At 43.3% G+C, this 115,343-nt stretch carries 100 protein-coding genes, 2 tRNA genes and 3 pseudogenes (1 of these 105 cut by a window edge); 92 read left to right on the top strand and 13 right to left on the bottom strand.

What is annotated here, in order from left to right; translation table 11 throughout:
* Window positions 1–85 precede the first annotated feature (85 nt).
* The 3 genes from K4I03_RS11580 to K4I03_RS11590 form a co-directional block, all read right to left on the bottom strand.
* Window positions 86–754 (bottom strand): MIP/aquaporin family protein, encoded by a 669-nt coding sequence (locus tag K4I03_RS11580; RefSeq protein ID WP_008808357.1) that lies wholly within the window; start codon window positions 752–754, stop codon window positions 86–88.
* 110 nt (window positions 755–864) lie between these two features.
* Entirely contained in the window at window positions 865–1,656 is a 792-nt protein-coding gene (locus tag K4I03_RS11585; RefSeq protein ID WP_227965449.1) for a DUF2785 domain-containing protein, read from the bottom strand.
* An 11-nt stretch (window positions 1,657–1,667) separates the two neighbouring features.
* Window positions 1,668–2,000 carry a winged helix-turn-helix transcriptional regulator gene (locus tag K4I03_RS11590; RefSeq protein ID WP_041789504.1) on the bottom strand — a complete coding sequence of 111 codons (333 nt, stop codon included), beginning with the start codon at window positions 1,998–2,000 and terminating at the stop codon, window positions 1,668–1,670.
* A 150-nt stretch (window positions 2,001–2,150) separates the two neighbouring features.
* On the opposite strand from K4I03_RS11590, the gene K4I03_RS11595 reads away from it, so the two are divergent.
* On the top strand, window positions 2,151–2,540 hold the full coding sequence (locus K4I03_RS11595; RefSeq protein WP_000106199.1) for a nuclear transport factor 2 family protein: 390 nt from the start codon (window positions 2,151–2,153) through the stop codon (window positions 2,538–2,540).
* 291 nt (window positions 2,541–2,831) lie between these two features.
* Here K4I03_RS11595 and K4I03_RS11600 read toward each other — a convergent pair whose 3' ends face one another.
* From K4I03_RS11600 to K4I03_RS11610, 3 genes are all read right to left on the bottom strand, one after another.
* Window positions 2,832–3,476 (bottom strand): hypothetical protein, encoded by a 645-nt coding sequence (locus tag K4I03_RS11600; RefSeq protein WP_227965451.1) that lies wholly within the window; start codon window positions 3,474–3,476, stop codon window positions 2,832–2,834.
* Between the two features lie 168 nt (window positions 3,477–3,644).
* Window positions 3,645–5,441, bottom strand: a complete 1,797-nt coding sequence (pepF, locus tag K4I03_RS11605; protein WP_227965453.1) for an oligoendopeptidase F — start codon at window positions 5,439–5,441, stop codon at window positions 3,645–3,647.
* A 114-nt stretch (window positions 5,442–5,555) separates the two neighbouring features.
* Window positions 5,556–6,917, bottom strand: coding sequence for an MFS transporter (locus K4I03_RS11610; RefSeq protein ID WP_227965455.1), 1,362 nt, complete (start codon window positions 6,915–6,917; stop codon window positions 5,556–5,558).
* 403 nt (window positions 6,918–7,320) lie between these two features.
* On the opposite strand from K4I03_RS11610, the gene pnp reads away from it, so the two are divergent.
* From pnp to K4I03_RS12635, 8 genes are all read left to right on the top strand, one after another.
* The gene (pnp, locus tag K4I03_RS11615) at window positions 7,321–9,522 is read left to right on the top strand and encodes a polyribonucleotide nucleotidyltransferase (RefSeq protein ID WP_227965460.1); all 2,202 of its coding nucleotides are present in this window, start codon (window positions 7,321–7,323) and stop codon (window positions 9,520–9,522) included.
* Window positions 9,523–9,613: 91 nt separating this feature from the next.
* On the top strand, window positions 9,614–10,231 hold the full coding sequence (gene cysE / locus K4I03_RS11620) for a serine O-acetyltransferase (protein ID WP_002899011.1): 618 nt from the start codon (window positions 9,614–9,616) through the stop codon (window positions 10,229–10,231).
* 30 nt (window positions 10,232–10,261) lie between these two features.
* A complete protein-coding gene (locus K4I03_RS11625; protein ID WP_227965461.1) occupies window positions 10,262–10,480 on the top strand; it encodes a YdeI/OmpD-associated family protein in 219 nt (72 codons plus the stop codon).
* A 13-nt stretch (window positions 10,481–10,493) separates the two neighbouring features.
* Complete coding sequence (locus tag K4I03_RS11630; protein WP_227965462.1) at window positions 10,494–11,258, top strand: nucleoside phosphorylase; 765 nt, start codon at window positions 10,494–10,496, stop codon at window positions 11,256–11,258.
* Between the two features lie 8 nt (window positions 11,259–11,266).
* The gene (locus tag K4I03_RS11635) at window positions 11,267–11,788 is read left to right on the top strand and encodes a dihydrofolate reductase family protein (RefSeq protein ID WP_000301974.1); all 522 of its coding nucleotides are present in this window, start codon (window positions 11,267–11,269) and stop codon (window positions 11,786–11,788) included.
* 17 nt (window positions 11,789–11,805) lie between these two features.
* Window positions 11,806–13,149, top strand: coding sequence for a cysteine--tRNA ligase (gene cysS, locus K4I03_RS11640; RefSeq protein WP_227965463.1), 1,344 nt, complete (start codon window positions 11,806–11,808; stop codon window positions 13,147–13,149).
* Window positions 13,142–13,534 (top strand): Mini-ribonuclease 3, encoded by a 393-nt coding sequence (locus K4I03_RS11645; RefSeq protein ID WP_111675294.1) that lies wholly within the window; start codon window positions 13,142–13,144, stop codon window positions 13,532–13,534. The genes cysS and K4I03_RS11645 overlap by 8 nt, the downstream gene beginning before the upstream one ends.
* Window positions 13,535–13,669: 135 nt before the next feature.
* The gene (locus K4I03_RS12635) at window positions 13,670–14,722 is read left to right on the top strand and encodes a DUF6287 domain-containing protein (RefSeq protein ID WP_227965465.1); all 1,053 of its coding nucleotides are present in this window, start codon (window positions 13,670–13,672) and stop codon (window positions 14,720–14,722) included.
* A gap of 28 nt (window positions 14,723–14,750) precedes the next feature.
* Here the strand turns inward: K4I03_RS12635 and K4I03_RS11655 are convergent, their stop codons facing one another.
* On the bottom strand, window positions 14,751–15,707 hold the full coding sequence (locus K4I03_RS11655) for an aromatic acid exporter family protein (RefSeq protein ID WP_227965466.1): 957 nt from the start codon (window positions 15,705–15,707) through the stop codon (window positions 14,751–14,753).
* Window positions 15,708–15,859: 152 nt separating this feature from the next.
* On the opposite strand from K4I03_RS11655, the gene rlmB reads away from it, so the two are divergent.
* From rlmB to K4I03_RS11695, 8 genes and pseudogenes are all read left to right on the top strand, one after another.
* Window positions 15,860–16,588 carry a 23S rRNA (guanosine(2251)-2'-O)-methyltransferase RlmB gene (gene rlmB, locus K4I03_RS11660; protein ID WP_227965468.1) on the top strand — a complete coding sequence of 243 codons (729 nt, stop codon included), beginning with the start codon at window positions 15,860–15,862 and terminating at the stop codon, window positions 16,586–16,588.
* Window positions 16,585–17,106 carry an NYN domain-containing protein gene (locus tag K4I03_RS11665; RefSeq protein WP_002902298.1) on the top strand — a complete coding sequence of 174 codons (522 nt, stop codon included), beginning with the start codon at window positions 16,585–16,587 and terminating at the stop codon, window positions 17,104–17,106. The genes rlmB and K4I03_RS11665 overlap by 4 nt, the downstream gene beginning before the upstream one ends.
* Window positions 17,096–17,959 (top strand): DegV family protein, encoded by an 864-nt coding sequence (locus K4I03_RS11670; protein WP_227965470.1) that lies wholly within the window; start codon window positions 17,096–17,098, stop codon window positions 17,957–17,959. Before K4I03_RS11665 ends, K4I03_RS11670 begins: the two co-directional genes overlap by 11 nt.
* A gap of 180 nt (window positions 17,960–18,139) precedes the next feature.
* Window positions 18,140–18,586, top strand: a complete 447-nt coding sequence (gene rplM, locus K4I03_RS11675) for a 50S ribosomal protein L13 (protein WP_002893769.1) — start codon at window positions 18,140–18,142, stop codon at window positions 18,584–18,586.
* A gap of 19 nt (window positions 18,587–18,605) precedes the next feature.
* The gene (rpsI, locus tag K4I03_RS11680; protein ID WP_002902303.1) at window positions 18,606–18,998 is read left to right on the top strand and encodes a 30S ribosomal protein S9; all 393 of its coding nucleotides are present in this window, start codon (window positions 18,606–18,608) and stop codon (window positions 18,996–18,998) included.
* 253 nt (window positions 18,999–19,251) lie between these two features.
* Window positions 19,252–19,728, top strand: a complete 477-nt coding sequence (gene pezA, locus K4I03_RS11685) for a type II toxin-antitoxin system antitoxin PezA (RefSeq protein WP_227965472.1) — start codon at window positions 19,252–19,254, stop codon at window positions 19,726–19,728.
* A 26-nt stretch (window positions 19,729–19,754) separates the two neighbouring features.
* Window positions 19,755–20,153 (top strand): annotated as a pseudogene (locus tag K4I03_RS11690) (GNAT family N-acetyltransferase); the annotation flags it as partial.
* Between the two features lie 25 nt (window positions 20,154–20,178).
* Window positions 20,179–20,322, top strand: a pseudogene (locus tag K4I03_RS11695) (IS3 family transposase); the annotation flags it as partial.
* An 88-nt stretch (window positions 20,323–20,410) separates the two neighbouring features.
* Here K4I03_RS11695 and K4I03_RS11700 read toward each other — a convergent pair.
* Window positions 20,411–20,878, bottom strand: coding sequence for a DUF1643 domain-containing protein (locus tag K4I03_RS11700; protein ID WP_227965478.1), 468 nt, complete (start codon window positions 20,876–20,878; stop codon window positions 20,411–20,413).
* A 419-nt stretch (window positions 20,879–21,297) separates the two neighbouring features.
* On the opposite strand from K4I03_RS11700, the gene K4I03_RS11705 reads away from it, so the two are divergent.
* The 3 genes from K4I03_RS11705 (at window position 21,298) to K4I03_RS11715 (ending at window position 27,999) form a co-directional block, all read left to right on the top strand.
* Window positions 21,298–22,548, top strand: coding sequence for a dicarboxylate/amino acid:cation symporter (locus K4I03_RS11705; RefSeq protein WP_227965481.1), 1,251 nt, complete (start codon window positions 21,298–21,300; stop codon window positions 22,546–22,548).
* 14 nt (window positions 22,549–22,562) lie between these two features.
* Window positions 22,563–23,501: an ATP-grasp domain-containing protein gene (locus K4I03_RS11710; RefSeq protein ID WP_227965483.1), complete on the top strand. Its 939-nt coding sequence runs from the start codon at window positions 22,563–22,565 to the stop codon at window positions 23,499–23,501.
* Between the two features lie 280 nt (window positions 23,502–23,781).
* Window positions 23,782–27,999 carry a GH32 C-terminal domain-containing protein gene (locus K4I03_RS11715; RefSeq protein WP_227965485.1) on the top strand — a complete coding sequence of 1,406 codons (4,218 nt, stop codon included), beginning with the start codon at window positions 23,782–23,784 and terminating at the stop codon, window positions 27,997–27,999.
* A gap of 105 nt (window positions 28,000–28,104) precedes the next feature.
* On the opposite strand, the gene K4I03_RS11720 is transcribed toward K4I03_RS11715, so the two are convergent.
* The gene (locus K4I03_RS11720) at window positions 28,105–28,986 is read right to left on the bottom strand and encodes a MerR family transcriptional regulator (protein WP_227965487.1); all 882 of its coding nucleotides are present in this window, start codon (window positions 28,984–28,986) and stop codon (window positions 28,105–28,107) included.
* Window positions 28,987–29,072: 86 nt separating this feature from the next.
* Between K4I03_RS11720 and K4I03_RS11725 the strand changes: the two genes are divergently transcribed.
* Window positions 29,073–30,107 carry an NAD(P)H-dependent amine dehydrogenase family protein gene (locus K4I03_RS11725; protein ID WP_125410596.1) on the top strand — a complete coding sequence of 345 codons (1,035 nt, stop codon included), beginning with the start codon at window positions 29,073–29,075 and terminating at the stop codon, window positions 30,105–30,107.
* 58 nt (window positions 30,108–30,165) lie between these two features.
* Here the strand turns inward: K4I03_RS11725 and K4I03_RS11730 are convergent, their stop codons facing one another.
* On the bottom strand, window positions 30,166–33,273 hold the full coding sequence (locus tag K4I03_RS11730) for an LPXTG-anchored zinc carboxypeptidase (RefSeq protein ID WP_227965488.1): 3,108 nt from the start codon (window positions 33,271–33,273) through the stop codon (window positions 30,166–30,168).
* Window positions 33,274–33,529: 256 nt separating this feature from the next.
* Between K4I03_RS11730 and K4I03_RS11735 the strand changes: the two genes are divergently transcribed.
* The 57 genes and pseudogenes from K4I03_RS11735 (at window position 33,530) to K4I03_RS12010 (ending at window position 92,835) form a co-directional block, all read left to right on the top strand.
* Window positions 33,530–33,796, top strand: coding sequence for an ACT domain-containing protein (locus K4I03_RS11735; RefSeq protein WP_002893729.1), 267 nt, complete (start codon window positions 33,530–33,532; stop codon window positions 33,794–33,796).
* Between the two features lie 10 nt (window positions 33,797–33,806).
* A complete protein-coding gene (locus K4I03_RS11740) occupies window positions 33,807–35,144 on the top strand; it encodes a PFL family protein (protein WP_227965489.1) in 1,338 nt (445 codons plus the stop codon).
* A 132-nt stretch (window positions 35,145–35,276) separates the two neighbouring features.
* Window positions 35,277–36,173, top strand: coding sequence for a hypothetical protein (locus K4I03_RS11745; protein ID WP_227965490.1), 897 nt, complete (start codon window positions 35,277–35,279; stop codon window positions 36,171–36,173).
* 141 nt (window positions 36,174–36,314) lie between these two features.
* Complete coding sequence (locus K4I03_RS11750; protein ID WP_227965491.1) at window positions 36,315–37,016, top strand: histidine phosphatase family protein; 702 nt, start codon at window positions 36,315–36,317, stop codon at window positions 37,014–37,016.
* A gap of 99 nt (window positions 37,017–37,115) precedes the next feature.
* Entirely contained in the window at window positions 37,116–37,814 is a 699-nt protein-coding gene (locus K4I03_RS11755; RefSeq protein WP_227965492.1) for a histidine phosphatase family protein, read from the top strand.
* Complete coding sequence (locus tag K4I03_RS11760) at window positions 37,801–38,589, top strand: M15 family metallopeptidase (RefSeq protein ID WP_227965494.1); 789 nt, start codon at window positions 37,801–37,803, stop codon at window positions 38,587–38,589. Before K4I03_RS11755 ends, K4I03_RS11760 begins: the two co-directional genes overlap by 14 nt.
* A gap of 209 nt (window positions 38,590–38,798) precedes the next feature.
* Entirely contained in the window at window positions 38,799–39,122 is a 324-nt protein-coding gene (locus K4I03_RS11765) for a PadR family transcriptional regulator (protein WP_002905351.1), read from the top strand.
* Window positions 39,122–39,694 (top strand): DUF2812 domain-containing protein, encoded by a 573-nt coding sequence (locus K4I03_RS11770; protein ID WP_002905350.1) that lies wholly within the window; start codon window positions 39,122–39,124, stop codon window positions 39,692–39,694. Before K4I03_RS11765 ends, K4I03_RS11770 begins: the two co-directional genes overlap by 1 nt.
* A gap of 23 nt (window positions 39,695–39,717) precedes the next feature.
* Complete coding sequence (locus K4I03_RS11775; RefSeq protein WP_032913742.1) at window positions 39,718–40,575, top strand: ABC transporter ATP-binding protein; 858 nt, start codon at window positions 39,718–39,720, stop codon at window positions 40,573–40,575.
* Window positions 40,568–41,296: an ABC transporter permease gene (locus tag K4I03_RS11780; RefSeq protein ID WP_011837495.1), complete on the top strand. Its 729-nt coding sequence runs from the start codon at window positions 40,568–40,570 to the stop codon at window positions 41,294–41,296. The genes K4I03_RS11775 and K4I03_RS11780 overlap by 8 nt, the downstream gene beginning before the upstream one ends.
* A gap of 163 nt (window positions 41,297–41,459) precedes the next feature.
* Window positions 41,460–42,494 (top strand): heat-inducible transcriptional repressor HrcA, encoded by a 1,035-nt coding sequence (gene hrcA / locus K4I03_RS11785; RefSeq protein WP_042763211.1) that lies wholly within the window; start codon window positions 41,460–41,462, stop codon window positions 42,492–42,494.
* A gap of 35 nt (window positions 42,495–42,529) precedes the next feature.
* Window positions 42,530–43,066, top strand: a complete 537-nt coding sequence (gene grpE, locus K4I03_RS11790; protein ID WP_002905347.1) for a nucleotide exchange factor GrpE — start codon at window positions 42,530–42,532, stop codon at window positions 43,064–43,066.
* Between the two features lie 137 nt (window positions 43,067–43,203).
* Window positions 43,204–45,027, top strand: a complete 1,824-nt coding sequence (gene dnaK, locus K4I03_RS11795; protein ID WP_227965495.1) for a molecular chaperone DnaK — start codon at window positions 43,204–43,206, stop codon at window positions 45,025–45,027.
* A 12-nt stretch (window positions 45,028–45,039) separates the two neighbouring features.
* Complete coding sequence (locus K4I03_RS11800; protein WP_023917214.1) at window positions 45,040–45,240, top strand: hypothetical protein; 201 nt, start codon at window positions 45,040–45,042, stop codon at window positions 45,238–45,240.
* 65 nt (window positions 45,241–45,305) lie between these two features.
* A complete protein-coding gene (locus K4I03_RS11805; protein ID WP_227965496.1) occupies window positions 45,306–45,938 on the top strand; it encodes a DJ-1/PfpI family protein in 633 nt (210 codons plus the stop codon).
* Between the two features lie 137 nt (window positions 45,939–46,075).
* Window positions 46,076–47,209 carry a molecular chaperone DnaJ gene (dnaJ, locus tag K4I03_RS11810; protein ID WP_002893708.1) on the top strand — a complete coding sequence of 378 codons (1,134 nt, stop codon included), beginning with the start codon at window positions 46,076–46,078 and terminating at the stop codon, window positions 47,207–47,209.
* A 320-nt stretch (window positions 47,210–47,529) separates the two neighbouring features.
* A complete protein-coding gene (locus K4I03_RS11815) occupies window positions 47,530–53,268 on the top strand; it encodes a ZmpA/ZmpB/ZmpC family metallo-endopeptidase (protein WP_227965497.1) in 5,739 nt (1,912 codons plus the stop codon).
* Between the two features lie 256 nt (window positions 53,269–53,524).
* Entirely contained in the window at window positions 53,525–54,274 is a 750-nt protein-coding gene (gene truA, locus K4I03_RS11820) for a tRNA pseudouridine(38-40) synthase TruA (RefSeq protein WP_002908748.1), read from the top strand.
* Window positions 54,264–55,025 carry a bifunctional hydroxymethylpyrimidine kinase/phosphomethylpyrimidine kinase gene (locus K4I03_RS11825; protein ID WP_227965498.1) on the top strand — a complete coding sequence of 254 codons (762 nt, stop codon included), beginning with the start codon at window positions 54,264–54,266 and terminating at the stop codon, window positions 55,023–55,025. The genes truA and K4I03_RS11825 overlap by 11 nt, the downstream gene beginning before the upstream one ends.
* Window positions 55,015–55,497: an ECF transporter S component gene (locus K4I03_RS11830; protein ID WP_125408189.1), complete on the top strand. Its 483-nt coding sequence runs from the start codon at window positions 55,015–55,017 to the stop codon at window positions 55,495–55,497. The genes K4I03_RS11825 and K4I03_RS11830 overlap by 11 nt, the downstream gene beginning before the upstream one ends.
* Window positions 55,498–55,509: 12 nt before the next feature.
* The gene (locus K4I03_RS11835; RefSeq protein ID WP_101771959.1) at window positions 55,510–56,073 is read left to right on the top strand and encodes a TIGR01440 family protein; all 564 of its coding nucleotides are present in this window, start codon (window positions 55,510–55,512) and stop codon (window positions 56,071–56,073) included.
* Window positions 56,074–56,152: 79 nt separating this feature from the next.
* Window positions 56,153–57,436, top strand: a complete 1,284-nt coding sequence (gene tig, locus K4I03_RS11840) for a trigger factor (RefSeq protein ID WP_227965499.1) — start codon at window positions 56,153–56,155, stop codon at window positions 57,434–57,436.
* A gap of 185 nt (window positions 57,437–57,621) precedes the next feature.
* Window positions 57,622–58,212, top strand: a complete 591-nt coding sequence (rpoE, locus tag K4I03_RS11845) for a DNA-directed RNA polymerase subunit delta (RefSeq protein ID WP_002898937.1) — start codon at window positions 57,622–57,624, stop codon at window positions 58,210–58,212.
* Between the two features lie 120 nt (window positions 58,213–58,332).
* Window positions 58,333–59,016, top strand: coding sequence for a B3/B4 domain-containing protein (locus K4I03_RS11850; RefSeq protein ID WP_227965500.1), 684 nt, complete (start codon window positions 58,333–58,335; stop codon window positions 59,014–59,016).
* Between the two features lie 206 nt (window positions 59,017–59,222).
* Window positions 59,223–59,924: an ABC transporter ATP-binding protein gene (locus K4I03_RS11855; RefSeq protein WP_227965502.1), complete on the top strand. Its 702-nt coding sequence runs from the start codon at window positions 59,223–59,225 to the stop codon at window positions 59,922–59,924.
* Window position 59,925: 1 nt separating this feature from the next.
* Complete coding sequence (locus K4I03_RS11860; protein ID WP_227965509.1) at window positions 59,926–61,632, top strand: FtsX-like permease family protein; 1,707 nt, start codon at window positions 59,926–59,928, stop codon at window positions 61,630–61,632.
* Between the two features lie 40 nt (window positions 61,633–61,672).
* Window positions 61,673–61,759 (top strand): annotated as a pseudogene (locus K4I03_RS12700) (B3/B4 domain-containing protein); the annotation flags it as partial.
* 198 nt (window positions 61,760–61,957) lie between these two features.
* Window positions 61,958–63,571, top strand: coding sequence for a CTP synthase (locus tag K4I03_RS11865; RefSeq protein WP_227965514.1), 1,614 nt, complete (start codon window positions 61,958–61,960; stop codon window positions 63,569–63,571).
* 69 nt (window positions 63,572–63,640) lie between these two features.
* Window positions 63,641–64,051: a GyrI-like domain-containing protein gene (locus K4I03_RS11870; protein WP_227965515.1), complete on the top strand. Its 411-nt coding sequence runs from the start codon at window positions 63,641–63,643 to the stop codon at window positions 64,049–64,051.
* A 144-nt stretch (window positions 64,052–64,195) separates the two neighbouring features.
* A tRNA-Leu gene (locus K4I03_RS11875) sits at window positions 64,196–64,281 on the top strand.
* A gap of 177 nt (window positions 64,282–64,458) precedes the next feature.
* Window positions 64,459–65,340 carry a class II fructose-bisphosphate aldolase gene (locus tag K4I03_RS11880; protein WP_002893690.1) on the top strand — a complete coding sequence of 294 codons (882 nt, stop codon included), beginning with the start codon at window positions 64,459–64,461 and terminating at the stop codon, window positions 65,338–65,340.
* Window positions 65,341–65,658: 318 nt separating this feature from the next.
* The gene (locus K4I03_RS11885; protein ID WP_227965517.1) at window positions 65,659–68,079 is read left to right on the top strand and encodes a pneumococcal-type histidine triad protein; all 2,421 of its coding nucleotides are present in this window, start codon (window positions 65,659–65,661) and stop codon (window positions 68,077–68,079) included.
* A gap of 20 nt (window positions 68,080–68,099) precedes the next feature.
* On the top strand, window positions 68,100–69,017 hold the full coding sequence (locus K4I03_RS11890) for a metal ABC transporter solute-binding protein, Zn/Mn family (protein WP_227965519.1): 918 nt from the start codon (window positions 68,100–68,102) through the stop codon (window positions 69,015–69,017).
* A gap of 218 nt (window positions 69,018–69,235) precedes the next feature.
* The gene (locus tag K4I03_RS11895) at window positions 69,236–70,228 is read left to right on the top strand and encodes an ABC transporter ATP-binding protein (RefSeq protein ID WP_227965521.1); all 993 of its coding nucleotides are present in this window, start codon (window positions 69,236–69,238) and stop codon (window positions 70,226–70,228) included.
* A 1-nt stretch (window position 70,229) separates the two neighbouring features.
* Window positions 70,230–71,048 carry an ABC transporter permease gene (locus K4I03_RS11900; protein WP_227965523.1) on the top strand — a complete coding sequence of 273 codons (819 nt, stop codon included), beginning with the start codon at window positions 70,230–70,232 and terminating at the stop codon, window positions 71,046–71,048.
* A 1-nt stretch (window position 71,049) separates the two neighbouring features.
* The gene (locus K4I03_RS11905) at window positions 71,050–71,835 is read left to right on the top strand and encodes an ABC transporter permease (RefSeq protein ID WP_227965525.1); all 786 of its coding nucleotides are present in this window, start codon (window positions 71,050–71,052) and stop codon (window positions 71,833–71,835) included.
* Between the two features lie 50 nt (window positions 71,836–71,885).
* Complete coding sequence (locus tag K4I03_RS11910) at window positions 71,886–72,344, top strand: GNAT family N-acetyltransferase (RefSeq protein WP_227965527.1); 459 nt, start codon at window positions 71,886–71,888, stop codon at window positions 72,342–72,344.
* A gap of 51 nt (window positions 72,345–72,395) precedes the next feature.
* Window positions 72,396–72,468: transfer RNA gene (locus K4I03_RS11915), tRNA-Thr, on the top strand.
* Window positions 72,469–72,644: 176 nt separating this feature from the next.
* Window positions 72,645–74,774, top strand: coding sequence for a hypothetical protein (locus K4I03_RS11920; RefSeq protein WP_227965529.1), 2,130 nt, complete (start codon window positions 72,645–72,647; stop codon window positions 74,772–74,774).
* Window positions 74,775–75,413: 639 nt separating this feature from the next.
* On the top strand, window positions 75,414–75,833 hold the full coding sequence (locus K4I03_RS11925) for a hypothetical protein (RefSeq protein WP_227965531.1): 420 nt from the start codon (window positions 75,414–75,416) through the stop codon (window positions 75,831–75,833).
* Window positions 75,834–75,943: 110 nt separating this feature from the next.
* Entirely contained in the window at window positions 75,944–78,403 is a 2,460-nt protein-coding gene (locus K4I03_RS11930) for a hypothetical protein (RefSeq protein WP_227965533.1), read from the top strand.
* Window positions 78,404–78,576: 173 nt separating this feature from the next.
* The gene (locus K4I03_RS11935; RefSeq protein ID WP_002908049.1) at window positions 78,577–79,023 is read left to right on the top strand and encodes a LytTR family DNA-binding domain-containing protein; all 447 of its coding nucleotides are present in this window, start codon (window positions 78,577–78,579) and stop codon (window positions 79,021–79,023) included.
* A 4-nt stretch (window positions 79,024–79,027) separates the two neighbouring features.
* A complete protein-coding gene (locus K4I03_RS11940; RefSeq protein ID WP_002908050.1) occupies window positions 79,028–79,702 on the top strand; it encodes a LiaF transmembrane domain-containing protein in 675 nt (224 codons plus the stop codon).
* Between the two features lie 130 nt (window positions 79,703–79,832).
* Window positions 79,833–80,021 (top strand): 50S ribosomal protein L28, encoded by a 189-nt coding sequence (gene rpmB, locus K4I03_RS11945; protein ID WP_001140948.1) that lies wholly within the window; start codon window positions 79,833–79,835, stop codon window positions 80,019–80,021.
* Window positions 80,022–80,164: 143 nt separating this feature from the next.
* Entirely contained in the window at window positions 80,165–80,530 is a 366-nt protein-coding gene (locus tag K4I03_RS11950; protein WP_002893676.1) for an Asp23/Gls24 family envelope stress response protein, read from the top strand.
* A gap of 2 nt (window positions 80,531–80,532) precedes the next feature.
* Window positions 80,533–82,197, top strand: coding sequence for a DAK2 domain-containing protein (locus K4I03_RS11955; protein WP_227965540.1), 1,665 nt, complete (start codon window positions 80,533–80,535; stop codon window positions 82,195–82,197).
* A gap of 110 nt (window positions 82,198–82,307) precedes the next feature.
* The gene (locus K4I03_RS11960) at window positions 82,308–82,916 is read left to right on the top strand and encodes an SP0191 family lipoprotein (protein WP_009660098.1); all 609 of its coding nucleotides are present in this window, start codon (window positions 82,308–82,310) and stop codon (window positions 82,914–82,916) included.
* A 417-nt stretch (window positions 82,917–83,333) separates the two neighbouring features.
* Window positions 83,334–84,209, top strand: coding sequence for an ABC transporter ATP-binding protein (locus tag K4I03_RS11965; RefSeq protein WP_227965542.1), 876 nt, complete (start codon window positions 83,334–83,336; stop codon window positions 84,207–84,209).
* A 10-nt stretch (window positions 84,210–84,219) separates the two neighbouring features.
* Complete coding sequence (locus K4I03_RS11970) at window positions 84,220–84,954, top strand: ABC transporter permease (RefSeq protein ID WP_227965543.1); 735 nt, start codon at window positions 84,220–84,222, stop codon at window positions 84,952–84,954.
* 4 nt (window positions 84,955–84,958) lie between these two features.
* Entirely contained in the window at window positions 84,959–86,059 is a 1,101-nt protein-coding gene (locus K4I03_RS11975) for a sensor histidine kinase (RefSeq protein WP_227965544.1), read from the top strand.
* Window positions 86,056–86,655, top strand: a complete 600-nt coding sequence (locus tag K4I03_RS11980; RefSeq protein ID WP_227965545.1) for a response regulator transcription factor — start codon at window positions 86,056–86,058, stop codon at window positions 86,653–86,655. The genes K4I03_RS11975 and K4I03_RS11980 overlap by 4 nt, the downstream gene beginning before the upstream one ends.
* 260 nt (window positions 86,656–86,915) lie before the next feature.
* Entirely contained in the window at window positions 86,916–88,616 is a 1,701-nt protein-coding gene (locus tag K4I03_RS11985; RefSeq protein ID WP_227965546.1) for an acetolactate synthase large subunit, read from the top strand.
* Window positions 88,609–89,085, top strand: a complete 477-nt coding sequence (gene ilvN, locus K4I03_RS11990; RefSeq protein WP_002898887.1) for an acetolactate synthase small subunit — start codon at window positions 88,609–88,611, stop codon at window positions 89,083–89,085. Before K4I03_RS11985 ends, ilvN begins: the two co-directional genes overlap by 8 nt.
* Before the next feature lie 64 nt (window positions 89,086–89,149).
* Complete coding sequence (gene ilvC / locus K4I03_RS11995) at window positions 89,150–90,172, top strand: ketol-acid reductoisomerase (RefSeq protein ID WP_125408236.1); 1,023 nt, start codon at window positions 89,150–89,152, stop codon at window positions 90,170–90,172.
* Window positions 90,173–90,271: 99 nt separating this feature from the next.
* Entirely contained in the window at window positions 90,272–91,522 is a 1,251-nt protein-coding gene (gene ilvA, locus K4I03_RS12000; protein ID WP_227965547.1) for a threonine ammonia-lyase IlvA, read from the top strand.
* A 56-nt stretch (window positions 91,523–91,578) separates the two neighbouring features.
* Window positions 91,579–92,511: an SPFH domain-containing protein gene (locus K4I03_RS12005; RefSeq protein ID WP_002893654.1), complete on the top strand. Its 933-nt coding sequence runs from the start codon at window positions 91,579–91,581 to the stop codon at window positions 92,509–92,511.
* Window positions 92,512–92,619: 108 nt separating this feature from the next.
* Window positions 92,620–92,835 (top strand): capsule biosynthesis transcriptional regulator, encoded by a 216-nt coding sequence (locus K4I03_RS12010; RefSeq protein WP_002893653.1) that lies wholly within the window; start codon window positions 92,620–92,622, stop codon window positions 92,833–92,835.
* A 97-nt stretch (window positions 92,836–92,932) separates the two neighbouring features.
* Here the strand turns inward: K4I03_RS12010 and K4I03_RS12015 are convergent, their stop codons facing one another.
* Together K4I03_RS12015 and K4I03_RS12020 are read right to left on the bottom strand one after the other, a co-directional pair.
* Window positions 92,933–93,673, bottom strand: coding sequence for an amino acid ABC transporter ATP-binding protein (locus K4I03_RS12015; RefSeq protein WP_227965548.1), 741 nt, complete (start codon window positions 93,671–93,673; stop codon window positions 92,933–92,935).
* Entirely contained in the window at window positions 93,670–95,235 is a 1,566-nt protein-coding gene (locus tag K4I03_RS12020) for an ABC transporter substrate-binding protein/permease (protein WP_227965550.1), read from the bottom strand. Before K4I03_RS12020 ends, K4I03_RS12015 begins: the two co-directional genes overlap by 4 nt.
* A gap of 131 nt (window positions 95,236–95,366) precedes the next feature.
* Between K4I03_RS12020 and K4I03_RS12025 the strand changes: the two genes are divergently transcribed.
* The 10 genes from K4I03_RS12025 to K4I03_RS12070 all read left to right on the top strand — a co-directional run bounded on the left by K4I03_RS12025 (window position 95,367) and on the right by K4I03_RS12070 (window position 106,254).
* The gene (locus K4I03_RS12025) at window positions 95,367–97,262 is read left to right on the top strand and encodes a DUF2207 domain-containing protein (protein WP_227965551.1); all 1,896 of its coding nucleotides are present in this window, start codon (window positions 95,367–95,369) and stop codon (window positions 97,260–97,262) included.
* Between the two features lie 139 nt (window positions 97,263–97,401).
* Window positions 97,402–98,244 (top strand): undecaprenyl-diphosphate phosphatase, encoded by an 843-nt coding sequence (locus K4I03_RS12030; protein WP_227965552.1) that lies wholly within the window; start codon window positions 97,402–97,404, stop codon window positions 98,242–98,244.
* A gap of 173 nt (window positions 98,245–98,417) precedes the next feature.
* On the top strand, window positions 98,418–99,170 hold the full coding sequence (gene mecA, locus K4I03_RS12035) for an adaptor protein MecA (RefSeq protein WP_002911767.1): 753 nt from the start codon (window positions 98,418–98,420) through the stop codon (window positions 99,168–99,170).
* On the top strand, window positions 99,161–100,327 hold the full coding sequence (locus K4I03_RS12040) for a glycosyltransferase family 4 protein (protein ID WP_002902436.1): 1,167 nt from the start codon (window positions 99,161–99,163) through the stop codon (window positions 100,325–100,327). The genes mecA and K4I03_RS12040 overlap by 10 nt, the downstream gene beginning before the upstream one ends.
* A gap of 89 nt (window positions 100,328–100,416) precedes the next feature.
* Window positions 100,417–101,187 carry a Fe-S cluster assembly ATPase SufC gene (gene sufC, locus K4I03_RS12045; RefSeq protein WP_011837463.1) on the top strand — a complete coding sequence of 257 codons (771 nt, stop codon included), beginning with the start codon at window positions 100,417–100,419 and terminating at the stop codon, window positions 101,185–101,187.
* A gap of 41 nt (window positions 101,188–101,228) precedes the next feature.
* Complete coding sequence (gene sufD, locus K4I03_RS12050; protein ID WP_227965553.1) at window positions 101,229–102,491, top strand: Fe-S cluster assembly protein SufD; 1,263 nt, start codon at window positions 101,229–101,231, stop codon at window positions 102,489–102,491.
* A 40-nt stretch (window positions 102,492–102,531) separates the two neighbouring features.
* Window positions 102,532–103,764, top strand: coding sequence for a cysteine desulfurase (locus K4I03_RS12055; RefSeq protein WP_227965554.1), 1,233 nt, complete (start codon window positions 102,532–102,534; stop codon window positions 103,762–103,764).
* The gene (sufU, locus tag K4I03_RS12060) at window positions 103,751–104,188 is read left to right on the top strand and encodes a Fe-S cluster assembly sulfur transfer protein SufU (RefSeq protein WP_061592734.1); all 438 of its coding nucleotides are present in this window, start codon (window positions 103,751–103,753) and stop codon (window positions 104,186–104,188) included. Before K4I03_RS12055 ends, sufU begins: the two co-directional genes overlap by 14 nt.
* A gap of 17 nt (window positions 104,189–104,205) precedes the next feature.
* The gene (gene sufB, locus K4I03_RS12065; RefSeq protein WP_227965555.1) at window positions 104,206–105,618 is read left to right on the top strand and encodes a Fe-S cluster assembly protein SufB; all 1,413 of its coding nucleotides are present in this window, start codon (window positions 104,206–104,208) and stop codon (window positions 105,616–105,618) included.
* A 66-nt stretch (window positions 105,619–105,684) separates the two neighbouring features.
* Window positions 105,685–106,254, top strand: a complete 570-nt coding sequence (locus K4I03_RS12070; protein WP_227965557.1) for a hypothetical protein — start codon at window positions 105,685–105,687, stop codon at window positions 106,252–106,254.
* A 62-nt stretch (window positions 106,255–106,316) separates the two neighbouring features.
* On the opposite strand, the gene pbp3 is transcribed toward K4I03_RS12070, so the two are convergent.
* A complete protein-coding gene (gene pbp3 / locus K4I03_RS12075; RefSeq protein WP_227965558.1) occupies window positions 106,317–107,585 on the bottom strand; it encodes a D-alanyl-D-alanine carboxypeptidase PBP3 in 1,269 nt (422 codons plus the stop codon).
* A 292-nt stretch (window positions 107,586–107,877) separates the two neighbouring features.
* Here pbp3 and K4I03_RS12080 point away from each other — a divergent pair, with 292 nt between their 5' ends.
* From K4I03_RS12080 to K4I03_RS12095, 4 genes are all read left to right on the top strand, one after another.
* Window positions 107,878–109,833, top strand: coding sequence for a peptide ABC transporter substrate-binding protein (locus tag K4I03_RS12080; protein ID WP_032912388.1), 1,956 nt, complete (start codon window positions 107,878–107,880; stop codon window positions 109,831–109,833).
* A 192-nt stretch (window positions 109,834–110,025) separates the two neighbouring features.
* Window positions 110,026–111,996, top strand: a complete 1,971-nt coding sequence (locus tag K4I03_RS12085; protein WP_227965560.1) for a peptide ABC transporter substrate-binding protein — start codon at window positions 110,026–110,028, stop codon at window positions 111,994–111,996.
* Between the two features lie 232 nt (window positions 111,997–112,228).
* Window positions 112,229–114,214: a peptide ABC transporter substrate-binding protein gene (locus K4I03_RS12090; RefSeq protein WP_227965562.1), complete on the top strand. Its 1,986-nt coding sequence runs from the start codon at window positions 112,229–112,231 to the stop codon at window positions 114,212–114,214.
* 64 nt (window positions 114,215–114,278) lie between these two features.
* On the top strand, window positions 114,279–115,343 hold the 5' portion of the coding sequence (locus tag K4I03_RS12095; RefSeq protein WP_227965564.1) for an ABC transporter permease. 432 nt of this gene lie beyond the right edge of the window; the window shows 1,065 of its 1,497 coding nt (coding positions 1–1,065); it begins with the start codon at window positions 114,279–114,281; the stop codon falls past the right edge of the window.

Genomic DNA, 115,343 nt, shown 5'->3' on the forward strand with positions numbered 1-115,343 from the left:
CGTAAGTAAAATGGGAGTGTATTTTAATATTTAAAGAAAAAGCCCTGTTCCTCAAGATAAGGAGCAAGGCTCTTTTTATTTTCAATTATTCTTCTGTTCCAAGAAGGTTTTTGGCAACGACTGCTGCAAGAAGGCCACCAACAATTGGTGCTAAGATGAAGATCCAAACTTGTTGCAAGGCTACACCACCTACAAGAAGAGCTGGTGCCAAGCTACGAGCTGGATTAACTGAAAGGCCTGTGATATTGAGACCAACCAAGATCATCACTACCAAAGTCAAGGCAATTACGAGGCCAGCGATTGAGCTGTTGCCCTTGCTTGAAGAAGTCACGGTCATGATAACCAAGACAAACAAGAAGGTTGCAATGACTTCAAATAAGAAGCCACCAAAGATAGTTACACCATTTGCCAAGGCATTTTCACCTAGGCTGGCAGTTGGCATACCTGAGTTAGCTAAGAGGAAGTATACTGTCGCTGAAGCAATAAAAGCCCCAAGAACTTGTGCAAGGATGTAGTTGACAAGATCCTTAGACGACAAACGCTTGTTTGCAAACATAGCAATAGATACTGCAGGATTAAGGTGAGCTCCGGAAATCGTGCCGATAGAGTAAGCAGCAGCAACGATTGACAAACCAAAGGCAAGGGCAATTCCAAGATGACCAAGGCCCTCTACACCATTACCAAAAACAACTGCGCCTGTTCCTACAAACACAAGCATGAATGTACCAATTAATTCAGCAAAAAACTTTTTCATTTTCTATCTCCTTTTTCTAAAACTAAGCACTAGTCTATCAAAAGAAGCAATCGGATTCAAGAAAAGTGACTTGAAATCTTTTTGAAAATCATAAAACGACCAGCTTATCCTTAGTATTGAAAAGATTGAATAGATTTTCTTAACTCGTTTTGTAAAATGTTTCTCTGATCAAGTTGGACATAAACTTCCAACAGACAGGATCTGAAGTTGGAAAACTTATAAAAATCATCAGTCTCTTCTAACGGAAATTCAATATCTTTTATCCAAGAAGCTACATGTTCTTGCTCTAACTTTCCTTGTAAAATGGGTTCATAAAGAACTCTTGCTAAACGCCAATCCTCATCATTTGTAAAACGAATTGAAATTCTTTTAAATAGTTGGTCAAGAATGTCAATTCCTTCATGAACTCTGTTTCTAGGAAATTCTGGATGACAAACTACCTCTGTTAAGAGATCAGCACCATGCGCAAAAGCGTGAACCCAACCATACTGATGAGAGTAGCCCGTCGTCTCTTTTTCCTTTGTAAGATAGTGTAAGCCTTGATTTAGCATGGTAGCCCTGATAGGAGAAGACAACTGCTGGTAATAAAGTGATTCCTTAGTACCATCGCAGGACAGTAGATTGGCATAAATAAGTGCCCTAAAAGAACGTTTAAGAGCCGAAACTCCTCTACTATCAATCTCTTTGTATAGACCTTCATCAGAGGAGACCTCTTCTGAGATAAACTGAAACTGCTCAAGGGAAAACAACTCTTCTTGAATCCCTCTAGCCAAACTCGTAAAAACAAGTTCGTCTCGAATTTCTGGAGAGGGATCTCCTAAATGCTCAAGCAACCACTGAATTTCTTCTCGACTATAGCTTGGTTTTTCTTCTGTCACTTTTCTTTGTAATTCTTGATACATGGTCAATACCTCTACATTTCTAGTAATTTGATATAATCCAGACCCCAGTTCTCGACAGCATCTAAAACAACTCTGAATTTCTGTCCCATTTCGGTTAAGCTGTACTCAACTCGTGGGGGAACTTCGGCATAGACCTTTCGTTGAACAATCTTATCCTTTTCTAATTGACGGAGATGACGGGTCAAAATAGTTTGAGTAATCCCAGGCAATAATCTCTGCAATTCTTTAAATCGTTTTGTACCCGTACTCAACTGATAAATGATTACCAGTGCCCATTTCCCTGTTAAAACCCTTTGCGTTGTCGCAAATGGACAAATCCCATACTCACTCACTTTATTTGGCATAAAATATCTTCTTTCTATTTTTTTAAAAAAATTTATCTTTTAGTAGCAACAATAGTACTACTTTTGATACTAGCTATCAAAAAAGTGTCTACTTGTTTTTTTGATTTTAACTGTTACAATTATACCATAAAAAAGAAATGGAGAATAGATATGTCAACAAACTTAGAAATTTTCAATGCTTATAACCAAGCTTTAATTGCTGGTGACTTTCCTGGTGTCTTTGAAACGATGGCAGATGATATTGTCTGGCATCAACCTGGTAATCATAGTATATCTGGTTCAGTTGTTGGTAAGGACAAGCTAGGATCTCACCTAGCTACATTTGCTGAGAAAACTAATGGAACCTTTAAGGTGATAACAAATTGGGTTTCTGACAATAAGGATTTAATCGCAGCTAATGTTACTTTTCTCGGAACACGTGCTGATGGTACTGAACTCAATATGAACGGGATTGACCTCTTCCGTATTGAAGACGGAAAAATCAAAGAAGTTTGGCTCTTCTCTTCAGATCAAGCTGAAGAAGATAGCTTTTGGGGATAATTTAAGAGGCCGGGACAAAAAATTTTGATTTTAGGAATTCTTTATTATAAATTTTTAAAATCGATAGATTAGAAAAAAAGCAAACAAAACAGTATTCTGAGTGTCAGATAACTCGTTTTGTTCGCTTTTTATATTTAAGGTTAGACTTTTGTCCCAGACTCTTTTAATTTACTCTCCCAACTCTTCGCTGTAGGCAATAATCTGATCAACTGTGTCGGACAAGAACTGGATGGTGTCGCGGAGTGGTTAAGCATATAAATATAGCCTGATGGATACTGAGCAGATCTAATATTACCATGCTAACCCTGCATTTGCTATTTCCTTTTTTGAAGCGTATTGACCGTTGGGGCGATGCCATCTGCCTCTATAATCTTTAAAATATCCACCGGCAGCTACTGATTCTTGCTGTTCTACAATCTGACTTTCTGCAGCTTGGCGTGCTTGTTCAGCTTCTGCAGCTTGTTGGGCCCTAATATTAATCGCATTTTGGACAAGTCCAATACGATATATCAATTTAGACTTTATATTTTCATCAGCAACACGCTCAACTGCAGCTTGAGCTGGAGCAACGTAGTCTTGAACTTGATTGTTTTCCAGTTGTTGAACAGTTGCCTCTGCTTGCTCTGCAATTTGCTTGGTTTCCGCTTCTTTACGTGCTTGTTCCTCGCGAGCCTTCCTTTCTTCTTCTTGTTTTTTTCTTTCCTCTTCTTCTCGTAGTTTTCTTTCTTCTTCAGTTTTTTTCTCTTTTTCCTGTTGTTCTTTTTCTTTTTTCTCTTTCTCTAATTTTTCTTTTTCCGCTTTCTCTAAACTATTTTTATCCTCTTTTTGAACGAAGCCTATCTGTTTATCGGTGTTTTCTTGGGAAACCTCATTCTCTGTTGAGCAAGCTCCAAGCAGTAGTGCAGTCAAAGCTGTTAAAAATAACCATTTTTTCATAATTTTTCTCCCTTCGGATATGTATCCAAGGACATCATATCACAAAAAGGAAGCGTTTTTAATAGATATTTTTGTAAAATTTTAAAATATAGATTTGATTTTGTTCTTTAAAAGAACTAAAAATCAGACCCAGATGAATAATCCAAGTCTGATTCTAAATATATAGTCTTACTCCCCCAACTCTTCGCTGTAGGCAATAATCTGATCAACTGTGTCAGACAAGAACTGGATGGTATCGCGGAGTGGTTTGTCTGTCGAAATATCTGCTCCGATAATCATAGCTGACTCAAGCGGAGTCTTGCTGCCGCCAGATTTTAGCAGCTCAAGCCAGTCTCGGGCACCATTTTCGTCATTTTTCAGGTGGAGGTAACCGGCTGTAGAGATGACCAGACCTGCGGAGTAAGTGTAGCTGTAAAGCCCCATGTAGTAATGTGCTTGGCGCATCCAAGTCAGGGCAGCGTCGTCGTCAATCTCAACGGCATCGCCCCAGAATTCTGTCAAGACTTCTTTCATGATAGCGTTGAGTTTGCTTGCACCGAAGGTTCCGCCTTCTTCAATCAAAGTATAGACCTTGCGTTGGAAGGCAGCTTCCAGCAAGTGGGTGATGAAGTTGTGGAAGTAAGTATCCGTCAGACGGTGAGCCAGGGCAAAGCGTTTTTGGCGAGGGTTATCAAATTGGCGCTCCAGATAATCACTGAGTAGGAGCTCATTAAAGGTAGACGGTGCTTCCACATAGTAGGTAGACATGTGGGCGTTGAAATAGCTTTGGTGATTGTCAGAGAAGATAAACTGACCAGAGTGGCCAATTTCGTGAATCAGAGTATAGACATCGCTCATGCGACCGGTCCAGCTCATGAGGACATAAGGGTGAACCCGATAAGGATCAGCAGCATAGCCTCCAGAGTCCTTTCCGGCATTGGCCGCAAAGTCGACCCAGCGTTCTTCCTTATAGCGGGCAACTTCTTGACAATACTCTTGTCCGAGTGGCTCGACTGACTTCATGATGAGGTCATAGGCATCATCAATGCTGACTTCGGGATTGAGCTCGCTGTCCAAGTCCAGCTTCCAGTCGGCAAAGGTCATTTTTTCAAGTCCGTTTACCTTAGCGACATGCTTGAGGTATTTTTGAGCTACTGGAGCGAATTCGCTCATAATCAAGTCAATCTGCCGGTCAAACATAGAGCGATCAACTTCTTGCTCAGCTAATAAGTAGTCAAAGACAGACTCATAGCCCTTCATGTCAGCCAGTAATTTTTCAGACTTGACCTGAGCCAGATAGGCAGCAGCAGCGGCATTTTGGTGCTGACGAAGCCCTTCTGAGAAAGAGCGGAAAGCTTTTTCGCGGATTTCTGCATTTTCATGGTTTTGGTAGAAATTCTCATAGGTGACAAAGCTATTTTTGTAAACTTTGCCGTCTACTTCAAAGTCAGCCATAGCAAAGTCGCCAGCCCGCATCTTGGTGTAAATATCCTGTGGACTGTAAAAGACTTCGCCTAGGTTGGTCAAGGCTTTTTCGACATCTGCTCCCAGATAGTGGGATTTTTTGATTTTGGCCTGGCGAATGGCTGAAGTCAGATGGGGTTCTTGGCCTAATTTCTCTAAGACAGCTTCATCTGCACCGACTAGGGCGTCGTCAAAGAAGCTGAGTGCGACATTGGCCTCAGTCTCAAACTCCATGGCTGCTTGGGCAATCTGCGCAAAGCTCTCGTCGCCAAAGTCAGTGGTCTGTGGCATAAAGCCGTAGTTACCGATGTGGCTGATTTGGATATAAATCTGCTCTAGCTCAGCAAATGCCCGTTCAAAATCTTCGAAAGTGCTAAGCTTGCCTTGGTAATCACGGACGAATTTCTGGATGTCCTCTCTGGCCTTCTCAATGGCTCGCAGGAAGTCCTCTTGATCTTGGTAAAGGGCCGTTAGGTCCCAGAGTTCATTTTCTGGAAATTCAGAACGATGTTTTTGTTCCATAGTCTACTCCTTTTGTCATATATAGAAATAGTATAGCAAAAAATCCCCCAAAATGTCTTTGGGGAGAAAGATAAGTCAGTAATTTTTAGATGTTTATCACGTCAAGGATAAAAGTCAAAGTTTCTTTGCTGCAATCCTTTTAAAAAGGAGTAGATAAGACAAGAATACGAAGATAACCAGGCTTAATAGCAGGGTGAAGACGTTTTGAGTTCCTTTTGTCATATTGGGAGCTTGATTAGCGATGACGGCCGTTACTGCGGTACCTATTGCGCCCGCAAAGGTCTGGGCCAGCTGAAAGAGCGCAGTCGTATCTGCAGTCTTTCCTTTATCAACTTGAGTCGTCGCTAGGGCTAGTATGTTATTGAAAGCCATGTTTCGCCCCAAGGTAAAGCAAATATAAATCGCAATAACAGCTGTTAAGGTGAGTTCTTTTGTAAAGATAAGGAGCAAGAGTACAGCAAGGAAAAGAAGTGAATTTCCTGTAAAAAGGGTTGGTTTCGGACCATTTCTATCATAGAGTTTGCCAAAGACAGGAGAGAGGAAGGCTCCGAGCATGGTTCCAGGAAGCAGTGCGAAGCCTGCCTGAGCGGTTGAAATGTCTTTTTCTATGACCAGGAAGTTGGGAATCAGAAAATTAGCCGATAGGTTGATAAACTGAAAAATGAAGAAGGGTAAAATAGCCAATAAGACTGTTGGTTGCTTTAAAATCCGAATATCTAGGAATGGATGATCGATTTTCAAGCTCTGATAGATGAAGCAGGCTAGTGGCACTATGCAGAGAACAAGATAGAGCCAATCAATATGTCCTTCTTCTAAGCTAGAAATGGCTACAATAGCAAAGACGAGTGAGCTTGCTAAGAGGAGAAATGAGAGAAGATCAAAGGCGCGTTTCCTAGACTTCTCTGAATTTCTTAGAAAGAAAAAGCCAAGAATAAAGGAAATGATTGGGACAGGAAGAATAAAGGTATAAATCATATGCCAGTCAAAACGACTAATCATAAAACCACCGTAAGTCGGCCCAATTGCTGGTGCTAGGCTGACCACCATCCCAGACAAGCCCATGTAGGTTCCAATTTTTTGCTTAGGAACACGCTCAACAATTAAGTTAAAGAGCAAAGGAATGGCTAATCCAGTAGCGCCTCCTTGCAGGATTCTCCCTATCATCAAGATGGGAAAGCTTGAAGCCAACATGGCAATCAGTGTGCCCAAGCAAAAGTTGGCCAAAGCAGTAAAGAGGATGGTTCGCTCTTTCCAATTGTGAGCTAAGGTCGCTCCTAAAGTAATCGTGATGGCCACTGCTAGTAAATACCCTGTTGTAATCCATTGCAGCGTTCCCAACCCTAAGCCAAAGACCTTGCTTAGGTGCGGGAAGGTTACATTCATACTGGTTTCAGATAAGATGCCTGCAAAGCAGACTAAGGCTGTCGCAAGGAGCGAGAAAAAATCTTTCTTTTCAACTGTTTGATGATTTGGCACGATTGTCTCCTTTACATGTTTGAAATGAGTCACTGTATTTATTATAAAGCAAGAAGTCCTCTTTGAAAAGTGAATAGTGGCTATACCGCCATCTTATTTGACGAATCGAAAGGGAAAAAACGAACTCCGATAGCCAACTATAATCAGCTATAGAAAAGAAAAATAGATTTTCAGTACTTTTATAGAAAAAAGCCATTTTCAGCCTTTTTCTTTTGCCTGAAATTGTGGTAAAATAAGGTCTATACGTGCTTGATACAAAGATGAGGATATAATAAGCTACTAAGGCCATGAAATCAAAGTGCTAACTAAACACGTCCTATGAGTTGATTAAGGTCTTAATATCTTGATCTTTGTAGCCAAGGCGTATGAAAAAATTTGAGCATGTGCTCGGCAAGGAGTCTTTATGACAAAACAAGTTTTTAAAACCGTTTTTGCAGGCCGTGAGTTGGTAGTTGAAACCGGTCAGGTTGCAAAGCAGGCAAATGGCAGCGCCGTTGTTCGATATGGAGAAAGTACCGTTTTAACTGCGGCAACCATGTCCAAAAAAATGGCTACTGGTGACTTTTTCCCATTGCAGGTCAACTATGAGGAAAAAATGTATGCAGCTGGGAAATATCCTGGCGGCTTTAACAAGCGCGAAGGCCGTCCGTCAACAGATGCGACTTTGACTGCCCGCTTGATTGACCGTCCGATTCGTCCTATGTTTGCGGAAGGTTTCCGCAATGAAGTTCAGGTTATCAATACCGTTCTTTCTTATGACGAGGATGCTTCGCCTCAAATGGCTGCTATGTTCGGTAGCTCTCTGGCTCTTTCTATTTCAGATATTCCTTTTAATGGCCCTATCGCAGGAGTTCAAGTCGGCTATGTAGATGGTGAATTTATCATCAATCCTAGCAAGGAACAAAAAGAAGTTTCACTTTTGGAACTGACAGTGGCTGGTACCAAAGAGGCTATCAACATGGTAGAATCCGGAGCTAAGGAACTTTCTGAAGATATCATGCTGGAAGCTCTTCTCAAAGGGCACGAAGCGGTCAAAGAATTGATTGCCTTCCAAGAAGAAATCGTTGTGGCAGTCGGCAAGGAAAAAGCGGAAGTCGAATTGCTGCATGTTGATGAAGAGTTGCAGGCAGAGATTGTCGCAGTCTACAACAGCGACTTGCAAAAGGCTGTTCAGGTAGAAGAAAAGCTGGCGCGCGAAGCCGCAACTCAGGCTGTCAAAGACCAAGTCACAGCAGTCTACGAAGAAAAATACGCGGACCACGAAGAATTCGACCGTATCATGCGCGATGTGGCTGAAATCTTGGAACAAATGGAGCATGCAGAAGTGCGTCGTTTGATTACCGAAGATAAGGTCCGTCCTGACGGCCGTAAGGTTGATGAAATCCGTCCGCTGGATGCGGAAGTTGATTACCTGCCGCGCGTGCATGGTTCTGGTCTTTTTACTCGCGGGCAAACCCAAGCCTTGTCTGTTCTGACTCTGGCACCAATGGGCGAAACGCAAATCGTGGACGGCTTGGATCCGGAATACAAGAAACGCTTCATGCACCACTATAATTTTCCGCAATATTCTGTCGGCGAGACAGGCCGTTATGGGGCTCCTGGCCGTCGTGAAATTGGACATGGTGCTCTTGGGGAGCGTGCTCTGGAGCAAGTCTTGCCTAGCTTGGAAGAGTTTCCTTACGCTATCCGTCTGGTAGCGGAAGTCTTGGAGTCAAACGGTTCTTCCTCACAGGCCTCTATCTGTGCGGGCACTTTGGCTCTGATGGCTGGTGGTGTGCCGATTAAGGCTCCGGTTGCTGGCATTGCTATGGGCTTGATTTCAGATGGCAGCAACTACACGGTTCTGACGGATATTCAAGGTTTGGAAGACCATTTTGGCGACATGGACTTTAAGGTAGCTGGTACTCGCGAAGGGATTACCGCCCTGCAGATGGATATCAAGATTGAAGGAATTACAGCGGAAATCCTGACAGAAGCTCTGGCTCAGGCTAAGAAAGCCCGCTTTGAAATCCTGGACTTGATTGAAGAAACGATTCCAGCTCCGCGTCCTGAGTTGGCTCCGACCGCTCCGAAAATCGACACCATCAAGATTGATGTGGACAAGATTAAGATTGTCATCGGTAAAGGTGGAGAAACCATCGATAAGATCATCGCTGAGACCGGTGTTAAGATTGACATTGATGAGGAAGGAAATGTATCCATCTACTCCAGCGATCAAGACGCCATCAATCGTGCTAAGGAAATCATTGCTAGCTTGGTCCGCGAAGCAAAAGTGGACGAAGTTTACCATGCCAAGGTTGTTCGAATTGAGAAATTTGGTGCCTTTGTCAATCTCTTTGATAAGACGGATGCCCTGGTTCACATCTCAGAGTTAGCTTGGACTCGGACCAACAATATCGAAGATGTCGTACAAATCGGTGATGAAGTGGATGTAAAGGTTATCAAGATTGATGCCAAAGGTCGGGTAGATGCTTCCATGAAAGTATTGCTGCCGCGTCCACCAAAGTCTGATAAGCCGAAACATCATCATGACAAGGGACATCATCCGCACAAGGAACACAAGGGTCATAAAGACCATCAAGAAAGCCCTAAAACAGAAGAATAAGAGGTCGCTCATCCCTGTGGACCTCATCAGAAATCGGCAGAGGCGAGCCTAGTTCTCGTCTCTCCTTGTTTAGAGAAGGAAGGAGGCTAGCATGGGTTGGTGGAAGGAATCCATTGATATTGTAAAGGAAAATGACCCGGCGGCACGAACGTCGTTAGAAGTCTTGCTAACCTATCCAGGCATAAAAGCTTTGGCGGCCCACCGCCTCTCACATTTTTTGTGGCGGCACGGCTTCAAGCTGCTGGCGCGCATGCACAGTCAATTCTGGCGTTTCTGGACCCAGATTGAGATTCATCCCGGCGCTCAGATTGAGTCGGGTGTCTTCATTGACCATGGCAGTGGCCTGGTGATTGGTGAAACAGCCATTGTGGAGAAGGGGGCCATGCTTTACCACGGCGTGACCCTAGGCGGGACGGGTAAGGATACAGGCAAACGCCATCCGACCGTGCGTCGAGGTGCCTTGGTCTCTGCCCATGCTCAAGTCATTGGACCAATTGAGATTGGAGAGAAAGCCAAGGTCGGAGCCGGTGCAGTTGTTGTAGCCGATGTCCCAAGTGATGTGACGGTGGTCGGAGTTCCGGCGAAGATTGTCCGTGTTCACGGTGAGAAAGACGAGCCAACCATTCACGAGGTAGAGGAGAAACGGGAATACTATCTAGACAAGCTAGAGCATGCCCGTGAAGCCAGCCACCATTCATCAAGTCTTTAGGAAAGGGTAGCAAAGTTATCGAGGTGAAGTATGACAGGAGGAACCGACATGTCAGATTTATCAGATGCTATTTTGAACCAGGTAGTCCTTGAACTGAAAGAACACTTGGACGGTCCTGCCAAGGAGCGTTTTATCAAATTACCGCCTAGCCACCAGCGCGAATGGGCTCGCTATATCAGTGAAGCCAAAAAAGATGAGACCAAGCTGCGCCGCATAGAAAAGATGAAGGTGAATTTGCTGGAGCCTTAAAGAAAGAGAAGTTATGCTATTAGAGGAATTTGAAGATGTAGCTGGAGTTATTGAGCCAACAGATAGGCAGATTATTGATAAGGGTGAAGTGTGTGAAACCATCATCCTATCCTTTAACGGGGAAATTCTGAAACGTTTGATTGAGTCAGAAGAAGTCTATACAGGAGGCTATTTGAAAAGCATAAACGGACAGCATCCATGGTATATTTATGACCAAGGAACTAGCAAGCTAGCAGTTATGTTGGCTCCAATTGGGGCTCCCATGATAGTCGGCCAGCTGGAGGAGTTAGCGGCCAGAGGCTTCACGAATTTCATTATTCTAGGTTCCTGTGGCGTTTTGGATCGCTCAATTGAGGCGGATAAGATTATCTTGCCGTCAGCTGCTTTACGAGATGAAGGAACTAGCTATCACTATGCCCCACCGGGTGACGAAGTCGCCTATGACGAGTCTCTGCTGGTCAAGCTGGAAGCCATCTTTGACAAGCACGATATAGAGCATATCCGCACCAAGTCTTGGACGACTGATGCCTTTTATCGGGAAACGCCTGATAAGGTCAAGCGTCGCTTGGCTGCTGGAGCCCAAGTGGTGGACATGGAAGCTTCGGCTATCATGGCTTGGAGTCAATTTCGCAAGAGTAAAGTCTATCAGTTCTTCTACACAGCTGACTATGTGGATCATCATAACCGAATCTGGGATGCCCGCCATGAAGAGCGGACAGCTGATGCCATGACTTTTTTCACTATCGCTTTGACAATAGCAAAGGAACTAGAAAGGTAACTACAAGAATGGCAGTATATTTTTACGGCTGTATCACCATGGATGGCTACTTGGCAGACAGCCAGCACAGGATAGACTGGCTGCATCAGCTTGGTTCTGTAGAGGATACAGGCTATGATGACTTTTACAGGCAAATGGATATCACCATCATGGGCAAGCGGACCTTTGAGGAAATCCAAGATTTGCAAGATGTAGAAAGTTTTTATCAAGCTACGGAAAACTATGTCTTTACGCATGATAGGCACCTGCCTGTCAGCAATTACCAGCCAGTAGCTGGGGATGTGGTGGACTTTGTTCACCAGATTGACAAAGGCAAAAATGTCTTTGTGATTGGTGGTAATTCCTTGGTAGGACCGCTCTTGGATGCGGATCTTTTCGACCACCTCATTATTCAGATAGCACCCCTTATCCTAGGAAAGGGGGTTCCCCTCTTTACCCAAGAGGAAGGGCAGCGCTTTTACCAACTGGATAGCCTCAGACAATTTGGCCCTTTTGCAGAGCTGGTTTTCAGCCGAAAAAGTCAGAAATAGACAAGGGAGTGGACCGCATGATTAAAATTTACGACACCATGACCCGCAGCCTACGTGAATTTGTGCCCATTGAAGAGGGCAAGGTTCGCATGTATGTCTGCGGTCCGACGGTTTATAACTATATCCATGTCGGCAATGCCCGCTCAACAGTAGCTTTTGACACAGTTCGTCGCTATTTTGAGTATCGGGGATTTGAGGTCAATTATATTTCCAATTTTACTGATGTAGATGATAAGATTATCCATCGCGCCAAGGAAGAAGGCATCACACCAAAAGAAGTGGCGGACAAGTATATCGCGGCTTTTCGTGAGGATGTATCAGCTTTGGGTGTTAAGCCGGCTACTCAGCATCCGCGCGTGATTGACTTTATGGAGGCAATCATTGACTTTGTGCGGACTTTGGTGGACAAGGGCTACGCCTATGAGTCAGAAGGCGATGTCTATTTCCGAGTGGAAAAATCTCACAATTATGCCAAACTAGCCAACAAAACCTTGGCAGACTTGGAGTTGGGTGCTTCTGGTCGGACAGATGAGGAGACCGCCCGCAAGGAAAATCCGGTAGATTTTGCTCTCTGGAAGGCAGCTAAGCCGGGCGAGATTTCCTGGGACAGCCCTTGGGGAGCAGGTCGTCCGGGCTGGCACATCGAGTGTTCGGTCATGTCGACGGAGATTTTGGGTGATACTATTGATATCCACGGTGGTGGGGCAGACCTAGAGTTTCCTCACCATACCAATGAAATCGCCCAGTCAGAGGCCAAGACTGGTCAGACTTTTGCCAACTACTGGATGCATAATGGCTTTGTCAACATTGACGATGTTAAGATGTCCAAGTCTTTAGGCAATTTTATCACCGTTCATGATGCCCTCAAGACCATTGATGGTCAGGTACTGCGTTTCTTCTTTGCTACCCAGCATTACCGCAAGCCGATTAATTTCACAGAAAAAGCTGTTCATGATGCAGCGACTAATCTCAAGTATTTGAAGAATACCTATGAGCAGCCTTTCACTGGTCAGGCAGATTCTAACCAGCTTCAGGCCTTTCTGGACAAGTTCACCGCCGCTATGGACGAAGATTTCAATGCAGCCAATGGTATCACAGTTGTCTTCGAGCTGTCCAAGTGGATCAACTCTGGCAACTACACTGCAGAAGTCAAGGCAGCCTTTGCCAAGCTCTTAGAAGTTTTTGGTATCGTCTTTGTAGAAGAAGTTTTGGACGCGGACATTGAGCGTTTGATTGAGGAACGCCAAGCAGCGCGTGCTAATCGGGACTTTGCGACTGCAGACCGTATTCGGGATGAATTGGCCGCTCAAGGCATCAAGCTTTTGGATACCAAGGACGGAGTGAGGTGGACACGTGACTGATGTCAACCTGATTAACGGTATTGCCCTCGCCTTTGAGGGAGATGCTGTCTACTCCATGTATATCCGGCGTCACCTGATTTTTCAGGGGCTCACTAAGCCCAATCAGCTGCATAGGGAAGCGACCAAGTACGTTTCTGCCAAGGCTCAGGCTAATCTCATCTCTCTCATGCTGGAAGAAGGGATTCTGACGGAGAAGGAAGAGGATATCTACAAGCGCGGCCGCAATGCCAACAGCCACACCAAGGCTAAGAATACAGACATCGTCACCTACCGTATGTCGACCGGCTTTGAGGCAGTCATGGGCTACCTGCATATGACCGAAGCAATTGAGCGGCTGGAAGAGCTGATTGACTGGTGTATCAAACGGGTGGAGGAAAGCAAATAAAAAAAATTATCTAGCTCCGTTTACAAGCTAGATAAATTGAAGATATCTAAAACAGGGTTGCTGCGGCAGCTCTTTTCTTTAGGGCTTTTATTTGCTATAATATACAAAGTAGAAAACATTTATAGGAGAAAAACTGTGAAAAAATACTTTACTCTGTCGGTAGCGACTTTATCTTTGCTTTTGCTCTGTGCTTGCAGTAATAAGAAGCAAACAGAATCTTCTTCTAGTAGGGTTTCTAGTAGCAAGACTAGCAGTTCTTCTAGCAAATCTTCTTCTAGCAAAAAAGTTGAAAAAACTGATATAAAACTTTATGATTCTATTTTGGATATGTATGCTCAGGCGATTCAGAATCCGAAAGCCAATCAACAAAACCAAGAGATTAATTGGATTGTTTCTCAAGCAAATATTCATCCACAAGTTTATAGTGGAGTCTTCTATAGTTATTATGACCTAGATAAAAACGGAACAGAAGAGTTAATCATTGCTATGGGGCGCGTGAATGCTGATGTGAAGTATGATCTTCTGGATATTTATACTATTGACGATCAAAAACCACTTCGCTTGACAAACAAAGAGAACCAGTTGGATATGATTGGAGAGCGGATGATTTTGGCTCCTTTGGAAGATGGATCATTCCTTTATAGAGGAGCTTCTTCAGCTACTGAGGCTCAATATATTCATTACAATTTCAATCAAAAAGGCAATGCACTGGAAAAAGTGGCGGAGGGAGCAAGTCAAGACTCACTTGGACAATTGCCTGCTTTTCTAGATTTATCCATTCTGGATTGGAAAGCCTTGGGTAAAACGGAAACGAATACGGAAAGTTCAACATCTTCTATGAATGAGGAAGCTATCAAAAATGGAGACTACTCCAGCATTGCAGGAACTTGGAAAAGTGGTACTGGAAATACATTGGTGTTTGATGCAAATGGTTTGGTGAGTGAAACTTCCCAGTTGAGCGACCGTGGAGCAAGGGATATCTATGGTTTGGTTGGTATAGGAGTATCTTCCAAGAAGGGTGCAGGCGGATATGTAATTGTCTTTATCCCTAAAGGGAAGGACTATACTGTCAGTGATTTAGAAGAGATTTATCATGATGCATCAGACCATGAACGAGATAGGATATGGGCAGGCCAGGGAGGCGGCACCAATGCTGATCCAAACTCTTTCTATTATAAGATTGACTGAAAAAAAGACTAGTTGTCCTTCATGGCAGCTAGTCTTCTTTATAATTCTCGTAAAATTCCACCTTAATCCTAATAAAGGTCTCCAAGTCTCGCAAAAGTTGCAGGAGCATGGCGCGGGTTTCAAATTCCTGGCGGGTCTTAGGGAGCGGCCGCTGGCGAAAAACGGTTAAATAGTTGTCAATCTCGTCCAAGAGGTCTCGGGCAGGATTTTCTTGGCTCAGTTGCTTAGCGGTCTGGGAGAAGAGGCGGGCTAAAATCAAGCTTTCACTGGCTGCTAGATGGCTATTATTGATATTGCTGGCCATGTCTTGCAGGATACGGTTTTGGGCCTGCCGCATTTCAAAATAGTGGATATGGTAGTTGGTCTGGTGAAAGAGGTGGTTGGAGTGATCCAGATAGACCAGCTGCAAGGCCTGCTGCAGAATCTGATGCAGCTCCTTGATCAGAGCTGCATCATTTCGGCCGTCTCCAGATTTTAAGAAATATTCAAAGCGCAGGAGAATCTTTTTCAGCTGTTCTTCCACTTGCTCGTGGTAGTTGTCAATCTCTTGCTGGCGCGAGGGCATATAGAGATTGGCAAGGAGTGCAAAGCCAGTTCCAATAAGAAATAGAGCTAGCTCATTTCCAAGCAGAGACCAGGAGGTGGATTTTTCTAAGAGCAGGTGGGTGACTAGGACGGTGCTGGGTGTGATGCCAATTTCCCAGCCAAGCCGAAAGGCCAGAGGCACATAGATTGCGATATAGATGGCCAATGCTCCGAGGTGAAAACCTAGAAAGTGAAAGGCCAGACTTCCGATAGCCAGAGCCAGCAGGGTAGATAAAAAGCGATTGCCAGCTAGCTTTGCAGTGCTGCGACGGGTATCAGTCACGCTGAGGATAGCAATAATTCCGGCTGAAGTTGAGTAGGTCAGACCTAAAAAGTCAGCCAGCCAAGCAGCGAGACAGGTAGCTAATACTAGCTTGATGGTGCGTTGGAGGAGAGACATGAGTAAGAGTTTCCTTTTTTAGACTTCTTTCTATTATAGCATGACTGGCGGGGAATCTTGGAAGCTGCTGATTGCTTTTTATCAGAGCAGAATTCTGTCTCGCCCGAGTAAATCCTGCCGCCATTTTTTGGCCTTTGTGTTATACTAGTCCTATGGAAAAAAACGATATTGTCTACGGTGTGCATGCGGTGACAGAGGCTCTCGCGGCTAACACTGGAAATAAACTCTACATTCAAGACGACCTGCGTGGTAAAAAGGTTGATAAAATCAAGGATTTAGCAGCGGAAAAGAAGGTTTCCATCTCCTGGACTCCTAAGAAAAACTTGCAGGAGATGACTGACGGGGCTGTTCACCAAGGCTTTGTCCTGCGGGTGTCGGAGTTTGCCTATACTGACTTCGAGGTTCTGTTGAAAAAAGCAGAGCAGGAAGACAATCCACTCTTATTGATTTTGGACGGGCTGACTGACCCGCACAATCTGGGCTCTATCTTGCGGACGGCTGACGCGACCAATGTAGCTGGAGTCATCATTCCCAAGCACCGGGCAGTCGGTGTGACACCAGTCGTAGCCAAGACCTCAACGGGTGCTATTGAGCATATTCCCATTGCCCGTGTGACCAATCTCAGCCAGACTCTGGACAAGCTCAAGGAAGCTGGTTTTTGGATTTTCGGTACCGATATGCAGGGGACGCCTTCTCATAAGTGGAATACGGCAGGCAAGCTGGCCCTTATCATCGGCAACGAAGGCAAGGGGCTTTCAAGCAATATTAAAAAGCAGGTGGACGAGATGATTTCCATTCCTATGAATGGCCATGTCCAGAGCCTCAATGCTAGTGTCGCAGCTGCTATTCTCATGTATGAAGTCTTTCGCAATCGCCTATGAAAAGAAAAATCTTACTGGTGGACGGCTACAATATGACGGCCTTTTGGCGGGAGACTCGTCCTTACTTTAACCGCGGAGAGCTAGATGCAGCGCGAACGATTCTGCTCCAGAAGCTCAGCAATTATGCCAGCTTTGAAGGACTGGAAGTTATCTGTGTCTTTGATGCCCAGTATATGCCGGGAGTTCGGCAGACCTACGAGGAGTTTAATGTGACGGTCGTTTTCACTGAAGAGGAGGAAACGGCAGATGACTATATTGAGCGCTTGGCAGCTGAGCTCAATACACCCAAAAATCAGGTGTCGGTTGCGACTAGCGATCTCAATGAGCAGTGGACTGTCTTCGCCCAAGGAGCTTTGAGAGTATCCGCTAGAGAGCTAGAGAAGCGAGTGGCTGTTACCAAATCAGACCTCAATAAACTGAGCGGACAAATCAACCTGCAAAGACCGCCCTTGCGACCGATGGACAGCCAATCTTTGCGCGATTTACAAAAAATGATGGAGAAAAAAGATGACCTTTAAAATTTTAACCGATTCAACAGCAGACCTGACAGAAAACTGGACTCAGGAAAATGATGTGCAGGTCCTAGGCCTGACCATTCAGCTAGATGGCAAAACCTATGAGACAGTTGGCGCGGACAAGCTGACCAGTCAAGAACTTCTGGAGAAGATGGAGTCCGGCAGTAAGCCGACTACCAGTCAGATTAATGTCGGCCAGTTTGAAGATGTTTTTCGAAGTTATGCCAAGGAAGGGACACCAGTTCTCTATGTAGCCTTTGCTTCTGCCCTATCGGGTACTTATCAGAGTGCAGTCATGGCACGGGAGATAGTCTTAGAAGATTTTCCAGATGCGCTGATTCGCATCATTGATACCAAGGCGGCTTCTATGGGTGAAGGACTTTTAGTCATGAAGGCGGCAGAAGCTAGAGCGGCTGGCCATACCTTGGAGCAGACAGCAGACTTGATTGAGAGCTTGGTGCCTAAGGTCAAGACTTATTTTCTGGTTGATGACCTCAATCACCTCATGCGGGGCGGTCGGATTTCCAAGACTGCTGCGCTTATGGGGAGCTTGGTCAATATCAAGCCGATTATCGCTGTCAAGGGAGATGGGACTCTGGACTCTGTCGCTAAGGTTCGCGGCAAGAAGAAGGCGCAGGCCGAAGTGGTCCGCATGACTCTGGAAGGAATTGCTGACCCGCGGGTGGTCATCGCCTATGCAGGTGCCAAAGAAGTTGCTGAGAGTTTAAAAGCCCAGCTGTTGGAAAGCGACCAAGTAGAGGAAGTTCTCCTCATGCTTCTGGGACCTGTCATTTCTACTCATACTGGTCCTGGAACTTTGGGACTCTTTAGTATTGCTCAAGACATTCAAGACTAAGAAAACATGAAATCGCTATTTCATAAATAATTGCTTCAAATCTATTGCTTTTGCCTACTATTTTTGATATGATAGTAGGCGGTATTGTTTACCCCATTTGTAAGGCCCCGGAACCTTTCAAATAACTCGCGGACCGGAACATCCGCCCTGTAAACAAAAACGATATTCATAGGAGAAATCATGAACAAAACAACATACATGGCTAAGCCAGGTGAAGTTGAACGCAAATGGTATGTAGTGGACGCTACTGATGTCCCTCTTGGACGCCTTTCTGCTGTTGTAGCAAGCGTACTTCGCGGAAAAAACAAACCAACCTTTACACCACACACTGATACAGGTGACTTCGTAATCGTTATCAACGCTGAAAAAGTAAAATTGACTGGTAAAAAAGCGACTGATAAGATCTACTATACTCACTCAATGTACCCAGGTGGATTGAAACAAATCTCAGCAGGCGAGCTTCGCTCTAAGAACGCTGTTCGTTTGATCGAAAAATCAGTTAAAGGTATGCTTCCGCACAATACTCTTGGCCGCGCTCAAGGTATGAAGCTGAAAGTATTTGTAGGCGCTGAGCACACTCACGCTGCACAACAACCAGAAGTTCTTGATATTTCAGGACTTATCTAAGGAAAGGAACAAATAAGCTATGTCACAAGCACAATATGCAGGTACTGGACGTCGTAAAAACGCTGTTGCACGCGTTCGCCTTGTTCCAGGAACTGGTAAAATCACTGTAAACAAAAAAGATGTTGAAGAGTACATCCCACACGCTGACCTTCGTTTGGTTATCAACCAACCATTCGCAGTTACTTCAACTGTTGGTCAATACGACGTTTTCGTAAACGTTGATGGTGGTGGCTACGCTGGTCAATCAGGAGCTATCCGTCACGGTATCGCTCGTGCCCTTCTTCAAGTAGACCCAGACTTCCGCGATTCATTGAAACGCGCAGGCCTTCTTACTCGTGATGCCCGTATGGTAGAACGTAAGAAACCAGGTCTTAAGAAAGCTCGTAAAGCTAGCCAGTTCTCAAAACGTTAATCAATACGATTATATCAACGTTTCAAAGCACTCAAGAGTCATCTCTTGGGTGTCTTTTTTGTTTTGCTTAAAAATTTAAAAACTATGGGAAACAGCATGATATCAGTACTTTTCAGAGTTTTCATTATATAGTCGTCAATCTCTAAATCTGAGATATTAATATTTTTAATAGGGTTTGTCTGTTTTCTTGCACCAAAAATGGTGCACTTCTCTTTTTTGTGCTATAATAGAGATAAATAAAAGGAGGTCTCTTATGATTGGAGAAAATATAAAAATATTACGTAAAACACATAATCTAACCCAATCTGAATTCGCAAAGATTGTTGGTATCTCTCGAAATAGCCTGAGCCGTTATGAAAATGGGACAAGTACAGTTTCGACAGAATTAATAGATTGTATCTGCAAGAAATTTAATGTTTCCTATATTGATATCGTAGGGGAGGAAAAAATGCTCACACCAGTAGAAGATTACCAGTTAACTTTAAAAATAGAATTAATAAAGGAACGGGGGGCGAACGTCTTAGCGCAGCTTTATTGTTTTCAAGATGAACAAGGAATTACTTTTAATGATACCTCTAATCCTTGGATTATAATGTCCGATGATCTGTCTGATTTGATTAACACGAAGATTTATCTTGTTGCAACTTTTGAGGAAGTAGAGCGATATAATGGCTATTTGGATGGCATTGAACGGATGCTAGAACAAGCTAGTCATCTGGTGGTGGCTTAATGAAAATAGAAGAATTTAGTCAGGATGATTTTCAAAAAGCGTCTAAAAGAATCATTCGATTTTTAACTCGTGGTAAAACAACTTCATCTCAGCCCAGGGCTATTAGAGATGTGCAAGGCGTTATGGTCGGAAGAATCAATTTAAGTGTCTTAGGGAGTGATAGAAAAACAGCAGAACTTGGATATAGGATTGGAGAAAAATATACTAATTTAGGCTATGCAAGCGAAGCGGTTAAACTCGTTTTAGACAAGGCGTTTCATACTTATGGTTTAAATAGAATCATTGCGGGAACAGCAACGGATAATCTGGCCTCTAAGAGAGTGCTTTTGAAAAATGGTTTCACTTTTATTAGGATCATAGAAAATGACTTACAAATGAATAATGAGTGGATTCATACAGCAGTATTTGAGATAACGAATCTATAACATTATCATTCCCAGTTTACTGGCAGGACCAATGGAGTCCTTCTTTGGCATTCTTAAGTCTGAGATGTTCTATGGATATGAGAAGAATTTTAGGTCTTTAGAAGACCTTGAACAAGCCATTGTAGACTACATTGATTACTACAATAACAAACGAATTAAAGTCAAATAAAAAGGACTTAGTCCTGTTCAATACAGAATAAAATCCTTTCAATAATTATTTGTCTAACTTTCTAAGGAATATGTCTTTTTCGGAAATTTTATCTTTTGTATGGTTTAGGTTTTGCATCATTCCGAATGTATAAAGGATGCTTTGGCTCGCCACTTTTATTGGTATCTAAACAATGCAATGAATCCACTAGCTCATAAACTTCGTGTGAACGGTTATTGAAACTACCATGATTTCCCCAACAAGCGATAATCATCTCTGATTTATCTGCATATTCTTTGATATAAAAATCATTATCACTTCCGATGGGATCTTGCTCTGAATATAATACCCGAGGATTGGTTGCTCTATATGCGAAAAGATTTGCCATAAGAATACCGCCATAACCCCAGCTCTTTGCGAAATTGATACATCTCCTTATTGTTGGATCGTCTTCGTTTTCATCAGCAGTTGATGGATTTAATCCAATAAATAGGACAGTTGGTTTTGCTTCATCCCATACTCGTGATAAAATGTACCGAAATTTTCTATCTTCTGATAAAATAGCATCTTTTTTCATATTTAATCTCCTTTTCTTTCTATTATACACTATAATTCAAAGAATACTATTAGTAACTTATAGTTGCCAAGTAAATATTCAAAGAAAATCCCCTCTTTCAAACAAACTTATTGTAATCTTTTGATAAAAAGCAATTAGCGCCTGCTAAAGATTGGTATAAAGCCATTTTAAAATTTGTTAAAACAAAGCCTTGTCAAACCCGACCTCAAGAAACCTCGTAAATCATCGTGATTCTCAAGCTATTAATACTTAGTGATACATCAAACTTCTAAGCATTCAAGGGCGTTACTCGTGAGTGCTTTTTTACGTTATTTAGCTCACCTATAAAATTCTTCTATTACTTTCATAGAAATTATATATTAGCCAGATAGGGGCAATCATAGTAAAATAGCTAACAAAATAGACTAAAGGAGTTTGGAATGAAGTTAGTTTCTTTATGGTCAAAGGTTTCTCTGGGCTTGCAACTCTTGATTGCTTTGATTTTGGGTGTTCTTGTTGCTCTTATCTGGCCGCAGTTTTCGGCTTTTTACCAGTTTTTGGGTCAAGCTTTTATCAGTTTGATTAATATGGTGATTATTCCACTGGTCTTTCCGGTTGTGGTCGTAGCTGTGGCTGGTGTGATTGGTAAGAAATCTTTTGGGAAGCTCTTGTCAAAGAGTCTGCTCTATTTCTTTGGGGTCACGACGGCGATTACCTTTATTTTTGTCTTTGCAGCTTATTATCTGGGCTTTGGTCAAGGAGTCAATATCGGTCAGGCGGGAGCCAGCATTGATGGGATTGCCAAAAGTATTCAGTTGGATGAGTTTTTGCTTAGCTTCATTCCCTCTAATATTGTCAAGTCGCTTTCAGAAGGAGCTCTGCTTCCTATTATTGTTTTTGCTCTATTTTTAGGATTTGGGCTTGGAAGCCTCAAGGAAGAAAAGACTCAGAAAGCTGTTGAGCTGCTGCAGATTTGGATTGAGGCTATTTATAAAATTGTCGGTGTGATTGTGAAGCTGTCTCCGATTGGTATTTTTGGTTTTATTGCTAAGGATGTGGCTACGACAGGAGTTGACAAGTTGGTCGGTTTGGGGCAATTTGTAGCAGGGACTTATCTGGCTTATGCGGTGCTAGCTTTAGTAATTTTTCCTTTGATTGCTCTTGCTTTCAGAATTCCTTATCTGACAAGATTACAACGGATTTGGAGCCTTCTGACTTTGGCTTTTGTCTCTGGTAGTTCCAGTGTTGTCCTGCCGCCTCTATTAAAAGATTTAAAGAAGCAGGGCTATGATGAGCATGTCATAGATTTGGTTGTGCCTTTGGGTTACACTTTTAATCTTGAAGGGGCCGCTGTGTATTTCTCTGTAGCAACCATTTTTATTGCGCATGCTTATGGGATTGCTTTTTCTGTGTCAGGACTTTTCTTTACTGTTTTGCTTTTGACTTTGATTGGTAAAACAGCTGCAACGGTGCCTTCAGGAGCGATTGTTGTCTTGCTGGCAGCTGCACCTCAGCTAGGCCTGCCGGTAGAAGGCGTTGCCCTGATTTTTGCGGTTGATTTCTTTGTCAATGCTGGTCGCACTGCCCTCAATGTTCTAGGTCAGGTCTTGGCCGTCAGTGTTATTGAAAAGACGGAAGGCAATGTAGTAGAAGAATCGAAAAGCAGCAAGCTGGCTGTTCGGTATTCCTAAAGGAGAGAAGACTTATGAGTCAAGCAAAAGTATACGTTATTCATGAAAATTTGGAGTGGACGCAGCACTTGGTCAAGTGGCTGGAGGAAAAAGATGTGCCCTATGAACTGTGGGATTTGTCAAGTGGGATCCTCGATCTGCAGAGTCCGCCCCCAACAGGAATTTTCTACAATCGGATGTCCGCTTCTTCTCATACGCGTGGACACCGCTATGCACCAGAATTTACAGAACAAGTTCTAGCTTGGCTAGAAGCTCACGGTCGCAAGGTCATCAACGGCAGCGGGGCTATTAATCTGGAAATCAGCAAAATTAAACAGTATTTGAAGCTTTCTGAAGTTGGAATTGCTTATCCAGAGACGGTAGCCGTTTTGGGGCAGGAGAATATTCTTGAGGCAGCTAGAAAGCTTAATATTTATCCCCTGATTACCAAACATAATCGGGCTGGGAAAGGTTTGGGAGTGCAGCTCTTCAATAGTGAGGAAGAGTTGGAAGCTTATGTAGACAGTCCTGCTTTTGAGCCTTCTGTGGATGGGATCACTCTGCTTCAGGCCTATATCAAGCCTACGGATGGTCGCATTCGCCGTTCGGAATTCATCAACCAGAAGTTTCTTTATACGGTGTCCATTGATTCATCAGACGGTTTTCAGCTTTGTCCGGCAGATGGGTGTCAGGTTGGACAAAGGCATGCTCAGCTAGAAACATCAGATAAGTTTCAAATCACAGATCCGTTACCTGCTAGTCAAAGACAGGCTTATGAGACATTTCTAGCTCAAGCTGGCATTGATGTGGGGGCAATTGAGTGGGTAGAGTCGGAGGCAGGTCAGATCTATGTCTATGATGTGAATACTAATACCAACTATAATCCGACAGCAGAAGAAAAAGCAGGAATTTTTGCTCATCAGCACTTGGCAGAATATCTAAAGAACGAGCTGGCAGCATCCTATCCAGAATAAATTTAAAACAAACAAAAGCTTTCCGTTTTGGAGGCTTTTTGTTTTTTTTCTTCGTTTCCAAAATATGACATCTGTCATTTTGTTTTTGTGACAAACGTTAGGTGAAGCGCTTACAAAAATTTGTTATATTTAGATTATTGAGATTGCTTCTTTTTTATAAAGGAGTTAGGTGCTAAATGAGGTGTTCATTTTGAACAAAGAAAGTTGAAAGGAGTGCGTTATGTAGAAGTGATTTGGTTGTGAGGAGTCTGGTTTAATTTTTAGATTATTGAGGTGTGTCATGAAAAATCATCAGGAAAAAGTGTGTAAAAATTGGTTTATGAGAAAAAGCGGAAAGCGTTGGGTGTTTGGGTGTGCCCTGCTGGCTTTTGGAGCTTTCTTGTTAGATGGCGGTGGAGTGGTTTATGCAGATGAGGGTAAGGCTAATCCAGCCCCTGCTCAGCTCTTGCAGGCTGATTCATCAGCTGTCTCGGAGCCTGAGAGCGGGGAAACAGCTGCTCCTACAAGGAATGCCGATAAGACAGAAAACCTTGTAGCTGGGGAGACTGCTGCGACGGAAGCAGGTAGTCAGGATGCAGCAGTAGAGTCAGCCAATCAAAAGACTGATAAGGAAAATCAAGTCACAGCAAATGCTAAAGAGACCAAACAGGAAGAAGACGAACAGCCAGCGGCGAAGGAAGTTGCTTCGGAAAAACTCCCTGCCGCAGAGACTGTAGATAAGCAGTCAGGCTTCAATACTAATTTGGCAGAAGCCAAGGGAGACAAAAATGGAGTTTGGGAAGTCCGGGAACAAGGTCTTTATAGTGATGCCAGAGGCAAAGGTGATAGTTTCCTTTACTCTCAAAGTCAGGGCAAGGATTTTGTTTACTCGACGGATGTAACTTTTCTCAGTAAGGAAGGGGCGGCAGCCCTCATTTTCCGCAGTAATAATAATCCGGATGACAAGAGCAGCTATGCGGTTAATATTGATGGTGGCAGCAACAATGTGAAATTTTGGCGTTGGCAAGGTGGGCGTGACTATCAGTTTATCAATGAAAAGCATATCGAGCCAACGGATGATAATAAATATCGGCTCAAGGTTGTTTCTATCGGCTCTTGGGTATCCTATTATGTCAATGATATTCTAGTGGCCAGCTCAGGAGATTACACGCTTCAGAGAGATGACAAGGGTCAGAATACTTATCTGTCAGAAGGCTATTTTGGCTTATTAAACTGGAATAGCGAGCTGCTTTTTCAAAATACCTTTTATAAAGAAATCACTCCTCAGTCTAATCCCGAGTTGGAGGATATAAGGGTGACTTCTTCGGTTGGGAAAGTGGAGCAGAAAGGTCAGTTTAGTGCTCCTATTACCATCCAGTATGTCAAGCATGACGCTGAGACTGTAGACTTGACCACCGTAGCGAAAAATCCTGCTGCCAAGGTAAGCGTGACCGATGCTGCAGGTAGGGTCTATAGTGATTTGAAGAATATCCCGCTGGCAGTGGGGGCAAACTATCTGACTGTGACCAGTACTGTGACGGATGCGGATGGGCAGGAGGTCAGCCTGACTTACCGGCTCAATGTACATCGTCGGCAGGCTGATGAGGTATACTACAATGAGCTCTATCGCGGTCAGTATCATTATTCGGTCAAGGACGGTTGGGCCAATGATCCCAACGGGCTGGTTTATTACAAGGGAGTCTATCATTTCTTCTATCAGTTTTACGATGATACCAAGTGGGGGCCTATGCACTGGGGCTATGCGACCAGCAAGGATTTGATTCATTGGGAAGAACATCCGATTGCATTTTATCCGGATGCTAATGGGGCTATGTTCTCAGGCTCTATCGTAGCAGATACCACTAATTCCTCTGGTTTATTTGACAATGACCAGGGCGGTTTAGTCGCGCTGATTACTGCCGATGGAAACGGTCAGCGCATCAAGTTAGCCTACAGTAAGGATGAGGGCCGGACTTGGACGAAGCTTGATCAAATTGCAGCTGACTGGACGGATGATCCACTGCAATCTCAGGATTTTCGTGACCCCAAGGTCTTCCGTTGGGAGGGTAAATGGTTTATGATCGTTGCAGGCGGACCGCTGAGAATTTATTCGTCTGATAATCTGCGTAATTGGAAGGTGGAGTCAACTTATGCGGATCTCCATACGGAGTGTCCAGATCTCTATCCTCTACTGGCAGACGATGGTAGCCTAAAATGGGTCCTGTCTCGTGGCGGGCGTTCCTATAAGGTCGGTGATTTTAGACAGGTGGAGGGCAAGTGGACTTTCGTCCCAGATGCTGAGTTTGCTCAGACTGATCAGGTCATGAACTTTGGTAAAGATTCTTATGCGGCCATGACTTACTACGTTCAGGACTTTGGCAGCAAGGCTAATCCAACCCTGCCTGACATTATAGAGTCTAACTGGATGAATACCTGGGAGGACTACTGCAATCTGGTAGCCGATACCGTCGGTCAGAAGTTCAACGGAACCTTCAATCTTAATCTCAAACTAGGCCTTATCAAGCAAGACGGCAGCTATCGGCTGACTCAGACGCCAATTGCAGCTTATCAATCTTTGCGTCAGGAAGACAAGGCTGTGTTGTATAAAGACGTGGAAGTTAGTGAGAAGAATGGGCTGTTGAAAGATTTTTCCGGTGATCAGTATGAAATTGTCTCTACTTTCCGGCCGAGTGAAACGACCAAGAAAATCGGTTTTAACCTGCGAGTTGGAGATGGAGAAGTGACTAGAGTTACCTATGATTTGGAAAAGGAAACTCTCTCTATTGACCGCAGCCAGTCCGGCATTCTTCTCAGTAATAAATTTGCTCAGGTGGATAGTCAGTCCGTCAAGCGCAATGCGGATGGCAGTATAGATCTGCATCTCTATGTGGATCGCTCCAGCCTAGAAGTCTTTGCCAAAGGATATACTGTAGCGGGTGCCAATCAGATATTCCCTGCGCCAAATAGCCTTGCGGCTAGTGTTTTTGTAGAAGGTGGTGCTGCTAAGGCTGACATTGCTCTTTATCCGCTGAAGGGCATCTGGAAAGACAAACAGACAGTGACCAAACCACTGGAACTAGTGCAGGCTTCTCCTGTGACAAATAATATTTATGTCGGCGATACTTTGGATTTGAAAGCATATGTCATGCCAGCAAGTGTCTCTCAAGCGGTCAGCTGGAGTGTGGATCAGCCAGACTTGGTCTCTGTCACGGAAGATGGCAATAAGCTGCGAGTGACTGCTCTGCAAAGGGGCGTGGTCAAGGTAACGGCGACCTCTAAGGCAAATCCAAGCCTTTCCAAGGTCTTCACCATCAATATCAGCCGTAATGACTTTAAGACCAATGTTCCAGACTTAAAAGCTATCTCTGGTAAGTGGTATGTCGACGGTGAAAGTCTCTATAATCAGAATACCAGCGCCAATGATTATTATATGGGAGGTCAGAAGATTCCTTTCCCTGAGTATAACTTGGATGTGGATCTCAAGTATCAAAAAGGCTTGATTAATATTTTCTATGCGTCTGAAAATGTTGACCCTCGCTATGCCTATTCTATTCAATTTGGCGATAATGATAAGATTAGACTTTACCGCTTTATGGGGGAGACGATTGCAGAAAGTAGCATGAATGGCAAGCATCTTAATGACGGCCAGTTCCACCATGTTAAGCTAGTGAAAACTAAAAATGGTGTCAGTGTATCTGTGGACGGTGTAGAATACCTGAACCACCAATTTGATGCGGTTAAGCCTTATTATAATGATGCCTACGTCGGTCTGGGACTCTGGGATGGGGATTTGGAAGCTCGCAATTTCTTTGTGACCAATCTTCATGCCCCAGCAGTTAATAAGGCTTCTCTGCAGAAAGTGGTAGACAGTACGGCTAGTCTAGATCCAAGCCTCTACACAGATGAGACAGTTCAGGCTTACCAGTCAGCCTTGGCTCGAGCCCAGTCTCTCTTGGCAGATGAAAAAGCGGAGCAGGCAGATTTAGATAGAGCAGAACAGGATCTGAAGACAGCTCTTGCTGCTCTGGCTGTGAAACCAAGTCATCAGGTCACTCCGGAAGAAGGGATGAAGGACCTAGTGGAAGAAAAGCCTTTCTTAGAAGTCGTAATGCAAGAAATTGCATATCAGACTCGAGAACAGGAAAATCCAGAACTGGAAAGAGGGCAGCGGCGGATACTTGCAGCTGGCCAAAAGGGTCAAAAGCGAGTCTTTGTAGAAGTCTTGAACGGTCAGCGAACCGTCCTCGGTCAGGAAGTGCTCTCTCTAGTAGTTGACGAACTAGTAGAAGTTGGCAGCAAGGTGGTGGCTGAAAGTGCTAAACAGCCTTTGATAAGGACCCAGCCTCAAGCTCTGAAGCAAGGTGAGGAAGAGAAAGTTATTCCGTCGCCAAGATTGCAGCCAGCTCCCGACTCAGCTCTGCCTAAGACTGGCACTCAAGAAGATAAGTTTCTGCCTCTGGTTGGTTTAGCTTTTCTGGGAATGGGTCTTCTAGCTGGAAGGAAGAAACAAGAAGACTAAGATGCTAAGCAATGGTTATTTGCACATAAAAAGGATGGGTGTTTTCCCGTCCTTTTTTGATATAATTATGGCTTGCGAAATGATTAGTTTTTGGCTGAGCATGCTCTAGTATCTGGCAAGAAATTTCGCTACATCCATCTTCCTCTTTTTTAACTCCTCTATCTGAACTTGCATCCGGATGAACATATCGCGGTGCTGCTCCTGGAGTTGTGGCTGTTCATGAATGACCTCGCAGATATAATCGCCCACGGGAGTATATCCAGCTTGGATCAAAGCCTGGTGAAAATGCGGCAGAGCTTTTAGTTCATCTGCAAAGGAAGGGCAGTAAGCGACTGCATAATTTCCTGCCGGCAGCAATATTCGATTTAAGTGAGGGAGTTCATTGGGAGTATGATGGAAGAGACAGAGTTGCTTGGAAATCCATTTTTCTTTTTGGAAATCTTCTTGTTTCATAATAGAGCCAACACGGCTGAAATGAGTGAAAAAAGGACTGTAACGCAGGATTTCTTGCTTGAAGCAGCGGAGAGCAAGTTCGTATTCCTCACTTTTCATTTGATAAATGTTTTGATCAATTTCAAAAGTAAGCAGCTGCCGTTCAGGAAAAGTTAGAATTTCCAGTTCTTGCTCGCTCTGCTTTTCGCCATAGATACGGGCACCAGACCGAAAGATTTCGATTTCTTGGATTTGTTTTTCTAAATTCTCTTTTTCCTCTAGAAGGCGCTGATAGCGGTCCTCGATAAGCTGGTGCAGTTGAAAATGGTCTTTGTCAGATAGGATTTCTTTTATGTCTTCTAGAGAAAAATTCAGTTGACGCAAGTACTGAATGGAGTCAACTAGAGAAGATTGATTGATGTGGTAGTAGCGATAGTTGGTTTCTGGATCGACTTTATAGGGTTTTAAAAGACCGATTTGGTCATAGAATCTTAGAGTTTGGATGGAAATCTGATTTATTTGGGAAAACTCTCCGATACGCAAAATTTTTTTCATTTTTTAAAACCCTCTATTGACTCTCTAGTTACTAGAGATATTATACTATAATTGTGAAAATAATAACAATTAATGGAGGGTTTGCCATGAGAAATACAAAAATTCGTGCTGTTCAGTATGGCTGCGGCAAGATGTCTAAAGTGATTTTCAAGTATCTACTGGATCACGGTGTAGAAATTGTTGGAGCTATTGATAACAATCCTGCTGTAGTAGGACAGGATGTTGGTGATTTTGCAGAGCTAGGCTATAAGACTGGTGTCCTGATTTCTGATAATGCTGAACGTGTCTTTGGAGAGTGTGACGCAGACATTGCCATTGTCACCATTGCTTCCTATATGCCGGAAATGTATGATTTTTTTGAAACAGCTATCAAGCATGGAGTTAATATCATCACGACCTGTGAGGAAGCCATCTACCCTTGGACGACGTCGCCATCCGAAACAAACCGCTTGGACAAGCTGGCTAAAAAATATGGTGTCACTGTAATGGGCTCAGGCATGCAGGATATTTACTGGATTAATATGCCTTGCTTGGCTATGTCTGGCCTTAATCGCATTCAAAAGGTGAAAGGGATTGCCAGCTATAATGTGGAAGATTATGGTCTGGCTTTGGCAGAAGCGCATGGTGCTGGTTACGATTCAGAGCGATTTGAAAAGGAAATTGCCAGTGCTGAGAGTCTGCCGTCCTATATGTGGAATGCTGCTGAAGCTATTTGCTCTAAGATGAACTGGACCATTCAGGATATTTCACAAAAGAGTGTTCCTTACATTTTGGATGAAGATGTTTATTCTGAAACGCTGGGACGTACAGTTCCGGCGGGGCAAGTAACGGGTATGTCAGCTGTGACAACCATTCATACCCATCAGGGAATTGAGTTGGAAGTAGAGTGTATTGGCAAGGTCTATCGTGAAAATGACGGAGATATGTGTGATTGGGAAATTACTGGTGAGCCAAATCTAGTCTTCTCAGTCAGCAAGCCTGATACCGTAGCCTTGACCTGTGCCACTATCGTCAATCGAATCCCTTCTGTGTTAGACGCACCGGCAGGTTATGTGACTTCTGAGTTGGCGCGTGAGTTAGCCTATCCGACCTATCCACTTCATACCTATGTGGAAAAATAGCAGAGCTTATAACTAAAAATACACCTCCCGTATCAATTGGGAGGTGTGTTTTTAAGTATTAGTCTTCCTTCTTCTTTAAGAGGAAGAGTCCAGCTGCTCCTGCAACCAGAAGTCCAGCTAGAGCGAAGCTAGCACTTGTTTCTTGGCTTCCGGTCTCTGGCAGAGTCTGATTGTTGTAGGTCAGAGCCACTGTCCGAGCCGGCGGATTGACAGTGGCAGGTTTCCAGTCAAGGACAGTCTGACTTGGAGCTTGGTAGGTTGGGTCAGGTGTCGCAGGACTTGATAAGTCAGTCAGCTCGGCCAACTGGCTGCCAAAGATAGCGTTGGAAATCCAGCGGTAGAAGTGAACAGGGTGAAGGCGATTAGTCGGATTACCAGCGTAGACAAAGAGAGGCTTCTCGTTATAGGTACCAGCAATGGCTACGACTTTGTTGGCTAGCTGCTCATTGCCAGGCCACCAGCCAGCGATATAGAAGTCGCTGCCAGAAATGCTGGCAAGAGTCCTAAAGTTGGCAGGAATCTTAGCAATCCAGTTACCAGAGTTGGAGTAAAAGAGTCCATCTTTCTTATAGCCGCTGGTCAGCGGGTCTTGGTCTTGGATAACAGCCTTCATCAAGCCCTCGTAGTCACTGCCGTTCTTGAAGCGCTCAGCATCAAAGCCGTCTAGGATTCCTAGTTTTTCCAAGCGCTGCATAGCAGAGCCTCCGACGACGATGGTTGGCTTGAGTCCGACAAGAGACTTGTCATAGTTGTTGCTTTCAAGGACGATGACGTCCGCATCTTCTGGGCGATCGACGATTTCAAAGCCCATATTCTTCAGAGCTAAGGCAGTATGAGCTGGAGCGTCCACGCCTGCCCATGAGAATTGATGTGGTGGTGCGTAGACCTTGAGAGGCTTCAGAGTTGGTCCCTGTGGAATCTTATAAAGGGCGTCACCATAAATGGCATAACGATCTAGGAGACTGGTAAAGGTCGGTGTATCAACGATGTAGCCGTCATCTGTCAGATAGACCTTCTTACCTTCAGAAAGAGCTTTGTTGACGGCCTTGACCGCGCTCTCAGACGTATTGGCAATGACGTAATAAGGCGCTTTATGATCAACCTGACTGGTACGTGCAGCACGGAGCGCTGTCACGTCGCCTAGCTTGCCTTCAAAGAGCTTGTCGCCAAAGACTGGCTGGGCTTTGAAGCCTTTCATATCAGGGAAATTGACGACTAATTCCGCATACATGGCTGCCCACTTGGATTCATTTGAGCCTTTGTAGAGGACATGGTTGGCATAGCCACGCTTGGCCTGGGCCATATCGACAACCAAATCGCCTTTTTTATAGTTGCCGCTGTCTTCCTTGAGTTCTTTGACAAGAATACCGTTGCGTTTGAAATAGTCAATCATATTAAAGGCTTCTTGGGTATCGTTGTCCTTGTCCACTCCCATTGGGATGACATAGTAGTCTGGGAAGAATTTTTCTTGGCCTTTTTTAATCCGGCCTACGACCTGACCATCTGGTCCGACAAGTTCATTTTCTGCCTTAGGATCTTCGACTTTATTGATGCCGCGCAGGTAGAAGTTGAGACGCATCTCCATGAGCTTGTCGGGGTTCTGAGCTAGATAGTCAAGGCCTCCTAGAACTGCGTAATATCCAGCCTTGTAGGACTCTTGATTGCCCTCGGGAATTTCGATGGTATGTCCCAGGATGCCATGGTACATAGAATAAACCGCTGTGTAGCCGGAGAAGGAATCGTCCCATCCGTCTCCCCAGTCCAGTTTTGGGATGATGTATTTGTCGTAGCTAGAGTTTGCAACACCGGCCCGCCCCATATGATGGGCATTGTCCAGCATGAGGTCGGCTAAAAGGTCATATTCAAAGTTAGGATCGTGAGGCGGGGTTGCTGGCTCAATCAGGAATTCCTTGACAAAGCCGTGAATATCATAGAGGGCAATTGGGTTCCATTTGTTAATCAATCCAGCGACGGTGCGGGTTTCAGGATTGGCTTGGTAGCCAGTATCTCGGTTAGGGTCAAGGCCATTGGCCAGAGCCCGAGTGTTGAGGACATCGCCGTCAGGGTTCTCCGTAAAGTCAAAGAGGAAGATAAACTTCTTCAGTAAATCTTGGATTTTGAGAGTAACAAGTTTTTCAGAACCATCGGCAGCGGTTGTTTTGAAGCTGACTTGGTCTTTGGTGGCAAAGGTCTTAAATAGACCTGTGATAATATCAATAGCAGGCTGTTCATCAGCGTGGGTGTTGTTAATGAGCACAGGCAGTTTATAGTCTAAGTTGCCATTTTTGAGAGCTGCCAGCATTTCTGCTGGTTTGGTCAAGGCCTGCGGATTAGTTGTGCTGAGGTAGTCGTCGATGCTCTTTTGGTCAGAACTGATGATACCCAGCTTGATATCGCGCCCCTGAGCGCTCTTTCCAATGTTCTCAATCTGTACCAAACGATCTGTTTTGGCATCCTGTCTGCTTTTTTCAATAGATGCCAGCATCTCCTCATGGCTGTGGAAGTCTTCATAAGGACGCAAGACGATATTTTTGCGAATAGTCAGGCTCAGGTCCTGGCTCGTACCGACCAGTTCATGGCTGCCAATGAAGTTTCGATAGGTCCGGCGGATATTATGGGGAGAGCGAAGGCTGAGATCGTCTCCGAAGAGTTTTTGAAACTGCAAATTCAGATGAAGGTCGTTACCGTCGACCTTTTCCTCAATTGTGACAAAGGGTTGGCCGGTAAAGGTGCCGCTGTCCATATTCCAGGTTTTCCAGTCGGCTATTGGTTTATTGTCCAGAGTCCAAGTCAGCTTACCCGCCTGAGAAGCCTGTCCTTGGACGGTTTCCTTGAGCTCTGCAGGCTCGGACATATAAACGGTACTGTCGGCCAGCTGGGTCTTGGCTTCTTCAGAATCAGCTGCTCTTGTTTGAGCTGCTGCAGAGACAGCTGGATTGTCCGTTGCAGGAGCAGGAGTCTGTTCTTTTTCTCCTGTCTGATTTGGAGCGGTTTGAGTAGCTTCTGTTGCAGGAGTTACAGCCTCTACCTGATTGGCGGTTGGCTGTGACTCAGTACTGTTCTGCTGGTCAGCTGCGGCCTTACCCTGAGCCAAGACAGCCATCAATACAGCGGCTGATAAACTCAAGGCCTGAGTATAGAGACGCTTCTTGTATGAATCGTTCATTAGGAAATCTCCTTTGTGTAAAACATTCTATATTTAGTATAACAAATATCGAAAGCGCTTTCAAACAAAAAATAGAAAAAACATACAAAGTTGTCCAAAATGGTCTCTCAGATGAATTGCTGCGCATATGAGAATCTTCCTTGTTTCAAGTGCTCTTTACAATATCCGAACCTTCTGCCTTTATTTTCTGAAATAGTATACAAAATCCTCGAATTTATGCTACAATGAGACAAACTAAAAATGATTGGAGCCAAGCATGAAAGCAATTATTACCGTTGTCGGAAAAGATAAAACAGGGATTGTAGCCGGAGTTTCCACTAAGATTGCGGAGCTGGGGTTGAATATTGATGATATTTCCCAAACCGTTTTGGAGGAATATTTTACCATGATGGCCTTGGTGTCAAGCGATGAAAAGCAAGATTTTACGGCCCTTCGCAATGAGTTTGAAGCTTTCGGCCAAGAGCTCAACGTCAAAATCAACATTCAAAGCGCAGCCATTTTTGATGCCATGTACAATATCTAAGGAGTGAAGGATGGATATTAGACAAGTAACAGAAACCATTGCCATGATTGAGGAGCAGAATTTTGATATTCGGACCATCACCATGGGCATTTCACTCTTGGACTGCATCGACACAGATATTAATCGGGCAGCGGAGAAGATTTACAAAAAAATCACGACCAAAGCGAAAGACCTGGTAGCAGTTGGGGATGAAATTGCAGCAGAGCTCGGGATTCCTATCGTCAACAAGCGGGTCTCCGTGACTCCGATTTCTCTGATTGGGGCAGCGACAGACAGCAGTGACTATGTGCCTTTGGCCAAGGCTTTAGACAAGGCTGCTAAGGAAATCGGTGTTGACTTTATCGGCGGCTTCACGGCCTTGGTTCAAAAGGGCTATCAAAAAGGCGATGAAATCCTCATTAATTCTATTCCACGTGCTTTGGCTGAGACGGACAAGGTCTGCTCCTCTGTCAATATCGGCTCAACCAAGACCGGCATCAATATGACGGCAGTTGCGGATATGGGGCGGATTATCAAGGAAACGGCCCAGCTTTCTGACATGGGTGCGGCTAAGCTGGTCGTCTTTGCCAATGCGGTAGAGGACAATCCTTTCATGGCAGGCGCTTTTCATGGTGTCGGTGAAGCAGATGTGGTCATCAATGTCGGTGTTTCTGGGCCAGGTGTTGTCAAGCGAGCCCTGGAAAAGGTCCGTGGTGAGAGCTTTGACGTGGTCGCTGAAACGGTCAAGAAAACGGCCTTCAAAATCACCCGTATCGGTCAGTTGGTCGGTCAGATGGCTAGCGAGCGTCTGGGCGTCAAGTTCGGGATTGTTGACTTGAGTCTAGCTCCAACACCAGCGGTTGGGGATTCAGTGGCCCGTGTCTTAGAAGAAATGGGCTTGGAAACAGTCGGCACTCATGGCACGACAGCGGCACTTGCCCTGCTCAATGACCAAGTCAAAAAAGGCGGTGTTATGGCCTGTAATCAAGTTGGCGGACTGTCTGGTGCTTTCATCCCTGTGTCAGAAGACGAGGGCATGATTGCGGCTGTGCAAAACGGCTCGCTCAATCTAGAAAAGCTAGAAGCTATGACAGCTATCTGCTCGGTAGGTTTGGATATGATTGCCATTCCAGAAGCGACACCGGCTGAAACCATCGCAGCCATGATTGCGGATGAAGCGGCGATTGGAGTTATCAATCAGAAGACAACAGCTGTGCGGATTATTCCGAAAGGCAAGGAAGGCGATATGATTGAATTTGGCGGGCTCTTGGGAACAGCTCCGGTCATGAAGGTCAATCAAGCTTCGTCTGCTGCCTTTATCGCACGGGGCGGTCAGATTCCAGCGCCTATTCACAGCTTTAAAAACTAAAAAGCTAGATTTGAAACAGTTTTTAAGAAAGCAGCGTAAAGGACAGTTATTCAGTTTCCGAGTAGGAGTTTGCGGGATTGAATCTAGCTGGATGCTTGAAATGTAGGGGATTATAAGGAGATTGTTTAGGTTATGAATAAAAGAGAGCTAGCTGAGCTGGCCCTTGATTTAGGTTTGGATTTTGATAAGGAGAGCGGCATTATATATGGCCGTAGAAGGGATTATGCTTTTTATCTAGAGACCATAACAGATGGCGACGAATTTGCGATTTTCTTTTCAGTCAGATGTGAGCAGGGTTATATTGGTCGAGATACCTTGGAAGCTTTGATCAACGATTCCGAGGTTTTGATTGATTTTGAAAGAGCTGGCTACAGTCTGGCCTGTCAGATTTTGGCTGATCAGGATCGGGATTTGCTGCCGGATATTTTGGAGGAGGCTATCGAGGACTGCACCCGCTACTTTGAGGAGCAAGGGCTGATTAGCGCCTGTGAGAAAACTGGTGAAACCGGAGATGTGGACCTGTATCAGTTTAAAGGAGATTGGCTCTTTCTCACGCCATCTAGCTATGAGCGGATGGTTTCCATCTCGCAGGATAAGGTGACAAAGCGCTCCCTTCCTCATCAAAGTCCGCAGAAAATACATTATTTTCTGGGTGTTCTCGGAGCATTCTTGACGAGCTTACTTGGTGCATGTCTTGTCTTCTTTCTGACAGGTGCATCCTTGGCCATGGGCTTCATATCAGGTTTTACACTGCTATTTAGCATTGCTTGCTATGAAAAGTTTGTCAAAGGTATTTCTGTTTTAGGAATTGTGGCAAGTTTCTTTTTTACTTTAGCGATGAGCTTTGTAGCTGTTCAAATTGGTTATGCCAATTCTTTTTACCAAGGGGAAGGCAATATTTTGCAAGCCATTATCGCTATTAATAAAGCCGCTTTATCCGGACAGTTTGGTCTTAATTATTGGCTCCATTATCTGTACATTATTTTTGGATGTGTCAGTGCCGTCAAAGTTCATATTAAGTCTCTATAGTTAATTAGATGCTGACTTCACAGTGAGAAGCTGTCTATCATAGCGGGAAACCGAGTTCTCCCTCTTCTCAATCTAAAAGAAGCCAAAGGCATTTTTCAAAATATACCATAATAAACAAAGGAAAAATAAAAGAGGTAAACTATGTCAAAAACAAGACTCTATGTTATCCGTCATGGCAAGACCATGTTTAATACTATTGGCCGGGCTCAGGGCTGGTCTGATACCCCGCTGACTGCCAAAGGTGAGCGCGGTATTCGTGAGCTGGGTATCGGATTGCGAGAGTCGGGTTTGCCTTTTGTCAAGGCTTTTTCCAGTGATAGCGGCCGGACCATTCAGACCATGGGGATTATCTTAGAGGAGCTGGGCCTGACTGGCCAGATTCCCTATCGCTATGACAAGCGCATCAGGGAGTGGTGCTTTGGCAGTTTTGATGGTGCTTATGGTGGTGAGCTCTTTCATGGCGTTATCCCACGAGTTCTTAAGACGGATAATTATAAGGAACTCAGTTGGCCTGATTTGGCGAATGGCCTGGTAGAAGTGGATTCGGCTGACTGGGCTGAACCTTGGGACAAGCTTAGCGGTCGGATTTTAGAAGGATTTGAAGCCATTGCTAGAGAGGTGGAGTCCTCAGGCGGTGGCAATGCTCTGGTCGTCAGCCACAGTATGACCATTGGTACTTTGGCTTATCTGGTTGATGAGAATATCACGAAAAATCCTAATGTCGACAATGGCAGTGTCACAGTGCTGGAGTATGAAGATGGTCGCTTTAGCATCCAGGCCTTGGGTGATGTGTCTTACCGTCAGGTTGGTGCAGCTATATTGGATCGAGAAAATCAAGAATGAGCAGGAGTTTTGAGACTCCTGCTTTTTGCTTTGAAAGCCAGATGGAGCCAATTTCTTCATAAAATGGTATAATATGAAAAGAACAACGGAGGAAATGAAATGGCAAAAACAAGATTATACTTGGTTCGTCATGGCAAGACCATGTTTAATACTATCGGCCGGGCTCAAGGCTGGTCTGATACCCCATTGACTGAAGTCGGGGAACGTGGCATTCATGAGTTGGGCATCGGCCTGAGAGAAGCTGGGCTTGATTTCAAATTGGCCCGTTCCAGCGACAGCGGCCGAACTATTCAGACCATGGGAATTATTCTAGAGGAACTGGGCCTGACAGATCAGATTCCTTATACCTTTGACAAACGGATTCGCGAATGGTGCTTTGGTAGCTTTGATGGTGGTTATGATGGAGAACTCTTTATGGGTGTGATGCCCCGGGTTTTCAATATTGAGCATGTTCATCAGCTTAGCTATGCTGAGTTGGCAGAAGGTCTTGTAGAAGTCGATACAGCTGGCTGGGCAGAAAACTGGGAAAAGCTCAGCGGCCGAATTTGGGAAGGCTTTTCAGCCATAGCTGAGGAACTGGAAGCTGCTGGCGGTGGGAATGCCCTTGTAGTCAGCCACGGCATGACCATCGGAACCTTTGTCTATCTAATCAATCGAACTCGACCTCATGGTTTGGACAATGGCAGTGTGACGGTTGTAGACTATGAAGACGGTAAATTCACAGTAACTTGCGTCGGAGACATGTCTTATCGAGAGGTCGGTGCCAGAGTAATGGAGGAAGAAGTTGAAGCGCGCTAAACATCGCAAAGAAAAGAGAAAATCGAAGTCTAAAAAGATTGGGTTAACGTTTTTATTGTTAATCGTCTTGTGTCTGGCAGCTGGAGGGACGGTGATTTATTTCCGTCCGTCCTTGTTACAAGATCTGCTTGCAAAGATTCAGTTTTCGGGTTCGTCTAGTAGTTCTGCTACGAAGGGCTCTTCTAGCTCAGAGAGTTCACAGTCTGATTTGCCCAAGGTGTCGTCTACTGACTGGAATTTGATTTTGGTCAATCGTGACAACCAGCAAGAAGAAAAAACACCTGATCTGACCCAGATTGGAGAGATCCAGGTCGACAGCCGTATTGCTGAAAATACTCGGCAATTCCTAGCTGCAGCCCAAGCGATAGCTCCTGAAGAAACTCTAATCTCTGGCTATCGCAGCCGAGCTGAGCAGGAGGAACTCTATAACGAAAAAGTTGCTGGGGAAGTCGCCAAAGGCTTGTCAAATGAAGAAGCAGTCAGCATTGTGCTGAAGCAGGTGCAGCTTCCAGGAGCCAGCGAGCATCAAACGGGCTTGGCTATTGATATGAGCGCTCCAGAAGGCCAGGAGGATGAATTGGCAGCTAAGATTGCCCAACTAGCTCCGCAATATGGCTTTGTCCTTCGCTATCCAGATGGCAAGAGCGACATTACTGGAGTTGACTTTGAGAACTGGCATTACCGCTATGTCGGTGTGGAGAATGCCCAGTATATGCAGAAGCACAATCTGGTTCTGGAAGAATATATCGCCCTGCTTAAAGCAGCGGGAAAATAAACAAGTAAGTCAGGTGTTCCTGGCTTTTTTTATGCTGATTTAGATTTCTAATCCTTTTAGCTTCTGATTAAATCAACTACAAGCATTGAAAGATAAAAATGAATCACTTTCTGTAAAAAATATTTACAAATCCTTGACAACTATATCGGACTGCGATATAATTTTGTATATCAAGGTTCGATATATCGAGGTGAAAGTGAGATAAAAAGATGAGCGGATTGACAGAAAAGCTTAGGAGAGTCTATGTGCCAATGACAGAGACAGGTTTTTATATCCTCTTCTGTCTTCAGCAAGAGAGGCATGGTTACAGTATTACTCAAAAAGTCAAGGAGCTGACAGAAGGACAGCTATCTATCAGCCCGGGAACCATGTACGGGACTTTGGCAAAGATGGAAAAAGATGGTCTGATTGCCTTTGTTCGTGAGGAAGAAAAGAGAAAGCTCTATTCTATCAAGGAGCTTGGAAGACAGATTTTAGAGTTGGAAATTCAGCGGATTGAGCGCCTTTACCGCAATAGTAAGGAGGAAGTTTGATGGAAAAGAAGATTGTCTATAAAATCTTTACCATTGCAGACTATGACAGAGAAGCAGCTTATTTTAAAAAAATGCATAGCCAAGGCTGGAAATTGAAAAAAGTAAGTTATTCTCCCTTTCTTGTTGCGGTTCGTTATACTTTTGAAGCCTGTCCGCCTCAGGAAGTGACCTATCAATTAGATTTTCGCCCTATAAAGAAGGCGGAGCAAGAATCCTATTATCAACTGTTTGAGGATTGTGGCTGGGAGCATATTACAAACTTTAATCAGTTTTCTTATTTCCGCAAGCCAGTTTCTCAGCTTGATGCATACAGTGATCTTGAAATCTATAATGACGCTTGGTCTAAGCTAGAAATGGTCAAGCGTTTGCTTGTATGGAGGTTTTTACCAGCCATCATAGTTTTGTGTGTCACTACCTATCTCATTCTAGATATTTTCCAGAAGAGTTTGAAAGCAAGTCTATTATTCAAGTCAATCTTAGCAATAGACTGTGTTATATTGCTCATTCTGTTCTGTCAACTGGTCCATATTGCCTTGCGTTTTTGGAAAATGAGGCAGGAACTGAAAGATTGATTGCGGTTTTGTTAAATACTGTTATGAAAGCGAGGAAAACAATGAAAAAGACGATTATTGAAGTGCAAGGCTTGAAAAAGAAGTTCAAGGAACAAGAAGCCCTGGCAGGAATCGATTTTTCCATCCGAGAGGGAGAGATTTTTGGCTTTCTAGGGCCTTCTGGATCTGGTAAAACCACGACTATCAATATTTTGACTGGTCAGTTGTCTGCGGATGCTGGATCAGCTCATGTGCTGTCTGCACCGGTTGAGGATTTGAAGGCAGAAGTGCTGGAGCAGATTGGGATTGTCAGCGATGGCAGTGGTTTTTATGAAAAGATGTCACTTTATAAGAATCTCAAGGCTTATGCTATGCTCTTTGGTGTTAATATGACAGAAGTCGATGAACTTCTCCGAAAAGTGGGGCTTTATGATAGTCGCAACAAGGTGGCTGAAAAACTATCTACCGGTATGAAGCAGCGCATGTTGCTGGTGCGTGCCTTGATTAATCGACCTAAACTGCTCTTCTTGGATGAGCCAACCAGTGGTTTGGATCCGTCAACCTCTCGCACCATTCACGAATTGCTGCTGGAACTAAAAGAGCAGGGGACAACTATTTTTCTGACGACCCATGATATGCAGGAAGCTACCCTCTTGTGTGATCGCTTGGCCTTGCTAAGTAAAGGAAAACTAGTCGAAGTAGGCAGTCCACATGAGATAATCCAAAAGTATAATACAGATAAGAAGGTTCGTTTAGAATATGAAGATTTGACGACTAAGACAGTGGCTTTTGAAGAACTGCAAGGAGGCTTGGATTTGTCCAATGTTATCAGTATTCATTCCTGCGAACCAACTTTAGAAGATGTTTTCATCACTTTGACAGGAGGTACCTTAAATGTCTAATAAATTAAAAGGTATGATTTGGCTGAGAGGTCAAGTGACGCTAGCTAATAAAAGTATTCTGTTGCAGGTTTTCATGCCGATTTTCCTCATTTTTCTCTATAAATTTATTTTTTCTCTGAATGGAGCAGGTAAGGAAATTGGAGCGGATAAACTAGCTACTATGTTGCTTACAATCTCCCTGCCTTTTTCTCTAGCCATGTCTGTTGGAACACCCATTATTATCATCCTAGCTGAGGAAAGAGAAAAACATAATTTGCAAAGTTTGCGCTTGGCTGGTGTGACAGCTAGTCAATACATTCTCTCCGCTTTAATCTGGCCAGCGATTATTGGGATTTTTTATATCGTCATTACCCCAATTTTGGTGGGAGCCAAGCTTTCTAATCATGTATTCAGCTATGGTTTGGTTCTCTTATTGACCATGTTGGTCTTAATTTTCTTCTTTTTAATGGTTGGCTTGTTTTGTAAAAATCAGGTCATGGCACAATCTCTTAGTGTCCCAGCCATGCTCTTGGCGGCATTTATTCCTATGTTTTCAAATATGAGCGAGGATTTATTTAAGGTGCTGCGTTATAGCTTTATGGGCCTCTTTACTAGTTATATGAAAGATTGGTCTCATTTCCATTTATGGAGCGGAGAATTTTTGGCTCTTCTAGTTTGGTTGCTTCTTTTTTCAGGAATTTCTTTCTATTTGATGCGCCGTTTGCAAATCTTGGACGACTAATCTAGGTCGCTAGACTGATTTTTAGCACTCTTGTAAAAAGAGTGCTAATTTTTTGAGTTTTTGTCTTGACTTTGGAGTAGAAGAGTGTATAATAGAATCATGAGTTAGCACTCGAGGTGATTGAGTGCTAATCGACAGCAGAATCTTGATTGGAGGTGATGCCGTGGTCACGGAGCGTCAAAATGAGATTTTGAATTTGATTATTGATATCTTTACCAAGACTCACGAGCCGGTCGGCTCCAAAGCCCTGCAGGATTCCATCAATTCCAGTAGCGCCACTATCCGAAACGATATGGCGGCTTTGGAAAAGCAGGGACTTCTGGAAAAGGCGCATACGTCCAGCGGCCGTAAGCCGAGCGTGGCTGGTTTTCAGTACTTTGTCAAGCATTCTCTGTCTTTTGATCGTCTCGCTGAGAATGAACTTTATGAGGTTATCAAAGCCTTTGACCATGAGTTTTTCAACTTGGAGGACATTCTTCAACAGGCAGCGGACCTTTTAACCAAGCTCAGTGGATGCACGGTTGTTGCACTGGATGTAGAACCCAGTCGGCAGCGTTTGACAGCTTTTGATATCGTTGTGCTCAGTCAGCACACGGCTCTGGCAGTCTTCACCTTGGATGAGTCCAATACCATCACTAGTCAGTTTATGATTCCGCGCAACTTCCTAAGAGAAGATCTGGATAGGCTTAAGGGCTTGGTAAGGGAGCGGTTCTTGGGACAGACAGTGCTGGACATCCATTACAAGATTCGGACGGAAATTCCGCAGATTATTCAGCGCTATTTCACCACGACGGACAATGTCATCCAGCTCTTTGAGCATATCTTTGGTGATATTTTCAAGGAAAATGTGATTCTGTCTGGCAAGGTTCAGCTCTTGGAATTCTCAGACCTGACGGCCTATCAGTTTTTTGATGACCCGCAGAAAGTAGCATTTGAGATTCGCGACAGTTTGGCCGAGGATCAGATGCAAAGCGTGCGCGTGGCAGACAGTAGAGAAAGCTGTTTGGCTGATTTGACACTGATTTCCAGCAAATTCCTGATCCCTTATCGAGGCTTCGGAGTGCTGGCAGTTGTCGGTCCGGTCAATCTTGACTACCAACGGCTGGTCAGTCAGATGAATGTCGTCAACCGCGTGCTGACCATGAAGCTGACCGACTTCTATCGCTATCTGAGCAGCAATCACTACGAAGTCCATTAAATATAGTATAAATATTCCTAAAAAGGAGGTGCCTTGTGGCAAAACATAAACAAGAAGAACATCCAGAAGATGTAGAAGTAAAAGAGGAAGCTGTAGAAACAGCTGAGCAAGCTGAATCAGCAAGCCCTGAAAAATCAGAATTAGAACTAGCTAATGAGCGAGCAGAAGATTTTGAAAACAAATATCTCCGCGCTCATGCAGAAATGCAGAACATCCAGCGCCGTGCAAATGAAGAACGCCAGCAACTGCAAAGATATCGCAGTCAGGATCTGGCAAAAGCTATCTTGCCTTCGATAGATAATCTGGAGCGTGCACTTGCCGTTGAAGGTCTGACAGATGATGTCAAAAAAGGACTGGAAATGGTGCAGGAAAGCTTGATTCATGCTCTCAAAGAAGAGGGTATCGAAGAAATCCCAGCTGACGGAGCTTTTGACCATAACTATCACATGGCTATTCAAACAGTTCCAGCTGACGATGAGCACCCAGCTGACACTATCGCGCAGGTCTTCCAAAAAGGCTACAAACTTCATGACCGTATCCTGCGCCCAGCAATGGTAGTGGTCTATAACTAGGCTAGAAAACTTGAAAAATCTTGTCCGGAAAGACAATAAACTATGAAGTAAGAAAACATTCGTTCAGCTTTGCTTCTAACGAGTGAAGCGAACCAAAGAGTATTGAAAATAAAATTAAAGTAAAAAGAGGTAAAAACATGTCTAAAATTATTGGTATTGACTTAGGTACAACAAACTCAGCAGTTGCAGTTCTTGAAGGAACTGAAAGCAAAATCATTGCAAACCCAGAAGGAAATCGTACAACACCATCTGTAGTGTCATTCAAAAATGGTGAAATCATCGTTGGTGATGCGGCAAAACGTCAAGCAGTAACAAATCCAGATACAATCATTTCCATCAAGTCAAAAATGGGAACATCTGAAAAAGTAGCTGCTAACGGCAAAGAATATACTCCGCAAGAAATCTCAGCTATGATTCTGCAATACTTGAAAGGCTATGCAGAAGAATACCTCGGTGAAAAAGTAAGCAAAGCAGTTATCACAGTACCAGCTTACTTTAACGATGCACAACGTCAAGCGACTAAAGACGCTGGTAAAATTGCTGGTCTTGAAGTAGAACGTATCGTCAACGAACCAACTGCAGCAGCGCTTGCTTACGGTCTTGATAAACAAGATAAAGAAGAAAAAATCTTGGTCTTTGACTTGGGTGGTGGTACCTTCGACGTTTCAATTCTTGAGTTAGGTGATGGTGTATTTGATGTACTGGCAACTGCTGGTGACAACAAACTCGGTGGTGATGACTTTGACCAAAAGATTATCGACCACATGGTAGCTGAGTTCAAGAAAGAAAATGGCATCGATTTGTCAAATGACAAGATGGCGCTTCAACGTTTGAAAGATGCAGCTGAAAAGGCTAAGAAAGACCTTTCAGGTGTAACTTCTACTCAAATCAGCTTGCCGTTTATCACAGCTGGAGACGCTGGACCTCTCCACTTGGAAATGACTCTGACTCGTGCCAAATTCGATGATTTGACTCGTGACTTGGTAGAACGTACTAAAGAACCAGTTCGCCGTGCTCTTTCTGACGCAGGCTTGAGCTTGTCAGAAATCGACGAAGTAATCTTGGTTGGTGGTTCAACTCGTATTCCAGCTGTTGTAGAAGCTGTTAAGGCTGAAACTGGTAAAGAGCCAAACAAATCAGTGAACCCTGATGAAGTAGTTGCTATGGGTGCTGCTATCCAAGGTGGTGTCATCACTGGTGATGTCAAAGATGTTGTCCTTCTTGACGTAACACCATTGTCACTTGGTATCGAAACAATGGGTGGCGTCTTCACTAAGCTGATTGACCGCAACACAACGATTCCAACTTCTAAATCACAAGTCTTCTCTACAGCAGCGGACAACCAACCAGCCGTTGATATCCATGTTCTTCAAGGTGAACGTCCAATGGCAGCAGATAACAAGACTCTGGGACGCTTCCAATTGACAGATATCCCAGCTGCTCCTCGTGGAATCCCTCAAATCGAAGTAACCTTTGATATCGACAAGAACGGTATCGTATCTGTTAAGGCTAAAGACCTTGGAACTCAAAAAGAACAACATATTGTCATCCAATCTAACAGCGGCCTGACTGATGAAGAAATCGACCGCATGATGAAGGATGCAGAAGCAAACGCTGAAGCAGATAAGAAACGTAAGGAAGAAGTTGACCTTCGTAATGAAGTTGACCAAGCTATCTTTGCGACTGAAAAGACTATCAAGGAAACAGAAGGTAAAGGCTTCGACACAGAGCGTGACGCTGCCCAAGCTGCTCTTGATGAACTTAAGAAAGCGCAAGAAGATAATAACTTGGACGACATGAAAGCGAAATTGGAAGTTCTTAACGAAAAAGCTCAAGGACTTGCTGTGAAACTCTACGAACAAGCTGCGGCAGCCCAACAAGCTCAAGCAGGAGCAGAAGGCGCACAAGCAGCAGATAACTCAGGCGACGATGTCGTAGACGGTGAGTTTACGGAGAAATAGGAGGAGTTATTTTTGGATAACGTAGCAGATATCATGAAAACGTTATTTTGGTATGTCATTATCTACGGAAGTTTGATTCTTATTGCCTATCCTGTTAAAGAAGGTGGAGATAAGACATTACTGGGTATGAAACCAAAATATTTACTTCAAAAATTTCTAGAACTAATGGCATTTCCCATTGCTATAGGTATTCTAGTAAATGTACTAAGTTAAATGAGTCCAATCACAGGGGTTGATAAACCAACCTCTGTTTTTCGGTAAACTAGAGGGTGACGCTTATGAACAAAGTGCTCTGTTTAATTTATCCTAATTTTTCACTTTATGAAGTAGTTGATCTGACCAGTACTTTAGCGCTATCTTTTGGTGTTGAGGTTGATTATGCTGGTTCAGATAGAAATGTTATAAGATCGGAAGATGGATTAGCCTGTCAACCTACTAGAACACTGGATGAAGTAGTTATCGAAGACTATTCTTGTGTCATTTTGCCAGGGATGATAAATATTATCCCTGCTTTGCATGATGAAAAATTGATTTCTTTCCTAAGAAGTTTGAAGCAGCAAGAAGTTTTAATTGCAACTATTTCCTCAGCGCCCATTTTATTGGCGAAAGCAGGTTTATTGAAGGACACTAAATTTACTGGTGGGATTTGGCAAAACTTTTTTGACTATTTTGAATTTCTTCCGCGTGAAAATTTCAAAGCTCAAGCTGTTCTGCAAGATAAGAACATCATTACAGCTGTTGGCTTTGCCTATCAAGCGTTTGCGAGAAAAGTGCTTCTTAGTCTAGGTTTGGCAGAAAATACTGACAACTATTTTAAAGAACAGAACGAATATTCAGAAGAGGACTTTATATTTATTTTGTCCGATGAAGAGTTTGCTGAAATGAAGCATGAATTTGAAAATACCCTCTGATCAATATTTTCTAAAATTTAAAGAAAGGAACTGAACCCGACCTAAATTCTCAGAAAAAAGAAAAATCAGTCTAGGAGCATCGCTCCGTCGCCTGATTTCCTATTTTTCAGTCGAATTTTACGGTCTTGGTATCTTACATGAACAATACAGAATATTATGACCGTCTAGGTGTCTCTAAGAATGCTTCTCAGGATGAGATTAAGAGAGCCTATCGGAAATTATCTAAAAAGTACCACCCCGATATTAATAAAGAAGCTGGGGCGGAGGACAAATATAAAGAAGTCCAAGAGGCTTATGAAACGCTGAGCGACGAGCAAAAGCGGGCAGCCTATGATCAATACGGCGCAGCGGGAGCTAATGGTGGCTTTGGCGGCGGTGCAGGCGGCTTCGGTGGTTTTGATGGCTCCGGCTTTGGGGGCTTCGAAGACATCTTCTCTAGCTTCTTCGGTGGGGGTGCTTCGCGTAATCCTAATGCTCCGCGCCAAGGGGACGATCTCCAGTATCGTGTAAATCTCCGCTTTGAAGAAGCCATTTTCGGAGCTGAGAAGGAAATCAAGTATAACCGTGAAGCGACCTGTCATACCTGTGCTGGGTCTGGTGCCAAGCCAGGGACTAGTCCTGTTACCTGTGGCCGCTGTCATGGCTCAGGTGTCATCAATGTTGATACCCAGACACCGCTTGGCATGATGCGTCGCCAAGTGACCTGTGATGTCTGTCACGGCCGAGGAAAAGAAATCAAAAGTCCTTGTGAAACCTGTCATGGAACGGGGCATGAAAAACAGGCTCACAGCGTTAAGGTGAAAATCCCTGCTGGTGTGGAAACTGGTCAGCAGGTCCGTCTGTCTGGTCAAGGCGAGGCAGGATTTAACGGCGGTCCTTATGGTGACCTTTATGTCGTGGTCCAAGTTGAGCCGAGTGACAAGTTTGAGCGAGATGGCTCTACCATTTACTACAAGCTCAATCTCAACTTTGTCCAAGCAGCTCTTGGTGACAGTGTAGATATTCCAACTGTTCACGGGGATGTTGAGCTGAATATCCCAGAAGGAACACAGACTGGCAAGCGTTTCCGTCTGCGTGGTAAGGGAGCACCGAGTCTGCGTGGTGGAAGCATGGGTGACCAGTATGTAACTGTCAATGTTGTGACGCCGACTGGCCTCAACGACCGTCAAAAAGCAGCCCTCAAAGAATTTGCGGAAGCTGGCAATATCTCGGTCAATCCTAAGAAAAAAGGCTTCTTCGACAAAATGAAAGATGCCTTGGAAGATTTGTAATCATATAAAAAGGAGCAGCCTAATGCTGTTCTTTTTATGTTTTCTAGAAGGACATTTGGCAAATGTAGTCAAGTAAGAGAGCAGCTCTAATCAGCCTTTTAATTAAAAGAAATTCACAATAAAAAGCGTAAAGAGATTTTCTCTATTTACTTTTACAAAAATTAATTGTTTTTTTAAGTAAAATCTATTGTAAAAATTTCCTAAAAGATATATGATAATACTATATGTATAAAACGCATCTTTTTAGCCTGCTGGGGAGTTGGTTAGGAAGATAATGGGAGATTAACTTTATACATTTTAGGAAAAAGGGGATTTATAAAGTGAAACGTTTTGAAAAAGTGCAGGAGCGAATTCAGAAATATTCGATTCGCAAATTGTCTGTCGGTGTGGGCTCAGTTGCCATTGCAGCTCTGATTTTTGGGAGCTCTTTGTCCAGTTCGACTGTTGCTGCGGATGAAGTTGGAGGCGGTGCGACTGCTCACTATACTTATGTTGAAGAGCAAGAGCTAACAGAGCAGGAAAAAGGTCTGATTAAGAAAGGTCTGCCTGAAAATCTGCAAACAGGGGAAAATTATTACTTGATTTATCGGAAGCAAGATGGGCAAACTGTCTTGCCGAGTACAGGAAATAACGGTCAGCCGCTTCTCAGCTTATTTGCGGGAACGGCTATTTTGGCTGTCTTGGTATTCTCACGAAAGAAATCTGGTAAGTTACTAGGAGTGCTTTTGCTAGGCAGCTTGGGACAGACTGTATTACAGTCTCCTCAAGCGTTTGCGCTAGAAAATCGGGAATTACTTTCCTATAACCGTCAAGTTGCGGTTTCGTCAGCAGTTTCTGAAGCGGATGTGACTATTGCAGGCTATAACTATATCGGTTACTTTACCGCTTCTGATTTGCGTACTTTGACAGAGACCAAGACAACTTCTCTGCCGGCTGGTCAAGAGGCTCAAGCGCAAGCAGAATTATCAGAAGCTGCAAAAGTGGATTCTGATTCTATTGATCGAGCTGCTCAGGCAGGGTTGCAGTATCAGCTGAATCCTGATGAAAGTGATTCTGGCCAGATAGGGAATCTTCCAACTCCAACTCCAGCTCCAACTCCAAATCCTAGTCCAGCTCCTCAGCCGTCAAATCCACCTATAGAAACGGCAAAAGGAGAAAGTTTACAAGAACCTGCCTTGCCAGAGTACAGCGGTGCTGTGAACGGTGAGTCGCTAGTTCAAGCGGAAACTCCAGTCTATACTGCTCCAGTTGGTACAGTTGGAGACACAGCCCCAGTCGAGCCCGCCCTCCCAGAATACACAGGCGGAGTTAATGGCGAATCGCTAGTTCAAGCAGACAATCTGGTCTATGATGCTCCAGTAGCTACAGTTAGTGACGTGGCTCCGGTTGAGCCCGCCCTCCCAGAATATACAGGCGGCGTTAACGGCGAGTCGGCAGTTCAAGCAGACAATCCGGTCTATGATGCTCCAGTAGCTACAGTTAGTGACGTGGCTCCAGTTGAGCCAGCTTTGCCAGAATACACAGGTGGCGTTAATGGTGAGTCAACAGTTCAGCCAGAACAGCCTAGTCTGCATACAGACATCAAGCTAGAAAAGATAGAACCTCAAGTTGTCAACAAGACAGATGATAGCAAGTATCTTAATGAGGAGACCACTGTCGATGGAACTCCAGGACAAAAAGAAATTGTTACCAGCTATGAAGTCTTGGGTGGTAATCGCATATCAGAGCCGCAAATAACTGAAAGAATCTTGCATGAAGCAGTTGATACAGTGGTCACTCGGGGTAGCAAGGCTCGCATCAATAAAGAAGAATTGAGCAAGCAGCTAGCTTTAGCAGCGGCTGTAGATCCTGCAGTTTACACTAATCAATCCTACCAGCGGCTACAAGCAATTAAGAATATGGCTGCGACAGTTTATCAAACTTCGTCTAGTCAAGATGAAGTAGATGCGGGTGTCAACCAACTCAAGCAGGCTTTAGCTGACTTATTGGCCCTTAAAGCAGCACCAACTCTGACTGTTTCAGCGGTTAAGAAGGATGAATTGCAGAAATCAGCTCAGATTCAATACCAGCTGACGGACAGGGATCAAGCCTTTACTAGTGCTCATGTTCGTCTGAAGAAAGATGGCCAGCTGATAGCAGAGCAGAACTTGACGGCAGGCCAGTTGACTGCTAGCTTCAGTGGTTTGGACTACTATACACCGTATAAGATTGAGACGACTCTGTCCTATAATTTAGGAAATGGCTCGGAAAGTCAAGAATTAGCTCAAGAGACAGTCCAGCTTGATCTGAAGAAGGTAGAGCTCAAATCGATTACTAATGTCTCCTTGATGAAGGTTGAAAATGGCCAGACAAAATTGATGCCTACTTTGGCTGAAAAACCAGCAAATCTGGACCAATATTACTTGCACTTTACATCAGACCAATTTAAGGACACTGTCCTGCCGGTTACCTCTATCGAGGAAGTGGTCGTTGATAACCAGCCTGTCTTCAAGATTCAGGCTCAGCTGCCAGACTTGCTGCAAAGAAGCGCAACTGGTCTTCAAAACAGCTTTGATTTCTATCTGGAAAAGGCTAAGAAGCGTGAAGGAAATGTCTACTATGACTTCCAAGACCTTTTGGACGGCATCAAGGAAGATCCTTCTGGGACCTTTATTCTGGGCCGCAGTATCAGTGCCAAGCTGATTGACAAACCAGCCAACAGCAAATCTTACCTGCAAGGTGAATTCAAAGGCCAGCTGATTGGTGGGCAAAATGGTGAGCGCCATGCGATTTTAGACTTAGCTCATCCTTTATTTGATACGATTACTGGCGGAACGGTCAAGGATATTGACTTTAAGCGAGTCAATATGGTTTATCCAGATTCGCAAGCGGGCGATACTATTGCGACAATTGCTGCCCGCTTGAAGAATAAAGGAGTAATCGAAAATGTCAATGTCCAAGGATACTTGGAAGGAAGAGACCATATTGCCGGTCTGGTTAACAATATAGAAGGCCAATCTCGAGTTGAAAATGTCTCCTTTAAGGGCCGTATTAAGTCCAAGGGTGGAAACTCTGTTACAGCCGGTATCGCTGGAACTAACGCCATGTCCTTGGTAAGCCGAGCTTACGTCGAAGCAGATATTTGGGTCAAGAGTGGTCAAAATGCAGGTATGCTGGTCGCTCAAAACTTCACTGACAATTCAGGTTCAGGCTGGGGGAATTGGGGCAAGCTGATGCAATCAGTTGCCAAAGGTAAGTTGGAGGATGCGGGCTCAAGAAATGCGGCTGGTATCGCTGCTTCCATTTGGCCGTATGGAACTATCAATGACACTGTCAGCTATGCTACAGTAGTGAACGGAAAAGAGCTCTTTAGCTCAGATAATGAGATTACCCATGCTTGGATGGGACAAAAACTCCAAAACCTCTTTGGTGTTCAGGGACAAAGCTCTGGAACCAAGACAGGAAAAGATGCCAAGTTCCGTCGCTTGACAGAAGCTGAAGCGGAGCAAAAAGTCAAGAGCTATCGGATTACGGCTCTTGAACAAAGCAGCGCCAATGAAGTAACAACTGAGAAGCTAAATGCTGCTATCCTGAGAACAAGTACTTATCAAGATAAGCCAGGTTACAAGGCAGAAAATGAACAGCTTTATCAGAACCTAGAGCGCTTTATGCCTTTCTACAACCAAGAGTTCTTGATTCATGAAGCCAATAAGCTGGTGGATGCTGGTAAGGCGGGTGACTTGTTGACTAAGAAAGTCCTATCAGTTCAAGATCTGAAGGGCAACCAGTTTGTTGCTGGCGGAACGGATGCAGATAAGATCTTAGTCCATTTTGCAGACGGAAGCAAGACCATCTACAATCTTCAAAATCAAGCACGATTTGAACAGACGGCTCTGCCAGAATATCAGATTGCAGAGCTTGGTACGGTCTATACTCCAAATCACTCAACGGCAGTCAAAGAAGACATACTGACTCAGCTGACTGAGAGCTTGAAGAGTTTTGAACTATACAGTGATGAAGTCTATCGTTCTGTTGGTCTTCCTAATGATAATGATAGGGTCAACAAAGTGAAGCGCCTCTTCTTGGATGAATCTCTAGCTGAGGTGAAAGCTAACTTGCAGAATATGCTTGGTAAGCTCCTGGCCAATGAATGGACAAGGTTCCATGCTGACAATCCAGCAGCCAACGAAGCTCTGAAAGCTAAAATCGAAGAGAACAAGACCGCTATCATGCTCGGTCTGACCTATCTCAACCGTTATTACGATCTCAAGTTTGGCGACTACAACCTCAAGGAGCTGGTGCTCTTCAAACCAGACTTCTTTGGTGAAAAAGTGCCATTGCTGGATCGCTTGATTAAGATTGGTCGTTCGACAGAAAATCAACTGAAAGGGGCAGACAATGTCAATATGTTTGCACGTCAGTTGAAGGCTGAGTCCAAGTCTAGTGATTTGGTGGCTTACTTGGATTACAACCGTCGCCTACTGACTGACTTTGCGGATATGGATTCATGGTTCAAGGATGCAACCCGAGGCTTTATTCAGTTTGAAGAACGCCAGTCAGAAGTCGAGGAGATTAAGTCTGCTAAGTATCGCGTCTTTGATAACCTCAACTCTGAATATTTCAGTAACTATATCCTTCCGCTGCTAACCTTGAAGAATACGCGCTTAGCCATTCTGTCAAACTATAGCACGATGGCCTTTGTCAACAGAGACAAGCGCCGGTCATGGTCTGATGAACGATTTAATGCGCGCATCAAGGAAGTAGCGACCCAGCATCGAAATCACGTAGACACTTGGTACAAACTGCTCTCAGATGATATCAAGTCCAGAATGGTCAAGCAAAATGTAACGGCTGTATGGGATGGTTTTGATGTGGAAGGACGCGGCTGGATTGATGTCAACGGAAATGATAATAAGGGCAATCCTTATGCACCATCCCGCGAGTTCTTTAACCTAGTTGGGGGCAGAGCTGGTGGCTGGTACAAGTCAAACGGTTATGGTGCCCATGCTGCCGGTTCAATTCGTGTGAACTTTGAGGCCTTTGACCTCTTGACAGAATACGGTGTGTCCGTCTTTACGCATGAGCTCACCCACGTCAATGACGGCTATATTTACCTGGGCGGACATGGCAGACGACAAGGTATCGGACCAGAAGGCTATGCCCAAGGGTTGCTCCAATCGCCTGTTCCTGGTCAGCCGGGCTGGGGTGCTCTGGGTCTCAATATGGCCTTTGATCGTCCAAATGATGGTAGTCTCATTTTCAATAGCTCGCCAAGTCTCTTCAAGAACCGAGCAGACATCGACCATTATATGAAGGGCTATAATGATACCCTCATGCTGTTGGATTACCTTGAAGGCCAAGCGGTTGTGGCTAAAGGAAATGAAGCCGCAGCTAAATGGTTCAAGAAGGTTGAACCGAAGGTTGTAGATCCTCGCACCCAATACGACGTCGTAAGAGAGTTGACGGCTGAGGAGAAAGCGAATATGTCTGTCTCATCTGTAGATGACTTGGTTGACCAAGGCTTGCTGTCTAACCGTGCGGTTGACAATCGAACCTATAATCCTGCTGATTACGACTCTAGTTACATTGCTATCGACTTCATGACGGGTATCTATGGCGGCGGCCAAAACAATACTGGAGCGCCAGGCGCCTTGATGTTCAAGCATAATACCTTCAGAATCTGGGGTTACTATGGCTATGAAAAAGGCTTTGTAAGCTATGCTTCTAATAAACACCGTAAGACAGCCAATGAGCAAGGGGTGACTGGTTTGAGCGACAACTTTATCATCAAGCAAATTTCTGAGGGCGAATTTGAAACCATGGAAGCCTTCAAGAAAGCTTACTTCAGAAAAGTTGTGGATAAAGCACAAACCTCAGGTATTAAGCCAGTGACTGTCAATGAAAAAGTCTATACTACTTATGAAGAGTTGAAAGCTGGCTTTGCAGAAGCAGTTGACAAGGATCTGAAGAAGTCTCGTATCGATGAACGCGCAACCAAGGACTTCAAGTATGCTGTCTTTACGCAGTTGCTCAAGAACACCAACAGCTTTATGGATGAAAACTCCATTTGGGGTTCCTAAGTCAAAATGTCAGATTTGCTACATGTGTAACTGCAAATAATGACCTTTAGCAATATGCAATAAATAACCCATTTGAATTTGCTCTGTTTGTGTCGCCACTGACAGTCTCATTCAGATGGGTTGTTTTGTTGCATAATGGCAAGTCAAAGTGCAGATTATCCCTAATTCTTATATGGTATTTTTATAAAAAACTGTCCCCAGACAGTTCCTGCTTTTAGGGCTTGCTGGGGGCTTTTTTTCCTGCTAAAATAAACACATGACACGTTATAAAGCGATTATTTCCTATGATGGTTATGGCTTTGCTGGCTTTCAGCGGCAGCCCCATGCCAGAAGCGTTCAGGAAGAGATTGAAAAGACCCTGACCCGTATCAATAAAGGCCAGCCTGTGGTGATTCATGGAGCGGGCCGGACTGACAGCGGCGTCCATGCTCTGGGGCAGGTGCTGCATTTTGATTTACCAGAAGAGCGGGATGAAGAGAAATTGCGTTTTGCTTTGGATACACAGACGCCGGAAGATATTGATTTTATCAGGGTGGAGCAGGTGTCGGATGATTTTCATTCTCGCTACAATAAGCACAGCAAGACCTATGAATTTTTGGTGGACATCGGCCGGCCTAAAAATCCTATGATGCGCCATTATGCCACGCATTATCCATATCCTTTGGAGCTGGGTCTGATAGAAGAAGCGATTGCTCAGTTAGAGGGGACGCATGATTTTACTGGATTTACGGCTTCGGGGACCAGTGTGGAAGACAAGGTTCGGACCATTACCGAGGCCAAGGTCCGCTATGATGCAGAGCGGAATTTTCTGGTCTTTACTTTTTCGGGCAATGGCTTTCTCTACAAGCAGATCCGCAATATGGTCGGCACCCTGCTCAAGATTGGCAATAAGCGCATGCCGGTGGAGCAGATTCAGAGGATATTAGCGGAGAAGGATCGCCATCTGGCAGGACCAACAGCTGGTCCAAACGGCCTTTATCTAAAGGAGATTCGTTATGAAGAATAAGTTGATTTTAGCCCTTTCGGGCAATGATATTTTCAGCGGCGGCGGACTGCATGCCGATTTAGCTACCTATACGGTCAATGGTCTGCATGGTTTCGTAGCTGTGACTTGCCTGACGACTATGACTGATAAGGGATTTGAGGTTATCCCAGTTGAGGAAGAGGTTTTTGCCCAGCAGTTGGCCAGTCTCAAGGATGTTCCTTTTTCTGCTATTAAGATAGGGCTTTTGCCCAATCTGGAAATAGCAGAGCAGGCTTTGGCTTTTGTCAAGCAGCATGGGGATATACCAGTAGTGCTGGATCCTGTTCTGGTCTGCAAGGAAAATCATGATTTGGAAGTCAGTGCACTGAGAGAAGAAATCATTAAGTTTTTCCCTTATGTCAGTATCATCACACCAAATCTGGCAGAAGCTCAGCTATTGAGCCAAAAAGAAATCAAAAGTCTGGAGGATATGCAGACTGCAGCCAAAGAGCTCTATGATTTGGAGGCCAAGCATGTGGTGATTAAGGGCGGCAATCGCTTGAGCAAGGAGCGGGCAGTGGATGTTTACTATGACGGTCGAGAGTTTGAGGTCATGGAATCGCCAGTGCTGGCCAGCAACAATACCGGAGCGGGCTGCACATTTGCTTCCAGCATTGCCAGTCAGCTGCTTCTCGGCAAGTCTCCGCTTGCAGCAGTTCAATTGTCTAAAGATTTTGTTTACCGAGCGATTCAGCGCTCAGATCAATATGGGGTAGTTCAGTATGAGAAATAATCAAGTTAAAAAAATAGTTATCTTAGCTTTCATCACAGCACTGTCTGTGGTTTTGGGGAATTTTTTAAAAATCCCAACTCCGACAGGATTTTTGACCTTGTTGGACGCAGGGATTTATTTTACAGCCTTCTACTTTGGCCGCAAGGAAGCAGCTATTGTCGGAGGCCTTTCAGGATTTTTGATTGATATGATTGCTGGCTATCCCCAGTGGATGATTTTCAGCCTGATTTGCCACGGACTTCAAGGTTTCTTTGCTGGCTTTGAGGGCAAGAGTCGCTATCTTGGTCTGGTCTTGGCCGCAGCAGCTATGGTCGGTGGCTATGCCCTCTTTGGTAGTATCATGAATGGTGTCGGGGCTGCCCTAGCCGAAATCTCAAGTAATTTTATGCAGAATGCATTTGGTTTAGCAGTTGGATTTGCTCTTTACAAAGCCTTCCCGGAGAGTTTGAAAAAGACAGTCGCAGTGAAATAAACGAGGTGAGACATGGACTTAGCTAAGATTGGAGCAGAAACTCGTCAGATTGTTCTAGATGTTTTGGACAAGGCTGCCTTGGTCGAGGGAGATATTTTTGTTCTGGGTCTATCCTCTAGTGAGGTTGTCGGAGGCCATATCGGTCAGAGTTCCAGTCTGGAAGTCGGACAGGTCATTGTCAAAACCATACTGGATATCTTAGAAGAGAAGGGTATCTTTCTAGCAGTTCAGGGATGTGAGCATCTCAATCGCGCCCTCGTAGTCGAAAGAGCCTTGGCGAACAAGAAGGATTTGGAGATTGTTAATGTTCTGCCTACTCTTCATGCTGGAGGCAGCGGTCAGCTAGCTGCTTTCCAATACATGAAGGATCCTGTCGAGGTGGAGTTTATTGTCGCTCAGGCGGGGCTGGACATTGGCGATACTGCTATCGGCATGCATGTCAAGCATGTGCAGATTCCTATCCGACCGATTCTCAAGCAGCTAGGAGCTGCCCATGTCACGGCTTTAGCCAGCCGTCCCAAGCTAATTGGCGGCGTCAGAGCGGCCTATATAGAGGATAAAATCAGGAAGGGATAAAAGGAAAAATAATTTTGAAAAAAACTCTAATTATGCTATAATGGGTTGTATTCAATAAATTTTAAGGAGAAATGACAGAATGTCTGTATCATTTGAAAACAAAGAAACAAATCGCGGTCTTTTGACTTTTAGCATCAGTCAAGAGAAAATCAAGCCAGCCTTGGACCGTGTATTTAACTCAGTAAAAAAAGATATTGCTGTACCAGGTTTCCGTAAAGGTCACCTTCCACGTGCTATCTTCAACCAACGTTTTGGTGAAGAAGCCCTCTACCAAGATGCTTTGAACGCTCTTCTTCCAGAAGCATACGAAGCGGCTGTCAAAGAAGCAGGTATCGAAGTAGTTGCTCAACCTCAGTTTGATGTCGAGTCTATGGAAAAAGGCCAAGACTGGGTCATCAAAGCTGAAGTAGTCACTAAGCCAGAAGTTAAGCTGGGTGCTTACAAAGACTTGGAAGTAACTGTTGAAGCTACTAAAGAAGTAACTGATGCTGAAGTAGATGAGCGCATTGAGCGTGAGCGCAACAACTTGGCTGAGTTGGTTCTCAAAGAAGGTCCAGCAGCAGACGGTGATACAGTTGTGATTGACTTTGTTGGTTCTGTTGACGGCGTTGAATTTGACGGCGGCAAGGGTGATAACTTCTCACTTGGACTGGGCAGCGGTCAATTCATCCCAGGATTTGAAGAGCAGTTGGTTGGCCACAGTGCAGGTGAAACAGTGGATGTTGTCGTAACCTTCCCAGAAGACTATCAAGCAGAAGACTTGGCAGGCAAGGAAGCTAAGTTTGTGACAACTATTCACGAAGTTAAAGAAAAAGAAGTTCCAGCATTGGACGATGAACTTGCAAAAGATATCGACGAAGAAGTAGAAACTCTTGATGAACTGAAAGAAAAGTACCGCAAAGAATTGGCTGAAGCTAAGGAAACAGCTTATAACGATGCGGTAGAAGCAGCAGCTATTGATCAAGCAGTAGCAAACGCGGAAATCGTTGACTTGCCAGCAGAAATGGTCCACGAAGAAGTGCACCGCGCTGTTAATGAATTCTTGGGTAATATGCAGCGCCAAGGAATCTCACCTGACATGTACTTCCAAATCACTGGAACTACTCAGGAAGATCTACACAAACAATACGAAGCAGATGCTGAGTCACGCACTAAGACAAACCTTGTCGTAGAAGCTGTTGCTAAGGCAGAAGGTTTTGAAGCTAGCGCAGAAGAAATCGAAGCAGAAGTAACTTCATTGGCTACAGACTACAACATGGAAGTAGAACGTGTTCGTCAATTGCTGTCAGAAGACATGCTGAAACACGACATTGCTATCAAGAAAGCTGTTGAAGTGATTACAAGCACTGCGAAAGTGAAATAAGTTTCATCATTCAAAACGATATCATTTGAAACTAGTGTATAAATGCACTAGTTTCTTTTTGTACTTGTTCCGTGATTTTTCCTGGATTTTCTTTTGACGAAAATAGAAATTTATCGTACAATAGAAAGTAGCGAAAAATTGCAAGAAGGCGACAAGCCTTTACTTAATCTTAAAGGAGATCAACTTTGGAATTAGAAGTATTTGCTGGACAGGAAAAAAGTGAGCTTTCTATGATTGAAGTGGCGCGTGCCATTTTGGAAGCCCGCGGCCGCGACCATGAGATGTATTTTAATGATCTGGTCAATGAAATTCAAAACTATCTGGAAAAATCAAACAGTGAGATTCGTGATGCTCTGCCTTTATTCTACACAGAACTCAATGTAGACGGCAGCTTTATTCCGCTGGGGGATAATAAATGGGGCCTGCGTTCATGGTATGCTATCGACGAAGTGGATGAAGAAATCATCGCCTTGGAAGAGACTGATGAGGACGATGCACCTAAGAAACGTAAGAAGAAACGCGTCAATGCCTTTATGGATGGCGACGAGGATGCCATTGACTACAGCGATGACGATCCAGAAGATGAGGACGGCTACGAAGCAGATCCTGCTCTCTCATACGATGAGGAAAATCCAGATGATGAGAAGAACGAAGTGGAAGCTTATGATGCTGAAATCAACGAAATCGCTCCAGATGATCTAGGTGAAGAAGTCGAACTCAACGAAGAAGATGACGACTATTCTGACGAGGACACGGAGACCGAAGAGGAAGAATAAATCAACCAAAAGAAGCAAGGGATTTCGTCCCTTGTTTCTTTTAATATTCCTTGAAATATAAGTTCGGAAGGTGTAGAATATTAATAAAATTTAATAAAGAAAAGATGGAGGAAGGCTGCTATGAAATTTGTCATTGATAAGAGTCTGGGTGATTTAGGCATTAAGAGTGTTGTTATCGGGATTGCCAAGAATGTCAATCCGCAGGCAGAACTGTCTTCCTCATTTCTAAAAAAGAAAAAGGAAATGGAAGACTGGGCTCTGGTCTGCGACTTGGATGAGGTGTTTGAGTCGCCAGTGGTTCAAGGTTATATAGAAATACTCCAGCGCGTAGGTCGCAGTGTCAAGAAAAATCCTCCGACGGTTCCTGCTCTGATTCGCAATATCCAGCACCGAGGCTCGCTCCCTCATATTAATAGCATTATTGATATTTATAATGTCGAAGCCCTGCATTCTCTACTGGCTATTGGAGGGCATGATTTTGATAAGATTGATGGTCAGATAGAATTCACTGTAAGCCAAAAGGAAGATGTTTTTCTGCCTATTTTGTCCAAGGAGAAGCATGTTGCCAAGACGGACTATGTCTATCGGGATGCCAAAGGCATTTTGGCTTGGTTGGATGTACGTGACAGCGAGTATTATAAGTTTGATGAGGAGACCAAGGATGCCATTTTCATCATTCAGGGGAATGCCAATACCTCTGTCGAAATGCGTCTGGCAGCCTTGGAACGAATCCGACACGATTTAGCAGAGTGCATGCCTGATTTAGAATTTGAAACACATGTCATCAGTATTGAGGAAAATTAACTGGAATAGGCTTTCCAATTTTGATTCTCACTGACTATCAGCTTCCTGTTTTCAGGGAGCTTTTTTGAGTGCTTTTCGATTTCTTTTGTCAGAGTCGTGGTTGAAAAAATGAGAAAGGTGGGAATTGATTATAGTTTGCTTTTCTGAAAATAGGAGACATTACTCAATAAAAAATGGTATAATAAACAAAGAAAAAGGAGCGTGCTATGACAGAAACACTATTAGAAGCTAAATCAATCAGCAAAAAATATGAGGATGAGTATGTCCTGCAGAATACGGATCTAAAAATTGATCAGGGGCAGTTTGTAGCAATCTTGGGTCACAGCGGCTCAGGAAAGTCAACGATGCTTAATATCCTATCTTCTCTACTGAAACCAAGTTCAGGACAGGTCTTATATAAAGGAAAGGAGATAGGTCAATTGAGTAAATCGGCAGTGGCCAAGTTTAGGAGAGAAGACATTGGTTTGGTCTTTCAGCACTACATGCTAATTCCTAATCTGACAGTTGAGGAGAATATTCAGTTGGGCAGCAAGTATGCCGCTGAGGCAGCAGACTTAGAAGAGTTGGCTTCACTACTGGGAATTGAGAAGCTTTTGAACAAATATCCTCATCAGCTGTCGGGCGGTGAGCAGCAGAGAGTCTGCCTTGCCAGAGCTGTTATAAAGAAACCAACTATTTTGTTTTGTGATGAGGCGACAGGCGCTCTGGACAGCGAAAATAGTAAGAACATTATTGTTTTATTGCATGCTATCAAGCAAAGCTATGGAACTAGTATCCTTTTTACGACACATAATCGAGAAATTGCCAGAACAGCTGACCGAATACTGCTCTTAGAAGATGGCCATATTGTTAGGGACGACATGAATATGGAGAAGCTGTCGCCGGATCAAATGAGTTGGGAGATTTAATATGGATTTGCTATTTAAATATCTATCCAGAGACTTTTTTGCTAAGAGGACAATGGTGTCCATTCTATCTCTGATTTTAATATTCATTTCCTTTATGTACTTCTTCGTTCATTTCGCGATTGATGCCAATTTACTTCGTTTAGGTGGAGAGCAATTATCAGGCAATGAGGCTAATTATTTCACAGCTTTGAAAAGTAATCAACTCTTAATCAGAAACATTACTGTCGCCATGGTAGCCATCTTCTCCCTCATTTTATCCTTATTCATCAGAGGAACGCTCCAAAGAAATCGAGTACAGCTGGCCCAGCTGATGTCTCTCGGCTTTTCTTTCTCCAGTGTGCTAGCAAGATATGCGCTATTAATCAGCGGGGTATCCTTGATCAGTTCCTTGATTGGCTTAGTCTTGGGTTTCTGGGGATCCGACATCCTCCTTTCTGCTAATAGCCAGACCTATCTCGTTCAAGGGTTGAGTAAAGGACTTTCTCTGCAGTCGGTTATGACGGGAACCCTCTTCCTAAGTCTTTTCCTAGGAGCTCTTACTTATCTGGCGGGACTGACAGTGAGAAAGACAGATTTGGCTTTAATGATGAAACAGACAGATGGAAAAAGCATCCGCCCCGGTTTGATGGAGAAGCTGATTCAAAAGCTGCCGATGAAGCATAAGTTTAAATTTAAGCTGACTCTAAATCATTTCAGCACCTTGGGTCTCTTGTTGATTGCTATCGTTACATTTAGCATCATGTTTGTCTTAAGCTTGTCTCTGACTTTTAGCTCCTCTAAAATCCTTGAATCTCAGAAGGCCGGCCGGCACTATTCTTATGAAATCAGCTATGATAACTACCAAAAGGAGGAGGATGAGTCAGCTTCAGATTCTGTAACCTATCTGAGATACGATGTTGATCTAATGATAAAAGGCGAAACTATAGCCTATCAGGCCCTTTCGTTTACAAGCCAAAATGAATTATTTCAGCTGATTGGCAGTAAGGGAGAAATCCTAGATCCCACACAAGGTGTCTTTGTAAATCCTGAGTTGCGAGAGAATTATGGTCTTAAAGTTGGGGATACTCTAGAGTTAATAGTAAAGGGAAAGCGACATCAGATAAAGATAGCTGGATTTGCGGAGAATGCTGATTTAAAGACGATATATATTCCAAGAGACCAAGCATCCGCTATGGTAAATGAAGCTGACGATCGTTTTAATGGCAGATTGACCAATAAGCCTAAAGAAAAAGGTGGGGGAAAAACTCGCTCCCTAGAGGAAAAATTATCAGCGATTCAAAGAAGTCAGACTTCCAACAAAGCAAGCGCTATTATCAACCAAAGTATCGGTGTCATAACGGGATGTTTATTGATTTATTTAGCCGTGTTTATCGGCTTGAATGGTAATATGAAGACTCTATTGATGTTTGATTTACTAGGATATGAGGAGCGAGAGGTCTACCGTATCCTGCTTAACCCCTACATTGTGATCAGCAATCTACTTTTCTTGCTCACTCTGCCAGTGGCCATCTATGCTGCAAGGAATATCCAGATTATGACTTCTCTTCAGACAGGTGACTATATGCCATTCCAGCTCAACTGGATTACTTTCGTTTATATGTTTGTCATCTTGAATGCCCTGTGTTTTATCATCAGATTTTTATTTATTCAAAAGGTTAAAAAAATCAGAGATGATAATCGGCAGGCAGAATTCTTATCAGAATGGTGAGAAACAGCATGAAGATTTTTAAGATAAGAAGTCGGGCATCTTGAAAGGAATCCAACACGATTTAGCAGAGTGCATGCCTGATGTAGAATTCGAAACACATGTCATCAGCATTGCTGAAAATGGATGAAAAACGAATGAAAACATTTGACAATTTTTTAGGTTTGCGATATCATACTGTTCGGGCACCTCTTTTAAAGGTCAGAGCTTCCTGTTTCCAGGGAGCTATTTTTCTTTTTCAGACAGATTATGGAAAATCCTCCTATAGCTAAGTTTCCAGCAACTGTGATGCTTGCTGGAACGAATTGTTTTATGAAAAGGAGCACGTATGTCAACTAAATATATTTTTGTCACCGGTGGTGTAGTTTCTTCTATCGGTAAAGGGATTGTGGCAGCTAGCTTGGGGCGGCTTTTGAAGAATCGCGGTCTCAAGGTTACGATTCAGAAATTTGACCCATATATCAATATTGATCCCGGAACCATGAGCCCTTACCAGCATGGGGAAGTGTTTGTGACAGATGATGGAGCTGAGACGGATCTGGATTTGGGGCATTATGAGCGTTTTATTGACATCAATCTCAATAAATACTCCAATGTCACCACTGGTAAAATCTATAGCGAAGTCCTGCGCAAGGAGCGTAAAGGCGAGTATCTGGGAGCGACGGTCCAAGTCATTCCACATATTACAGATGCTCTCAAGGACAAGATCAAGCGGGCAGCACGGACGACGGACTCGGATGTGATTATCACAGAGGTCGGTGGCACAGTGGGCGACATCGAGTCTCTTCCTTTTTTAGAAGCTTTGCGCCAGATGAAGGCGGATGTCGGTGCAGATAATGTCATGTATATCCATACGACCCTCCTGCCCTATCTCAAGGCAGCCGGTGAAATGAAGACCAAGCCGACTCAGCATTCTGTCAAAGAGTTGCGCGGTTTGGGGATTCAGCCTAATATGCTGGTCATCCGCACAGAGAAGCTAGCTGGACAAAACATCAAAAACAAACTGGCTCAATTCTGTGATGTGGCGCCGGAGGCGGTCATTGAGTCGCTAGATGTGGAGCATCTTTACCAAATTCCTCTCAATTTGCAGGCGCAAAAGATGGACCAAATCGTCTGTGACCATCTGAAGCTGGATGTGCCGGCAGCGGATATGACGGAGTGGTCAGCTATGGTAGAAAAAGTGATGAACCTGAAAAAGCAAGTACGTATTGCTCTGGTCGGTAAGTATGTCGAGTTGCCAGATGCCTATATTTCAGTTGTCGAAGCGCTCAAGCATGCCGGCTATGCCAATGATGCAGATGTTAAGATTGACTGGATTGATGCGAATCAGGTAACAGCCGAAAACGCAGCAGAGCTTCTTGGAAGTGCAGATGGAATTATCGTTCCGGGTGGCTTTGGTCAGAGAGGAACTGAGGGTAAGATTCAGGCAATCCGCTATGCGCGTGAGCAGGATGTTCCTATGTTGGGGATTTGCTTGGGTATGCAGCTAACCTGTGTTGAATTCGCCCGTCACGTCCTAGGACTGGCAGATGCCAACTCAGCGGAGCTCAATCCAGATACACCGTATCCGATTATTGACCTCATGCGTGATCAGATTGATGTAGAAGACTTGGGTGGAACGCTGAGATTGGGGCTCTATCCTTCTAAGCTTAAGAGTGGCTCTAAGGCAGCAGCGGCTTACGACTATCAAGAAGTCGTGCAGCGCCGTCACCGTCATCGCTATGAGTTTAACAATGATTTTCGCGAGCAGTTTGAGGCAGCTGGATTTGTATTTTCAGGAGTTTCACCAGACAATCGCTTGGTCGAAATAGTGGAAATCCCAGAAAATAAATTCTTCGTGGCCTGTCAGTACCACCCAGAGCTTTCCAGCCGACCGAACCGACCTGAAGGTCTTTATACGGCCTTTGTCACGGCAGCGGTAGAAAAGAGTCAGGAGAGATAGACTAGTTTTGTATGACCTAAGCGACTTTTCTAGAGAAATGTTATAATGAAAGCAAAAGGAGGAAAGAAGATGTTTCTAAACATTTTAGCTAGTATTCGTACTAATAATTTCCAAGATGAGCATTGTGTAGAAAAAATCCAAGCTCTCTGGCAGGAACAAGAGGGAGCTGTGAAAGAAGCTTTTGCCCAAGGGGAGCCGGTCTATGCTGTCTATCATGACTATGCCAGTGATTACAAAGGAGACTATAGTCTCTCTATCTGCCGTTTGACAGATGGGGAAGTCTATGATTTTGATACCTCTGAGCATACCTATCAAGTATTTGAAGCGGATAAGGAGGATCCGCAAGCGATTCTTCATGCTTGGCAGAGGATTTGGCAGGCAGAAGAAACAGGTGAGCTTAATCGAGATTACACTTTCGACTTTGAAAAATACGATCCCGACCAAACGGTGGCTGTCTTTATTGCGACTCAGCAGCACTGAGTTTTCTGTGTTCCTGCCTTAGCTTCATTTTCGCTTAAATTTCCTAGATTTGCTGATTGAGTAGAAAGTTGATTTTTTGAAATAAAGTCAAAAATTTTCTTGACAAGCCTTAGCTGTCCTGTTATACTAGTAAGGTACTCAATCGCGGGGATGGCGGAATTGGCAGACGCGCAGGACTAAGGATCCTGTGACCGCTTTAGGTCGTGAGGGTTCAAGTCCCTCTCTCCGCATCAAGTAAGCTGGCTTCGGTCAGCTTTTTCTTTTTGCACTAGAGACGCTTAAAAAGGCTAAGTGTCTACCTGTAATTCTTTAAAATTTCAGGAAAAACTAGCAATTTTAGTGAAAAAGTGATAAAATAAACAATGTAAGTGGTTTAACCACAAAAAATAAGAGGAGGCCTGATAAGAATGGCAATCGTTTCAGCAGAAAAATTTGTCCAAGCAGCTCGTGACAATGGTTACGCAGTTGGTGGATTCAACACAAACAACCTTGAGTGGACTCAAGCTATCCTGCGTGCGGCAGAAGCAAAGAAAGCACCAGTGCTTATCCAAACTTCAATGGGTGCTGCTAAATACATGGGTGGCTACAAAGTTGCTCGTAACTTGATCGCTAACCTTGTAGAATCAATGGGCATCACTGTACCAGTTGCGATTCACTTGGACCATGGTCACTACGAAGATGCACTTGAGTGTATCGAAGTTGGTTACACTTCTATCATGTTTGATGGTTCACACCTTCCAGTAGAAGAAAACCTTAAATTGGCTAAAGATGTTGTTGAAAAAGCACACGCTAAAGGTATCTCAGTAGAAGCTGAAGTTGGTACTATCGGTGGTGAAGAAGACGGTATCATCGGTAAAGGTGAATTGGCTCCAATCGAAGACGCTAAAGCAATGGTTGAAACTGGCATCGACTTCTTGGCTGCAGGTATCGGTAACATTCACGGTCCATACCCAGCAAACTGGGAAGGTCTTGACCTTGACCACTTGAAGAAATTGACAGAAGCTCTTCCAGGCTTCCCAATCGTATTGCACGGTGGTTCAGGTATTCCTGATGACCAAATCCAAGCAGCTATCAAACTTGGTGTTGCCAAAGTTAACGTTAACACTGAATGCCAAATCGCATTCGCTAACGCAACTCGTAAATTTGCTCGCGATTACGAAGCAAACGAAGCAGAATACGACAAGAAGAAACTCTTCGACCCACGTAAATTCTTGGCTGACGGTGTAAAAGCTATCCAAGCATCAGTTGAAGAACGTATCGACGTATTCGGTTCAGAAGGTAAAGCTTAAGAAGCTTGATATATTTTTAAAAAAGTTTATCCGAAAGGATAGGCTTTTTTGTATTATGATAATTGGACAAGTAAAGAATAAATAATATTTTTCTTACGATCTAATAAAAAAATCTTGACAGACTAGATGATGAGGAGTAAAATATTAACCAGTTAATTAACTAGTTAATTAGTTTAGTAAGTTGTTAAAAATTGAGTTTCTTCTATATTTTATAGAAAAAATATTTAGATGATTTCTTTGGGGGTATATTATGAGTTAATTGTAAATTGTGATAGGTTTTAGCGAATTCTATGTAATCAAAAAAGAAAGTGATATTCAATGGAAAAAAATAAGAAATACTTAACAGGAATTGTTGTCATTGCTACTGTGGGTCTTTTTGCTCATCAGTTAGGTTATTATCAGGCAAACAGTTCGATTAAAAAATCCAATCGAGTTAGCTATATTGATGGTAAGCAAGGTGTTCAAAAGTCTGAGGAGTTAACGCCTGACGAAGTAAGCAAAAAAGAGGGGATTAACGCGGAGCAGATTGTTATCAAAATTACTGATCAGGGTTATGTCACTTCTCATGGTGATCACTATCATTATTATAATGGGAAAGTTCCATATGATGCTATTTTCAGCGAAGATCTTTTGATGAAAGATCCCAACTATCAACTTAGGACTGAGGATATTGTCAATGAAGTCAAGGGTGGATATGTTATCAAGGTTAATGGACAATATTATGTTTATCTGAAAGATATAGCTCGTGCGGATAATATTCGCAGTAAGGAAGAGATTAATCGTCAAAAACAGGAACATGGTCATAATGTTACGAAAATAAGCAATGAAGTAGCAACAGCTAGAGCTCAAGGCCGTTATACAACAGATGATGGCTATGTTTTTAATGCTTCAGACATTATTGAGGATACGGGAGATGCGTATATTGTACCTCATGGTGATCATTTTCACTATATCCCAAAGAGTGATTTGTCGCCTAGTGAGCTAGCTGCAGCTCAAGCTTACCTATCAGGTAGAGGAAAAGTAGCTAGTACTGTAGTCAGCCGTTCGTATAATAATGGAAGCAGCGGCTGGATACAGACACAACCTACTTTTACTCAAATTTCAAACAACTATCAACCGAGTCAAGGAGAAGATGTTAAGGGTCTCCTTCAGCAACTTTATAATCTTCCACTTAGTCAGCGTCATGTTGAATCAGATGGCTTGATCTTTGATCCAGCACAAATTACTAGTCGAACTCAAAATGGAGTAGCAGTGCCGCATGGTAATCATTATCACTTTATTCCTTATACACAAATGTCGGAATTGGAAGAAAAGCTTGCTCGGACAATTCCTCTTATAAGTCAGCCTAATAAACCTATGTTAGGATTGACACCTTATAGACCTATACCAACTCCATCTCAACCAGCTTTAAAACCTATTCTTCCTCCAAAGTTAAATTTGGAACATGCGGATTCATTGGATAAGGATTTAATCCAGCAGGTCGTTAGGAAAATAGCTGACGGTTATGTGCTAGAGGATAAAGGAGTGTCCCGCTATCTTTTAGCTAAAGACTTGCCTAAAGAGATTATTACAGCGATTGAAAATAAATTGGCGAAGCAGAAAAGCATATCTCATGTCCTGCCAGCTAAGAAAGAATCAGTTGAACCGAAAAATCAAGAGTTTTACGATAAAGTATATGGTCTTCTGGATCAGGCCCATCAGCAATTATTAGAAAATAAGGGACGTTTGTCAGATTTTCAAGTCTTGGATGATTTAGTCGAGCGTTTAAATGATGAGACAAGTGATAAGGTGCAATTAATTGATGACTTATTAGCATTTCTTGCGCCTATCAATCATCCAGAACGTCTCGGCAAAGCAAATTCACAGATTGAGTATACTGAAACCGAAGTTCGAGTAGCCCAGCTGGCTGACAAATATACGACATCTGATGGATATATCTTTGATGCCCGAGATATTATCAGCGACGAAGGAGATGCTTATGTAACCCCTCATATGGGACACAGTCACTGGATAGGAAAAGATAGTCTTTCAGTTAAAGAAAAAGCAGCTGCTCAGGCGTATACTAAAGAAAAAGGTCTGCTTCCGCCTGCACCAACAGATGATTCCAAAGCCAATCCAAGTGGAGAAAGTGCGGCTGCTATCTACGAACGTGTTCAAGGAGAGAAACGGATACCACTCGTTCGTCTGCCTTACAATGTTGAGCATACTGTAGCAGTAAAAAATGGTAATCTGATTATCCCTCATAAGGAACACTACCACAACATCAAATTTGCTTGGTTCGATGATAAGACTTACCGAGCTCCTAATGGCTATACATTAGAGGATTTATTTGCAACTATCAAGTATTATGTTGAACATCCAGATGAGCGACCACAGTCTAGCGATGGATGGGGGAATGCAAGTGATCATGTTTTAGGTAAAAAAGATGACAAGGAGGATTCTGTTAGCCCAGAGAAACCTCAAGAAGAAGTTGAAGAGGAAACACCAACTGAGCCAGAAGTACCTCAAGTTGAAACTGCTAAATTAGAAGCTAAGTTGCAAGAGGCGGAAGACTTACTTGAAAAGACGACGGATCCAAGTTTGAAATCCAATGCAACTGAGACCTTAACAGGATTGCGAAATAATCTTAATTTAGGGACTATGGATAATAATAACATCATGGCAGAAGTAGAAAAAATGCTAGCCTTGCTGCAATCTGCTTCTTCAGCTTCTGTATCAAGTACAGAAGTAACTGATTAGCTGAGGTGAAGGAGTATTGTATGAAAAAAAGAACTGCAGTATTACTAATGCTGAGTATACTAGCTTTGATGCTGGGAGCGTGTACTCAGAAAGAAGAACAACAAGCTAAAGGTTTGAAGATTGTGACCAGTTTTTATCCGGTTTATGCCATGGTTAAAGAAGTATCTGGTGATTTGAATGATGTTCGCATGATTCAATCTAGTACAGGGATCCATTCTTTTGAACCATCAGCTAATGATATAGCGGCTATCTATGATGCGGATGTTTTTGTCTATCATTCACATACCTTAGAGTCGTGGGCGGGGAGCTTGGATCCAAATTTGCAAAAATCTAAGGTGAAAGTACTTGAAGCTTCCGAAGGAATGCCCCTGGAACGTGTACCGGGTTTGGAAGACGTGGAAGCTGGCGAAGGAATCGATGAAAAAACTCTTTATGATCCTCATACATGGCTAGATCCTGAAAAAGCTGGTGAAGAAGCGCAGATTATTGCGGATAAGCTATCTGAACTTGATAAAGAACACAAGGAAATATATCAAAAAAATGCTAAGAAATTCATTTCTAAAGCTCAAGAATTGACCAAAAAATACCAACCAATCTTTGAAAAGGCTAAGCAAAAGACTTTCGTCACTCAACATACTGCGTTCTCGTATTTAGCAAAGCGGTTTGGTTTGCAGCAGCTAGGTATTGCAGGGATTTCTCCTGAACAAGAGCCAAATGCAAGGCAGCTTACTGAAATTCAAGAATTTGTGAAAACCTATAAAGTTAAAACGATTTTTACCGAAAGCAATGCATCGTCGAAAGTGGCAGAAACGCTCGTCAAGTCAACGGGAGTCAGACTGAAAACTCTCAATCCTTTAGAAGCCGATCCTCAAAATGATAAAAACTACCTAGAGAATCTAGAAGAAAACATGAGTATCTTGGCTAAAGAATTGAAATGAGAAGTTAATGCTTAATCTAGCTGAAGACTACAAAACAGAAACCTGCCTGTAAGGGTGGGTTTTTTGTGTGTGATAAAATATGATAATTATTTTTGAATTTCCTATGTTCGTTTGGAAGTAAAAGTGGTAGTATAGTGAGGAGATGAGATTCTATTTTCCTGAGTTAGGTGGGGAAAGGGTCTGAAACATGAATTGAATAATAGGATATTGAGAAACGTATGGCAATGATAGAAGTAGAGCATCTTCAGAAAAATTTTGTGAAGACAGTCAAGGAACCAGGATTGAAAGGGGCTTTACGCTCCTTTATTCATCCTGAAAAGCAGACCTTTGAAGCGGTCAAGGATTTAACCTTTGAGGTGCCCAAGGGGCAAATTTTAGGTTTTATCGGGGCCAATGGTGCTGGGAAATCAACAACCATCAAAATGCTGACCGGGATTTTGAAGCCCACTTCTGGTTTGTGTCGCATCAATGGCAAGATTCCGCAGGACAATCGCCAAGACTATGTCAAGGATATTGGGGTGGTCTTTGGACAACGCACCCAGCTATGGTGGGATTTGGCTCTGCAGGAGACTTACACGGTCTTGAAGGAGATTTATGATGTGCCAGATTCGCTTTTTCATAAGAGGATGGACTTTTTGAATGAAGTCTTGGATTTGAAGGAATTTATCAAGGATCCCGTGCGGACTCTTTCACTTGGCCAACGGATGCGTGCGGATATTGCGGCTTCCTTGCTCCACAATCCCAAGGTTCTCTTTTTAGATGAGCCAACTATAGGTTTGGATGTTTCGGTCAAGGACAACATTCGTCGGGCCATTACCCAAATCAATCAGGAGGAAGAAACAACCATTTTCTTGACCACTCACGACCTGAGTGATATTGAGCAACTTTGTGATCGGATTTTTATGATTGACAAGGGGCAGGAGATTTTTGATGGAACGGTCAGCCAGCTCAAGGAAACCTTTGGCAAGATGAAGACTCTTTCCTTTGAACTGCTACCAGGTCAAAGTCATCTAGTTTCTCACTATGAAGGTTTGCCTGACATGACCATTGATAGACAAGGGAATAGCCTCAATATTGAATTTGATAGTTCCCGTTACCAGTCAGCTGATATTATCAAGCAAACCTTGTCTGATTTTGAGATTCGCGATTTGAAGATGGAGGATACGGATATTGAGGATATTATCCGTCGCTTCTACCGAAAGGAGCTCTAAGATGGTCAAATTGTGGAGACGTTATAAACCCTTTATCAATGCAGGAATTCAGGAGTTGATTACCTATCGAGTCAACTTTATTCTCTATCGAATTGGCGATGTCATGGGAGCTTTTGTTGCTTTTTATCTTTGGAAGGCAGTCTTTGATTCGTCGCAAGAGTCTTTGATTCAGGGCTTCAGTATGGCGGATATCACCTTCTACATCATCATGAGTTTTGTGACTAACCTTTTGACCAAGTCGGATTCTTCCTTTATGATTGGAGAGGAGGTCAAGGACGGCTCCATTATCATGCGCTTGCTGAGACCAGTGCACTTTGCGGCCTCTTATCTCTTCACCGAGCTTGGTTCCAAGTGGTTGATTTTTGTCAGTGTTGGGCTTCCATTTTTAAGTGTCATTATCTTGATGAAAATCCTTTCTGGGCAAGGGAGTGTAGAAGTGCTGGGATTAACTGTTATCTATCTCTTTAGCTTAACCCTAGCCTATCTGATCAATTTTTTCTTTAATATCTGCTTTGGGTTTTCAGCCTTTGTTTTTAAAAATCTGTGGGGGTCTAATCTGCTCAAGACCTCCTTAGTGGCCTTTATGTCGGGGAGTTTGATTCCCTTGGCTTTCTTCCCTAAGATTGTTTCAAATATTCTGTCCTTTTTGCCTTTTTCATCCTTGATTTACACTCCGGTTATGATTATCGTTGGGAAATACGATGCCAGTCAGATTCTTCAGGCTCTTTTCCTGCAGTTGTTTTGGCTTTTAGTGATGGTGGGCTTGTCTCAGTTGATTTGGAAAAGAGTCCAGTCATTTATCACCATTCAAGGAGGTTAGTATGAAAAAATATCAGCGCATGCATCTGATTTTTATCAGACAGTACATCAAGCAAATCATGGAATACAAGGTTGATTTTGTGGTTGGTGTTTTAGGTGTCTTCCTGACCCAAGGCTTGAACCTCTTATTTCTCAATGTACTCTTTCAACACATCCCTTCCTTGGAGGGCTGGACCTTTCAAGAAATTGCCTTTATCTATGGCTTTTCATTGATCCCCAAGGGATTGGACCATCTCTTTTTTGACAATCTCTGGGCACTGGGGCAACGCTTGGTGCGAAAGGGGGAGTTTGACAAATACCTGACCCGTCCTATCAATCCTCTCTTTCACATCCTAGTCGAGACCTTTCAGATTGATGCCTTGGGCGAACTTTTGATTGGTGGAATCCTTCTGGCAACAACGGTTACCAGTATTAGCTGGACCTTTCCCAAATTCCTGATTTTCTTAGTCTGCATTCCTTTTGCGACCCTGATTTATACTTCTTTGAAAATCGCGACAGCCAGTATCGCTTTTTGGACCAAGCAGTCAGGTGCTATGATTTACATTTTCTATATGTTTAATGATTTTGCCAAGTACCCGATTTCCATTTACAATTCGCTCCTTCGTTGGTTGATTAGTTTTATCGTTCCTTTTGCTTTTACAGCCTACTATCCTGCTAGCTATTTCTTGCAGGACAAAAATGGGCTCTTTAACATTGGTGGTTTGATTCTGATTTCCCTTGTTTTCTTTTTCATTTCGCTCAAACTCTGGGATAGGGGATTGGATGCCTACGAAAGTGCGGGTTCGTAAGATGGAAAATATGTTTAGTCCTAAAGCTTAAAACATGAAAGGATTTAAAGATGGTAGCGATTGAAGAAGTGAAGGAAGAAAAACAAAAGATGATAGCAGTCAGTGAAGTTTTAAAGGATCTACCAGAATGGTTTGGAATACCTGAAAGTACACAAGCTTACATTGAAGGAGCTAGGGATTTACAAGTTTGGGCTGCCTATCAGGAGAGTGATTTGGCTGGCTTTGTAAGCTTATCATACTCTAGTGAAGATTGTGCTGAGATTGACTGTCTAGCTGTTAAGAAATTCTATCATAGAGCAGGAATTGGCAGTCAACTTCTAGGAGTTTTAGAAAAATCTGCTCGTCAAAAAGCATCCTATCTGCAGGTAAAAACGGTAGCACCAGGTCATTATCCTACTTACGACAGGACTAACGCTTTCTATCAGGCTCGGGGCTTTAAAAAGTTAGAAATCTTTCCTGAACTTTGGGATAAAAGCAACCCTTGTTTGATTTGGGTTAAAAAGTTGTGAAATTTTCCCTTGACAAAAAAACTCAAGATGCTAAAATAAAGGGGAAAAGGCGCCGATTTAGCTCAGTTGGTAGAGCAACGCACTCGTAACGCGTAGGTCACAGGTTCGAACCCTGCAATCGGCATACATAGGTCTTAGAAATCTTGTAAAAGCAAGATTTCTTTTTTTACTGGACAAGGTGTCAATTATAAAAGTTTGAATGCAAAGAGGTTAAAATATCTTTACATGGTGGAAAAATCAAGAAAATCAAAGAGAAATATGATACAGTGAATTAGTATAAAAAGAAAGGAGCAGGTGTTTATGAAAAAACGATTGCTATTTTTTTTAATTTTACTAATTTCCATATTTATTGGTATAGGACAAGTTCGTGCTGATAGCAGTGACTCTGATAGTTTTTCAGATTCTAGTAGTTTCAGTTCGTCTAATGATTCAGATTCTGACGATGATAATTCCTCTGATTTAGGCAGCGGTCTGTCTGCTGATGCAGACGATTTAGGTCACTTCTCTTCGGATTCTGACGATGGCACATCTGACGATGATGATTCCTCTGATTTGGGCAGTGGCTTATCTGCTGATGCAGATGATTTAGGTCACTTCTCTTCGGATTCTGACGATAACACATCTGACGATGATGCTTCCTCTGATTTGGGCAGTGGCTTATCTGCTGATGCAGATGATTTAGGTCACTTCTCTTCGGATTCTGACGATGACACATCTGATGATGATTCTTCCTCTGATTTGGGCAGCGGTTTGACCGTTAATCCGGATAGTTTAGGTGACTTCGCTTCAGATATTCCAACTATTGATTCTTTGGATGCGTCAGCAAATGATGGTGATAATTTGACTAATCTGGGGAATATTTCTGCCCCAGTTTCTACAGAATCAAGCAATCCAACAACGAGCACAGATGAGATAATGGCGGGCACACCAGATGCAGCAGTAGCGACCGCTCCCACACCCCTTACGGATGCAACTAATTCTGTCACTACTACAGATGAAACGACGGCTTCCTCGACTCCTATAGATTCAGCTAATCAAACAACTGAGTCAGTAGACTCGGCAAGCTCTGATAAGCCTAATTTGGCAGACTCGGCAACTGAATCAAGCACTGCGGCTTCCGCAGGCAATGGTTTGACAGCTAATCCGGACAGCTTAGGCAGTTTCGTTTCGGATAAACCAGCCGATAGAACTGGATCCGAATCTTCTACCGACCTGGGCAGTGGTTTGACTGCAGATGCAGATAGTCTAGGTAGTTTTATCTCAGAATCAGATTCTACAACTGAGTCAATAAACTCGGCAAGCTCTGACAAGCCTAATTCGATAGATTCGTCAACTGAATCAAACGCTGCAGATTCCGCAGACAATGGTTTGATAGCTAATCCGGACAGCTTAGGCAGTTTCGTTTCGGATAAACCAGCCGATAGAACTGGATCCGAATCTTCTACCGACCTGGGCAGTGGTTTGACTGCAGATGCAGATAGTCTAGGTAGTTTTATCTCAGAATCAGATTCTACAACTGAGTCAATAAACTCGGCAAGCTCTGACAAGCCTAATTCGATAGATTCGGCAACTGAATCAAGCACTGCGGCTTCCGCAGGCAATGGTTTGACAGCTAATCCAGACAGCTTAGGCAGTTTCGTTTCGGATAAACCAGCCGATAGAACTGGATCCGAATCTTCTGTTGACCTTGGTAGCGGTTTGGCAGTTGATTCAAATGAAACTTTCAATGTTTTGGGAAACGATGCTTGGGGTAATTACTCTCCCTTGGAGGCTGATTACACTGTCTCTGCAACAAATACAACAAATGCAGAAGAAAGAAGGAACCCTAATATGTGGGGGACAGAAACTGGCAAGCCTTTTTCTACTCCAACGACTCTTTTGGGTATTGTTGGAGAAGAAGTTTATGATGTATTTGATGGCACATTTGGAAAATTGGCTGGAGTGACGTTTACTGAGTTGGGAACATACGTGACTCCTGATCCTCAGCCAGTGCCTGAAGAAGTTCTAACCCCTATCGGATCTTTAAATTATAATATAGCACAAGGAACTTCTCCGGTTCTTGGAACAGGGGTGATTAGAACAAGCGAAACGGGTGCACGATACATCGGTATAATTGCTGATAATTTAACTCATAATGTAGCAAATAATGTCTACATTGGACTTACTGGAGAGACTTTATCAGGAACTGATGCTGTTCCTGATAGTTCTCCTCTGCCTGAATCTGTTGGTCGAATTGCTATTATTGCAAATAATATTGTTGGATCTAAAACAGATGTAGAGCCTTTAGATGTTGTTATCGGTACGACAGGTTATAATCCCATTACTGGAGAAAAAGAAGATCGCATTCCCTCGCTATTTGGAATAATTCAAGGAATGAGAGGGGGACAAAAGGAGGGCTCCGAAGGAGCTAGTAATAGTCAGGAAAAATAATCTTCTTTGACATCTTATCGAAAGACTAGGTTTCTATACTAAGATTTCAAAGCTGAACCAATAATTATTGAAAGGATTGAATTCTATATTGAACAGGATTCGGTCCTTTTAATTCGTTTTTTGTAGAAAACTCTATAATCTACAGTAGCTTTTTCTAGTTCATCAAGCGAAAGATAATTTTTTTATATCCTACTTAAGAAGAAGTTAGAAGCATTAAGCTTATTTTTAGACAGTTGGAGTGATACACGCTTAGGTTTTTTATGGTTCGAAACCCAATATGTATCTTTACCAGGAATTTTTAGGTACTGCTTGATATTATTTTTATCACAAATTTAAGAGCAGCACTATATAATACAAATTTGGGTTAATAAGAAAATTCCCTGCAGGGGGTATAAATAGGTCTTAGAAATCTTGTAAAAGCAAGGTTTCTTTTTTACTGGACAAAGTGTCAATTATATATGACATAATATTTCAAGGTCTTTAAAATATTTTTACATGGCAAAAAAATCAGCAACCTATAATAAAATTATGGTATATTAGAATAGTAAAAAAAGAAAGGAGGAGCATTTGTGAAGAAAAGACTAATGCTTTTGATTTTGTTGAGCGCTGTGTTTGTCCACGTTGGGCAGGTCCAGGCTTATGATGGTGGTTCAGGTTCCTCAGATTCTGGCTCCAGTACTTCGGACTCCGGTGGTTTCGGTTCAGATTCTTCGGACTCCGGTGGTTTTGGTTCAAGCTCCTCGGACTCTGGCGGATTCGGTTCAGATTCCTCAGATTCCGGCGGTTTTGGCTCCAGTACCTCGGACTCCGGTGGTTTTGGTTCAAGCTCCTCGGACTCTGGCGGATTCGGTTCAGGTTCTTCGGACTCCAGTAGCTTTGGCTCCAATTCTTCGGATTCCGACAGTTTCGGTTCAAGCTCCTCGGACTCTGGCGGTTTTGGTTCAAGTTCTTCGGACTCTGGTGGTTTCGGTTCAAGTTCCTCGGACTCTGGCGGTTTTGGCTCCAGTACCTCGGACTCCGGTAGTTATGGCTCCTCCACTTCAAATAGTGATAGTCTAGGTTTCTCAGATTCTGGAAGTTTTAGCTCTTCAGATTCTACCAGCTTTGGTGGCTATTCTACTTCAGATAATGATAGTCTTGGAAACTCTACTTCGAATAGTATCTTTGGATTGTCAGATAGTTCTGGGAATTGGTCCAGTATTGGAGATGCCAGTTCGTCTAAGGACAACAGTGACTTTTCTAGCTTTGGTGATGCTATTTCATCGGGCAACAATTATAGTTCTGGAAGCTGGTCTAGCATTTCTGACGGCAATACAAGTTCTGCAGATTTGAGCGCAGGAAATTGGACGAGCACCAACGACTCAGCTGCTAAGAAATCTTCCGAGATTTCCAACTCTTTTAGTGATTTTGATACAGGTGATTGGTCTCGAACATCTGATACCTTGGCTGATAATGTTTCGTCAACCAGCAAGACAGTGAGTGACTTTACTTCAGGCGATTGGTCAAAAGTATCTGATTCATCAAGCGATGAATTTTCAACAAGCGACTTAGGTCTGAACGACTTTACAGCAGGTGACTGGTCGCATGTATCAGATTTTACTGACAATAAAACGTCGACAAGCGCTGCTTATAGTGATTTGGAGGCAGATAATTGGTCTAGAATCAATGATTCTTTCAACAATTCGGCTTCGTCAGCTACCACGGCAACAGATGATTTTACAACAGGAGACTGGACTCGTGTAACCGATGCGTTTGGAAGCCAGCTTTCCAACAAAAGTAACTCTCTAAGTGATTTGACACTTGGTGATTGGGCCAGTGTTCAGGATGCTGCATCAAGAACAGCAAGTCTCTCTCAATTGGAGGGTGAATATACTCTTTCTGCAACAAAACCTACAGAGGACTTTGTTAGCACGTCACCAGTAAATCAATGGTCTGGCTTTAATCCAGTCGAGGGTGATTGGAAGCAGATTGATATCTCTGAGAAGTCAAAAACTGTTAACACCCCAACGATGTCAGAGGCTTTGGCTGATTGGGCAGGCTTCAAGCAGACAACCACGAGTAAGGAAGGACTCCCAGGCTTTGCTTTAGACTATGCATCCTCTCTGTCAGCAACAGGAAAAAATCAATTGCCGGGTTCGTTTTTAGACGGAGATTGGCAATGGGTCAGCGAAAGTAAGCCCACTTCAACCCTTTTTAACAATCCTTTAGCTACAGAGGACGTACTCACTAACCAAACTCTTCCAACGACGGTTGACTTAGGCTTATCTCAAACTTTTAGTCGAACACCAGAAGACTACTATCAAGCAGGTGCGATGTTTGCAGGGCCGGGTGCTACTTACCACAGAATGACCTCGGATCCCAAAGCGTTATCTGAAAGATTTCAATACGAGTTTAACAGGGATATAAATAATTACAGAAATGCTATGAATAAATCTGCTAAACAGCATTTGACAAATGATTTTGAAGTCAAAGATGATAGACGTTTCAAAGACTTAGGTTATGTTGGAGCTGCGATAGATAACATGGCAGCTAGCTCATCCTCTAGACTTGCAGCGATTCGAGCCTCTTCTAATGAGTTAGCATATTTAGGTGTGGTAGGTGGAAATCTCGCATTAGATGGGGCAACTGCTGTAGTAAATAATGTTAATAAATTTGCAGACAAACCAGGAGTTGGCTCTACTTCAAGAATGCTTAGTATTGGTTTAAATGCTGCAAATGGCTTGCCCCCTACTGCTGTTGATATGAGGGATATGGCTGCTATTATGGCGGAGAAGGAGAAAAAGACAGAGCCTAGTCCAGGTTATCATAAACTAAAACAAGAAGTTTATAAAGCGTTTCAAGATAGGGATACTAAAAAACTGAGTAAAATATCTAACGAAATCGAGAAGCAAATTGGGGACTATTTTGATCCACTGACAAATGGTATTAAAAGAGACTTCTTTAAAACCCCAGCGTCAGAAAAAGAGGCAAAGAAGGCGGCCAAAGAGACGACTGCTGTTGGCGGATTTAGTTTATATCCAGAGAAGTTTAATAAATATGTAGAAGGTAAGAAAAAAGACTTAGACACTTTTATTGAAAATTCAACCAAAAAGAAATCAACAGACAGTGAAAACATGAAAATGCTTAAAAATGCTGGCTATGCGATAGGAACATTTGCGTCTTCAAGAGGGAAGAAAGCAATAGATCAAGTCACTAAGTCTGCAAGAGCTATTACCAAAGTTGCAGATAAGCAAGAAGTTCAAGATGCTGCTCTATTGCTAAGCACAGGATTTAACTACTCACAAGGCATTCCTTATAGTCCAGAAGCCAAGATGGTTGAAAATGAAGCGTTAGAACGAATGTCTAATCGATGGAATTCTTTCAAAGCATACATGACAGAATTTGGTAAAGCATGGGAAGAAAGGGACGCAGTTAAGAGTGCTAATATGATGAAAGATATTTATAGAACTACTACAGATTATATAGGTGACTTTAAAGGAGCTGCAGGAGGAGCGAAAAAAGCTGGGAAAGCCCTAACGACTCCAATAGATAAAATCAGAAATTTTGGTAAGTCTAAAACTGACTCTAAACAATCTGTATCTAAGACTTCCACTCCGTCATCAAAAGCCTCTAAAAACAAGAAAAACTAATTCCTTTTCCTTATATTGTCAAAAAACCGGGACGAGACCCGGTTTTTTGATGTTTGATTCTTGTCAATGTTAGCAGCAAACCACTTACCGCCCAAAATCTACCACTTACTGAAAAAGCCTTGTTTCTCATTTTGAAACTGATATAATAAACGTAGAAAGTAAAGGAGGTAGCAATGAAAATTCGAGTAGAACTGGATTCGGATTTAGCGGAAGTAGAGATTGTCATCAGGGCTGCTCGATTTGATGCTCAGCTCGAGCAAATTCAGCAAGCTCTGGAGCAAGCAACGGCACCGCCCATTATTTTTTATAAGGGAGCTAGCGAATATTTTCTGGATATTGACAATATTCTCTTTTTCGAGACTGACGGTAGCAAGATTTTTGCTCATACGCGTGAGGATGCTTATGAAGTCAAGCACAAGCTCTATGAGTTGGAAGACCGCCTGCCCTATTATTTTTGTCGCATATCCAAATCCAGCATTATCAATAGTAAGGCGATTTACTCGCTGGAAAAATCCTTTTCGGGCAGTAGCAGCGTCCGTTTCTACGATACCCATAAGGAAGTGTATGTGTCTAGGCACTATTATCAAATTTTAAAAGAAAAGTTAAACGAAACGAGGTAACATCATGAGAAAAACAATATTAGGACTGGCTTGCTTACTTCTAGCAGCTTGGGTACTTTTGCAGGGGAATTTCGGGATTCCCGTTATTCACATCAATGTTTGGCCTTTGTTGGTCATTATGGGCTTTGTCTATTTTTCAGCGGAGAGCTTCTATTCTGGCAACATTCCGCTAGGTTTTATCTTTGCCATTATCGCTTTTATCATTGCTAATAGCACTTACGACCTCTTGCCCAATATCTCAGCAAGCGCAGTTAGTTTTGCTGGTATTCTAGCCTGTATCGGTGTCAATTTCTTGGTCAAACCTAGCAAAAAATGGAAATTAAGGCATTTTTCTAAACATTTTTCTGGCGAAGAAATTGGTGGCGAAGGCATTGTCTTTGGCTCAGGCACCCGTTATGTCAATAAGGACAATTTTAGCTATGATGAGCTGACTTGCTCTTTTGGTAGTGCCAAGGTTTACTTTGACAACGCTAAGATAGCTGGGGATTCAGCGACTTTTAAAGTGGAAGTTGCTTTTGGTAATGCCACTCTCTTTGTTCCAAGCTCTTGGCAGGTTGTCAGCAAGGTTGCTTGTGCTTTTGGCGGTGTTTCTCAAGTTCGCGATACCAGTGAAAAAGAAAAAACGCTCTATTTAGAAGGCAGCGTGGCTTTCGGTCATTTGAAAGTGATTTATATCTAATTATTTCTTGTTTTAAAAAGGTGATTATTTGCAAAACTTGGGAACTAGCTCTTGCCAAACTCGGTAAAGTATGGTAGACTTTATAAGTATGTGGTAAAACACCTTAAACTAATCAGGAGGATAAGTATCAATGGCTAAAGTATGTTACTTTACTGGTCGTAAGACTGTATCAGGAAACAACCGCTCTCACGCGATGAACCAAACAAAACGCGCTGTTAAACCAAATCTTCAAAAAGTTACTGTTTTGATTGACGGTAAACCTAAAAAAGTTTGGGCTTCAGCTCGTGCCCTTAAATCAGGTAAAGTTGAACGCGTTTAATCTTTATTTAAAAAGGATGGAAAATTTCCGTCCTTTTTTTGCTTGGAAATTTCCGCCTAGACAGTTGATTTAGACCCTTCCTCTTTTACACCCTGTATAAAATATGGTAGAATAAACTATAAAATACTTTTGAGGTACAAATTATGACTGTGAAAATTAATACAAAAGATGGTCAAATTGAGCTGACTGATGATGTGATTGCGACAATCGTCGGAGGTGCAGCGACTGAAATTTTTGGTGTAGTTGGCATGGCCAGCAAAAACGCAATCAAGGATAATTTTCAAGCCCTTTTAGGAAAAGAAAACTATGCTAAGGGCGTGGTTGTGAAAGCGACTGATGAAGGTGATATCGCAGTTGATGTCTACACTGTGTTAAGCTATGGAGTCAAAATCAGCGAAGTTTCCAAAAACATCCAAGAGCGTGTTAAGTTCAGTTTGGAAAACAAGCTCGGAATTACTGCCCATGCAGTGAATGTTTATATCCAAAATATTAAAGTCGTAGGAGAATAATCGTGGCAAATATTACTACTAGTTTATTCCAAGAAATGGTGCAGGCAGCATCTACTCGCTTAAATAAACAGGCTGAATATGTAAACTCTTTGAATGTCTTCCCGGTTCCAGACGGAGATACAGGGACCAACATGGGCATGACCATTGAAAATGGCGCCAAGGAAGTGGCGGACAAGTCTGCTTCAACAGTTGGCGAAGCAGCAGGTATCTTTGCGAAAGGTCTTTTGATGGGCGCGCGTGGTAACTCAGGCGTTATCACTTCCCAGCTTTTCCGCGGTTTTTCTCAAAGTGTGAAAGAGCTTGAAGAGCTGACTGGTGAAGATCTTGCTCTGGCCTTTCAGTCTGGTGTAGAAGTAGCTTACAAGGCAGTTATGAAGCCGGTTGAGGGAACGATTTTGACTGTTTCCCGCGGTGCGGCTATCGGAGCCAAGAAGAAAGCTGAAGTCACTAATGACGCTGTAGAAGTTATGAAGGCGGCTCTTGAAGGAGCCAAGGCTGCTCTGGCCAAGACACCGGATATGCTGCCGGTTCTGAAAGAAGTCGGTGTTGTGGATTCTGGCGGTCAAGGGTTGGTCTTTATCTACGAAGGTTTCTTGTCTGCTCTTACAGGCGAATATATCGCTTCTGAGGACTTTGTGGCGACACCTGCGACCATGTCTGAGATGATCAATGCTGAGCATCATAAGTCTGTAGCTGGCCATGTGGCGACAGAAGACATCACTTTCGGCTATTGTACAGAAATCATGGTGGCTCTTAAAACAGGACCAACCTATGTAAAAGATTTTGATTATGATGAGTTCCGCAACTACCTAAACGATTTGGGAGATTCCCTGTTGGTAGTCAACGATGATGAAATCGTCAAAGTCCATGTCCATACTGAAGATCCAGGATTGGTTATGCAGGAAGGTCTCAAGTACGGTAGTTTGGTCAAGGTCAAGGTTGACAATATGCGCAACCAACACGAAGCCCAGGTTGAAAAGGAAGAGCGCTCAGCTAAGCCGGCTCAAGAAAAAGAGTTTGCGATTATTGCTGTAGTGGCTGGTGATGGTCTGGCTGAAATCTTTAAGGCTCAAGGAGTTGACTACATCATCTCTGGCGGGCAAACTATGAACCCATCAACGGAAGACTTTATCAAAGCTGTGGAGCAAGTCAATGCTCGTAATATTATTATCTTGCCAAATAATAAAAACATCTTCATGGCAGCCCAATCAGCAGCAGAAGTGATTGAACAGCCTGCAGCTGTTATTGAGACTCGCACAATCCCTCAAGGTTTGACCAGTCTGCTAGCTTTTGATGGCAGCAAGACTATCGAGGAAAACCAAGAGCGTATGACTGCAGCCTTGTCAGAAGTAGTCAGCGGGAGCGTGACGACTGCGGTTCGTGATACGACGATTGATGGCTTGGAAATTCATGAAAATGACAACCTCGGTATGGTGGATGGTAAGATTGTTGTTTCTAATCCAGATATGCTGGCAACTTTGAAAGAAACGTTCAGCAAGATGCTCAATGAAGACAGCGAGATTGTCTCTATCTATATCGGTGAGGACGGCAGTGAAGAGCTGGCTAGCAGTCTTGCTCAAGATTTGATGGAACAATTCGAGGATGTAGAAGTAGAAATTCATCAGGGCAGTCAGCCGGTTTATCCATATATTTTTAGTGTTGAATAGTATAAAAAGGCAATCGAAAGGTTGCCTTTTGTCATTTTGTAGAAAATACTTAGACAAGAAACTGGTATTATGTTATACTGTAACAAATAAAAAGTAAAAAAAGGTGAACTATGAAAAAATTTTTCATTCTTGTTATTTCTGCTTCGGTACTCTTGACGGGCTGTGTGTTTCCTAACTTCAGCAAGCATCGTCCTAGACATTCTTCTGAATCAGCAGCTTCTTCTAGGCGGACTAAATCCAGCTCTAGCTCCAGCTCTAGCAAGTCATCCAGTTCTTCTTCTGAAAGTACAGAGATTGTCTCTAAAACTTTAGTCGGAGACATTGAAGAAATCCATCATCGTGATACAATTACCTATCAGGGCAAGAAAATCTTGAATCTTCGGATGGAATTGCTCACTTCCTTGCCAGAAGAAGCTAGTGCGGCATCAGCTACTTTGACTCCAGAGGAAATGACGACTATCATTCGTGAAGGAATGCAGTCTGATTCGAATTATGTAGCAGCTAAGAGTCTGGAGGGTGTCAATATTGATTATTCAGTTACAGCGGATAAAAAACTGCAGACCTTGATTGAAATTGATTTGCAAAAGGTCAATGTCGAAGAGGTGGAAAAGAACAGTTTCTTCCAAGGCTTTGGACTAAAGGACATTAAGGATATTACACCTGAGATGTTCATTCTGAGTCTGAAGCTCAATGGTCTCAAAGAAGAGGTGCAGAGCTAAAGTTTAAAAGCGTTGGTCGCCTCATCTTACAGATTGAGTAGCTAGTTTATTGAAAAATTTTTTAGATTAGGCTGCTTTAATTCCAGCTTCTATCTAAATTGCAACAGACATACAACTAGTCGGCTCCTCTCAACGAGGGGGACCGGCTTTTTTGTGTCTTCATGCAGAAGGGAGATAAACAGATTATTCCAATATTTGCTAGCTTTGTGCTCTAAAAGCAGAATAGTGACATTTGTCATGTCAGCTGGTGACAAAATCAACTAGTAGGAAAAATTTCTTTGCCTTATAATATAGTTAACAACATGATAAAAGGTTGCTGTAAGAATTAAAAAAGCATTTGGCTTTCGTTCTTCTTTCGCCTTTGGAAAAATAAAGGAAAGATGCACATACGGTTTATCAAATCAAAGGAGGAGTAAAATGGAACTGATTGAAGTAAAGAAGCTTTCAAAAAGCATTCATGGTAAGGAGATTTTAAAGGATATTTCGTTTGAAATCTCCCAAGGTGACTGTGTGGCCTTGATTGGTCCCAATGGAGCAGGGAAAACGACTCTCATGGATTGTTTGCTGGGCGATAAGTTTCTGACAGCAGGTCAGGCAACGATTCAGGGACTAAAGCCTACTGACACTCATCTCAAGCAGTCGGTAGCGATTTTACCACAAGAAAATACAGTAGTGGAGGATTTGAAGGTCAAGGAACTCTTGACTTTCTTCCAAGCAATTTATCCAAATAGTCTGTCCAATCAAGAAATTGATGATTTGCTGCAATTTACAGACAAGCAAAAGAACCAGTTGGCCAGCAAGCTGTCTGGTGGACAAAAACGTCTCTTCTCTTTTGTTCTGAGTCTGATTGGACGTCCTAAGATTCTGTTCTTGGACGAACCGACTTCAGCTATGGACACATCCACTCGTCAGCATTTCTGGGAAATTGTTAATCAGCTCAAGCAGCAGGGAGTGACCATCGTTTACTCCTCTCACTATATCGAAGAAGTTGAGCATACGGCAGACCGGATTTTGGTGCTGCACAAGGGTGAGCTGATTCGGGATACGACGCCTTATGCCATGCGCAGTGAGGAGCAGGAAAAACACTTTACCTTACCGCTGACTTATCAGTCTGTGCTGGAAAAGCTGGATAATGTGACTGATATAGAAATCAAGCAAAAGGCTTTATCTTTTGCTACCAGAGATGCTGGACAGGTCTGGCAGGTTCTTCAGGAAAACGGCTGTACAATCGAAGAGATTGAAGTACGTAACCGTACCCTCTTGGATAGTATTTTTGAAACAACACAAGAATAGGAGAGTAATCATGAAAAATATGGCAAGTCTCATGAAGATTGAGGTAATTTTAATGAAACGGCAGGCGGCTTATTATCTGCTCTCTATCGGTCTGCCTAGTGTTTTCTATCTGATTTTCTCAGGCATGATGTCTGGAAGTGATACGCCTGCTCTTGTGCTTCAAGGCTACCTCTTCTCAATGACTGTTTTTAGTATCATGTCTAGTGCCTTCTTTAGCATTCCAAGCACTTTGCAGTCTGATAAAAATAATAACTGGCAAAAAATGATTCAGCACTCGCCGATTTCTATGGTAAAATATTATATATCAAAGCTTTGCAGTACGCTGTTGACTTTTATGCTTTCCATTATCGTAGTCTTCTCAATTGGACATTTTGTTCGCGGGGTTAATCTGCCAATGGTGGACTGGCTTATTATTGCCTTGATACTTCTGGTAGGAAGTGTGGTCTTTATTGCTATGGGGGTCTTGGTCAGTCTCTTGCCAAGTGCTCAGCTCATGTCTGTTGTGGGCAATATCGTTTATATGGCACTGGCTGTTCTAGGCGGTCTATGGTTCCCTCTGACTATGTTTCCAAAATGGCTCCAATCAATCGGTAAGCTGACGCCAAGTTATCAACTGATGCAGGTCGTGTCTTCTTATCTAGAACACCATCAGTTTAATGGCAAGGCTGCTTTGATTGTTCTGATTTATACGGTTCTGGTCAGCATTCTTGTGCTGCAACTCAAAAAGCGAATTGAGGTAAAATAAAACTATGTGGGAAAAACTTAAACAAGTCCACTATATGTTTCATATTGCGCTGGTCTTTATCATCTTTCCAGTGGCGGGAGTGATTAGCGGGGAATACCCGCTTTTCCTCTTGTTCTGGACAGCTATTTTTGTTGCGGCTTACTATGCGGTTTTGCTAAGTAACCATCGCCTTATTCAATTTTTTTCTTGGTGGTTCTTGGTTGTTTACATATACTATGGTTCGGTCTGGTTAAATACAGGATTTACCTGGTATATTTTTTATCTATCTAATCTGTTGATTTATGAGCTAGATGATGTCTCGTTTAAATCCTGGCGTTTTTGGACCTTTATTGATTTGCAGCCTGCTATTGTGCTGACTAATTATTTGATGGGTCATGTTGGTCCAGCAGAGCTACTCTTCTTTATTGTAACCTTTCTCTTTTCGGATGGTTTGACTTTTGGTCTCCATCGGATTCAAACGACAGAGCGGATCAAGGAAGAAAAGGTCAAACAAAATGCTCAGCTGAATCTTTTTATGGCAGAAAATGAGCGCAATCGGATTGGCCGTGACTTACATGATAGTCTAGGGCATACCTTTGCCATGCTCAGTGTTAAGGCGGAGCTGGCTCAGCAGTTTTTGCAGATGGAAGCCTATGACAAGGCAGCAAAAGAACTGCAGGAAGTGCAAGAAATTAGTAAGAAATCAATGGCTGATGTTCGGCGGATTATTAATGATCTAAAGAATCGGACGCTGGACGAGGAACTAGTGACCATTCGTGCCATGCTGGAGATGAGCGGCGTTCAGGTAAAAATAGATAACCAGCTCAATGTTGCCAGTATCCCACCGAGTCAGCAGTCAACGATTAGTATGATCTTACTGGAGGCAGCGACCAATATCATCAAGCATGCCAAGGCTAAAAAGAGTAATTTTTCTTTGGTAAAGAAAAACGAAAAGCTTATTTTAGACATTCAGGATGATGGTTGTGGTTTTCAGAAGCTGACCGGACGGGAGTTGCATAGTATTCGAGAGCGGCTGTCTGCCTTATCAGGAAAGCTTGAGATTCTTAGCAGCCAAGATCCGACGTGGATTCGAATTGAATTGCCATACGGAGGGAAGGAAGCATGAAACTTTTGTTAGCAGAAGATCAAAGTATGCTGAGAGATGCCTTAGCTCAGCTTTTACAGCTACAGCCAGATGTTGAAGAAGTCTATCAAGCTGCGGATGGACAGAAAGCCATTGATTGCCTCAAATCAGAAACTGCTGATGTAGCGATTTTGGACGTGGAAATGCCCCACCAGACCGGCCTAGATGTTCTCGAATGGGTTAAGGCCAATCGACCCAACATCAAGGTCATCATCGTCACAACCTTCAAGCGACCGGGCTACTTTGAGCGAGCAGTTAAGGCGGATGTAGATGCTTATGTGCTCAAAGAGCGCAGCATTGCGGATTTGATGAAGACCATCCATACCGTTCTAGATGGGCAAAAGGAATATTCGCCGGAATTGATGGAGGTGCTAATGACCAGTAGGAATCCTCTCTCTCAGCAGGAGAGGCTAGTCCTGCAAGCTGCGGCGACTGGCCTGTCCAATAAAGAAATTGCTGAAAAACTCTACCTGTCAAATGGAACGGTTCGTAACTATATGTCTGCTATTTTGACCAAGCTAGATGCTGAAAATCGAACAGAAGCCGTCCGAATCGGGCAAGAGAAAGGCTGGTTATAGCTGGCAGAATCAGTTTTTTAGAAAAGATGAGGGGCTGGAGCTTTCCCATAAACGGAACATTTGAGAGCTAATAATTCTAATGAAAGGTCAGTACTATAAATATAGTTCTGACTTTTTATCTTTTATTAGAAAAAACATTCGGATTTAGAGAAAAAATGTAGAAAAACATTCTGCATGGCTTGCAATTTTTTTCAAAAATGTTATCATAGTAGAAAGCTTTTTGAATTTTTAGAAAATTGTAAATAAATGAAAGGGGAAGAATGGAGAAAATCAAATTAGAAATTTCTAAGACAGGTTCAGAGCTTGTTTTGGAAACCTTGAAAAATCTTGGTGTTGATACGATTTTTGGCTATCCCGGTGGCGCTGTACTGCCGCTTTATGATGCTATTTATAGTTTTGAAGGCATCCGTCATATTCTAGGCCGCCATGAGCAAGGCTGTGTTCACGAAGCAGAAGGCTATGCTAAGTCTACTGGGAAAATTGGAGTTGCAGTTGTGACCAGCGGTCCGGGAGCGACTAATGCCATTACCGGCATTGCTGATGCCATGAGTGATAGCGTCCCCCTTTTAGTCTTTACTGGTCAGGTAGCCAAGGCTGGGATCGGTAAAGATGCTTTTCAGGAAGCGGATATTGTTGGGATTACGACTCCTATTACCAAGTACAATTATCAGGTGCGGGAGACGGCAGAAATTCCGCGTATTATTACAGAAGCTATTCACATTGCGACGACAGGTCGTCCTGGGCCAGTCGTTATTGATTTGCCTAAGGATGTCTCGGCTCTGGAAACAGACTTTATCTACGACAGCAAGTTGCATCTGCCGAGTTACCAGCCGACTATTGAGCCTAATGAATTGCAGATTAAGAAGATTATCAAACAAATCTCTAAGGCTAAAAAGCCGGTCCTTCTTTCGGGAGGTGGTATTAGCTATGCCGAGGCAGCAGCGGAATTGGTTGCGTTTGCGGAGCGTTATCAGATTCCAGTGGTCACTAGCTTGTTAGGTCAGGGAACTATTGCGACAGACCATCCTTTGTTCTTAGGTATGGGTGGAATGCACGGTTCTTTTGCGGCCAATATTGCTATGACTGAGGCTGACTTTATGATTAGTATCGGCTGCCGCTTTGATGACCGTCTGACCGGTAATCCGAAAACCTTTGCCAAGAACGCTAAAGTAGCACATATTGATATTGACCCAGCGGAAATTGGAAAAATTATCAGCGTAGATATTCCTATCGTAGGGGATGCTAAGAAAGCCCTGCAGATGCTGTTGAATGAAGAGCAGGTGCATAATAATACCAGCAAGTGGATTGAAAAAGTAACGCAGGACAAGGAGCGGGTTCGCTCATATGATAAGAAAGAACGTGTCGTACAGCCTCAAGCTGTCATTGAGCGCGTTGGTGAGCTGACCAAGGGTGATGCCATCGTTGTAACAGACGTCGGTCAGCACCAGATGTGGGCCGCCCAATATTATCCTTATAAAAACGAGCGTCAACTGGTAACGTCTGGTGGTCTAGGAACCATGGGCTTCGGTGTTCCAGCAGCGATTGGGGCTAAGATTGCCAACCCGGATAAGGAAGTGGTGCTCTTTGTTGGAGATGGTGGCTATCAGATGACAAACCAAGAAATGGCTATTCTCAATATCTATAAGATTCCGATTAAGGTCATCATGCTTAACAATCATTCGTTAGGCATGGTGCGCCAGTGGCAGGAAGCTTTCTATGATGGTCGTACCTCTGAGTCTGTCTTTGAAACATTGCCAGATTTCCAGCTCATGGCTCAGGCCTATGGTGTTAAATCCTATAAATTTGACAATCCGGAGACCATTGTCCAGGATTTGGAAGTGCTGAAGGAAGATATACCGATGTTTATCGAGGTAGATATTTCTCGCAAGGAGCACGTTCTTCCAATGGTGCCGGCCGGCAAGAGCAATCATGAGATGTTGGGGGTGAAGTTCCATGCGTAGAATGTTGACAGCTAAACTCCAAAACCGTTCGGGTGTTCTGAACCGCTTCACGGGTGTCCTTTCCAGACGTCAGGTTAATATTGAGAGTATCTCAGTCGGAACGACAGAAAATCCAGAAGTCTCCCGTATCACCATCATCATTGATGTGGCTTCGTTGGCAGAAGTCGAGCAGATTATCAAGCAGCTCAATCGTCAGATTGATGTGATTCGGGTTCGAGATATCACAGACCGTCCTCACTTGGAGCGTGAAGTGATTCTGGTTAAGGTCTCGGCTCCAGCTGATAAGCGGGCAGAGATTCTATCTATTATCCAGCCATTCCGGGCGACAGTTGTAGATGTAGCACCTAGCTCTATTACCGTTCAGATGACCGGTGATGCAGAGAAGAGCGAGGCTCTGCTTCGAGTCATTCGCCCATATGGTATTAAAAATATTGCTCGGACTGGAGCGACAGGCTTTACCCGAGATTAAACCAAACCTTTAATTTGTTAAAACCGCCTAACAGGCAATAAAAATAGAAAAGAGAGTAAAACTTATGGCAGTAACAATGGAATACGAAAAAGATATAAAAGTAGCAGCACTTGACGGTAAGAAAATTGCCGTAATCGGCTATGGTTCACAAGGTCATGCTCATGCGCAAAACTTGCGTGATACAGGCCACGATGTGATTATCGGTGTTCGTCCTGGTAAGTCATTTGACAAGGCTAAAGAAGATGGTTTTGATACTTATACAGTAGCAGAAGCAGCTAAATTGGCTGATGTTATTATGATTTTGGCTCCAGATGAAATCCAACAAGATCTCTATGAAGCAGAAATCGCTCCAAACTTGGAAGCTGGAAACGCAGTTGGATTTGCTCATGGTTTCAACATCCATTTTGAATTTATCAAAGTTCCTGCTGATGTAGATGTCTTCATGTGTGCACCTAAAGGTCCTGGTCACTTGGTTCGCCGTACTTTCGAAGAAGGTTTTGGTGTACCAGCTCTGTATGCAGTCTACCAAGACGCTACTGGAAATGCCAAAGACATCGCAATGGACTGGTGTAAAGGTGTTGGTGCGGCTCGTGTTGGTTTGCTTGAAACAACTTACAAAGAAGAAACTGAAGAAGATCTCTTTGGTGAACAAGCTGTCCTTTGTGGTGGTTTGACTGCCCTTATCGAAGCAGGTTTTGAAGTCTTGACAGAAGCAGGCTATGCCCCAGAATTGGCTTACTTTGAAGTGCTGCACGAAATGAAACTGATTGTGGACTTGATCTATGAAGGTGGCTTCAAGAAGATGCGCCAATCTATCTCAAACACAGCTGAATATGGTGACTATGTATCTGGTCCGCGCGTGATTACTGAGCAAGTCAAAGAAAACATGAAGGCGGTCTTGGCTGATATCCAAAACGGTAAATTTGCAAATGACTTTGTAAATGACTACAAGGCTGGTCGTCCAAAACTCACTGCTTACCGCGAGCAAGCTGCTAATCTGGAGATTGAAAAGGTCGGTGCAGAATTGCGTAAAGCAATGCCATTCGTTGGTAAAAACGACGACGATGCTTTCAAGATTTACAATTAAGGTAAAGAGCAGATAAGACATTAGGGGTTGGAATGCGAATTCCCAGCCCCTTGTTTTGCTTGATAGAGAATAAACTGGAGAGACAGGGAAGGAAAAAATATGCTCAGAGCAAAAGATATCACGCATGCTCATAAAGTGTTAAAAGATGTGGTTGTCAATACTCCGCTTGACTACGACCACTATTTGTCGGAGAAGTACCAGGCCAAGATTTACCTGAAGAAGGAAAATATGCAGCGGGTGCGCTCTTTTAAACTTCGTGGGGCTTATTATGCCATTTCTCAACTTAATGAAGAGGAGCGCCAGCGTGGGGTTGTCTGTGCTTCTGCGGGAAATCACGCCCAAGGAGTGGCCTATACTTGTAAGGAAATGAAAATTCCAGCAACTATTTTTATGCCCATCACGACTCCTCAGCAGAAGATTAGCCAGGTCCGCTTCTTTGGTGGTGAATTTGTGGATATCAAGCTGGTTGGAGATACCTTTGATGCTTCGGCCAAGGCTGCGCTTGACTATACTAAGGCTGAAAACCGCACCTTTATCGATCCTTTTGACAATGAAGATGTCCAAGCTGGTCAAGGAACAGTGGCTTATGAAATCTTAGACGAGGCCAAGAGAGAAGCTATCGATTTTGATGCAGTTTTAGTACCAGTTGGCGGCGGCGGACTGATATCAGGAGTCTCAACCTATATCAAAGAAAGTCAGCCGGCTATCGAAGTTATTGGTGTGGAAGCCAACGGTGCCCGCAGTATGAAAGCGGCATTTGAAGCTGGAGGTCCGGTCAAGCTTAAAGAAATCGACAAATTTGCGGACGGTATCGCAGTTCAGAAGGTCGGTGCGTCAACATATGAGGTTACACAAAAGAATGTTCAAAACCTTATCGGTGTAGATGAAGGGCTTATTTCAGAGACCATCATTGACCTATACTCCAAGCAAGGGATTGTCGCAGAGCCTGCTGGTGCGGCAAGTGTTGCTGCTTTGGAAGTGCTGAGTGAGTATATCAAGGGGAAGACTATCTGCTGCATTATCTCAGGTGGTAATAATGACATCAACCGAATGCCAGAGATGGAAGAACGGGCTCTTATTTACGATGGCATCAAGCACTATTTCGTGGTTAACTTCCCGCAGCGTCCAGGTGCCTTGAGAGAATTTGTGAATGATATTTTAGGGCCTAATGACGATATCACTCGTTTTGAATATATCAAGCGGGCAAGCAAGGGAACGGGTCCAGTTTTGATTGGTATTTCTCTGGCAGATAAGCATGATTATGCTTCTTTGATTAACCGTATTGAGCAGTTTGATCCCTCCTTTATCAATCTGAACGGGAATGAAACACTCTACAATATGCTTGTCTAATTGTAAATATATTTTAGCCTAATTTGTATGCTTTCGTTTGAAACTGCAAATTAAATATGTTAGAATATACTATAGTGAATCAAGGAGGCTTGAACATGTTGTTTATTCCATTTTTCTTTATCATATTGATCATAATCTTTATATTCTTGCTGCTTAGTGCAGTCTATGTGGTTCGTCAGCAATCTGTGGCAATCATTGAGCGTTTTGGACGCTACCACAAAACTAGCAGCAGCGGTATCAATTTCCGTCTTCCTTTAGGGATTGATAAGATAGCGGCTCGTGTTCAGCTGCGTTTGCTGCAGAGCGAGATTGTCGTTGAGACCAAGACACAGGATAATGTTTTCGTAACTATGAATGTTGCGACCCAGTATCGTGTAAATGAAAACAACGTAATTGATGCTTATTACAAACTTATGCGGCCAGAAGCTCAAATTAAGTCCTATATTGAAGATGCCCTTCGTTCCTCCGTTCCAAAATTGACCTTGGACGAGCTCTTTGAAAAGAAGGACGAAATTGCCCTAGAAGTCCAAAAGCAAGTGGCAGAAGAAATGTCAACCTATGGCTATATCATTGTCAAAACCTTGATTACCAAGGTTGAGCCTGATGCTGAAGTTAAACAGTCTATGAACGAAATCAATGCGGCGCAGCGTAAGCGTGTGGCTGCTCAGGAATTGGCTGAAGCGGATAAGATTAAGATTGTGACAGCCGCCTCTGCAGAAGCTGAGAAAGACCGTCTTCATGGGGTTGGTATCGCTGAGCAGCGGAAGGCCATTGTGGATGGTTTGGCAGACTCTATCAAGGAATTGAAGGGTGCCAATATTGAGTTGACAGAAGAGCAGATTATGTCTATTCTTTTGACCAACCAGTACCTGGATACGCTGAATAATTTTGCAGATAGTTCGGGTAATAATACCATCTTCCTTCCAGCAAATCCAGAAGGTGTCGAAAGTATTCGGACTCAGATACTTTCAGCCCTCAAAGCTAAGTAAAGAAAATTCAGAATTATTTAATTTGTTCGAATTTGGTTTGTTTAAGTTGACAAACTGTATAAAAACAATTATAGTAGTTGATGTAGCTAGAATAGAGAGGAGTAAGAAATGGCTAAATCTAATTTCGAGAAAGTAGAATCTGTTGTTAGTTGGGTACGTGATAAGAAGATCACCGGTTACCGTATTAGTAAAGAAACAAATGCACGTGAAATGTCTATCATTGCTCTTGCTCAAGGACGTGCAAAAGTGAAAAATATCTCTTTTGAAACAGCTCTTGGCTTGATTGATTTCTACGACAAAAACCATGAAAAATTTGAAGACTAAACTTCAAAATTGTGCAACTGATATTGCTCATTAAATCAAAAAAGGAATCTGGACTTAGTTCCAGATTCCTTTTTTTGTTTTTGAAAATAGAAGTAATTTAGCTGAGGAAGCGTTGCAGGAATTCTTTAGTTCTTTCTTCTTTGGGATTGGTGAAGATATCCTGCGGGCTGCCAGCTTCAGCAATGACGCCCTTGTCCATAAAGATAACACGGCTGGAAACATCACGGGCAAATTCCATTTCGTGGGTCACGACAATCATTGTCAGCCCTTCCTGAGCCAGTTCTTTCATGATTTTCAGAACTTCACCAACCATTTCAGGGTCGAGAGCTGAAGTCGGCTCGTCAAAGAGGATAGCATCAGGATTCATGGAGAGGGCGCGGGCAATAGCGACTCGCTGCTTCTGACCGCCTGAGAGTTGCTTAGGCTTGGCCTGCCAGTATTGCTCGCCCATTCCAACCTTGTTGAGGTTTTCTTTGGCAATTTTCTCGGCTTCTGACCGTTCTTTTTTCAGGACCGTTGTCTGAGCAACGATGGTATTTTCTAGGACATTAAGATTTTCAAAGAGATTGAAAGACTGAAAGACCATGCCCAGCTTTTCACGGTAATGGGTCAAGTCGTAATTCTCGTCCAGGACATTCTTGCTGCGATAGAAAATCTGTCCGCCAGTTGGTGTTTCCAGAAGATTAATAGATCGCAGGAAGGTTGATTTTCCGCTGCCGGAGCTGCCGATGATGGAAATCACTTCTCCTTTATGAACGGTGAGGGAGATGTCCTTGAGGACTTGGTTTTCACCGTATGACTTTTTGAGGTTTTTAATTTCTAAAATGGTTTCTGTCATGATTTCACTTCTCCTGTCTGCATTTGATTAGCACCTGTCGTGTAGTTGTCTGTGTCGAAGCGTTTTTCAACATAGCGCAGGATGCGTGTAACGCTGAATGTCAGGACAAAGTAGATTACAGCGATGATGGTAAAGGTTTGGAAGTATTGGTAGGTTTGGGTAGCAATGGTATTTCCAGAGAAATAAAGCTCAACTACCGAGATAACGTTCAACACGGATGTATCCTTGATATTGATGACAAATTCGTTACCAGTTGCAGGCAGAATATTGCGAACGACCTGAGGCAGTACAATCTTGCGCATGGTTTGGCCGTGGGTCATACCTAGTGCTGTTGCGGCCTCGAATTGCCCCTTATCAACGGCAAAGATACCACCGCGGACAATCTCGCTCATATAAGCTCCCGTATTGATGGAGACGATGAAAATGGCAGCGATAGTCCGGTCGATAGAAATGCCAAAAGCCTGGGCAGTTCCGTAGTAGATAACCATAGACTGAACAATCATCGGAGTTCCGCGGAAAATCTCAATATAGACATTTAAGAACCAGCCGAAGATTTTTTGCAGTGATGCTAATAATTTATTCTTAGAAGCTGGTGCCGTCCGATAAACGCCAATCAGCAGTCCGATGATGAGGCCTGCGATGGTCCCTGTAATCGAAATGAGCAAGGTCAAACCAGCTCCGCGTAGGAATTGCGGCCAGTTTTCAGCTAGAATCTTCGCTACTTGACTGAAGAATGATTCCTTAGCTGCTTCACTATCCGTATCAACAGGCTGTTTCTGAATCATCTCATCCATCAGCTTGACTTGGTCATTGGTAGTAATCTTAGCGATAGCTGCATTAGCTTGCTCGATACGATTGTCATCTTTACGCATCCCAATAGCAATGGAAGCATCCTCTTCACCAACTTCAAAGCCTTTCTCAAATTGAATCATTTTGAAGTTTGAGTTGGCAGTCTCGGCAGTCAAGGCTTCTGGCCGCTCAGAGATATAGCCATCAATAACGCCGGATTCCAAGGCTTGACGCATCTGAGCAAAATCGCCCATAGCTGTTTCTTTTTTGGCACCAGGCAGTTGGTCAATGAGATTGTAGAGGTAAACTCCTTGCTGGGAAGTGATTTTAGCGTCTTTGAAGTCTTCTAGCGTCTTAGCGGATGCATATTTTCCATCTTTACGAACTAGGAGAACTGGTTCGCTGGTGTAGTAACTGTTGGAAAAGGCGATTTCCTTTTTCCGCTCGGCAGTTGGGCTCATACCCGCAATAATCATGTCAATTTTGCCAGAAGTCAGAGCAGGAATTAAGCCATTCCAAGAAGTCTTGACAACCAGAGGTTCCTTGCCCATCTCTTGAGCAATTTTTTTGGCAATCTGCACATCGTATCCGTTGGCATATTGGTTGGTGCCTTCGATTTTTACAGCACCGTTGGAATCGTCATCTTGAGTCCAGTTGAAGGGGGCGTAGGCTGCCTCCATACCGATTCTCAGGTAGTCATCGGCTTGGATAACTTGGGCTGTTCCTAAAGCGACCAGGAGGGCAGTAAATAAAGTGAGTAATAATTTCTTCATGGGTTTCTCCTGCTTATCTAATAATAGTTCTTCCTATTCTATCGAAAATCACCGTTCTTTTCAATCCTAGTAAGCCCTTACTTGATAAAAATGATATAATAGAACAAAATATCTGTAAAGAGAGGTTGAGTATGAAACGATATTTTTATCTCCTGTTAGTATTATTTTCCTGCCTTTGTTTTGGTCGGGTTGTCTCGGCTGTTGACTATGATATTGAATCCTATCAAGGCGATCTGGCCTTGCGTGAGGACAATACAGCTACCTACACAGAGAAAGTGACCTACAAGTTTAATGACGACTATAATGGTCAGATTGTTTCGTTGGGCTCTGCTGGAAAGATGCCTAATGGCTTTGCCATTGATGGGAATCCGACGGTCTCGGTTCTGACGAATGGTGAACCAGATATGGACATTAACCCCCAAGTCAAAGACTTGGGAGATGGCTATGAAGTCAAAATCTATAACTCCGGAAACGACGGTGACAGAGTTGTTGTCACTGTAACTTGGCAGCTGAGAAATCTCCTTTTTCTTCACAGGGATATTGCTGAGCTCAACTGGACTCCTATCAGCGACTGGGACCAGGGGATAGGAGAGGTCGTCTTGACAGTTTCTGGCTTGAGCAATCCAGATAAGAGCGAGCTCTTTGCTCATAGTGGCTACTTTGGCACCCAGCCTTTCGTGGATAAGGATGGCACTGACTATCTGGTCAAACTCAATGGAATTGGCTCGGGCGATAATGTCGAGCTCCACGGCTATTGGGATCGACAAGCGGTCTCTCTTGTGTCCCAGAATGAAGACGAGAGTAACTACTTGCCAACCTTTAAAGCTCAGGAAGAAAAGATTGCCCGCAAGACGGTCTTTTACCGGCAGCTAGGAGAGATTTATATGCCCTTGCTGCTCTTATGTGCCATCCTTGTAGCGGCTATTCTTTATTTTGTCTTTGCCCAGAAGATCAAGCCTAAGCAGTCTTATCCCAAGAATGCCCGTCTATACGAAGCTCCTCAGGACTTGGCTCCCCTTGTCTTGGCGGAAAATATTTACGCGGTAGACATGGAGGATGTCGACCCAACAAGGGGCGGCAAGGCAGCGCTGAACTTTGAAAACATGGTCCAGGCGACTTTGTTAGACTTGCTGGATAGGGGCAATCTCCTCCTGCAGGGAGATGCTGAAAATCCTGTTCTGCAAATAGCGACCTATGATGGACTGGCGGATTTTGAGAGACGTTTTCTGGGCATGGCTTTTAACAAGCAATCCCAAGCCAGTGTGAAAGATCTATTTTCAGCCTATCAAATTTCAGAAGATATTTATAAGCACAAGTCTTCTGCGGATGAGTCCTATATCCGTAACATAGGTAGTAATATCAAGTCCTTATTTACTAACAGTTTGCGCTCCTTATCTAAAGAAGTGCGCTCTGAAGGCAAGCGTTTGGGTCTCTTTAGTCACTACCGGCCTCTTAAAGTTCAGGAAAAGAGATTACTAATTACTGCCATTATTCTAGCTAGTGCTGTTTTGCTGTTTTCTCTTGGATTTTTATTTGTCTACTTGGGCGCTTTTGGAGGCTTTATCTGGATATATATTCCCTTAGCACTGATGGGGCTTGTTTTGATTTGCATTTTTGCTAGTAAGGCGCAGCTTTATTGGCGAGATGGCGTCCTGAATGATGAAGGCGCGCATGATTACTATCTGTGGAGAAGTTTTTCCAATATGCTGCGAGATATTGCCCATCTGGACAAGACAGAAATCGAAGGCATTATCCTTTGGAACCGTCTCTTGGTCTATGCGACCCTCTTTGGCTATGCAGATCGCGTCAGCCGTGTCATGGCTCTGCGTAAGATTCACTTGGAAAATCCATCTATGGACAGCTATGTTCAGTCTAACCTGCACTATGCCTTCTATAGCAGTATGCACAGTTTCTCAAACTACGGCCATGTAGCGACCACAGCCAGCAATTTCTCTGTCTCATCTGGCGGAAGTTCAGGTGGTGGGTTCTCTGGCGGCGGAGGCGGTGGAGGCGGTGGAGCTTTCTGATAAACAAGCTCTCTCCTAGCCAGAAAAGTTATCGTACTGGCTTTTCCTAGCTTTGAAATTGTGATATAATAAGACCTAATACTCTTTGGGAATTTAATTGCGACTTTCCTTGAGTAGACCCTTGTTTCAGGAGTATTCTATGTTTATCATTGAAATTTTTATCTCTATTATTTACGGTATCATCGAAGGAATCACAGAATGGCTGCCGATTTCTAGTACAGGCCACCTGATTTTGATTCAAGACTTTATCCAGTTTAAGAATCAAAGTCCAGCCTTTATGGAAATGTTTAATGTTGTGATTCAGCTGGGAGCTATTTTGGCGGTTGTCGTTATCTATTTTGACAAGCTCAACCCTTTTAAACCAGGCAAGTCAGCACGTCAGGTTCAAAAGACCTGGCAGCTTTGGGCCAAGGTCATCGTGGCAGCCTTGCCAGCTGCTGTTATCGGCTTATTCTTGGATGATTGGTTTGAAGCGCATTTCTATAATCTGGTCTCTGTGTCAGTGATGCTGATTGTCTATGGGGCGGCCTTTATCTATCTGGAAAGGCGCGAGCATGAGGAGCCTGCTGTGACAGATTTGGCATACCTTCCTTATAAGACTGCTTTGCAAATTGGCCTCTTTCAGGTTCTAGCTCTCTTTCCTGGGACTAGTCGTTCTGGTGCCACCATTGTCGGCGGTCTCCTGAATGGTGTCAGTCGTTCTGTCGTGACAGAGTTCACTTTCTATCTGGGGATTCCTATTATGTTTGGTGCTAGTGGCTGGAAAATTCTCAAGTTTATCAAGAATGGGAACAGTCTGGGATTTGGGCAAATCTTTTTGCTCTTAGTTGCCATGGGGGTGGCCTTCGGTGTCAGTCTAGTCGTGATTCGTTTTCTGACAGACTACGTCAAAAAGCATGACTTTACAATTTTTGGGAAATATCGGATTGGCTTAGGCGGCGTGCTTCTGGTTTATGCAGCAATCAAAGCCTTGATGGGTTAAAAAGGCAATTTTAATGTTTCCTTAACTATCTCATGTAGTGAAATAAGAAGCTCTCGGAATTTTCTGAGAGTTTTTTCTTGCAAATTCCATTTTCAAAGCGTTACTAGCTATTTTTTGAAATACGGGGGATTTTTTAGTATAATAGTAGGACTAGAAGTGTATGAGGTAGAGATATGGAAATGAAACAGATTAGTGATTCGACCATAAAAATCACGATTCAGCTGGAAGATTTGGAAGAGCGCGGCATGGAAATGGCTGATTTCTTGGTTCCCCAAGAAAAGACGGAAGAGTTTTTCTATACCATCTTAGATGAGTTGGAAATGCCGGATAATTTTTTGGACAGCGGTATGCTGAGCTTCCGTGTGACGCCTAAGCCAGATAAGGTGGATGTTTTTGTTACCAAGTCTAAGTTGGATAAGAATCTGAGTTTTGAGGATTTGGCAGACCTGCCAGATATGGATGAGCTGTCTCATATGTCTCCAGACGAATTCCTCAAGACACTGGAAAAGAGCATTTTTGAAAAGAGCAAGGAAGATATAGAAGCAGTCCAATCTTTGGAAACAGCCGAAGCAGAGGAAAGAGAGCAGCTTTCTCAGGAGGCGGCGGATGAGCAGTCGGCAGAAAATGCAGAGCGCTATATATACTATATCCTGCGCTTTGAAGATATTAAGGCTGCTGCGGCCTTTGCTCAGACGGTGGACTATAAGATTGACTTATCTGAGCTTTATAAGTATGATTCAGCTTATTATTTGACGATTTTAGTAGATGTTGAGGGCTTCCCAGAGCGCTATCCAGCTTGGCTTTTGGCTAAGATGCGTGAATTCGCAGATGATTCAGATATCACTCGGGCAGTGCTGCAGGAGCACGGTCATCTGCTTTTGGTGACAGATGCCGTCTCCGGGCTGCAGAAGGTTGAATGCCTATGATTACTTTTCCTTTAAAGTTTATCTTGGTATTGCTGGGAACTTTTTTTATCGGGGTGATTCTGACACCCTTAGTTCGGCTCCTAGCCTTTAAGATTGGGGCGGTAGATTATCCCAATGCTCGTCGTATCAATAAAAAGCCCATGCCTAGCAGTGGCGGGCTGGCGATTGTAGCGGCCTTTTCTATCTCTACTCTGCTCTTGATGCCACAGATTGTTGCTGTAGATTTTTTTGGACAGACCTATTTTGATTATGTTTGGCCGGTTGTACTAGGTGGTTTGATTATTGCTTTTACAGGGCTGATCGATGATATCAAAGAGCTGTCGCCCATGCTGAAAATGGGTGGGATTGTTCTGGCAGCCAGTCTAATCTGGTGGCTGACAGATTTCCGATTGGATGATTTTAAGCTTCCTTTTGGCGGACCTTTCCTGCATTTTGAGCCTTGGCTGTCCTATATTTTGACAGTGGTGTGGATTATTTCTATCACCAATGCGGTTAATTTGATTGACGGTCTGGATGGTCTGGTGAGTGGGGTGTCCATCATCTCCTTGGTAACGATGGGGATTGTTTCTTACTTCTTTTTGCCCCAGCACAATCTCTTTTTGACCCTGACAATTTTCGTCTTGGTCTTGTCAATTGCGGGTTTTTTCCCTTACAATTACCACCCAGCTATCATCTATCTTGGTGATACGGGGGCTCTCTTCATCGGCTTTATGATTGCTGTTCTGTCCTTGCAAGGGCTGAAAAATGCGACGGCTGTTGCGGTGGTGACGCCTATGATTATCTTAGGAGTGCCGATTACGGATACTTTTCTAGCGATTATCCGCCGTACTCTGTCTGGTCAGAAATTCTACACGCCTGACAAGCACCATCTTCATCACAGACTCTTATCCTTGGGATTGACTCACAGAGGAACAGTACTGGTTATCTATGGGATTTCGCTGGTCTTTGCCATGATTTCTCTCTTGTTGAATGTTTCCAGTCGAATTGGTGGCGTGCTCTTGATGATAGGCTTACTTCTGGGTGTTGAGCTCTTTGCTGAGCTGGTCGGAGTTTTGGGGCCTAATCGTACTCCTTTGCTCAATATTCTCCGCTTTATTGGCAACTCCTCCTACCGTGAGGAAGTTCGGCGGAAATGGCGTCAAAAGAGGAATAAATAAGAATAGCTCTAAACAAAATAAAAGCCTTTTGGGCTTTTTTTTGGTATACTAAAGTATGTAAATCAGCTAAGCAAAGAAAGGAAAAAGAAATGTCTGTCTTAGAAATTAAAGATCTTCATGTTGAAATCGAAGGGAAAAAAATTCTCAAAGGGGTGAATCTCACTCTGAAAACGGGAGAGGTCGCAGCTATTATGGGCCCAAATGGAACAGGGAAGTCCACCTTGTCTGCAGCAATTATGGGCAATCCTAACTACGAAGTGACTCAAGGAGAAGTGCTTTTTGATGGAGTCAATATCTTAGAATTGGAAGTGGATGAGCGTGCTCGCATGGGACTCTTCCTGGCTATGCAGTACCCTAGTGAAATTCCTGGCATTACTAATGCAGAGTTTCTACGTGCAGCTATGAATGCTGGCAAGGAAGAAGAGGAAAAAATCTCTGTCCGCGACTTTATCATGAAGCTGGATGAAAAGATGGAACTGCTCAACATGAAAGAAGAAATGGCTGAGCGCTACCTTAATGAAGGTTTCTCCGGTGGTGAAAAGAAGCGCAATGAAATCCTGCAGTTGCTCATGCTTGAGCCGACTTTTGCACTCTTGGATGAGATTGACTCAGGTCTGGATATCGATGCTCTTAAGGTTGTGTCCAAAGGGGTTAATGCTATGCGCGGTGAAGGCTTTGGTGCTATGATTATCACCCACTACCAACGCCTGCTCAACTATATCACTCCAGATGTGGTTCATGTCATGATGGATGGTAAAGTCGTTCTTTCTGGCGGTCCAGAATTGGCAGTCCGCTTGGAGAAAGAAGGCTATGCTAAATTGGCTGAAGAGTTGGGCTTCACCTATACCGAAGAAGCCTAGTCAAACATTCTTTTGACTTTTATAAAAGATAGGAGAATGACATGACTAAAGAATTGATTCAAGAATTTTCACAGCTACATGCAGAGCCAGACTGGCTCTTTCAACTGCGCCAGCAGGCCTTTGATAAAATTGACCAGTTAGAGTTACCGCGTATTGAGCGGGTTAAGTTCCACCGCTGGAATCTGGGAGACAGCCGTATTTCAGAGAGTGAGCCGCTGACAAGTGTTCCAGACTTTACAGCTTTAGATGACAATCTCAAGCTTGTTCAGTTGGGAACTCAGACTGTTCTGGAGCAATTGCCGGCTGACTTGGCAGCGCAAGGTGTGGTTTTCACTGATTTCCACACTGCCTTAGAAGAGATTCCAGATCTGGTAGAGAAGCATTTTATGTCCGCAGTTAAGTATGACGAGGATAAATTGGCAGCTTACCACACTGCCTATTTCAACAGCGGTGCAGTTCTTTATGTGCCGGACAATGTTGAGATTGACCAGCCAATTGAAGGAATTTTTTATCAGGACAGCGAAAGCGATGTTCCTTTTAACAAGCATATTTTGATTATCGCGGGCAAGCATTCCAAGGTTAACTACTTGGAACGCTTGGAAACTTACGGCGAGGGCTCTGTTCCAGTAACAGCCAATATCACTGTCGAAGTTATTGCTCAGGCTGGAGCTCAGATTAAGTTTTCAGCTATTGATCGCTTGGGCGAAAATGTAACGGCTTATATCAGCCGCCGCGGTAAGCTGGACAACGATGCTATGATTGACTGGGCTATCGGTGTTATGAACGAAGGCAATGTCGTGGCTGACTTCGATAGTGACCTCTATGGCAAGGGTAGCCATGCGGATATGAAGGTGGTAGCTCTCTCAAGCGGTAAGCAGGTTCAGGGAATTGACACCCGCGTAACTAACTATGGCTGCAACTCTATCGGAAATATCCTGCAGCACGGGGTTATCCTAGAAAAAGGAACCCTGACCTTCAATGGTATCGGCCATATTATCAAAGGGGCTAAGGGAGCAGATGCCCAGCAGGAAAGCCGGGTTCTCATGCTGTCTGACCAGGCGCGCTCAGATGCTAATCCCATCCTTTTGATTGATGAGAACGATGTGACAGCTGGTCACGCGGCTTCTATCGGTCAGGTTGATCCGGAGGATATGTATTACCTCATGAGTCGGGGGCTTGATAAGGCGACAGCTGAACGCTTGGTCGTGCGCGGCTTCTTGGGCTCAGTGATTGTGGAAATCCCTGTTAAAGAAGTTCGTGATGAAATGATTGAAAATATCGATATTATTCTCGCAAAAAGATAAAAAGCTGGGCCTTGTCCCGTGTAAGTAGATAGGAGTCTTCATGTCTGGATTTAATGCAGAAGCAATCAAGCAAGATTTTCCCATTTTGGACCAAATTGTCAATGATGAGCCTTTGGTTTATTTGGACAATGCGGCGACAACCCAGAAACCTAAGCAGGTGCTGGCAGCTATCGAAAACTATTATCTTAGAGACAATGCCAACGTCCACCGCGGTGTGCATACGCTAGCCGAGCGGGCGACGGCAGCTTATGAAGCGGCCAGGGAAAGAGTTCGTTCTTTTATCAATGCTGCTTCTAGCAGAGAAGTCCTCTTTACGCGAGGAACCACGACAGGACTTAACTGGGTGGCTCAGTTTGCGGCTGAAAGGCTACAGCCTGGTGACGAAGTGATGATTTCGATCATGGAGCACCATTCCAATGTCATTCCTTGGCAGGAGGCTTGTAGAAAGACGGGAGCCAAGTTAGTCTATGTCTATCTCAAGGACGGTGCTCTAGATATGGAAGACTTCCGTGCCAAGCTCAACGAGCGGACCAAGTTTGTCTCTCTGGCTCATGCTTCTAACGTTCTTGGAGTTATCAATCCCATCAAGGAGATTGCCCAACTGGTTCATCAGCGAGAAGCATTTTTGGTGGTGGATGGGGCTCAATCCATTCCGCACATGAAGATTGATGTGCAGGATTTGGATGCGGACTTCTTCGCCTTTTCGGGGCATAAGATGGCAGGCCCAACTGGCATCGGGGTTCTCTATGGCAAGGAAGAATTGCTAGAGCAGATGTCGCCAGTTGAGTTCGGCGGCGAAATGATTGATTTTGTCTATGAACAGGAAGCAACTTGGAAGGAATTGCCTTGGAAGTTTGAGGCTGGAACTCCGAATATGGCAGGAGCAATCGGTCTTGCGGCGGCCATTGAATATTTGGAAGAGTTGGGTATGGATGCTATTGCTCAGCATGAGCAGGACCTGATTGCCTACGTATTTTCTAAGCTGCAAGCTGTGGAAGGCTTGACTATTTATGGTTCTCAGGATTTGGCCCAGCGCTCAGGCGTGATTGCCTTTAACCTAGATGGTCTCCATCCGCATGATGTCGCGACAGCTCTGGACTACGAAGGAGTAGCTGTTCGGGCGGGTCACCATTGTGCCCAGCCCCTGCTCACCTATCTGCAGGTGCCAGCGACTGTGCGAGCCAGCTTTTATATCTACAATACTTATGCGGATTGCGACAAGCTGGTAGATGCTTTAGAAAAGACAAAGGAGTTTTTCAATGGCACTTTCTAAGTTAGACAGTCTTTACAAGGCGGTTGTGACCGACCACTCGGCTCACCCCCATCATCATGGGAAGCTGGAAGATGTGGAGCAAGTAGTCCTCAATAATCCAACCTGTGGCGATGTTATTAGCTTGTCAGTGAAGTTTAATGCTAAAAATCAGATAGAGGATATTGCTTTTGTGAATTCCGGCTGTACCATTTCAACGGCTTCGGCCAGTATGATGACGGATGCGGTTCTGGGCAAGACAAAAGAGCAGGCGCTGGAATTAGCAGAAGTTTTCTCGCAGATGGTTCAGGGCCAAGAAGACAGTCGCCAGAAAGAATTGGGAGATGGCGCCTTTTTAGCAGGCGTTGCCAAATTCCCGCAGCGAATTAAGTGTGCGACCTTGGGTTGGAATGCCCTCAAGCGAGCAATTGAAGAAGATAAAAAGTAAGAATGTGAAAGGAAATTATGTCAGAAGAAAGAGTAGAACCAAAACCGATTGATCTCGGTGAGTACAAGTTTGGTTTCCATGACGATGTTGAACCTATTCTCTCGACAGGGAAAGGGCTGAATGAAGCGGTCATTCGTGAGCTTTCTGCAGCCAAGGATGAACCAGAGTGGATGCTGGATTTCCGCCTCAAATCCTACGAGGCTTTCAAGAAGATGCCGATGCAGACTTGGGGACCGGATTTGTCGGAAATTAATTTTGATGACTTGATTTATTACCAAAAGGCCTCTGATAAGCCTGCTAGAAGCTGGGATGAAGTGCCTGAGAAGATCAAGGAAACCTTTGAGAAGATTGGGATCCCAGAAGCAGAGCGAGCCTACCTGGCTGGTGCGGCGGCCCAGTATGAATCAGAAGTGGTCTACCACAATATGAAGGAAGAGTTCCAAAAACTAGGAATCGTCTTTACGGATACAGACTCAGCTCTAAAGGAATATCCAGAGCTCTTCAAGCAGTATTTTGCTAAGCTGGTCCCTCCAACAGATAACAAGCTAGCAGCTCTCAACTCCGCCGTCTGGTCTGGTGGTACCTTCATCTATGTGCCAAAAGGTGTCAAGGTAGATGTTCCTTTGCAGACTTATTTCCGGATTAACAATGAAAATTCGGGTCAGTTTGAGCGGACTTTGATCATCGTCGATGAGGGCGCTAGCGTCCATTATGTTGAAGGATGTACAGCTCCGACTTATTCCAGCAATAGCTTGCATGCGGCAATTGTCGAAATTTTTGCCCTTGATGGTGCCTATATGCGCTACACCACTATTCAAAACTGGTCCGATAATGTCTACAACCTCGTGACCAAGCGGGCGCGGGCCATGAAAGATGCGACGGTTGAGTGGATTGACGGGAACCTTGGTGCAAAAACAACTATGAAGTATCCGTCTGTCTATCTGGACGGACCTGGAGCGCGTGGGACTATGCTTTCCATTGCCTTTGCCAATACCAATCAGCACCAAGATACAGGTGCTAAGATGATTCACAATGCTCCGCATACCAGCTCTTCTATCGTGTCTAAGTCTATTGCTAAGGGCGGAGGTAAAGTGGATTACCGAGGTCAAGTGACCTTTGGAAAGAATTCACAGAAATCTGTCAGCCATATTGAGTGTGATACGATTATCATGGATGATATTTCGGCATCAGATACCATTCCCTTTAATGAAATTCATAACTCTCAGGTGGCTCTGGAGCATGAGGCCAAGGTTTCTAAGATTTCCGAAGAGCAGCTCTACTATCTCATGAGCCGTGGCTTATCCGAATCTGAAGCTACCGAAATGATTGTCATGGGCTTTGTTGAACCTTTCACCAAAGAACTGCCTATGGAGTATGCTGTTGAGCTTAACCGTTTGATCAGTTATGAAATGGAAGGATCAGTTGGGTAAAAAGTGCTAATAGTGTTTGGTTAATTTTAGCAATGAAAGATAACATTGACTTATCTGGAGGTTAGAATGGGTTTTTTAAAACGTTTATTTGGTAAGGTAGAAGAAGTTAATAAGGGGGAGGCGACAATAGAGGAATTGAACCAACCCTTTGCTCCTAGTCTTGAAGAAGAGGCAGACAACTACTGGTTTCAAATGGAACAAAATATTTTGATAAATGCTGTTAAAGCAGCGGGTGGACCCGATAAGGTGGAACGTGCTTTTGTTCTTGTTAATTTTAAACAGGGACAGGAATCATTTGAACTATATTATCAAGTTAATGGGAAACTTTTATCGTGGAGGGAAATGGATACGGATGTGGTGAAAAAGCTTGAGGAGCATCTTATTCCCCAAGCGCCAGAAGTAGCGCGTGCGGTTAATTCTGAGTATAAAGATGCAGGTGTTCCTTTAATTGATTATGCTATGCTTCAGTTTGAAACTCAAACGATGGCTTGGTTTGGTCGTAAGATTATGACTGTTTCACCAGAATCGAGCCTCACTTTTCAAGAATTAGCGACTGGTTGGTGGGCTGTCTTGGAAGAGGCAATTCCAACACATCCGTTAGACAGTGATAGTGCTTTGCCCTACTTCGAAATTTAATTGTTTTCTTCTTAATCAAAACATACAAAACAGCCGCGAATCATTTGATTCGCGGTTTTTCTTTATAGTTTCTCGTTGACATAGCGGACGAAGTCATTCCACCAGACCTTGAAGAAAATACTTTTTTCCACCTCTTGGCCTGCCACCATTGTGACAGAAGGTGCTTTGTTTTCTAGATAGCCTTGGCCAATCGGTTCAGGGTCGGTATAGGTCAGGGTGCCAAGCTCAGTATTTTTTTTCAGCGGAGCTTGGAAGCCTTTTTCGTTGGTTGAAAATTCCACCTTGTGCTCAGCCTGATTGGCGATGCGCTCAATGATGGTGAAATCCTTGCTGGCAACGGCTGGCACGGTCTTTTGCTTGCCGTCAATAACGGTTGACTTGCTTTTATTGTAAGCTTCCCCCTCAGCCACAATAGTCGTCTGGGTGAAGTTTTGCGAAACATAGTTCATCAAAGATGCTGTGGCTACAAAGCGTGCGTAGGGGTCGCCATCAGTTTGCTCAACGTCCAGCACAACAGTAATCATGCGGATACCATTTTCAGTAGTCGTCGCAACAAAGGAAGATCCTCCCTTATCCGAACTGCCGGCTTTAAGTCCGTCTACACCTGAGCGGAAGTTGGACTGGTTTTCCAGCATGAAGTTATAATTTTCCAGACTCGTCCCCGCAATTTTGGCTGTGGACTTGGAAGTGATCTCTGTCACTTGAGGGAAGTCCATAATCAGATGCCGGCTGATAACAGCCAAGTCGTAGGCACTGAATTTGTTTTCAGTGTCCTTGCTTTTTTTAGCTGTGCTAGCTGAGGTGCCATACTCTGTTTCTTCAGTTGCGTATTCTAGAAGAAGAGTATTCAGCCCTGTGGAGTTCACAATAGTAGCATCTTTGATTCCCCATTCTTTAAGCTTGGCCTTCATCATTTGGACGAAATTTTCTTCGCTGCCCCCAACCTTCTCAGCCAAGGCAATCGTGGCACTGTTGGAGCTGGACATCAAGGAAGCGGCAATCAAGTCTTTGACTTTGTAACGTTTGGCTTCCAAAGGGACATTACTGATATTTGGATTAGATGTTAGATTGTAGGCGTAGTCTGAGATATCAACATAGGTATCGGCAGTCAGGTCTCCTCTGTCAATGGCTTCATAGACCAGATAGACGGTCAAAAGATTGGTGATGGAGCCGACTTCGATTGGAGTATTAGCATCTTTTTCGTAGAGAATCTTTCCAGAAGTAGCGTCCACAGCCATTGCACTCTTAGCGGCAATGTTGAAATCATCTGCTGCAACCTTGCTGGCGGTCATTCCGACCAAAACTAGTAAACATAGGAATAATCGTTTCATTTCTTTCCCCTAAAACAAGATATAACCATTGTATCATAAAATTCTCTTTTCTTTTATAAATCAAGGATAATAAAAGGTTACAAAATAAATGTAGAGAAAAGTAGGGTAATCCCCTTAAAGAGATTTTTTATAAAAGCATCTTTCGGAAAAACTCACAAAATAGAAAAATATTTGAAATAATACAGATATACAAGCTGAAAAATAGAAAATTATTATTTTTCTACATAAAACATTTGTTTTTATAAAAAAATATTGTATAATAATACAATATAAATTGAGAAGGAGAATGCTCATGAAAAAATCTAAATGGTTGGCCATTACTGGACTGACAGTCGTGTCAACACTAATCTTAGCTGCTTGTGGAAGCTCTAGTGCCAGTAATACCTATTCTTATGTCTATTTGAGTGATCCTGATACTTTGGACTATGTCAATTCAAATCGAGCTACTACGTCCGATGTTATTACAAACTTGGTGGACGGCCTTTTAGAAAATGATAAATACGGCAATTTGGTTCCATCTATTGCGGAAGACTGGACTGTTTCAAAGGATGGTTTGACCTATACCTATAAGCTTCGTAAAGATGCTAAGTGGTACACATCAGATGGTGAAGAATATGCAGAGGTTAAAGCACAAGACTTTGTAGCAGGTTTGAAGCACGCGGCAGATGAAAATTCTGAAGCTCTTCCTATCGTCCAAAGCTCTATCAAAGGCTTGGATGCCTATGTCAAAGGAGAGTCTAAAGACTTCTCAACAGTTGGAGTAAAAGCAGTTGATGACCACACGGTCGAATACACGCTCAACCAGCCAGAAAGCTACTGGAACTCTAAGACGACCATGGGGATTCTGTTCCCCATCAATGAGGATTTCTTGAAGTCACAAGGCAAAGATTTTGGTACCGTAAAACCTTCTTCCATTCTTTATAACGGACCTTATGTTCTGAAAGCATTCACTTCTAAGTCTGTCATTGAATATGCTAAAAACCAGAACTATTGGGATAAGGACAATGTCAAGGTTGAAAATATAAAACTGACTTATTTTGATGGTTCGGATCAGGAATCCTTGATCCGCAACTTCTCAGACGGGGCTTATTCTCAAGCACGGCTTTACCCTACGAGCTCTAACTATGCTTCTGTAGAAAAGCAGTACAAAGACAATATTATTTACACACCACAGAATTCAACTAGTTTCTATTTTGCTTTCAATCTGAATCGTAAGACTTATAATCATTCGTCTAAGACATCAGATGCTCAAAAGGCATCAACTACAGCTGCTATTCAAAATAAAGACTTCCGTCAGGCGATTAACTTTGCCTTTGACCGGACATCTTTTGGAGCTCAGATGAATGGTAAAGATGGAGCGACTAAACTCATCCGTAGCTTGCTTGTTCCTCCTAGCTTTGTGCAGGTGGACGGTAAGGACTTCTCTGATGTAGTAGAGAGCCAACTTTCATCTTATGGAGATGAGTGGAATGGCATTAAGCTGGCGGATGCTCAGGATAGTATCTACAATGCTGATAAAGCCAAGGCGGAATTTGCCAAGGCAAAAGAAACCTTGCAAGCTGAAGGTGTAGAATTCCCAATCCATATTGACGTCCCTGTCGATCAGTCTGACAAGGTTTTGGTACAACGGACGAACTCCTTCAAACAGTCTGTCGAATCAGCGCTTGGCCAAGAAAATGTCGTTATTGATGTTCAGCAAATGTCAACAGATGACTTTGATAATTCTGCCTACTTTGCAGAAACAGCAGCTCAGAAAGACTACGATCTCAACATGTCTGGCTGGTCAGCAGACTACCAAGATCCATCAACTTATCTGAATATCTTTAACCCTGAAACAGGTGATGCTGCAGATAATATTGGTATAGAAAAAGGGAAAAATGCTGATGTGGCAAATAAGGTTGGCTTGAATGAATACAAGGCTTTGCTGGATGAAGCTGATCAAGAAAAACAAGATACAGATGCTCGTTACACCAAGTACGCAGCAGCTCAGGCTTGGTTGACGGATAGCTCCATTGTTATTCCTAGTGTTTCTGGTGGTGGTTCACCAGTCGTTCAGAAGGTTGTGCCATTTACCAAGTCTTACTCTTATGTCGGAATTAAAGGAGATGCCTATGTCTTTAAGAACATGGAGCTCCAAAATGATATTGTTACAGCTAAAGACTATGAAGCGGCTCTTAAGAAATGGGAAAAAGAAAAGGAAGCATCCAATAAAAAAGCCCAAGAAGACTTAGAAAAACACATTAAATAAGGTTCTGAACCGCGAATTTTTGATTCTTTATAAACAGTTTGGAATCAAAAGTTTGTGAATACGATAAAGCGAGACTGAGACATTTTGTCCCAGTCTCTTTTTTTATATGACTCTCTATTGCATTGAAGCGTTTACATCCTGTCGCAGAAGTGCTATAATGAAAGTAATCTTAATGAAAACTGGAGGAAGTTTATGAAAACATCTAAGTTAGCTGCAGCTGCTGGGCTTGTCATTCTCTCTGCAGGAATTTTGGCTGCCTGTTCGTTTGGTGGTTCCAATTCATCTGGGAAAAACTATAGCTATGTTTATACCTCAGATCCAGATACACTGGATTACACTGTGTCCAATAAGCGGGCAACCAATGAGATTATGGCTAATGTAGTGGATGGTTTGCTAGAAAGCGATAAGTATGGTAACTTAGTGCCTTCTCTAGCGGAAGATTGGACCGTTTCAAAAGATGGTCTGACCTATACTTATAAGCTTCGTGAGGGAGTGAAGTGGTATACTTCTGATGGTGAAGAGTATGCAGATGTGACTGCTAAGGACTTTGTGACCAGTCTGAAGCATGCCGCAGACAGCAAGTCTGATGGTCTCTATATCGTTCAAAAATCCATTAAAGGCTTGGATGACTATGTCAATGGTAAAATAACTGACTTCTCCCAAGTTGGTGTTAAGGCGGTGGATGATTCTACTGTTCAATACACTCTCAATCAGCCAGAAAGTTTCTGGAATTCTAAGACAACCATGGGGATTCTTTTCCCGATTAACGAAGAATTCCTGAAATCAAAAGGTGACAAATTTGCTCAGGGGACAGATCCAACCAGTGTCCTCTATAACGGTCCGTTTATCTTGAAATCTATCACTTCCAAATCTCAAATTAGCTTAGAGAAGAATCCAAACTATTGGGATAAGGAAAAGGTGAAAATTGATACTGTCAAATTCTCTTACTTCGATGGTCAAGATACAGAATCTTTGGTGCGTGGCTTTTCTGATGGCAACTACACCATTGCTCGTCTTTTCCCAAATAGCTCCAACTTTGCCAGTGTGAAGAAACAGTATGGCGACAATATCGTCTACACTCCTCAAGGTTCAGGAACCTTCGTTGTCACAACTAATATTGATCGTCAGTCTTACGAGCATACTTCTAAGACAACGGATGCACAGAAATCGTCCACTAAGAAAGCACTGCTCAATAAAGATTTCCGTCAGGCTCTGCTCTTTGCCTTTGACCGTACTGCCTATTCTGCCCAAACCAATGGCGAAGAAGCAGCAGACAAGCAGCTTCGTAATACCTTTGTTCCGCCAACCTTTGTTCAAGCTAATGGGAAAGAGTTCGGCAGCATTGTAGAAGAAAATCTAGCTAGCTACGGTGATGAGTGGAAGGGAGTCAAATTAGACGACGCTCAGGATGGCTTTTATAATCCAGAAAAAGCCAAGGCAGAATTTGCCAAAGCTAAAGAAGCGCTGCAGGCAGAAGGAGTGGAATTCCCTATTCATCTGGATATTCCGGTCAGCTCAGCAGATACCAATGGTGTTAAGAGTGTTCAGTCACTGAAGCAGTCTATTGAAGCCAACCTTGGCTCTGACAATGTGGTGATTGATATTCAGCAGATGACAGATGATGACTTGAATAACATCACCTACTTTGCGACCTCGGCATCTCAAGAAGACTGGGACTTGAATAATAATCTTGGCTGGAGCCCAGATTATAACGATCCATCTTCTTATTTGGAAATCACTGGCTCTAAGACTGGTGAGAATGTTGACAGTTACTTTGGATTTGATCCTGGTACAGACAATGCGGCAGCTAAAGAGGCTGGCTTTGAAGAATATGACAAGCTCTTGGAAGACGCTGCTTCAGAAAACGAGGATATTAACAAACGTTACGAAAAGTATGCTGCAGCTCAGGCTTGGCTGACAGACAGTGCCCTGTTGATGCCAGCTTGGTCATCTGGTGCAACACCAAGTGTCCGTAAGGTTGTTCCATTCTCAGGACCATTTGCTTGGACTGGAAACAAGGGTGAATACAGCTTTAAATATGTTGAAATCCAAGATAAACCAATAACGACTAAAGATTATGAAAAAGCGCGTGAAAAATGGGCAAAAGAAAAGGAAGAATCCAACAAAAAATCTCAAAAAGAACTCGCAGAACATATTAAATAAAGCAAGAAAATCCCATTGTAGCTACAATGGGATTTTTGATGATTTTAGAGTCGGAATGGGCAAGACTAAGGTTGTCTAATCCTAGATGACAGACATGCAGGAAGCTTGATTACATAAACATCTGAGGGTGTTAGTGAGCTAACTTAATATTCTGAAAATTTATTTTACTTTTAGTACTATCTATGCTATAATCTTAATTAAATCTAAAAATCTAAAAGATGGAGAAACCCATATGAAACAAAGCAAAGTCCTTGCGCTAGCAGGAGTTACTCTTCTTGCAGCTGGCTTTCTTGCGGCTTGCTCAGGCTCTAAGCCAAACACAAAGTCAGGCAGCTCAGACTCTTCTAACACCTTTAATTATATCTACGAGACAGATCCTGAAAACTTGAACTATCTCACTTCAAGCAAGGCTGCTACAACAGACTTGACTGCCAATGTCATTGACGGTCTTTTAGAAAACGACCAATATGGAAACTTAGTTCCTTCAATGGCAGAGGAATGGACTGTATCACCAGATGGGAAAACCTATACTTATAAGCTTCGCAAAGACGCTAAGTGGTATACTTCCGAAGGTGAAGAGTACGCAGATGTTACAGCAGAAGACTTTGTTACAGGTCTTAAGTATGCGGCAGACAATAAATCTGAAACAATCTACTTGGTTCAGGATTCTGTCAAAGGGCTTAAGGACTATATTTCTGGGAAGATTGATTTCTCAGAAGTAGGGATCAAAGCAGTCGATGATCATACCGTTGAGTATACTCTTAATGAGCCAGAAAGCTTCTGGAATTCTAAAACTACAATGGGAATTCTCTACCCAGTAAACAAAGACTTTTTGAAAAACCAAGGTGATAAGTTCGCTCAAGCAACTGATCCAACAAGCTTGCTTTATAACGGACCTTTCTTGCTCAAATCATTGACTTCAAAATCTGAAATTCAATTTGAGAAGAATCCTAATTATTGGGACAAAGAAAATGTTCACGTAGATGCAGTGAAACTCTCTTTCTATGATGGACAAGATCAAGGGAAACTAGCTGATCAGTTCAGCCAAGGCGCATTGACAACAGCCAGACTTTTCCCAACTAGTGCGACTTATGAAAAGGTTGAAAAAGACTTTAAAGATAATATCGTCTATACACCGCAGGATGCCTCAACTTTCTTAGTAGGTACTAACATTGATCGCCAGTCTTATAATCATACGGCTAAGACATCAGAAGCTCAAAAGACTTCAACTAAGAAAGCCTTGCTTAACAAGGACTTCCGTCAGGCTTTGACCTTTGCTTTCAATCGTGAGTCCTATGCATCTCAGATTAATGGTAAGGACGGAGCGGACAAACTTCTTCGTAACCTTTACATCCCACCTACATTTGTGCAGGCTGGTGACAAGTCCTTCGGTGACCTAGTTAAGGAAAAAGTAGTAACTTATGGTGACGAATGGAAAGATGTTGACTTCTCAGATGGTCAAGATGGTCTCTATAACGAGAACAAAGCAAAGGCTGAATTTGCTAAAGCAAAAGAAGCTTTGAAAGCTGATGGAGTGGAATTCCCAATTCATCTGGACATTCCGGTTGATCAAACAGCTACTTCTAAAGTACAGCGCGTTCAATCCCTCAAGCAATCCATTGAGAAGACTTTGGGAACAGATAATGTTGTGATTGATGTTCACCAATTGTCTAAGGATGAAGTGACTAACATTACCTTGTTTGCTCCTTCTGCTGCTGAAGAGGACTGGGATATTTCAGATAATGTCGGCTGGTCTCCGGACTATCAAGATCCATCTACTTATCTAGATGTCATCAAACCTGGTGGTGAAAACACCAAGACCTTCTTAGGATTTGATGGCACAGATAATGCCGCAGCGAAACAAGTTGGTTTGGATGAATATACCAAGCTGGTTGACGAAGCTGGTGCAGAAAAGCAAGATTTGAACAAGCGTTATGAAAAATATGCGGCTGCTCAGGCTTGGCTGACTGATAGTGCTTTGTTGATTCCGGTAACTTCTAGAACAGGTCGTCCAACCTTGACTAAGGTAGTGCCTTTCTCAGCACCGTTTGCTTGGTCTGGTGCTAAGGCGCGTGAAGCAGCAAGTTATAAGTACATGAAATTGCAGGATGAGCCTGTAACGACAAAAGATTATAATAGCGCTCAGGAAAAATGGAATAAAGAACGTGCGGAATCTAATAAAAAAGCTCAAGAAGAATTAGCAGACCACGTGAAATAAGCTTGCTAAGAGGACTTTCTCTAATAGAGGAGAAAGTTCTTTTGGAATTTAAAGGAAACGATAAATGAAAAAATATATTTTTATGCGTATCTTACGCTCAATTGTGTCGATTTTCTTGGTGACGACCCTGACTTATGCCATTATCTATACTATGGTGCCAAGAAGGTTGATTTTCAAGCAGGATCCTAACTATAATAAAATAGCGACCAATAAAGATAAAAAGACTAACTATGAAAATACTATCTTTGAGCGGATGGGCTACATTGACTATTATGATACAAAGGAACTGCAGGAGAAGGCCAGCAAGGAAGATTCTTCTGTTACCACAGAAGCTACTGAAGCAAACGAGAAGATTTATCAGAAGTATGTTGATAAACTTGGTAATGGTTGGAAATTGCAGAAATTCCCACTGAGCGGAGAATTCTACGCTGTACGCGAAGTACCTGTGTATGAACGTGTCTTTGAGTTCTATGCTAATTTGATTCAAATTGACCATCCAAATGTTATTCAAGATGAGGAAAATCCGAACCTAGAGCGTTATATCCGGTTTGAAAATGATCCTTCTATTGGTTGGTCTCTTGTAGGTTCTGGTACCAAGCATAAATATTTGCTTTACTTTAACGGTCAGTTTCCATTTGTCCACCAGAACTTTATTACCTTTAATTTAGGTAATTCTTATCCAACCTATGCTAATATCCCTGTACTGCAGGTTATTACACAGGGACAAGGACAAACTAAGTCTTCTGAAGTTCAATTCCCAACAGGCAAAAAGACATCGTCTGTTAACATTTACTCTCGTACCTATAAGACGCCAAGCAAAGCCGATTCACAGGATATTGCTAAGTTTGGTAAGGGAGATGCCTATACAGCGACTCAAAGCAACTATCAAAATCCGTCCATGATTACCAGCTCAGCCATTATCGGTTTGATTGGTGTGGCTCTGTCTTATCTGATTGCTATTCCGCTCGGTTCCTACATGGCTCGACTTAAGAATACATGGTTTGATAGCATTTCTACTGCTGGCTTGACCTTTATGATGTCCCTTCCAACCATCGCCTTGGTCTACATCGTCCGTTTGGCTGGCTCTGCTGTTGGTCTTCCAGACTCCTTCCCAATCTTGGGAGCGGGA

This window comes from Streptococcus sanguinis (assembly GCF_020729725.1).
Lineage (GTDB): Bacteria > Bacillota > Bacilli > Lactobacillales > Streptococcaceae > Streptococcus > Streptococcus sanguinis_V.

Bases quoted from the DNA above. Each gene is read 5' to 3' on its own strand.
- ilvN (WP_002898887.1), top strand. From the start codon at position 88,609: ATGCGTAGAATGTTGACAGCTAAACTCCAAAACCGTTCGGGTGTTCTG.
- K4I03_RS11735 (WP_002893729.1), top strand. From the start codon at position 33,530: ATGAAAGCAATTATTACCGTTGTCGGAAAAGATAAAACAGGGATTGTA.
- K4I03_RS11715 (WP_227965485.1), top strand. From the start codon at position 23,782: ATGAAAAATCATCAGGAAAAAGTGTGTAAAAATTGGTTTATGAGAAAA.
- K4I03_RS12010 (WP_002893653.1), top strand. From the start codon at position 92,620: ATGGCTAAATCTAATTTCGAGAAAGTAGAATCTGTTGTTAGTTGGGTA.
- K4I03_RS12020 (WP_227965550.1), bottom strand. From the start codon at position 95,235: ATGAAGAAATTATTACTCACTTTATTTACTGCCCTCCTGGTCGCTTTA.
- K4I03_RS11890 (WP_227965519.1), top strand. From the start codon at position 68,100: ATGAAAAAAAGAACTGCAGTATTACTAATGCTGAGTATACTAGCTTTG.
- K4I03_RS11905 (WP_227965525.1), top strand. From the start codon at position 71,050: ATGAAAAAATATCAGCGCATGCATCTGATTTTTATCAGACAGTACATC.
- K4I03_RS11830 (WP_125408189.1), top strand. From the start codon at position 55,015: ATGAGAAATAATCAAGTTAAAAAAATAGTTATCTTAGCTTTCATCACA.
- sufD (WP_227965553.1), top strand. From the start codon at position 101,229: ATGACTAAAGAATTGATTCAAGAATTTTCACAGCTACATGCAGAGCCA.
- rplM (WP_002893769.1), top strand. From the start codon at position 18,140: ATGAACAAAACAACATACATGGCTAAGCCAGGTGAAGTTGAACGCAAA.
- K4I03_RS12080 (WP_032912388.1), top strand. From the start codon at position 107,878: ATGAAAAAATCTAAATGGTTGGCCATTACTGGACTGACAGTCGTGTCA.
- K4I03_RS12070 (WP_227965557.1), top strand. From the start codon at position 105,685: ATGGGTTTTTTAAAACGTTTATTTGGTAAGGTAGAAGAAGTTAATAAG.
- K4I03_RS11780 (WP_011837495.1), top strand. From the start codon at position 40,568: ATGTCTAATAAATTAAAAGGTATGATTTGGCTGAGAGGTCAAGTGACG.
- K4I03_RS12055 (WP_227965554.1), top strand. From the start codon at position 102,532: ATGTCTGGATTTAATGCAGAAGCAATCAAGCAAGATTTTCCCATTTTG.
- K4I03_RS12040 (WP_002902436.1), top strand. From the start codon at position 99,161: ATGCCTATGATTACTTTTCCTTTAAAGTTTATCTTGGTATTGCTGGGA.
- K4I03_RS11935 (WP_002908049.1), top strand. From the start codon at position 78,577: ATGAAAATTCGAGTAGAACTGGATTCGGATTTAGCGGAAGTAGAGATT.
- K4I03_RS11885 (WP_227965517.1), top strand. From the start codon at position 65,659: ATGGAAAAAAATAAGAAATACTTAACAGGAATTGTTGTCATTGCTACT.
- truA (WP_002908748.1), top strand. From the start codon at position 53,525: ATGACACGTTATAAAGCGATTATTTCCTATGATGGTTATGGCTTTGCT.
- K4I03_RS11595 (WP_000106199.1), top strand. From the start codon at position 2,151: ATGTCAACAAACTTAGAAATTTTCAATGCTTATAACCAAGCTTTAATT.
- K4I03_RS11670 (WP_227965470.1), top strand. From the start codon at position 17,096: ATGACCTTTAAAATTTTAACCGATTCAACAGCAGACCTGACAGAAAAC.
- K4I03_RS11850 (WP_227965500.1), top strand. From the start codon at position 58,333: ATGAAATTTGTCATTGATAAGAGTCTGGGTGATTTAGGCATTAAGAGT.
- K4I03_RS11975 (WP_227965544.1), top strand. From the start codon at position 84,959: ATGTGGGAAAAACTTAAACAAGTCCACTATATGTTTCATATTGCGCTG.
- K4I03_RS11725 (WP_125410596.1), top strand. From the start codon at position 29,073: ATGAGAAATACAAAAATTCGTGCTGTTCAGTATGGCTGCGGCAAGATG.
- K4I03_RS11880 (WP_002893690.1), top strand. From the start codon at position 64,459: ATGGCAATCGTTTCAGCAGAAAAATTTGTCCAAGCAGCTCGTGACAAT.
- K4I03_RS11755 (WP_227965492.1), top strand. From the start codon at position 37,116: ATGGCAAAAACAAGATTATACTTGGTTCGTCATGGCAAGACCATGTTT.
- K4I03_RS11940 (WP_002908050.1), top strand. From the start codon at position 79,028: ATGAGAAAAACAATATTAGGACTGGCTTGCTTACTTCTAGCAGCTTGG.
- K4I03_RS11580 (WP_008808357.1), bottom strand. From the start codon at position 754: ATGAAAAAGTTTTTTGCTGAATTAATTGGTACATTCATGCTTGTGTTT.
- K4I03_RS11805 (WP_227965496.1), top strand. From the start codon at position 45,306: ATGAACAAAGTGCTCTGTTTAATTTATCCTAATTTTTCACTTTATGAA.
- K4I03_RS12015 (WP_227965548.1), bottom strand. From the start codon at position 93,673: ATGACAGAAACCATTTTAGAAATTAAAAACCTCAAAAAGTCATACGGT.
- K4I03_RS11970 (WP_227965543.1), top strand. From the start codon at position 84,220: ATGAAAAATATGGCAAGTCTCATGAAGATTGAGGTAATTTTAATGAAA.
- ilvA (WP_227965547.1), top strand. From the start codon at position 90,272: ATGCTCAGAGCAAAAGATATCACGCATGCTCATAAAGTGTTAAAAGAT.
- K4I03_RS11585 (WP_227965449.1), bottom strand. From the start codon at position 1,656: ATGTATCAAGAATTACAAAGAAAAGTGACAGAAGAAAAACCAAGCTAT.
- K4I03_RS12085 (WP_227965560.1), top strand. From the start codon at position 110,026: ATGAAAACATCTAAGTTAGCTGCAGCTGCTGGGCTTGTCATTCTCTCT.
- K4I03_RS11925 (WP_227965531.1), top strand. From the start codon at position 75,414: ATGATGGTGGTTCAGGTTCCTCAGATTCTGGCTCCAGTACTTCGGACT.
- pnp (WP_227965460.1), top strand. From the start codon at position 7,321: ATGACAAAACAAGTTTTTAAAACCGTTTTTGCAGGCCGTGAGTTGGTA.
- K4I03_RS11960 (WP_009660098.1), top strand. From the start codon at position 82,308: ATGAAAAAATTTTTCATTCTTGTTATTTCTGCTTCGGTACTCTTGACG.
- K4I03_RS11860 (WP_227965509.1), top strand. From the start codon at position 59,926: ATGGATTTGCTATTTAAATATCTATCCAGAGACTTTTTTGCTAAGAGG.
- K4I03_RS11985 (WP_227965546.1), top strand. From the start codon at position 86,916: ATGGAGAAAATCAAATTAGAAATTTCTAAGACAGGTTCAGAGCTTGTT.
- K4I03_RS11770 (WP_002905350.1), top strand. From the start codon at position 39,122: ATGGAAAAGAAGATTGTCTATAAAATCTTTACCATTGCAGACTATGAC.
- K4I03_RS11825 (WP_227965498.1), top strand. From the start codon at position 54,264: ATGAAGAATAAGTTGATTTTAGCCCTTTCGGGCAATGATATTTTCAGC.
- K4I03_RS11835 (WP_101771959.1), top strand. From the start codon at position 55,510: ATGGACTTAGCTAAGATTGGAGCAGAAACTCGTCAGATTGTTCTAGAT.
- K4I03_RS12025 (WP_227965551.1), top strand. From the start codon at position 95,367: ATGAAACGATATTTTTATCTCCTGTTAGTATTATTTTCCTGCCTTTGT.
- K4I03_RS11965 (WP_227965542.1), top strand. From the start codon at position 83,334: ATGGAACTGATTGAAGTAAAGAAGCTTTCAAAAAGCATTCATGGTAAG.
- K4I03_RS11745 (WP_227965490.1), top strand. From the start codon at position 35,277: ATGAATAAAAGAGAGCTAGCTGAGCTGGCCCTTGATTTAGGTTTGGAT.
- K4I03_RS12005 (WP_002893654.1), top strand. From the start codon at position 91,579: ATGTTAGAATATACTATAGTGAATCAAGGAGGCTTGAACATGTTGTTT.
- pezA (WP_227965472.1), top strand. From the start codon at position 19,252: ATGATTGGAGAAAATATAAAAATATTACGTAAAACACATAATCTAACC.
- K4I03_RS11895 (WP_227965521.1), top strand. From the start codon at position 69,236: ATGGCAATGATAGAAGTAGAGCATCTTCAGAAAAATTTTGTGAAGACA.
- K4I03_RS11655 (WP_227965466.1), bottom strand. From the start codon at position 15,707: ATGTCTCTCCTCCAACGCACCATCAAGCTAGTATTAGCTACCTGTCTC.
- K4I03_RS11590 (WP_041789504.1), bottom strand. From the start codon at position 2,000: ATGCCAAATAAAGTGAGTGAGTATGGGATTTGTCCATTTGCGACAACG.
- K4I03_RS11980 (WP_227965545.1), top strand. From the start codon at position 86,056: ATGAAACTTTTGTTAGCAGAAGATCAAAGTATGCTGAGAGATGCCTTA.
- sufB (WP_227965555.1), top strand. From the start codon at position 104,206: ATGTCAGAAGAAAGAGTAGAACCAAAACCGATTGATCTCGGTGAGTAC.
- dnaK (WP_227965495.1), top strand. From the start codon at position 43,204: ATGTCTAAAATTATTGGTATTGACTTAGGTACAACAAACTCAGCAGTT.
- cysE (WP_002899011.1), top strand. From the start codon at position 9,614: ATGGGTTGGTGGAAGGAATCCATTGATATTGTAAAGGAAAATGACCCG.
- K4I03_RS11720 (WP_227965487.1), bottom strand. From the start codon at position 28,986: ATGAAAAAAATTTTGCGTATCGGAGAGTTTTCCCAAATAAATCAGATT.
- pbp3 (WP_227965558.1), bottom strand. From the start codon at position 107,585: ATGAAACGATTATTCCTATGTTTACTAGTTTTGGTCGGAATGACCGCC.
- K4I03_RS11855 (WP_227965502.1), top strand. From the start codon at position 59,223: ATGACAGAAACACTATTAGAAGCTAAATCAATCAGCAAAAAATATGAG.
- sufU (WP_061592734.1), top strand. From the start codon at position 103,751: ATGGCACTTTCTAAGTTAGACAGTCTTTACAAGGCGGTTGTGACCGAC.
- tig (WP_227965499.1), top strand. From the start codon at position 56,153: ATGTCTGTATCATTTGAAAACAAAGAAACAAATCGCGGTCTTTTGACT.
- K4I03_RS11900 (WP_227965523.1), top strand. From the start codon at position 70,230: ATGGTCAAATTGTGGAGACGTTATAAACCCTTTATCAATGCAGGAATT.
- K4I03_RS11700 (WP_227965478.1), bottom strand. From the start codon at position 20,878: ATGAAAAAAGATGCTATTTTATCAGAAGATAGAAAATTTCGGTACATT.
- K4I03_RS12090 (WP_227965562.1), top strand. From the start codon at position 112,229: ATGAAACAAAGCAAAGTCCTTGCGCTAGCAGGAGTTACTCTTCTTGCA.
- K4I03_RS12030 (WP_227965552.1), top strand. From the start codon at position 97,402: ATGTTTATCATTGAAATTTTTATCTCTATTATTTACGGTATCATCGAA.
- K4I03_RS11910 (WP_227965527.1), top strand. From the start codon at position 71,886: ATGGTAGCGATTGAAGAAGTGAAGGAAGAAAAACAAAAGATGATAGCA.
- cysS (WP_227965463.1), top strand. From the start codon at position 11,806: ATGATTAAAATTTACGACACCATGACCCGCAGCCTACGTGAATTTGTG.
- ilvC (WP_125408236.1), top strand. From the start codon at position 89,150: ATGGCAGTAACAATGGAATACGAAAAAGATATAAAAGTAGCAGCACTT.
- K4I03_RS11870 (WP_227965515.1), top strand. From the start codon at position 63,641: ATGTTTCTAAACATTTTAGCTAGTATTCGTACTAATAATTTCCAAGAT.
- K4I03_RS11625 (WP_227965461.1), top strand. From the start codon at position 10,262: ATGACAGGAGGAACCGACATGTCAGATTTATCAGATGCTATTTTGAAC.
- K4I03_RS11740 (WP_227965489.1), top strand. From the start codon at position 33,807: ATGGATATTAGACAAGTAACAGAAACCATTGCCATGATTGAGGAGCAG.
- K4I03_RS11750 (WP_227965491.1), top strand. From the start codon at position 36,315: ATGTCAAAAACAAGACTCTATGTTATCCGTCATGGCAAGACCATGTTT.
- K4I03_RS11705 (WP_227965481.1), top strand. From the start codon at position 21,298: ATGAAGTTAGTTTCTTTATGGTCAAAGGTTTCTCTGGGCTTGCAACTC.
- K4I03_RS11865 (WP_227965514.1), top strand. From the start codon at position 61,958: ATGTCAACTAAATATATTTTTGTCACCGGTGGTGTAGTTTCTTCTATC.
- rpmB (WP_001140948.1), top strand. From the start codon at position 79,833: ATGGCTAAAGTATGTTACTTTACTGGTCGTAAGACTGTATCAGGAAAC.
- K4I03_RS11710 (WP_227965483.1), top strand. From the start codon at position 22,563: ATGAGTCAAGCAAAAGTATACGTTATTCATGAAAATTTGGAGTGGACG.
- K4I03_RS11765 (WP_002905351.1), top strand. From the start codon at position 38,799: ATGAGCGGATTGACAGAAAAGCTTAGGAGAGTCTATGTGCCAATGACA.
- K4I03_RS11665 (WP_002902298.1), top strand. From the start codon at position 16,585: ATGAAAAGAAAAATCTTACTGGTGGACGGCTACAATATGACGGCCTTT.
- K4I03_RS11635 (WP_000301974.1), top strand. From the start codon at position 11,267: ATGGCAGTATATTTTTACGGCTGTATCACCATGGATGGCTACTTGGCA.
- K4I03_RS11920 (WP_227965529.1), top strand. From the start codon at position 72,645: ATGAAAAAACGATTGCTATTTTTTTTAATTTTACTAATTTCCATATTT.
- K4I03_RS11630 (WP_227965462.1), top strand. From the start codon at position 10,494: ATGCTATTAGAGGAATTTGAAGATGTAGCTGGAGTTATTGAGCCAACA.
- dnaJ (WP_002893708.1), top strand. From the start codon at position 46,076: ATGAACAATACAGAATATTATGACCGTCTAGGTGTCTCTAAGAATGCT.
- K4I03_RS11950 (WP_002893676.1), top strand. From the start codon at position 80,165: ATGACTGTGAAAATTAATACAAAAGATGGTCAAATTGAGCTGACTGAT.
- rlmB (WP_227965468.1), top strand. From the start codon at position 15,860: ATGGAAAAAAACGATATTGTCTACGGTGTGCATGCGGTGACAGAGGCT.
- mecA (WP_002911767.1), top strand. From the start codon at position 98,418: ATGGAAATGAAACAGATTAGTGATTCGACCATAAAAATCACGATTCAG.
- pepF (WP_227965453.1), bottom strand. From the start codon at position 5,441: ATGGAACAAAAACATCGTTCTGAATTTCCAGAAAATGAACTCTGGGAC.
- K4I03_RS11775 (WP_032913742.1), top strand. From the start codon at position 39,718: ATGAAAGCGAGGAAAACAATGAAAAAGACGATTATTGAAGTGCAAGGC.
- K4I03_RS11600 (WP_227965451.1), bottom strand. From the start codon at position 3,476: ATGAAAAAATGGTTATTTTTAACAGCTTTGACTGCACTACTGCTTGGA.
- rpsI (WP_002902303.1), top strand. From the start codon at position 18,606: ATGTCACAAGCACAATATGCAGGTACTGGACGTCGTAAAAACGCTGTT.
- sufC (WP_011837463.1), top strand. From the start codon at position 100,417: ATGTCTGTCTTAGAAATTAAAGATCTTCATGTTGAAATCGAAGGGAAA.
- K4I03_RS11730 (WP_227965488.1), bottom strand. From the start codon at position 33,273: ATGAACGATTCATACAAGAAGCGTCTCTATACTCAGGCCTTGAGTTTA.